The following is a 111447-nucleotide window of genomic DNA, read 5'->3' on the forward strand; positions in this document are numbered from 1 at the left end:
ATAAAACACCCCACAAGTGGGGTGTTTTTTATTCGGGCTTATAAAAAGGCGCCGGTGAAGACCGGCGCCTTTTTACGTGCAAACATACTCTGGGGCGAGCAATAAGGGCGTTATATCCTGCCCAGCAGCAAGAGTACCAACAGCACCACCAGCACGACGCCAATGATTCCTGAAGGCCCATAACCCCAGCTTCTGGAGTGCGGGAATACTGGCAGGCCGCCAATCAGCAGCAGAATCAGAATAACGATCAGAATGGTGCCCATGGCTGTTTCCTTATTGGAATAGAGTTGAACAACGCAGTTATTCAAGGACAAGTTCGTTTTAGGGATAAAGCGAACCGCTTAATAAATCCGACTCTGCGCCCATCCAGAAAATTCCAAGTATTTTTAAAGCTTTCCGCTTTCGGTCTTATTTCCTTTGCGCCTGCCCGGAGCAGGGGGGGCGGATGACAGGTCGGGGGCACCGGGCCGGCGGTTTGCCCGGGGCATTCAGCACCCTGATGGTGCGTGGGTGGCGCAGGGGCCTTCGCTACACTGCGGCTCATCTTCCCCGGAACAACAAGGCAACTCTTATGCAAAATCGCATGATGATCACTGGCGCCGGCTCCGGCCTGGGTCGCGAAATCGCTTTGCGCTGGGCCCGCGAGGGCTGGCGGCTGGCCTTGTCCGATGTCAGCGAGGCGGGCCTGCAGGAAACCCTGAAACTGGTGCGTGCAGCCGGTGGTGACGGTTTTGTGCAGCGTTGCGATGTGCGTGACTACAGCCAGTTGACCGCCTTCGCTCAGGCCTGCGAGGTGAAGTTCGGCGGCATCGACATCATCGTCAACAACGCCGGCGTGGCCTCTGGCGGGTTCTTCAGCGAACTGTCGCTGGAGGATTGGGACTGGCAGATCGCGATCAACCTGATGGGGGTGGTCAAGGGCTGCAAGGCCTTCCTGCCGCTGCTGGAGCAGAGCAAGGGCAAGATCATCAATATCGCTTCCATGGCGGCCTTGATGCAGGGCCCGGCCATGAGCAACTACAACGTGGCCAAGGCCGGAGTGGTGGCGCTTTCCGAGAGCCTGTTGATCGAGCTCGCGCAGCAGGAAATCGGCGTGCATGTGGTCTGCCCGTCGTTCTTCCAGACCAACCTGCTGGACTCCTTCCGGGGGCCGACCCCGGCCATGAAGGCCCAGGTGGGCAAGTTGCTGGAAAACTCGCCGATCACCGCCGCCGAGATCGCCGACTACATCCATGCCCAGGTCGATGCCGGCCAGTTCATGATCCTGCCCCATGAGCAGGGCCGTATGGCCTGGGCCCTGAAGCAGAAAAATCCCCAGGCGCTGTACGACGAAATGACCCTGATGGCCGACAAGATGCGCGCCAAGGCCAAGCAAAGCGCCAGTTGAGCTTGCCCAATCCCCCTGGGCGTCGTTAGGGTTGCCGGCATCCGACAATCCTGACGAGTTCCTGCATGCTCAATTACCTGTGGTTCTTCCTCGCCGCGCTGTTTGAAATCGCCGGCTGCTATGCGTTCTGGATGTGGCTGCGTCAGGGCAAGAGTGCCTTGTGGGTGATTCCCGCGCTGGTCAGCCTGACCCTGTTCGCCCTGTTGCTGACCAAGGTCGAGGCCACCTACGCCGGGCGCGCCTATGCCGCCTACGGAGGCATCTATATCGTCGCTTCGATTGGCTGGCTGGCAGTGGTGGAGCGGGTACGGCCCCTGGGTTCGGATTGGCTGGGGCTGGCGCTGTGCGTGATCGGGGCCAGTGTGATTCTGTTCGGCCCGCGCTTTTCCAATGGCTGAATAACCCGGCCCAGAGAAGCTGGGCCGGGGGCAGGGTCAGTCGAACAGCTCCTTGGGCACATCGTGCTTGAGCATCAGTTGGCACTGTTCGCTGTCCGGATCGAAGACGATTACCGCCTGGCCCTTGGTCAAGGCCTGGCGCACCCGCAGCACACGGGTCTCCAGGGGCGTTTCATCACCGTTGTCGGTGCCCTCGCGGGTCACGAAGTCCTCGATCAGGCGGGTCAGGGTGTCGACTTCAAGTTGGTCGTGGGGAATCAGCATGGGGGCCTCCGGCAAACAATCCGGGATCCTACTGCGCCCGGGGCCGTGCCGCCAGCCACGGCGTGCACAAACTCCGGGGCGGGTTCAGGATTTCTGCCCCACCAGGCTGTCCACCGAGGGCACCCGGGTATCGCTTTCCATTTGTGCATCGTGCTCCAGTTGATGGCTGAAGCTGTCCAGTGAGCCCTGGGCCGGTTGCGCGTCGCTGGCAAATACCGGCGGGCTGAGGATGTAGGCCCCCAGCAGGCGGCTGAGTGCCGCCAGGCTGTCGATATGAGTGCGCTCATAGCCGTGGGTGGCGTCGCAACCGAATGCCAGCAGCGCAGTGCGGATGTCGTGGCCGGCGGTGACCGCCGAATGGGCGTCGCTGAAGTAGTAGCGGAACAGGTCGCGACGTACCGGCAACTCGTGTTCGCCGGCCAGGCGCAGCAGGTGGCGGGACAAGTGATAGTCGTAGGGGCCACCGGAGTCCTGCATGGCCACGCTCACCGCATGTTCGCTGGAGTGCTGGCCCGGGGCGACCGGGGCAATGTCGATGCCGACGAACTCGCTGACGTCCCAGGGCAGGGCCGCTGCCGCACCACTGCCGGTTTCTTCGGTGATGGTGAATAGCGGATGGCAGTCGATCATCAGCGGCTCGCCGCTGTCGACTATGGCCTTGAGCGCGGCCAGCAGCGCGGCGACACCAGCCTTGTCGTCCAGGTGCCGGGCGCTGATATGGCCGCTTTCGGTGAACTCGGGCAAGGGGTCGAAGGCAACAAAGTCACCCACGCCTATCCCCAGGGATTCGCAGTCGGCGCGGGTGGTGCAGTAGGCATCCAGGCGCAGCTCGATGTGGTCCCAACTGATGGGCAGTTCGTCCACCGCGGTGTTGAAGGCGTGCCCGGAGGCCATCAGCGGCAGGACGCTGCCGCGCAACACGCCGTTGTCGGTGAACAGGCTGACCCGGCTGCCCTCGGCAAAGCGGCTGGACCAGCAGCCCACCGGGGCCAGGGTCAGGCGGCCGTTGTCCTTCACCGCGCGCACGCTGGCGCCAATGGTGTCCAGGTGCGCCGAGACGGCCCGGTCCGGGCTGTTCTTCTGGCCCTTGAGGGTGGCGCGAATGGTGCCACGACGGGTCAGCTCGAAGGGGATGCCCAGTTCTTCAAGGCGTTCGGCGACATAGCGCACGATGGTGTCGGTAAAGCCGGTGGGGCTGGGAATGGCGAGCATTTCCAGGAGGACTTTCTGCAGGTAGGCGAGGTCGGGTTCGGGAATCTTGCGGGTCATGGAAACTCCTGATGAGAAACGGCCATCGATGGTTTCGATGAGGGCATGGATGCAGGGCCAGGGGGCGCCTTCGCTGCCAAGCCAGCTCCTACCAGTGAGGGTAGGAGCCGGCTTGCCGGCGAAGGATTACGGCGCCGGTTGGCTGTGGGGAAACAGCAGGTCGACAAAACGTTCGGCGGTGGGTTGCGGTTCGTGATTGGCCAACCCGGCGCGTTCGTTGGCTTCGATGAACACGTACTCGGGCTGATCCGCCGCCGGCACCATCAGGTCCAGGCCCACCACGGGAATGTCCAGGGCACGGGCTGCGCGGATGGCGGCGTCGGCCAGGGTCGGATGAAGGATGCCGGTGACGTCTTCCAGAGTGCCGCCGGTGTGCAGGTTGGCGGTGCGCCGTACAAACAGCCGCTCCCCGGCGGCCAGTACGCTGTTGTAGTCGTAGCCGGAGGCGTGCAGGGTGCGCTGGGTCTCCTGGTCCAGGGGGATTTTGCTCTCGCCGCCGGTGGCCGCCTGGCGGCGACGGCTGCGGGCTTCGATCAGCGCGCCGATGGAGTGCTGACCATCACCGATGATTTCCGCGGGACGGCGGATAGCCGCTGCCACCACTTCAAAGCCGATCACCAGGATGCGCAGGTCCAGGCCTTCGTGGAAGCTTTCCAGCAATACCCGGCTGTCAAAGCGGCGGGCGTGGTCGATGGCCTTTTGCACCTCTTCGATGGTCCGCAGGTCCACCGCCACGCCTTGTCCCTGCTCGCCATCCAGGGGCTTGACCACCACCCGCTGGTGCTCGTCGAGAAAGCCCAGGTTGTCATCGGCGTTGCCCGCCAGTTGCTGCGCCGGCAGGTTCAAGCCCGCACCCTTGAGCACCTTGTGGGTCAGGCTCTTGTCCTGGCACAGGCTCATGCTGATGGCGCTGGTGAGATCGCTCAGCGATTCCCGGCAGCGTACCCGGCGACCGCCGTGGCTGAGGGTGAACAGCCCGGCGTCGGCGTCATCCACCTGAACATCGATGCCCCGGCGATGTGCTTCCTCGACGATGATCCGCGCATAGGGGTTGAACTCCGCCTGGGGCCCGGGGCCGAGGAACAGCGGCTGGTTGATGCCGTTCTTGCGCTTGATGGCGAAGGTCGACAGGGTGCGAAACCCGAGTTTGGCGTAGAGGTTCTTGGCCTGGCGGTTGTCGTGCAGCACCGACAGGTCGAGGTAGCTCAGGCCGCGGCTCATGAAGTGTTCGATCAGGTGGCGCACCAGCACTTCGCCGACGCCCGGGCGACTGCAGTCGGGGTCCACTGCCAGGCACCAGAGGCTGCTGCCGTGTTCCGGGTCCTGGTAGGCCTTGTGGTGATTGAGGCCCATGACGCTGCCGATCACCGCGCCGCTGTCTTCGTCCTCGGCCAGCCAGTACACCGGCCCGCCCTGATGGCGCGGGGTCAGCAGTTGCGGGTCGATGGGCAGCATGCCGCGGGCCTGGTACAGCTGGTTGATGGCTTGCCAGTCGGCTTCGCTCTGGGCGCGACGGATGCGGAAACCGCGAAATACCCGAGTGGCCTGGCGGTAATCGCTGAACCACAGGCGCAGGGTATCGGAAGGGTCGAGGAACAGTTGCGCCGGTTCCAGCCCCAGCACTTGTTGTGGCGCCGCCACATACAGAGCGATGTCGCGTTCGCCAGGTCGCTCGTTGAGCAACTCCCCGGCCAGGCTGGTGGGGTCGGGAAAGGTATGGCCGATCAGCAGGCGGCCCCAACCGCAATGTACCGCGATCGGTTCGCACCCGGGTTCGCTGCCGTCTTCGGCGAAGCGCGCCTGCAGGCGTTCATAGGACGGCGCCTGGCCGCGCAGCAGGCGTTGGCTGTAAGCCGTGGCGTGAGCTTTCATCGGTCAGATTCCTTGTTCGCTGAGCCACAGGTTCAATGCCGCCAGTTGCCACAGCTTGGAGCCGCGCAAGGGCGTCAACTGGCCCTGGGGATCGGTCAGCAGGCGGTCGAGCATGGCCGGCTTGAACAGGCCGCGATCCTGGCTCGGGTCCAGCAGCAGTTCGCGTACCCAGTCCAGGGTCGCGCCCTGCAAGTGCTTGAGGCCCGGCACCGGGAAGTAGCCTTTCTTGCGGTCGATCACCTCGCTGGGGATCACCAGCCGCGCAGCTTCCTTGAGCACCTGCTTGCCGCCGTCCGGCAACTTGAAGCGCGCAGGCACCCGGGCCGAAAGCTCCACCAGGCGGTAGTCGAGGAACGGCGTGCGCGCCTCCAGGCCCCAGGCCATGGTCATGTTATCCACACGCTTGACCGGGTCATCCACCAGCATCACCGTGCTGTCCAGGCGCAGGGCCTTATCCACAGCTGCGTCGGCGCCGGGCTGGGCGAAATGCTCGCGGACAAAATCCCCAGCGGCATCGTTGGCGGTCAGCCACTGCGGTTGTACGGTGGCCGCGTAGTCGTCGTAGCTGCGGTCGAAGAAGGCCGCACGGTAGGCCGCGTAGGGGTCGCTGGCGCCGTCCACCTGCGGGTACCAGTGGTAGCCGGCAAAGAGTTCGTCGGCGCCCTGGCCGCTTTGCACTACCTTGCAGTGCTTGGCCACTTCCCGGGACAGCAGGTAGAAAGCGATGCAGTCGTGGCTGACCATCGGCTCGCTCATGGCCCGAAAGGCCGCGGGCAACTGTTCGATGATTTCACGTTCATCGATGCGCAACTGGTGATGCCGGGTGCCGTAGTGCCGGGCAATCAGGTCGGAGTACTGGAACTCGTCGCCCCGCTCGCCACCGGCGTCCTCGAAGCCGATGGAGAAGGTCGACAGGTTGTCCACCCCGACCTCTCGCAGCAGGCCCACCAGCAAGCTGGAGTCGACACCGCCGGACAGCAGCACGCCCACATCCACTGCTGCCCGTTGGCGGATGGCCACCGCTTCGCGGGTGCTGTCCAGCACCCGGTCACGCCAGTCTTCCAGCGTCAGGTTGGTTTCGTCGGCACGGGGGCCGTAGGGCAGGGTCCACCAGGTCTGCTGCTCGGTGCGGCCGTCGGCCTCGATACGCATCCAGGTGGCCGGCGGCAGTTTTTCGATGCCTGCCAGCAGGGTTCGCGGTGCTGGCACCACGGCATGGAAGTTCAGGTAGTGGTTGAGCGCCACGGGGTCGAGCAACGGGTTGATGTCGCCACCTTTGAGCAACGCCGGCAGGGCCGAGGCGAAGCGCAGGCGCTGGCCGGTGCGCGACAGGTACAGCGGCTTGACCCCGAGGCGGTCGCGGGCGATGAACAGGCGCTGGGCATCGCGCTCCCAGATGGCGAAGGCGAACATGCCGTTGAGCTTGGGCAGCAGGTCCGCGCCCCAGGCGTGGTAGCCCTTGAGCAACACCTCAGTGTCGCCGCCGGAATAGAAGGCATAACCCTTGGCTTCCAGTTCGGCGCGCAGTTCGGGGAAGTTGTAGATCGCGCCATTGAAGGCCAGGGACAGGCCCAGTTGGTTGTCGACCATGGGCTGCGCCGAGCCGTCCGAAAGGTCCATGATTTTCAACCGTCGATGGCCGAGGGCAATCGGGCCCTGGCTGTGAAAGCCCCAGGCGTCCGGCCCGCGAGGGGCCAGGTGGTGGGTGATTCGTTCAACCGCTGCCAGGTCGGCAGGTTGATGATCAAAGCGTAATTCGCCAGCTAGTCCGCACATAAGTCCTTACCGGTTTTTCCGTTGGGGAGAGTCAATCTGCCGCCGTCAAAAGGGCGGCTACCTGGAAACTGACCTGTGCGTAACTCGGGAGTTTTAGATCGATCGGTTATAAGCAGTTGAGTGGGGCCGGACGGTTGGATGTAGCGCTTGGTGCTGGCCAGCGGCCATTGGCGGCGCTGGAAAGTCAGCGCCGCCGCTCTGCTTCAGGCCTTGCCGCGAATCAGGCGACGCAGGGCAAAACGGTTCGGATGGCAGGCTTCGGCCACGCTTCTGGGCAGGGGCAGGGGCTCGTTTTCCAGCCAGGCGGCCAGCAGCTCGCCGGACAGCGGCGCGGTGATCAGCCCACGGGAACCGTGGCCACTGTTGATGTACAGGCCGTCGAGCCAGGGGCAGGGCAGGTCCGGCACCTGGCGCGCATCCTTGCCCAGGGCGGCGTAGGTTTCGGCAAAGGCAAGCGGGTCCGCCAGGGGGCCGACGATGGGCAGGTAGTCCGGGCTGGTGCAGCGAAAGGCCGCGCGGCCTTGCAGGCTGTCCAGGGGCAGTTGCTCGGCACCCAGGCGCTGCAGCAGGTCGCTGGAGATTTCCCGCAGCATCTCCAGGTTGCCGGCATGCTCGGCACTGGTGGGGGTCAGGTCCTGGCTCTTGAAGTCGAAACTGGCGCCCAGGGTGTGTTCCCCCAGGCGCGCGGGGGCGACGTAGCCTTCGGCGCAGACCACCGTGGCCAGGCTCTGGCTTTGTGCGGTCTGGGGCAGGCGGGTGATCTGCCCGCGAATGCGCTTGAGGGGCAGGTCGGCGCTGGCCGGGAAGCGCTTGATCTCGGCCGCACCGGCGAGGATCACCACCGCGGCGCTGGCCAGCATCCGGTCGCCGTCCCAGGCTTGCCATTGCTCATCGACCCGGCGCAGTTCCAGGACTTCCCGGTGTGCCAGGACCTGGATCCGCGGGTGGCTGGCCTGCCATTGGCACAGGGCCGGCGGATGCACCCAGCCACCTTCGGGGTAGAACAGGCCTCCGTGCTCAAGGCCGATACCGGCCCGGGCCTGGGCTTGGGGTTGGTCCAGCAAGTGCAGCAGGTCGGCGGGAAAAGCCGCGGCCAGTTGGGCCTGGCGCTCGGCTTCCTTGGCGTTGAAGGCCAGTTGCAACACGCCGCAGCCATCCCAGTCCTGGCCGCGCTGCAGGTGCTCCAGTTGGCGCCGGGTATAGCCGAAGCCGCTGAGGATCATCTGCGACAGAGCGGTGCCGTGGGCCGAGAGCTTGAGGTAGAGCACGCCCTGAGGATTGCCCGAGGCCTCCCGGGCCAGCTCTGCATGACGCTCCAGCAATTGCACCTGCCAGCCGCGGGCGGCCAGGCTGGCGGCGCTGGCACAACCGGCCAGCCCGCCGCCGATCACCAGGGCGGTCTTCTCTCCCAGTGCGGGGCGGGCGAACCAGGGCCTGGCCCTGGCCGGCGCCGGCGCATCCTCCGGCCAGCCGAGGAACTCGCCTCGCAGTACCTCCCATTTGTGGCCGATGCCCGGGGTACGTTTCATCTTGAAGCCGGCACTGTTCAGCAGCCGGCGCACCCAGCCGGTGCTGGTGAAGGTACTGATAGTGGAACCCGGGGCGGCCAGGCGCGCCAGTTCGGCGAAGAGCTCGGCGGTCCACATGTCGGGGTTCTTGGCCGGTGCGAAACCGTCGAGAAACCAGGCATCGACCTGGGCGTCCAGTTGCGGCAGTTGCTCCAGGGCATCGCCGATCAGCAGGGTCAGGATCACCCGCCCGCCCTCCAGCACGATGCGCTGGAAGCCGCCATGCACTGCCACGTACTGCTCAAGCAGCGGTGCACAGAGGCTCGCCAGTTCCGGCCACAGGGCCAGGGCCCGTTGCAGGTCGGCAGGGCTCAAGGGGTACTTTTCCACACTGACGAAATGCAGCCGGGCACCGGTCGGGGCCTGTTGCTGGAACAACTGCCAGGCGCAGAGAAAGTTCAGCCCGGTGCCGAAGCCTGTTTCACCGATAACGAAGCGTTCGCCATCGGCCAGGGCGGCAAAGCGCTGGCCCAGGCGGTTCTGTTCGATGAACACGTGGCGGGTTTCATCCAGGCCCGATTCGCTGGAGAAGTACACATCGTCGAAGACCCGCGAGCGCGGGCGTCCTTGGTCGTCCCAGTCGAGCTGGGCGTGGGGCAGTTCAGGGATCATGTTCGGCTCATGTTGCGCAAGGCGGCCATTCTAGCCCATCGCGCCGGCGGCGCTTGATCCATGGCAAGGCGCTGCAGGTTCGGGGATTTGTTTTCCCTGGCCGAGGTCGATCCGCTAGTCTTGGAAAATTCTTGGAAGGGAGCCACCTATGTTCGAATCCGCTGAAATCGGTCACGCCATCGACAAAGAAACCTACGATGCCGAGGTGCCGGCGTTGCGCGAGGCCTTGCTCGAAGCCCAGTTCGAACTGCGCCAGAAGGCGAACTTTCCGGTGATCGTGCTGATCAACGGGATCGAGGGCGCGGGCAAGGGCGAGACGGTCAAGCTGCTCAACGAATGGATGGACCCGCGGCTGATCGAGGTGCGCACCTTCGACCAGCAGACCGACGAGGAACTGTCGCGGCCACCGGCCTGGCGCTACTGGCGGATGCTTCCGGCCAAGGGGCGCATGGGGGTGTTCTTCGGCAACTGGTACAGCCAGATGCTGCAGAGCCGGGTCCATGGCGAGATCAAGGACCCACGCCTGGACCAGGCGATCAACGGCGCCGAGCGCCTGGAGAAGATGCTCTGCGATGAGGGCGCACTGATCTTCAAGTTCTGGTTCCACCTGTCCAAGAAACAGATGAAGGCCCGCCTCAAGGCGTTGCAGGACGACCCGCTGCACAGCTGGCGCATCAGCCCGCTGGACTGGCAGCAGTCAGAAACCTACGACAAGTTCGTCAAGTACGGCGAGCGCGTGCTGCGCCGCACCAGCCGCGACTATGCGCCCTGGCACGTGATCGAGGGCGTCGATCCGCATTACCGCAGCCTTACCGTGGGGCGGATTCTCCTGGAAGGGCTGCAAAGCGCGCTGAACCGCCAGCCCCTGCGAGCCACCCAGGTCAACGCGGCGCCGCTGCCTCCGGCGGTGGATCAGCTCAGCCTGCTGGACAGCCTGGACATGACCCAGCACCTGGACAAGGACGACTACGAAGAACAACTGATTACCGAACAGGCGCGCCTGGCCGGCCTGCTGCGGGACAAGCGCATGCGCAAGCACGCCCTGGTGGCGGTGTTCGAAGGCAACGACGCGGCGGGCAAGGGCGGGGCCATCCGCCGGGTCGCGGCGGCCCTGGACCCGCGCCAGTACAGCATCGTGCCGATTGCCGCGCCCACGGAAGAGGAGCGCGCCCAGCCCTATCTCTGGCGTTTCTGGCGGCATATCCCGGCCCGGGGCAAGTTCACCATCTTCGATCGTTCCTGGTACGGCCGGGTGCTGGTGGAGCGCATCGAGGGCTTCTGCAGCCCCGCCGACTGGTTGCGGGCCTACAGCGAGATCAACGACTTCGAGGAGCAGTTGGCCGATGCCCGGGTAATCGTCGTCAAGTTCTGGCTGGCCATCGACAAGGACACCCAGCTGGAGCGCTTCCAGGCCCGGGAGGAGATTCCCTTCAAGCGTTTCAAGATCACCGAGGACGACTGGCGCAACCGCGACAAGTGGGACGATTACCGCGCTGCCGTCGGCGACATGGTCGACCGCACCAGCACCGAGGTGTCGCCCTGGACTCTGGTGGAGGCCAATGATAAGCGCTGGGCCCGGGTCAAGGTTCTGCGCACCATCAACCGCGCCCTGGAAGCCGCGTTCGAGCGCTCGGACAAGCACGACAAGAAAGACAAGAAGTAGGTCGATGGTCGCGCATACGCCCAGTGAATGATTGTCGCGGCGGGACAGGAGGGGGATCTATGCTCGATGCTCTTCCTGCCGCCAACAACAATGAGGTGCGTCATGCGTGAAGTGGTGATCGTCGACAGCGTACGGACTGGCCTGGCCAAGTCCTTTCGGGGCAAGTTCAACCAGACCCGTCCGGATGACATGGCCGCCCACTGCGTCAATGCGCTGCTCGCCCGCAACGGCATCGACCCGGCCAGTGTCGAGGACTGCATCGTCGGCGCCGGCTCCAATGAAGGCGCCCAGGGTTTCAACATAGGGCGCAACGTCGCGGTGCTCTCGGCCCTGGGCACCGGTACCGCGGGGATGACCCTCAACCGCTTCTGTTCCTCGGGCCTGCAGGCGATCGCCATCGCCGCCAACCAGATCGCCTCCGGCTGCAGCGACATCATCGTGGCCGGTGGCGTCGAATCCATCAGCCTGACCATGAAGAGCGTCAACACCGAAAACCTGGTCAACCCGCTGCTCAAGGAGCAGGTACCGGGCATCTACTTCCCCATGGGCCAGACCGCCGAAGTGGTGGCCCGGCGCTACGGTGTCAGCCGCGAAGCCCAGGACCGCTACTCCCTGCAAAGCCAGCAGCGTACCGCCCAGGCCCAGGCCGCCGGCCTTTTCAGCGACGAGATCGTGCCGATGACGGTCAAGTACAAGGTCGAGGACAAGAACACCGGCGAGGTGCAGATCCTTGATGGCGTGGTGGACCGCGACGATTGCAACCGCCCCGACACCACCCTGGAAAACCTAGCGGCGTTGAAGCCGGTGTTTGCCGACGACGGTTCGGTGACGGCGGGCAATTCCTCGCAGCTGTCCGACGGTGCTTCGATGACCCTGGTGATGAGCCTGGAGCGGGCCCTGGCCCTGGGGCTCAAGCCCAAGGCGTTCTTCCGCGGCTTTACCGTGGCCGGCTGCGAGCCGGACGAGATGGGTATCGGCCCGGTGTTCTCGGTGCCCAAGTTGCTCAAGGCCAAGGGCCTGAGCGTGGCTGACATCGATCTTTGGGAGCTCAATGAAGCGTTCGCTTCCCAGTGCCTGTATGCCCGCGACCGCCTGGAGATCGACAACGCCCGTTACAACGTCAATGGCGGCTCGATCTCCATCGGCCACCCGTTCGGCATGACCGGTTCGCGTCAGGTCGGGCATCTGGTGCGCGAGCTGCAGCGGCGCAACCTGCGCTATGGCATCGTCACCATGTGCGTGGGTGGCGGCATGGGGGCCACGGGGTTGTTCGAGGCGGTACGCTAGGTTTCGCTTCGTCGGCAAGCCGGCTCCCGTGGGGCCGGTTTGCGACTTGCACAATCCTGTTTGCGCTTTGTCGCCAACTGTCTCTGTGTCGGCTGCCGGCGCGGGCCTAGTATGTGAGCCTTGCTCGTAAGGCCTTGTGGGGTTCGCATGCACGTCTCGTCCGGTCGCTGGGTCTATGGTCTGTTCCTGGCCTTACTGACCGCGCTGTTGTGGGGCATCCTGCCCATCAAGCTCAAGCAGGTACTGCAAGTGATGGACCCGGTCACCGTGACCTGGTTTCGCCTGACGGTGTCCGGTGGCTGCCTGCTGGCCTACCTGGCGGCGGTGGGGCGCCTGCCGCGCTGGCGAGTGCTGGGGCCCAAGGGTATCTGGCTGGTGCCGATCTCGGTCTGTGGCCTGGTAGGCAATTACGTGCTGTACCTCATGGGCCTCAATCTGTTGAGCCCGGGCACCGCGCAACTGGTGGTGCAGATGGGGCCTATCCTGCTATTGATCGCCAGCCTGTTCGTATTCAAGGAGCGGTTCAGCCTCGGCCAGGGCCTGGGGCTTCTGGTGCTGCTGATCGGCTTTGGGCTGTTCTTCAATCAGCGCCTGAGCGAACTGCTGACTTCCCTGAGCGACTACACCGCGGGGGTCCTGACCATTCTTGCCGCTTCCGCGGTCTGGACCTTCTACGCCCTGGGCCAGAAGCAACTGCTGAGCGTGTGGAATTCCCTGCAGGTAATGATGGTGATCTACCTGTTCTGCGCCTTGTTGCTAACCCCTTGGGCTCATCCGCTGGAGGCGCTGGAATTGAACCCGTTGCAGGGTTGGCTGTTGCTGGCGTGCTGCCTCAATACCCTGATTGCCTATGGCGCCTTTGCCGAGGCTCTGGCCCATTGGGAAGCGTCGCGGGTCAGCGCGACCCTGGCCATTACGCCGCTGGTGACCTTTGTCGCGGTGGCTTGGGCAGCCTGGCTCTGGCCCGAGTATGTGCAGGCCGAGCAGATCAATGGCCTGGGCTATGGCGGGGCGCTGCTGGTGGTGCTGGGGTCGGCGCTGACGGCACTGGGTCCGTCGTTGATGGCGGGGTTGCGAGCGCGGCGGCAGCGGATCGCGGCGGGCTGAGCTTCGCTGGCGAGCCAGCTCCTGCAGTCGGGTTGTGGCAGGAGCTGGCTCGCCAGCGAAGGCGACTGCGGTCTTACCCCTGCTTCCCGGCCTCCAGCATGTTTTCCGGGCGGACCCAGGCATCGAACTGTTCATCGGTCAGGTACCCGAGTTCCAGCGCCGCCTCGCGCAGGGTCAGGTTCTCGGCATAGGCCTTCTTGGCGATCTCGGCGGCCTTGTCGTAGCCGATATGGGTATTGAGCGCGGTCACCAGCATCAGCCCGCGCTCCAGGTGCGCGGCCATCTGTTGCGGGTCAGGTTCCAGCCCGGCGATGCAATGGTGCTGGAAGTTGCTGCAGCCATCGGCCAGCAGGCGGATCGATTGCAGCAGGTTGTGGATGATCACCGGCTTGAACACGTTCAGTTGCAAGTGGCCCTGGCTGGCGGCAAAGCCGATGGTCACATCGTTGCCCATGACCTGGCAGGCCAGCATCGACAGGGCTTCGCACTGGGTCGGGTTGACCTTGCCGGGCATGATCGAGCTGCCGGGCTCGTTGGCGGGGAGCTTGACCTCGGCCAGGCCCGCCCGTGGCCCGGAGCCCAGCAGGCGCAGGTCGTTGGCGATTTTCATCAGGCACACGGCGAGGGTCTTCAGGGCGCCGGAAAGGCTGGTCAGCGGTTCATGGCCGGCCAGGGCGGCGAACTTGTTCGACGCCGTGACGAAGGGCAGGCCCGAGAGCGCCGCCAACTCGGCGGCGATGGCCTCGCCGAAACCGTGGGGTGAGTTGAGCCCGGTGCCTACCGCGGTGCCGCCCTGGGCCAGTTCGCAGACGGCCGGCAAAGCGCTGCGGATGGCGCGCTCGGCGTACCCCAGTTGGGCGATGAAGGCCGAGATTTCCTGGCCGAAGGTAATGGGGGTGGCGTCCATCATGTGGGTGCGACCGGTCTTCACCAGCTTCATGTGCCGCGCCGACAGCTCGGCCAGGCCGCCGGAGAGCTCGGTGATCGCTGGCAGCAACTGGAACTGCACCGCCTGGGCCGCCGCAATGTGCATGGCAGTGGGGAAGCAGTCGTTGGAGCTCTGCGAGCGATTGACGTGGTCATTGGGGTGCACCGGCGTCTTGCCGCCCCGAGGGTTGCCCGCCAGCTCGTTGGCCCGTCCAGCCAGCACTTCGTTGACGTTCATGTTGCTTTGGGTACCGCTGCCGGTCTGCCACACCACCAGAGGGAACTGGTCGTCATGCTCGCCCGCGAGCACTTCGTCGGCGGCCTGTTCGATCAGGCGGGCGATATCGGCAGGGATGTCGCCGTTGCGGTCGTTGACCCGCGCCGCGGCTTTCTTGATCAGGGCCAGGGCATGCAGCACCGCCAAGGGCATGCGTTCGTTGCCGATGGCGAAGTTGACCAGCGAACGTTGGGTCTGCGCGCCCCAGTAGGCTTCTTGCGGGACTTCAACCTGGCCCAGGCTGTCGGTTTCGATTCGGTTCATCGTGGCAATCCTCCTAGTCTGACAGGCCAGTTTAGGCCGTGATCCGCGGCTCGGGTTCCATGCCGGGGGTTTTTCCCCGCCATGGCCGAGCAAAACCGGGGGCCGGTCGGCGTGGGGTTGAGGGACGCGGATTAATAGGCGCAGAATGGGCGCCCTTGGGGTTCTACCTCGCCTGCTAGATAAAGGAAACTCGATGACCCGTTTTCGTGCCATCTGTACCGCGGTTGTTCTGGTGTGTGCCAGCGGCCAGGTTCTTGCCGATACCGCCAGCCACAACGCCAGTGCCGAGGCCTTCCTGACCCTGGCCCATGCGGACAAGCTCGGTACCCCGGTGTACATGCAAGTTCAGCAAATGTTCGCCCAGCGCTTCGAGCAGACCAAAGCCCCGGAATCCAAGCGTGCCCTGCTGGAAACCTACCAGGCCAAGGCCAATGCCGCCCTGGACCAGGCCATTGGCTGGAACAAGCTGAAGCCGGACATGGTCAAGCTCTACACCAGCAATTTCAGCGAATCGGAGCTCAAGGAACTGGTGGCTTTCTATCAGTCGCCACTGGGCAAGAAAGTCCTGGAAAAAATGCCCCAGCTGACCCAGCAATCGGCGCAGATGACCCAGGCCAAGCTGGAAAGCGCGGTACCGGTGGTGAACAAGCTGCTGGCCGACATGACCGCCGAGCTCGAGCCCAAGGCTGCCCCGGCGAAGAAGAAGTAAGCGGAGCCCGCAATGACCATGCAACAACGTATCGAAGCGGCGCTCGGGGCATTGCAGCCCGAGCACCTGCAAGTGCTGGATGAAAGCCACATGCACAGCCGTGGCCTGGAAACCCACTTCAAGGCGGTACTGGTCAGCGAGCAGTTCGCCGGCCTCAACAGCGTCAAGCGCCATCAGAAGGTCTACGCCACCCTGGGTGAGCTGATGGGCCAGTTCCATGCGTTGGCGCTGCACACTTATACGCCTGAGGAATGGTCGAAGATCGGTGTGGCTCCGGCTTCGCCGACCTGTGCCGGTGGCAGTCAGCATTAACCGCGGTTTTTTTGTTAGAATCCGCAACGCGCCGCTTATGCCGGCGCGTTTTTTTTTGCATCCGGTTCACCCTTTACGAGGGTAGCCACCTGGAGATTACCCATGGCACAACCTATTGTCGTGGCGGCACTGTACAAGTTCGTCACCCTCGAAGATTACGTCAACCTGCGTGAGCCCCTGTTGCAGGCAATGCTCGACAACGGCATCAAGGGCACCTTGCTGATTGCCGAAGAAGGCATCAACGGCACGGTTTCCGGCAGCCGCGAAGGCATCGACGGGCTGTTGGCCTGGCTGAAGAACGACCCGCGCATGGTGGATATCGATCACAAGGAATCCTACTGCGACGAGCAGCCGTTCTACCGCACCAAGGTCAAGCTCAAGAAAGAGATCGTTACCCTGGGCGTGCCCGGCGTCGATCCCAACAAGAAGGTCGGGACCTACGTCGAGCCACAGGACTGGAACGCCCTGATCAGCGATCCGGAAGTGCTGCTGATCGATACCCGCAACGACTATGAAGTGTCCATTGGCACCTTCGAAGGCGCCATCGACCCCAAGACCACCAGCTTCCGCGAATTCCCGGACTACATCAAAGCCCACTTCGACCCGAGCAAGCACAAGAAGGTGGCGATGTTCTGCACCGGCGGCATCCGTTGCGAGAAGGCCTCGAGCTACATGCTCAGTGAAGGCTTCGACGAGGTGTTCCACCTCAAGGGCGGGATCCTCAAGTACCTCGAAGAGGTACCGCAGCAAGAGAGCAAATGGCAGGGCGACTGCTTCGTGTTCGATAACCGGGTCACCGTGCGCCACGACCTGAGCGAAGGCGACTACGATCAATGTCATGCCTGCCGTACTCCAGTGAGCGTCGAGGATCGTGCATCCGAGCACTATGTGCCTGGTATCAGCTGCCCGCACTGCTGGGACAAGCTGAGCGAGAAGACCCGCCGCAGTGCCATCGACCGGCAGAAGCAGATCGAATTGGCCAAGGCTCGCAACATGCCGCACCCGATTGGTTACAACTACAAGCAATCTTCTTCCGAGGCTTGAGCCATGTCTGCCCGCCTGCTCTATGTGATGGACCCGATGTGTTCATGGTGCTGGGGCTTTGCGCCCGTGGCCCAGGCCCTGGCGGAGCAGGCCCGGGCCGCCGGGGTCGAGGTGCACCTGGTGGTGGGGGGCTTGCGTACCGGTAGCGGTGCGGCCCTGGAACCCAATACCCGGCGCTACATCCTCGAGCACTGGCAGGCGGTGCACCAGGCCACCGGCCAACCGTTCGGCTTCGAGGGCGCCTTGCCCGATGGCTTTGTCTATGACACCGAACCGGCCTGTCGCGCCATCGTCACCGCACGTGGCCTGGCGGCGGACTGCGCCTGGACCCTGCTGGGGCTGATCCAGCAGGCGTTCTATGTCGAAGGCCGGGATGTCACCCTGGCCAGTGTGCTGGTGGAGCTGGCGGAGCGGGCAGGGGTGCCGCGCATCGAATTCGCCGAGGCCTTCGACCGGGCCGAGCAGCATGTGGCTACCGCGGCGGACTTCACCTGGGTCCAGGACCTGGGAATCGCCGGCTTTCCTACCTTACTGGCCGAGCGTAATGGCCAGTTGGCGTTGCTGACCAACGGCTATCAGCCGCTGAGCGAGCTGTCTCCTCTGTTGGGGCGCTGGCTGGAGCGCGCCGCCTGTGCCTGAACCGGTGGATTCAAGCGTCAGCGGTAAGCCGATCGATCGCCTGAGCTGGGCGCATATCCGTCGCCTGGCTCTTGAGCACAAGAAATCTCTGTGGATCGCCAACGGCGTCGCCGTGCTGGCGACCCTGTGCAGTGTGCCGATCCCGCTGCTGCTGCCCCTGCTCGTGGATGAGGTGCTGTTGGGGCACGGCGATGCCGCTCTGCAGGTGATGAACCGCTTCCTGCCCCAGGGATGGCAGAGTGCCGCTGGCTATATCGGCCTGATGCTCATGGTGACGCTGATCCTGCGCTGCTCGGCGCTGGTGTTCAACGTGATTCAGGCGCGGCTGTTTGCCGGGCTGGCCAAGGACATCGTCTACCGCATCCGCGTGCGGCTGATCGAGCGACTCAAGCGCATTTCCCTGGGGGAATACGAAAGCCTGGGGGGCGGTACGGTCACCACTCACCTGGTCACCGACCTGGACACTGTGGACAAGTTCGTCGGTGAGACCCTCAGCCGCTTCCTGGTGGCCATGCTGACCCTGGTGGGCACGGCGGGCATCCTGATGTGGATGCACTGGAAACTGGCCTTGCTGATCCTGCTGTTCAACCCGCTGGTGATCTTCGCCACGGTGCAGTTGGGCAAGCGGGTCAAGCACCTGAAGAAGCTGGAAAACGACAGCACTTCGCGCTTTACCCAGGCCCTGACCGAGACCCTGGAGGCTATCCAGGAAATTCGCGCGAGCAATCGCCAGGGCTACTTTCTCGGGCGCCTGGGGCGGCGTGCCGAGGAAGTGCGGGACTACGCTGTGGCCTCGCAATGGAAAAGCGATGCCTCGGGCCGCGCCAGCGGGCTGCTGTTCCAGTTCGGCATCGATATCTTCCGTGCGGCGGCGATGCTGACCGTGTTGTTCTCCGACCTGTCCATCGGCCAGATGCTGGCGGTATTCAGTTACCTGTGGTTCATGATCGGGCCGGTGGAACAGTTGCTGAACCTGCAATACGCCTACTACGCCGCGGGCGGCGCACTGACCCGGATCAACGAGCTGCTGGCGCGGGCCGACGAACCGCAGTACGGCCCGGGTGCGGACCCGTTCGTGGGGCGCGAGACCGTCGGCATCGAGGTCCGCGGCTTGAGCTTCGGCTACGGTGACGAGCGGGTGCTGGACAATATGGACCTGTCCATCGCTCCCGGTGAAAAGGTAGCCATTGTCGGTGCCAGCGGTGGCGGCAAGAGCACCCTGGTGCAGTTGCTGCTGGGGCTGTACACACCGCAGACCGGGGTGATCCGCTTTGGTGGTTCGACCCAGCAGGAAATCGGCCTGGAGACGGTGCGGGAGAACGTGGCGGTGGTGTTGCAGCATCCCGCGCTGTTCAACGACACCATCCGCGCCAACCTGGCCATGGGGCGCGAGCGCAGTGACGAAGCCTGCTGGCAGGCCCTGGAAATTGCCCAGTTGGACGCTACCGTCAGGGCCTTGCCGCAGGGGCTGGACAGCGTGGTGGGGCGTTCCGGCGTGCGTTTGTCCGGGGGTCAGCGTCAGCGCCTGGCGATTGCGCGGATGGTTCTGGCCGAGCCCAAGGTGGTGATCCTCGATGAGGCCACTTCCGCCCTGGATGCTGCCACCGAGTACAACCTGCATCAGGCCTTGACGCGTTTTCTGCGTGGGCGGACTACGCTGATCATTGCCCATCGCTTGTCAGCGGTAAAACAGGCGGACCGGGTTTTGGTGTTCGATGGCGGGCAGATTGCCGAAGATGGCGACCATCAGCAGCTGATTGCCGATGGCGGCCTTTACGCCAAGCTGTACGGGCATTTGCAGCAGGTTCGATAGCCTTGAGTTTTATCCGTCTTTCTGTGCTTAGTGCTTGAATTTCCTGGTGGAACAACCGTTTCGACTTTAGTGCGGCGGCCCGTTTCTCCAGCCAGCCTGCGTCAACGGCGGTCTGCCCTGCGCCGGTTCTGTGGAAATTGGCCTAACCTGTGCTGTCTGAGGCGCAACTACTGGGTGTTCATTTGGCTGTGCGCAAGCAAGGACCCTCATGAAGCAAAAGCGGACTTTCGCAACGCCGCGCTTGTTGGGCATCGTCTGGCCCTTCATCGCCGTGGTGTTATTTCAAGCGCTGTTGGGCGGCCTCAGCCTGTACGTACTGTCGGCGGTACGGGGCTATGTGGCTGGTGAAAGCCTGTGGTCCAAGGGCCAGAAAGACGCTATCTACTACCTCAATCTGTATGCCGACAGCCGCGACGAAGGCACTTTCCTCAAGTACCAGAACGCAATTGCCGTGCCCCAGGGCGGGCATGAGTTGCGGGTTGCCCTGGATCACCAGCCACCGGATCTGGAGGCCGCACGCCTGGGCATCCTCAAGGGCGGCAATCACCCGGACGATGTCTCCAGCCTGATCTGGCTGTACCTCAACTTCCGTCATTTCAGCTACCTGGAAAAGGCCATCGATCTGTGGACCGTGGGGGACGGATACCTGTTGCAACTGGACACCGTGGCCCGGGAGATGCACCAGAGGATCGGCAGCAACAGCGCCAGCGAAGGCGACGTGCAGCGCTGGAAGAGTCAGATTTTCGCCATCAATGATGGCGTCACTCCCGCTGCCAAGGCCTTCAGCGATGCCTTGGGCGAGGGTTCGCGGGTGATCTTGCGGCTGTTGCTGGTGACCAATCTGGCAACCGCGCTGGTGCTGATTGCCCTGGCCCTGCTGCGCACGCACAAGCTGCTGGCCCAGCGCCATGCTTTTGCCGACGCCCTGCAACTGGAAAAGGAGCGGGCGCAGATCACCCTGCAGTCCATCGGCGACGGGGTGATCACCACCGACGTCGAAGGTGCCATCGCCTACATGAACCCGGCGGCAGAGGACCTGACTCGCTGGAAGGCCGAGCAGGCAGTGGGGTTGCCCCTGGCAGCCTTGTTCAACCTGCTGGATGAAAATGCCCAGGCTGACGGTTTTACCCTCATCGAACACATCCTCAGCGGTCAGCTCAGCGGCGGCAGCGAGCATTCCAAACTGATCCAGCGTCTGGACGGCAGCACAGTCTCGGTGACCCTGGTGGGGGCGCCGATCCGCAATGCCGGCAAGGTCAGCGGCACGGTGCTGGTGCTGCACGACATGACCCAGGAGCGGCAATACATCGCCAACCTCTCCTGGCAGGCGACCCATGACGCCCTGACCGGCCTGGCCAATCGCCGGGAGTTCGAGTTCCGCCTGGAGCAGGCCCTGCACAGCCTGATTCGCCAGCCGGCACGGCATGCGCTGATGTTCCTCGATCTGGATCAGTTCAAGCTGGTCAATGACACCTGTGGCCACGCTGCCGGGGACGAGCTGCTGCGGCATATCTGCGCGCTGCTGCAGTCGGGCCTGCGCGAAGGCGACACCCTGGCACGGCTGGGTGGGGACGAGTTCGGCATCCTCCTGGAGAATTGTTCGCCCGAGGCCGCGGAGAAGATTGCCGAGGGGCTGCGCCAGACCGTGCAGAATCTGCATTTCGTCTGGAAAGGCCGGCCCTTCGTGACCACCGTGAGTATCGGCCTGGTGCACATCGCCCAGACCCCGACTACCCTCGAAGCCTCGCTGAGAGCGGCGGACATGGCCTGCTACATGGCCAAGGAAAAGGGGCGTAACCGTGTGCAGGTCTACCATGCCGACGATTCCGAGCTGTCGCTGCGCTTTGGCGAGATGGCCTGGGTCCAGCGTCTGCACATGGCGCTGGAGGAAAACCGCTTCTGCCTCTATTCGCAGGAGATCACCGCCCTGGGGCATGTCGAGCGTGGCGGCGGGCATGTGGAGATTCTGTTGCGCCTGCATGACGAGGCGGGTCGGATGATTCTGCCGGACAGCTTCATTCCGGCGGCGGAGCGCTACGGCCTGATGACCTCTCTGGACCGTTGGGTGGTACAGAACGTATTCAAGATCATTGCCCAATGCATTGCCGAAGGTCGTGAAGGGCCAATGGCAATGTGCGCCATCAACCTGTCGGGTATCACCATCGGTGATGATGCGTTTCTCGACTTCTTGCGCGAGCAGTTTGTCGTCTATGGCGTACCGCCAAAGTTGATCTGTTTTGAAATTACTGAAACCAGTGCGATTGCCAATTTGGGCAGTGCCATTCGTTTCATAAATGAACTCAAGGGCTTAGGCTGTCATTTTTCCCTGGATGACTTTTGTGCGGGAATGTCGTCGTTCGCTTATCTCAAACATTTGCCTGTAGACTTCCTCAAGATCGATGGAAGTTTCGTAAAGGATATGCTGGACGACCCGATTAACCGCGCCATGGTCGAAGTGATCAACCACATCGGGCATGTCATGGGTAAGCGCACGATTGCCGAGTTTGTTGAAACACCGCAGATCGAGCAGGCATTGCTTGAGATCGGCGTGGATTATGCTCAAGGCTACATTATTGAACGCCCGCAATTGTTCACCTGTGACAGCCTGCAGTGTCGACCCGTGAGACCACAGCCACTGTTGTTCAAGGCGCCCGGTACGTTCCGTTGAAACCTCTTTTGGATCCGTACATCACAATCAAAAGGAGCCCGACAGTGATCGACACATTCAGCCGAACCGGCCCGCTCATGGAAGCTGCCAGTTACCCCGCCTGGACCCAGCAATTGATCCAGGACTGCAGCGAGAGCAAGCGCCGCGTCGTGGAGCATGAGCTGTACCAGCGTATGCGCGATAACAAACTCAGTGCCAAAGTCATGCGTCAGTATCTGATTGGCGGCTGGCCGGTGGTTGAACAGTTCGCCCTGTACATGGCGCAAAACCTGACCAAGACCCGTTTTGCCCGCCATCCCGGCGAAGACATGGCGCGTCGCTGGCTAATGCGCAATATCCGGGTCGAGCTCAATCATGCCGATTACTGGGTGCACTGGAGCCGGGCCCATGGCGTGACCCTGGAAGACCTGCAGGCCCAGCAAGTACCGCCAGAGCTGCATGCCTTGAGCCATTGGTGCTGGCATACCAGTTCTGCCGATTCCCTGATCGTGGCCATTGCCGCCACCAACTACGCCATTGAAGGGGCCACGGGCGAGTGGTCGGCGCTGGTGTGTTCCAACGGCATCTATGCCGCGGCGTTCCCGGAAGAGGATCGCAAACGTGCCATGAAGTGGCTGAAGATGCATGCCCAGTACGACGACGCCCATCCCTGGGAAGCGCTGGAAATCATCGTCACCCTGGCAGGGCTGAACCCGACCAAGGCCCTGCAGGCCGAGCTGCGTCAGGCCATCTGCAAGAGCTATGACTATATGTACCTGTTCCTGGAACGCTGCATGCAGCAGGAAAAGACTGCGGTGACCCGCGAGCGCCTGGCACTGGCCGAAGGCTGAGTCAGGGAATGTCGGGCGCTTCGATTGCCGCGCACGCTGGGCGTATGGGGTGATGAAGTTGCCCGTGCATCAACGGGGCAGGGCGCTACCTTGTGCTCAGCCCGCCATTGCCAGGCGGTTGCGCCCTTCGCGCTTGGCCACGTACAGCGCGCTGTCGGCGCGTCGCAACAGGCTTTCTGCGGATTCTCCCGGTAGCAGAGTCGAACACCCCAGGCTTACGGTAAGTTCGATCGGCTGACCATCGGCCCGGTAGTCCTGGGCCTGGGCGGCATGGCGCAGACGCTCGCCCACCATCGCCGCGGCTTCGCGCCCGGTGTTGGACAGCAGGATCAAGAACTCTTCCCCGCCAAAGCGAAACACCATGTCGACATTGCGCAATTGCCCCTTGATTGCCGCGGCAACGGCCTTGAGAACTTGATCGCCGGCGCTGTGGCCGTGGTTGTCGTTGATGCGCTTGAAGTGATCGATGTCCAGCATCAGCAGCGACAGTGGAAGCAGGTGACGACGGGCCATTTCGATTTCCCGTTGCAGGGTCTGGTCCATGGCGATGCGATTGCCGGTATCAGTCAGCGGATCCCGCAGGGCACTGCGAGTGGCGGCGCGATACAGCAGGGCATTGCGCATCGGGTACAGCAGGGTCGAGAGCAGCGATTCCAGGGAGCCCTGTTCTGATTCGCTGAAGCGCTGGTTGCGGCGAAAGACCAGCTCGCCCATCGGTTCGCCTTCGTGGCTCAGGCTGTAGCTGATGGAGTGATGGCCGCGCTGGCCGAACTCCAGGCGCAGGTCGCTCGGAGTGTGCTGGTACTGCAGGGCATCCAGGGGGACCAGGCGCTGAACCTCACGAAAGAACAGGCCCAGGATGCGTTGCGGTTCAAGGCTGGTCTGCAGCTGCAGGCACAGTTGCTGGCGCAACTGGGCGAGGCTGATGGGCTGCTTGATCAGTGGCGACTGCTGGCCAAAGCCCAGGCGTTGCAATTTGGCGCTATCGAAGTCAATTGCGTTGGTCTGGGTCGGTGTTTTCATCTGAGCTTGAGCCCCCTGAGCACTGTGTACGGTCTAACTGCCTGGGTGAGAGCGGCTCAGAGCTGCGCGTCATACTGTTCCATCAGTCCCGTAGGACAACGCGCATATTTTAGGCCGTCTCGCCTGTGGCTATAAAGCCCTCAGCGCAAGCCGTTTTCCACAGCGTCAATGCACTGTGTATTGAGTGTCGTTAGAGCGAAACTCGTGCCATTCGGTTCATATTGGGAAAACTTGTTTGGATTCAGCAGCTTGGGTTTCGGCGTAAAAAGGCTGTCGTCAAAAATGACATTTGTTTGGCTTGAAACCTACGCGGGGTAGGCATTGCCGAGGCGTCGCGACGGTATTCCGTCGCGACGAACGGGAGGGGGTATTACTGCGCGTCGAAGGCTTGACCGTTGATCCCGGTGCTGTCCGGCCCCATCAGGTACAGATAGACCGGCATGATTTCTTCCGGGGTCGGATTGTTGCTGGGGTTTTCTCCCGGGTAGGCCTGGGCCCGCATGCTGGTGCGAGTGGCGCCTGGGTTGATGCTGTTGGCACGCACCGGGGCCACGGTGTCCAGCTCGTCGGCCAGGGTCTGCATCAAGCCTTCGGTGGCGAACTTCGATACGCCGTAGGCGCCCCAGTAAGCCCGGCCTTTGCGGCCAACGCTGCTGGAGGTGAAGACCACCGAAGCATCCTGGGACAGCTTGAGCAGGGGCAGCAGGGTGCTGGTAAGCATGAACATGGCGTTGACGTTGACCTGCATCACACGCATGAAGTTCTCCCCGGAGAGCTGCTCCAGAGGCGTGCGCGGGCCGATGATCGAGGCGTTGTGCAACAGGCCGTCGAGGTGGCCGAACTCGGTTTCGATCATGGCCGCCAGTTCGTCGTACTGGTGCGGCAGGGCGGTTTCCAGGTTGAACGGGATTACCGCCGGCTGCGGATGGCCGGCCGCCTCGATGGCGTCGTAGACCTTGGTCAGGTTGGCTTCGGTCTTGCCCAGCAGCAGCACGGTGGCGCCATGAGCGGCAAAGGTCTTGGCGGCGGCGGCGCCGATGCCACGACCGGCGCCGGTGACCAGAATGACCCGGTCCTTGAGCAGTTCTGGGCGAGCGGAATAATCAAACATAAAAGGCCTCAACAGAAATTGGATCGTCCCCGGCGCTTAGCCGGGCATGCCGCTGCTCAGCAGCTGCACAGCGCGTTGTCCAGAACCTGGCGCAGTTCCAGCGGGTGACTGACCACCACGTCGGCGCCCCAGTGCCGTGGGTTGTCGTCCGGATGGATATAGCCATAGGTCACCGCAGCGGTCCTGGTGCCCGCATCGCGGCCGGATTCGATATCGCGCAGGTCATCGCCGACAAACAGCACGCTGGACGGGGCCAGGTCGAGCATCTTGCACGCCAGGATCAGCGGTTCGGGGTCGGGCTTGCTGTTCTTCACGTGGTCAGGGCAGATCAGCAGTGCCGAGCGCTCGGCCAGCCCCAGTTGCTGCATGATCGGCTCGGCGAAGCGCAGCGGCTTGTTGGTGACCACGCCCCAGACCAGGTGGGCCTTTTCGATATCTGCCAGCAGCTCGGCCATGCCGTCGAAGAGCTTGCTGTGCACGGCGCAATGCTTGAGGTAGCGCTCGAGAAACTCCAGGCGCAGTTCCTCGAAGCCCGGGGATTCGGGGTCCATGGAGAAGGTCACCGCCACCATGGCGCGGGCGCCGCCGGAGATCTCGTCGCGAACGTGCTGGTCGGCGATGGGCGGCAGGCCGCGATCACGGCGCATGCCCTGGCACACCGCGATGAAGTCCGGAGCGGTATCGAGCAGGGTGCCATCCATGTCGAAGAGAACGGCTCTGATAGCCATGTCTTACTCCTCTCGCAGGGTCTGGATCATGTAGTTGACGTCCACGTCCGGGGCCAGCTTGTAGTGCTTGGTCAGCGGGTTGTAGGTCAGGCCGATGATGTCCTTGACGGTCAGGCCGGCAGAGCGGCTCCAGGCACCGAGCTCGGATGGGCGGATGAACTTCTTGAAGTCGTGGGTGCCGCGCGGCAGCAGCTTCATGATGTATTCAGCGCCGATGATGGCGAACAGGTAGGCCTTGGGGTTGCGGTTGATGGTGGAGAAGAACACCTGGCCACCGGGCTTGACCATGCGGAAGCAGGCGCGAATCACCGACGAAGGGTCCGGCACGTGCTCGAGCATTTCCAGGCAGGTGACCACGTCGAATTGCTCGGGCATTTCCTCGGCCAGGGCCTCGGCAGTGATCTGCCGGTACTCGACGTTGACGCCGGATTCCAGCTGGTGCAATTGCGCCACGGCCAGCGGGGCCTCGCCCATGTCGATGCCGGTCACGGTAGCGCCGCGCTGGGCCATGGCTTCGCTGAGGATGCCGCCGCCGCAACCGACGTCGAGGACTTTCTTGCCCGCCAGGCCGACCCGTTCGTCGATCCAGTTTACCCGCAGGGGGTTGATGTCGTGCAGGGGCTTGAACTCGCTTTCACGGTCCCACCAGCGATGGGCCAGGGCTTCGAATTTGGCGATTTCAGCGTGGTCGACGTTGCTCATGGGTAGTGCTCCAAAGCTAGAAAATTCTCTGTCGGGCCTCGAGCCTGTGCTCAAGGCCCGGGTTATGGGTGGTGGCCGCTGATGCGCCGGGCCCAGTCGCGGGCGGTAGCGCCCAGCTGATGCTCGTCCAGGCGGGTCAGGCGTCGGTCATCCAGCAGTTGCTTGCCGGCGACCCATACATGTTTCACGCAGTCTCGGCCGGTGGCGTAGATCAGTTGCGACACCGGGTCGTAGATCGGCTGCTGGGCCAGGCCGGACAGGTCGAAGGCTGTCAGGTCTGCGGCCTTGCCGATTTCCAGGGAGCCCACTTGGCTTTCCAGGCCCATGGCCCTGGCGCCGTTGAGGGTAGCCATGCGCAGTGCGCGATGGGCATCCAGGGCGGTAGCCGACCCGGCCACGGCCTTGGCCAGCAGCGCGGCGGTACGGGTTTCCCCCAGCAGGTCCAGGTCGTTGTTGCTGGCGGCGCCATCGGTGCCTACCGCCAAGTTGACTCCGGCCTGCCACAGACGTTCTACAGGGCAGAAGCCGCTGGCCAGTTTCAGGTTGGATTCCGGGCAGTGAATGACGCTGGTGTTGGTTTCTACCAGTAAAGCCAGGTCGTCATCGCTGATTTGGGTCATATGAACGGCCTGGAAGCGTGGTCCCAGCAGGCCCAGGCGAGCCAGGCGCGCCAGCGGTCGCTCACCGTGCTGTTCCACGGATTGCTGCACCTCATGGGCGGTCTCATGCACATGCATGTGGATCGCAGCGTCGAGTTCTTCGGCAATGATCCGGATTTTTTCCAGGTTCTCGTCGCCAACGGTGTAGGGTGCATGAGGGCCGAAGGTGATGTTGATCCGCGGATGATGCTTGAGATCGCCGAACAGCTCTACGCCCTGGCGGATGGCTTCGTCGGCATTCTGGGCACCGGGAATCGGGAAGTCGAGAATGGGGATGGCGACCTGTGCTCGCATGCCGCTGTTGTGCACCCGCTCACTGGCAACCTTCGGGAAGAAGTACATGTCCGAGAAACAGGTGATCCCACCCTTGATCTGCTCGGCGATGGCCAGGTCGGTACCGTCGCGGACGAAGGCTTCATCCACCCACTTGGCTTCGGCGGGCCAGATGTGCTTTTCCAGCCAGGTCATCAGCGGCAGGTCATCGGCCAGGCCACGAAACAGGGTCATGGCGGCGTGCCCGTGGGCGTTGATCAGGCCCGGGGTGAGCAGGGTGTCGGGCAGTTCGCGGATTTCCGTGGCGCGATACTTCAAGGCCTCGGCACGTGGGCCGATGAACACGATGTGCCCGTCGCGGATGCCCAGGCCGTGTTCCCTGAGGACGACGCCGGCCGGCTCCACCGGCACCAGCCAGGTCGGGAGCAGCAGCAGGTCGAGCGCAATGTCGCGGTTCGGCATCGAGTATCGGTCCAGGGCTTTATATAAAAGGATGGCGAAGTATACCCGAGCGTCCTGGCAGGGGGATCGCTATAATCGGCGGCTTTTGTTCATGAGTGCGGGGTGAGGGATGCGCGATCGTCTGTTGGCTGCGGAGAAAGTCAGGGCCATTGAATGGCGGGATAGCACTCTGTACCTGCTCGATCAGCGGGCCTTGCCTTTCGAGGAGTCCTGGATTGCCTATGACAGCGCCGCTGGAGTGGCCGAGGCGATTCGCTCGATGGTGGTCTGTGGGGCGCCGGCCATTGGCATCAGTGCTGCCTACGGCCTGGTTCTGGCAGCACGTGGACGATTTGTCGCAGGTGGCGACTGGTTTGCGGCGCTGGAAGAGGATTTCACCTTGCTGGCGGATGCCGCTCCTGCGGCGGTGAATCTGTCCTGGGCGCTCAATCGCATGCGCGAGCGCCTGGAGCGGGTCAGGGAGCATGCTGCCCCGTTGGCAGCGCTGGAAGCTGAAGCCCTGGCCATTCATGAGAGCGATCGCGAAGCCAACCTGACCATGGCTCAGCTGGGTGTGGACCTGATCCGGCGGCATCAGGGCAACCCCCAGGCCCTGTTGACTCACAGCAATACCGGCGCCCTGGCCACCGGTGGTTTCGGCACGGCCCTGGGGGTGATTCGCGCGGCCTGGCTGGAAGGTATGGTGGAGCGGGTCTACGCCGATGAAACCCGGCCCTGGTTGCAGGGTTCGCGCCTGACGGCCTGGGAGCTGGCCAGCGAAGGCATTCCGGTAACGGTAAATGTCGATGCAGCCGCCGCGCACATCATGAAGACCAAGGGCGTGACCTGGGTCGTGGTGGGGGCGGACCGCATCACTGCCAATGGCGATGTAGCGAACCAGATTGGCACTTACCAGCTGGCGGTCAATGCCATGCACCACGGTGTTCGCTTCATGGTGGTGGCGCCCAGTTCGAGCATCGACATGAGCCTTGCCAGCGGTGATGACATTCCCTTGGCAGAGCGGGCGGGCGAGGAGTTGCTGGAGATCGCGGGCAAGCGCTTGGGGGAGGGAGTAGAAGGCTTCAATCCGCTGTTCGATGTCACGCCAGCGGACCTGATCGATGCCATCGTCACCGAGAAGGGCGTTGTCGAGCGGCCGGACACGGCCAAGATGGCGCAATTGATGTGCCGCAAGCGCTTGCACTGACGAGTGTCCGGGCAAGTCGTTGGTGGCGGCTTCCCGGGAAAGCTGTCAGCTCAGTAAAAAGCGCTTAATTATGTGCGAATTTGGCCTCTGAGCCCCTCTCGTCTCTTATCAGGCTGTCACCGGTCAACTAACTATGCTCCATGCGCGTCAGGGGGATAGGTGCGTGGCGGCGATTGTGATAACATCCGGCGGTTTCCAAGGTGGTCCGACGCGGCTGCCTTCACTGCGCAAATCCATGGCATAACTTGTTGATTTGTCGTAAGTCGGTGCATGGCACTAGGCCTGCAGCGGCGAGCTTCGTTCGTCCCATATGGATGTGACGAAGTTTCACCAGAAAAAGGAATCAGGCTTCTCATGGGCGAACTGGCCAAAGAAATCCTCCCGGTCAATATCGAAGACGAGCTGAAACAGTCCTACCTCGACTACGCGATGAGCGTAATCGTCGGGCGGGCACTGCCTGATGCGCGCGATGGCTTGAAGCCCGTGCACCGGCGTGTGCTGTACGCGATGAGCGAGCTCGGTAACGACTGGAACAAGCCGTACAAGAAATCTGCCCGTGTTGTCGGTGACGTGATCGGTAAGTATCACCCGCACGGTGATACCGCGGTGTACGACACCATCGTTCGTATGGCCCAGCCATTCTCCCTGCGCTACCTGCTGGTAGACGGCCAGGGTAACTTCGGTTCGGTCGACGGCGACAACGCGGCGGCCATGCGATACACCGAAGTTCGCATGACCAAGCTGGCGCACGAGCTGCTGGCCGACCTGCACAAGGAAACCGTGGACTGGGTGCCGAACTACGACGGCACCGAGATGATCCCGGCGGTCATGCCGACCAAGATCCCCAACCTGCTGGTCAACGGTTCCAGCGGTATCGCCGTGGGCATGGCGACCAACATTCCGCCGCACAACCTCGGTGAAGTCATCGATGGTTGCCTGGCGCTGATCGACAATCCCGAACTGACTGTCGACGAGCTGATGCAGTACATCCCCGGCCCGGATTTCCCGACCGCGGCGATCATCAACGGTCGCGAAGGCATCATCGAGGCCTATCGCACCGGCCGTGGCCGCATTTATATGCGTGCCCGCTCGATCATCGAAGACATCGACAAGGTTGGCGGCCGCCAACAGATCGTCATCACCGAGCTGCCTTACCAACTGAACAAGGCGCGGTTGATCGAGAAGATCGCCGAGCTGGTGAAAGAGAAGAAACTCGAAGGCATCACTGAACTGCGCGATGAGTCCGACAAGGACGGTATGCGCGTCGTGATCGAGCTGCGTCGTGGCGAAGTGCCTGAGGTGATCCTCAATAACCTCTACGCCCAGACCCAGCTGCAAGCAGTGTTCGGCATCAACATCGTGGCGCTGATCGACGGCCGTCCGCGGATCCTCAATCTCAAGGATCTGCTGGAAGCCTTCGTTCGTCACCGTCGTGAAGTCGTTACCCGGCGTACCGTGTTCGAGCTGCGCAAGGCTCGTGAGCGTGGCCACATCCTTGAAGGCCAGGCCGTTGCCCTGTCCAACATCGATCCGGTGATCGCCCTGATCAAGGCCTCGCCGACGCCGTCGGAAGCCAAGGAAGCGCTGATCAGCACCCCTTGGGAGTCCAGCGCGGTCATGACCATGGTCGAGCGTGCCGGTGCGGATTCCTGCCGCCCGGAAAACCTTGATCCGCAATACGGTCTGCGCGACGGCAAGTACTTCCTGTCCCCGGAACAGGCACAAGCCATTCTGGAGCTGCGCCTGCACCGCCTGACTGGCCTGGAGCACGAAAAGCTGCTGGCCGAGTACCAGGAGATCCTCAACCAGATCGGCGAGCTGATCCGCATCCTCAATAGCGCCACGCGCCTGATGGAAGTGATCCGCGAAGAGCTGGAAGTGATCCGCGCCGAATACGGCGACGTGCGCCGCACCGAGATTCTTGATGCCCGCCTCGACCTGACCCTGGGTGACATGATCCCGGAAGAAGAGCGTGTGGTGACCATTTCCCACGGCGGCTACGCCAAGACCCAGCCGCTGGCTGCCTACCAGGCCCAGCGTCGTGGTGGTAAAGGCAAGTCGGCCACAGGCGTCAAGGATGAGGACTACATCGCTCACCTGCTGGTTGCCAACAGCCACACCACGCTGCTGCTGTTCTCCAGCAAGGGCAAGGTGTACTGGCTGAAGACTTATGAAATTCCTGAAGCATCCCGTGCCGCACGCGGTCGTCCGCTGGTCAACCTGCTACCGCTGGATGAGGGTGAATACATCACCACCATGCTGCCGGTAGAGGAGTACACCGAAGGTCACTACATCTTCATGGCGACCGCCAACGGCACCGTGAAGAAGACCCCGCTGGAGTCCTTCAGCCGCCAGCGCAGCGTGGGCCTGATCGCTCTGGAGCTGGACGAAGGCGACGTGCTGATCAGTGCCGCCATCACCGATGGCGAGCGTGAAGTCATGCTGTTCTCCGACGGAGGCAAGGTCACTCGCTTCAAGGAGTCCGACGTGCGCGCCATGGGCCGTACCGCTCGCGGTGTGCGCGGCATGCGCCTGGCGGAAGGCCAGAAGCTGATTTCCATGCTGATTCCGGAAGAAGGCAGCCAGATCCTCACCGCCTCCGAGCGTGGTTTCGGCAAGCGTACCGCCATTGGCGAGTTCCCCGAGTACAAGCGTGGCGGCCAGGGCGTTATCGCCATGGTCAGCAACGAGCGTAACGGTCGCCTGGTTGGCGCGGTGCAGGTGCTGGATGGTGAGGAGATCATGCTGATTTCCGATCAGGGCACCCTGGTGCGTACTCGTGTCGACGAAGTGTCGAGCCTGGGCCGTAACACTCAAGGCGTGACCCTGATCAAGCTGGCCAGCGATGAAACCCTGGTGGGCCTGGAGCGGGTGCAGGAGCCATCGGAAATCGAGGGCGAAGAGTTCGAAGGTGAAGAGGGTGCTGAATTCGAGGGAGCCGTGCTGGATGCGGTTGCCGATACCGATGAGGCAGCCGAAGGCCAACAGGCAGACGCCGCAGGCGAAGAAGAGTCGCAAGACTAAATAAATCGTAGCAGGGCAGAGTGTTTGCTCTGTCCGCTACCGTGAATGCATAGCGAGAGTGGATGTGAGCAAACGAGCCTATAACTTCTGCGCAGGTCCCGCTGCGCTACCTGAAGCTGTCCTGTTGCGTGCCCAGGCTGAATTGCTGGATTGGCATGGCAAGGGCCTGTCGGTCATGGAAATGAGCCATCGCAGCGATGAGTTCGTTTCCATTGCCACCAAGGCCGAGCAGGATCTGCGTGATCTGCTGAATATCCCCTCGAACTATAAAGTGCTGTTTCTGCAAGGCGGCGCCAGCCAGCAATTTGCCCAGATCCCACTGAACCTGCTGCCCGAGGGTGGCAAGGCCGACTATGTCGACACCGGTATCTGGTCGCAGAAAGCCATTGAAGAAGCCTCCCGCTACGGGCAGGTGAATGTGGCGGCCACTGCCAAGCCTTACGACTATTTCGCAATTCCCGGCCAGAACGAATGGCAGCTGTCGCCAGATGCGGCCTACGTGCACTACGCGCCGAACGAAACCATTGGCGGCCTGGAATTCAACTGGATCCCGGAAACCGGCGACGTTCCCCTGGTGGCCGACATGTCGTCCGACATCCTCTCGCGCCCTGTGGATATCTCCCGTTTCGGCATGATCTACGCTGGCGCGCAGAAGAATATCGGCCCCAGCGGCATCCTGGTGAACATCATTCGCGAAGACCTGCTGGGGCGTACCCGTTCGCTGTGCCCGACCATGCTCGACTACAAGGTCGCGGCGGACAACGGCTCGATGTACAACACGCCGCCGACCCTGGCCTGGTATTTGTCCGGCCTGGTGTTCGAATGGCTCAAGGAGCAGGGCGGGGTTGAAGCCATCGCCAAGCTCAATGAGGCCAAGCAGCGCACCCTGTACGATTTCATCGACGCCAGCGGCCTGTACAGCAACCCGATCAACAAGACCGACCGCTCCTGGATGAACGTACCGTTCCGTCTGGCCGACGATCGCCTGGACAAACCGTTCCTGGTGGGCGCCGAGGCTCGCGGCCTGTTGAACCTCAAGGGCCACCGCTCGGTGGGTGGCATGCGCGCTTCCATCTACAACGCCGTGGACATCAACGCAGTCAATGCGCTGGTGGCCTACATGGCGGAGTTCGAGAAGGAACACGGCTGATGTCTGAGCAAGAACTCAAGGCTCTGCGCCTGCGTATTGACGCCTTGGACGAGAAGGTCCTGGAGCTGATCAGTGAGCGCGCGCGCTGTGCCCAGGAAGTGGCGCGGGTCAAGATGGGCTCCCTCGCCGAAGGCGAAGTGCCGGTGTTCTATCGTCCCGAGCGTGAAGCCCAGGTGCTCAAGCGGGTGATGGAGCGCAACCAGGGGCCGCTGGGCAATGAAGAGATGGCGCGTTTGTTCCGCGAAATCATGTCTTCGTGCCTGGCCCTGGAGCAGCCATTGAAAGTGGCCTACCTCGGTCCTGAAGGTACCTTCACCCAAGCCGCGGCCATGAAGCACTTCGGTCATGCGGTGATCAGCAAGCCGATGGCAGCGATCGATGAGGTGTTCCGTGAAGTGGCGGCCGGCGCCGTGAACTTCGGCGTGGTGCCGGTGGAAAACTCCACCGAGGGTGCGGTGAACCACACTCTCGACAGCTTCCTCGAGCACGACATGGTGATCTGCGGTGAAGTCGAACTGCGCATTCACCATCATCTGCTGGTGGGTGAGAACACCAAGACCGACAGCATCAGTCGCATTTATTCCCATGCCCAGTCCCTGGCCCAGTGCCGCAAGTGGCTGGACGCCCATTACCCGAATGTCGAGCGCGTGGCGGTGTCCAGCAACGCCGAGGCGGCCAAGCGGGTCAAGGGCGAGTGGAATTCGGCGGCGATCGCCGGCGACATGGCGGCAGGCCTGTATGGCCTGACGCGCCTGGCAGAGAAAATCGAGGATCGTCCGGACAACTCCACGCGCTTTTTGATGATCGGTAATCAGGAAGTACCGCCGACCGGCGACGACAAGACCTCGATCATCGTGTCCATGAGTAACAAGCCCGGTGCCTTGCACGAGCTGTTGGTGCCATTCCACGACAATGGCATCGACCTGACGCGAATCGAGACCCGACCTTCGCGCAGTGGCAAATGGACCTATGTGTTCTTCATCGACTTCGTCGGCCACCACCGTGATCCGTTGGTCAAGGGTGTGCTGGAAAAGATCAGTCAGGAAGCAGTAGCACTCAAGGTGCTGGGTTCCTACCCGAAAGCGGTTCTCTGAGGCTTTAACAATGAGTGGCGACTTCCTCGCACTGGCACAACCAGGCGTGCAACAACTTTCGCCTTACGTTCCGGGCAAGCCCGTGGACGAACTGGCCCGTGAGCTGGACATCGATCCGGCCACCATCGTCAAGCTGGCGAGCAATGAAAACCCGCTGGGCGCCAGCCCCAAGGCCCTGGCGGCGATTCGTGACGAGCTTGCCGAGCTGACCCGTTATCCGGATGGCAATGGTTTTGCCCTCAAGTCCCTGCTGGCCGAGCGCTGCGGCGTGGAAATCGACCAGGTGACCCTGGGCAACGGTTCCAACGACATTCTGGAGCTGGTGGCTCGTGCCTACCTGGCGCCTGGCTTGAATGCGGTGTTCAGCGAGCACGCATTTGCCGTCTACCCCATCGTTACCCAGGCTGTCGGAGCCCAGGCTCGCGTGGTTCCGGCCAAGAACTGGGGGCATGACCTGCCAGCCATGCTCAAGGCGATCGATGATCGGACCCGCGTGGTGTTCATCGCCAACCCGAACAACCCGACCGGTACCTGGTTCGGTGCCGAGGAACTGGACGAGTTTTTGCAGGATGTACCGGCCCACGTGCTGGTGGTGCTGGACGAGGCCTATATCGAGTACGCCGAAGGCAGTGACCTGCCGGATGGCCTGGACTTCCTGGCGGCCTACCCGAACCTGCTGGTTTCGCGAACCTTCTCCAAGGCTTATGGCCTGGCAGCCCTGCGGGTCGGTTATGGGCTGTCGACCCCGGTGGTGGCGGATGTGCTGAACCGTGTGCGCCAGCCTTTCAATGTCAACAGCCTGGCCTTGGCTGCGGCTTGCGCCGCACTTGAGGATGTGGACTACCTGGCCGAGAGTCGTCGTCTGAACGAGGCCGGCATGCAGCAGTTGGAGGCGGGGTTCCGTGATCTGGGCCTGAGATGGATTCCTTCCAAGGGCAATTTCATTGCCGTGGACCTGGGGCGTGAGGCTGCTCCGATCTTCCAGGAGTTGTTGCGCGAGGGGGTGATCGTGCGTCCGGTGGCCAACTACGGCATGCCAAATCATTTGCGCATCACCATCGGCCTGCCGGCGGAAAATACTCGTTTCCTTGAGGCCTTGGCCAAGGTTCTGGCCCGTGCTTGATGTCATTCCAATGCAATCTGCTGTGCCTATGATCGGTCGCCTGGTGGTGATCGGCCTGGGGTTGATTGGCGGTTCCTTTGCCAAGGGTTTGCGTGAAAGTGGCCTGTGTCGTGAGGTAGTCGGTGTCGATCTGGATCCGCAGTCCCGCCAGTTGGCGGTCGAACTGGGGGTGGTGGATCGCTGTGAAGAGGATCTGGTCCTGGCTTGCCAGGGCGCCGATGTGATTCAACTGGCGGTGCCGATCCTGGCCATGGAAAAGCTGCTGGCTCTGCTTGCCGGCATGGATCTGGGCCAGGCGGTGCTGACCGACGTCGGCAGCGCCAAAGGCAATGTGGTGCGCGCTGCACAAGAAGCTTTCGGCGGCATGCCTGCACGCTTTGTCCCGGGGCACCCCATTGCGGGCTCCGAGCAGAGTGGTGTGGAAGCCTCCAACGCGCAGCTGTTTCGTCGACACAAGGTGATCCTGACGCCTCTGGAGCAGACTGATGCCGCGGCGCTGGACCTGGTCGACAGGCTTTGGCGTGAGCTGGGGGCGGATGTCGAGCACATGCAGGTCGAGCGTCACGATGAAGTCCTGGCGGCGACCAGCCATTTGCCGCACCTGCTGGCGTTCGGTCTGGTCGATTCCCTGGCCAAGCGCAGTGAAAATCTCGATATCTTCCGTTACGCTGCGGGCGGGTTCCGCGATTTCACGAGAATCGCCGGCAGCGACCCGGTCATGTGGCACGACATCTTCCTTGCCAATCGCGAGGCGGTACTGCGCACACTCGATACATTTCGCAACGACCTCGACGCTCTGCGTGACGCGGTCGATGCAGGGGACGGGCATCAATTGTTGGGCGTATTCACTCGCGCCCGGGTTGCCCGCGAGCATTTCGGTAAAATCCTGGCCCGCCGGGCCTATGTGGACGCTATGAACTCCAACGATCTGATTTTCCTGGCAAATCCTGGTGGCCGCCTGTCTGGGCGGATTCGTGTACCGGGTGACAAGTCGATTTCTCACCGCTCGATCATGCTTGGCTCGCTGGCTGAGGGCACCACTGAAGTGGAAGGTTTCCTCGAGGGCGAAGATGCTCTGGCGACCTTGCAGGCTTTCCGCGACATGGGCGTGGTCATCGAAGGGCCGCATCATGGTCGTGTGACCATTCATGGTGTTGGCTTGCACGGCTTGAAGCCGGCTCCAGGGCCGATCTACCTGGGGAACTCCGGTACCTCGATGCGCCTGCTGTCGGGCTTGCTGGCTGCACAAAGCTTTGACAGCACGTTGACTGGCGATCCGTCCCTGTCCAAGCGTCCGATGAATCGTGTGGCGAACCCGCTGCGGGAAATGGGCGCGGTCATTGAGACGGCTGCCGAGGGTCGCCCGCCGATGGTGATTCGTGGCGGTCACAAGCTCAAGGGGCTGACCTATACCTTGCCGATGGCCAGTGCGCAGGTTAAGTCCTGCCTGTTGTTGGCAGGTTTATATGCCGAAGGAAAAACCACGGTCACCGAGCCGGCTCCGACCCGTGACCATACCGAGCGCATGCTGCGTGGCTTCGGCTACTCGGTGAGTGTCGACGGCGCCACGGCTTCGGTCGAATCCGGCGGCAAGCTCAAGGCAACCCATATTGAGGTGCCTGCGGACATTTCTTCCGCGGCGTTCTTCCTGGTGGCTGCATCCATTGCCGAAGGTTCCGAACTGGTGCTGGAGCACGTGGGGATCAACCCGACCCGTACAGGTGTGATCGATATCCTGCGGTTGATGGGCGCTGACATTCGTCTGGAAAACCAGCGCGAAGTGGGTGGCGAGCCGGTTGCCGATCTGCATGTGCGCGCCGCCAAGCTCAAGGGGATCGAGATTCCCGAAGAGTTGGTACCGCTGGCAATCGATGAGTTCCCTGTGTTGTTCGTCGCGGCCGCTTGCGCCGAAGGGCGCACGGTGCTGCGTGGCGCTGAAGAGCTGCGGGTCAAGGAGTCTGACCGTATCCAGGTGATGGCTGATGGCCTGCTGACCCTGGGGGTCAAGTGCGAACCGACCCCGGACGGCATCATCATTGAGGGTGGCCAGATCGGCGGCGGGGAGGTTCATGGGCATGGTGACCACCGTATCGCCATGGCTTTCAGTGTCGCCTCGCTGCGCGCCAACGCGCCGATCCGCATTCATGACTGCGCCAACGTCGCGACCTCGTTCCCGAACTTCCTTGCGCTGTGCGCGCAGGTGGGGATCCGTGTCACGCAAGAGGCTCAGTCGTGAATATCAAGGCGCCGGTGATCACCATCGATGGGCCGAGTGGTTCGGGTAAGGGCACCATTGCTGGCAAGCTGGCCAAGCATCTGGGCTGGTGTCTGCTGGACTCCGGAGCGCTGTACCGGCTGCTGGCGTTCGCTGCGCGCAATCATGGCGTCGATCTGACCAATGAAGAGTCGCTGAAATTGTTGGCGGCTCACTTGGATGTGCAGTTTCTCGGGGCTACTGAGAACCATCCGCAGCGGATCATTCTTGAGGGTGATGACGTGACGGATGATCTACGCAACGAGCAGGTCGGGGCCTGGGCTTCTCAGGTTGCGGCGTTGCCTGCTGTGCGAGACGCCCTGCTGCAGCGTCAGCGTGCCTTTCAGGAGCCGCCGGGGTTGGTTGCCGATGGCCGCGACATGGGAACCGTGGTGTTTCCCGACGCTCCGTTGAAGATTTTCCTGACTGCCAGTGCCGAGGAGCGTGCTCGTCGCCGTTACTTGCAGTTGAAGGGAAAGGTCGATGGTGTTAGTCTGTCGAGTCTGCTAGATGAGATCCGTACGCGTGATGAGCGCGATACCCAGCGAGCGGTGGCCCCGCTCAAGCCGGCGGCTGACGCCATACAGCTGGATTCCACGGAGTTGTCCATCGATCAGGTGTTGCAACGCATCTTGAGTGAAATCGCCATTCGCGATATCACCGGGTGAACAAGAAGGGTTGCAGGGGACCAGTCATAGTCCTGCGATCGTTCTTTTATATGAACGTAACCCACATCGTCTGGGATGTGGCAGATGGGCGGATTCTTCGCCCTTATCAACAGGAATTAAAATGAGCGAAAGCTTTGCGGAACTCTTTGAAGAAAGCCTAAAAACCCTGAACCTTCAGGCAGGCTCCATCATCACCGGTGTTATCGTCGACATCGACTACCAAGCGCGTTGGGTAACCGTTCACGCTGGTCTGAAGTCTGAAGCGCTGATCCCGCTTGAGCAGTTCTACAACGATGCTGGCGAACTGTCCATCAATGTTGGTGATGAAGTTCACGTTGCTCTGGATTCGGTTGAAGACGGCTTTGGTGAAACCAAGCTCTCCCGTGAAAAAGCCAAGCGCGCTGAATGCTGGATCGTTCTGGAAGCAGCCTTCGCAGCCGAAGAAGTGGTCAAGGGCGTTATCAACGGTAAGGTTAAAGGCGGCTTCACTGTCGACGTTAACGGCATCCGTGCGTTCCTGCCAGGTTCTCTGGTTGACGTCCGTCCAGTGCGCGACACCACGCACCTGGAAGGCAAAGAGCTCGAGTTTAAAGTCATCAAACTCGACCAGAAGCGCAACAACGTTGTCGTTTCCCGCCGCAGCGTCCTCGAAGCCGAGAACTCCGCTGAGCGTGAAGCTCTGCTGGAATCCCTGCAGGAAGGTCAGCAAGTCAAAGGTATCGTCAAGAACCTCACCGATTACGGCGCATTCGTCGATCTGGGTGGCGTCGATGGCCTGCTGCACATCACCGACATGGCTTGGAAGCGTATCAAGCATCCTTCCGAAATCGTCAACGTTGGCGACGAGATCGATGTCAAGGTTCTGAAGTACGATCGCGAGCGCAATCGTGTTTCCCTGGGCCTGAAGCAACTGGGCGAAGATCCATGGGTTGCTATCAAGGCTCGTTACCCAGAAAGCACCCGCGTTACCGCTCGTGTAACCAACCTGACCGACTACGGCTGCTTCGCTGAGCTGGAAGAAGGCGTGGAAGGCCTGGTACACGTTTCGGAAATGGACTGGACCAACAAGAACATCCACCCTTCGAAAGTCGTACAAGTCGGCGACGAAGTGGAAGTTATGGTTCTGGACATCGACGAAGAGCGTCGTCGTATCTCCCTCGGCATCAAGCAGTGCAAGTCGAACCCATGGGAAGACTTCTCTGGCCAGTTCAACAAGGGCGATAAGATCTCCGGCACCATCAAGTCGATCACCGATTTCGGTATCTTCATTGGTCTGGACGGCGGCATCGACGGTCTGGTTCACCTGTCCGACATCTCCTGGAACGAAGTGGGCGAAGAAGCCGTACGCCGTTTCAAGAAGGGCGACGAGCTGGACACCGTTATCCTGTCGGTTGACCCAGAGCGCGAGCGTATCTCCCTGGGTATCAAGCAACTGGAAAGCGATCCGTTCTCCGAGTACGTCCAAGAGAACGACAAAGGCGCAATCGTTAAGGGTGTTGTAAAAGAAGTTGACGCCAAAGGCGCCATCATCACCCTGGCTAACGATATCGAAGCTACTCTGAAAGCCTCCGAAATCAGCCGTGACCGCATCGAAGATGCGCGTAACGTTCTGAAAGAAGGCGAAGAAGTTGAAGCCAAGATCATCAGCGTTGACCGTAAGAGCCGTGTAATCCAGCTCTCGATCAAGTCGAAAGACGTTGAAGACGAGAAAGAAGCTATCCAGAGCCTGCGCGACAAGCCAGCTGCTTCGGATATCGCTGCTGGTCCTACCACTCTGGGTGACCTGCTGCGTGCACAAATGGAAAAGCAGAACTAAGTTCTGTCAGACCATAAAAAGGGCGACTTCGGTCGCCCTTTTTTATGCCTGAAATTCGAGAGGGTGGGAGCAGGGTGCTGGGGAAACCAATCTGTGCAATGAGTTGTCTCTTTCTTAGGTGGGTTGGCTGCCGTGTCAGGGTCTAGGCTTACCCAATGGGTGCATTATTCAAGCAGCATAAGCTGCCTTAAGGAAGAGCATGAGCAGGTTGGGTGTCGTGGTTTTGATTCTTCTTTTGGCTGGGTGTACGACCAATGTAAAGACCCATGCGGTACGCGGGCTCAGTGGTATAGAGATCGACTGTTCGGGGCTGGGGTCGGATTGGGACAAATGCTACAAGCGTGCTGCGCGTGAGTGTAAGGCCAATGGCTACAAGGTCATTACCAAGTCCAGTGATGCCAAGGATGAGGAGGGGGATTATCCCTTCGGTTGGAATCCGGCGGGTTATCTGACCCGAACGATGCTGGTCATGTGTCGATAGGGCGGCTTTGCGTTTTTGTCACTGCATCTTCTACAAGAAAGGAGTTTGTATTGGCGTCGCAGATGGGCTGTTCAAAACCCTCAGAGCATGCTAAAACCTTTGAAGCACTGACCTAGCTGCTTGAAAAAGAAGGGAAAAATATGACGAAGTCGGAGTTGATCGAACGAATTGTCACCCATCAAGGGCTGCTCTCATCCAAGGATGTCGAGTTGGCGATAAAGACGATGCTTGAACAGATGTCTCAATGCCTAGCCACTGGCGATCGAATTGAGATCCGAGGCTTTGGTAGCTTTTCGCTTCACTATCGCGCACCTCGGGTAGGTCGTAACCCAAAAACAGGTCAGTCAGTCAGCTTGGATGGAAAGTTCGTTCCCCACTTTAAGCCGGGTAAGGAGCTTCGTGATCGAGTTAACGAAGAGGAGGGGGACGGCCTGTAAGCCTAAGATAAAAACACTCTAGATGAAGTCGCTTTTAGTATGCTTTTCATTCGCAGAGTAAGGCGGAATGCTTTTCGTTGATCGAATAGGTCTTTGGCTTGAGTGGGGTTGCTTTTAAGCTATTTAGAGTACTGGTCCTGGGTTTCTCCTAGCGATTTCCTTGTTTCTACCGTCTTAAAATCCCGCAGGGTTGATTGTTTTTCTTTCAGCCGAAGTGGGCTATGAGTATTTTTTGATTTCGGATGATGCTTTGCGATGGCAGTTCTGCTGCTTGCGCGACTATCTTGAGCTGTGTCTGCGGTATTCTGCATCGCATTGTATTCAGGGTAGGATGTTTTTTTGATGGATAGTATGGCTCGGCAGGTTGTTGGCGGCGCATAATGTAATTTTCGAGTGTTTCAGATACTACTCTGTGGCGCCAGTTTTAGAAGGTACGGTAGATAATGGCCAGGATCCTTTTGACGGGAGCATCCGGTTTTGTAGGTGGCGCTGTTCATGAGTGTTTATCTAAAAATTCGCCCCATAAGTTAACTGTTGTGGTGCGAAAGCCCATTCCGGCTTTAGTGGCTACCACGTCTGTTACTCAGGTAGAACAGATTGATGGTCTGACGGACTGGAGTTCGATATTGCTCGATTGCAATGTCGTAGTGCATGCGGCTGCCCGTGTCCATGTAATGCATGAGTCCTCACTCGATCCACTCGAGGCCTTCCGGAAGGTCAATGTGGAAGGGACGCTAAATTTGGCTCGCCAGGCTGCCCAGCGTGGTGTAGGTCGATTCGTTTTTATCAGTTCCATCAAGGTTAACGGTGAGGGGACACCACTCAATGTTCCTTATACTGCTGATGATGAGCCTGCCCCTACAGATCCATACGGTATTTCCAAAATGGAAGCGGAAAAGGGCTTGACTATCATTGCCTCTCAAACGGGAATGGAAGTTGTAATTATTCGCCCAGTTCTTGTATACGGCCCTGGCGTTAAAGCTAACTTTTTTAATATGATGCGTTGGTTGTATAAGGGAATTCCTTTACCTTTTGGGGCAATAGATAACCGCCGAAGTTTGGTAGCATTAGATAATTTGGTGGATCTGATTGTTACGTGTATTGATCATCCGTTAGCTGCCAATCAGGTGTTTTTAGTTAGTGATGGTGAAGACCTTTCGACAACCGAACTGCTGAAAAGAATGGGTGGCGCATTGGGTAAACCTGCTCGTCTGCTGGCCATACCTAGTGGGATCTTGAGTTTTAGTGCTGCATTGTTGGCTAAAAAGTCCATTTCCCAACGGCTGTGCGGGTCTCTTCAGGTGGATATATCAAAGAATCGTGAGCTGTTGGGGTGGGCTCCTCCTCTGAGTGTAGATAAAGCACTTGATGCTACAGCGAAATACTTTATTGATAGTTGTGCTTGAGTTTTAACGCATTTTAAGAGGCTTTTTGGTTTGAAGGGTGTGATTCTAATGATTATCGATTTTACATGCGCTTTAAGGATTAAAGTTACATGGTGATTTGGTTATTTATGTTAGTGGTGGCCAGTGTGTCGCTTCTGCTAACTTGGGTGTTGCGACGCTATGCTCTAGCTCGCAGCTTGATGGACGTTCCCAATAGTCGCAGCTCTCATACCGTGCCTACCCCCAGAGGGGGGGGCGTTGCAATTGTCCTGAGCTTTCTGGCTGCTGCGCCTCTGCTGAGCGTGCTGGTAGATGTTCCTCTGCTTTCCATAGGGGCTTTATGGGGAGCAGGTGCATTGATAGCTGTAGTTGGTTTTTTAGATGATCATGGGCATATAGCAGCGCGTTGGAGACTGCTCGCGCATTTTATCGCGGCGATCTGGGCTCTGACCTGGCTAGGTGGATTGCCTGCGATTAATGTACTTGGCATGGATCTCAATCTTTCATGGTTGGGACATATCTGCGCAGTTTTTTATCTGGTCTGGATGCTCAATCTATACAACTTCATGGATGGTATTGATGGGATTGCCAGTGTTCAGGCAGTGAGTACATGTCTTGGTGCCTGCTTAATTTACTGGTTTGCTGATGCTCCATCATTGATTTGGCTGCCACTGTTATTGTCGATGGCAGTGCTGGGTTTTCTTTACTGGAACTTCCCTCCTGCACGTATTTTCATGGGGGACGCTGGCAGCGGTTTTCTTGGGCTTGTTCTGGGGATTCTTTCCGTACAGGCAGCCTGGGCATCCTCGCGCTTTCTTTGGGTATGGTTGATTCTTCTTGGCGTCTTCATTGTTGATGCGACCTTTACTCTGACTCGGCGGTTAGTTCGCGGAGACAAGGTCTATGAAGCTCATCGTAGTCATGCTTATCAGTTCGCCTCCCGCCAGTTTGGTCGGCATCTACCAGTGACCTTGGCGGTCTTGGCTATCAATACACTCTGGCTTCTGCCAATCGCCATAGGCGTGGGGCTGTTCGGGTTGGATGGTATTATTGGTCTAGTACTGGCTTACGCGCCGCTGGTTTTTCTTGCTTTCAGGTTTCGGGCGGGTGAGTTGGAGAAAACAGACTGATACTGTCTAGTATTCGGGACTGCCAAATAGGGCGCTTTCCATCAGTATGCAACATAGATCGAGGCTGAAGGCCGAGGTTCGAAAAAGGAATTATGGATAAGATACGAACACTTCTGTTGAGGCTCCCGCGGCGGCAGAAGAGGGTGCTGCAGGTGGTCACCGACATTTTGCTGGTGTGGGTCGCTCTATGGATGGCATTTGTCGTCAGGTTGGGTTTTGACGATCTGAACAATCCTTTCATTGTGCATTTCTGGCTATTCGCCAGCGCTCCTATAGTTGCCATTCCTCTGTTCATTCGGTTCGGGATGTATCGCGCCGTCATGCGTTACTTCGGTAACGATGCTCTTATTGCTATCGTCAAGGCCGTAACCCTGTCGGCTTTGACTCTCGCGCTGGTGGTCTATGTGTATAGCAATCACCAGACCGTGGTGCCGCGCTCAATCGTATTCAACTATTGGTGGTTGAGTATGGTGATGATTGGCGGACTTAGGCTGGCGATGCGTCAGTACTTTCTTGGTGACTGGTTCACCACCGCCCAGCATGTACCCTTTACCAATCGTGATGATGGTTTGCCTAAGGTGGCTATCTACGGTGCTGGAGCGGCAGGCAATCAACTGGTGGCGGCGTTGCGATTGGGGCGGTTGATGCGTCCTGTGGCCTTTATCGATGATGACGGCAGTATTGCTGATCGGATGATCGCCGGGCTGCAGGTGTATAAACCCAAGCATTTGCAGCAAATGATTGATGACACGGGGGCAGAAGAGATTCTCCTGGCCGTTCCCTCATCCAGTCGTAGCCGTCGAAGAGAAATTCTGGGGTATTTGGAAGGATTCCCCTTACATGTACGAAGTGTTCCCGGTTTCATGGATCTGGCCAGTGGCCGAGTGAAAGTCGATGACATTCAAGAGGTGGACATAGCTGACCTGCTTGGGCGTGACGCGGTCCCGGCTCAAGTTGACCTGTTGGCGCACTGTATCAAGGGGCAGACAGTTCTGGTGACAGGTGCTGGAGGGTCTATCGGTTCTGAGCTTTGTCGGCAGATTCTGCTCCAGGGCCCTAGCACGCTAATATTGCTCGATCACAGTGAGTTCAATCTTTACAGTATCTTGTCCGAACTTGAGCAGCGTGTATCGAGAGAGTCTCGGCTTGTAAAACTATTGCCAATTCTTGGTTCGGTACGCAACTACGAAAAGTTGCTGTCAGTCATGAAAACCTGGAGCGTCGATACGGTTTATCACGCTGCTGCATATAAGCATGTTCCGATGGTAGAGCATAATATCGCTGAAGGTGTACTTAATAATGTCATGGGGACGCTCAATACCGCGCAGGCCGCACTGCAATGTGGTGTAGCCAACTTTGTATTGATTTCTACGGATAAGGCGGTTCGCCCAACCAATGTCATGGGTAGCACCAAACGACTGGCGGAGCTTACGTTGCAGGCGTTGAGCAAGGAGCTGGCCCCGGTTCTATTCGATGATTTGTCAAATGTGTCACGGGTTAATAAAACTCGTTTCACCATGGTCCGCTTCGGGAATGTACTGGGCTCTTCAGGTTCGGTTATTCCGCTATTCCATAAGCAGATCAAGTCTGGTGGCCCGTTGACGGTCACGCATCCAAAGATCACACGTTATTTCATGACCATCCCAGAGGCTGCCCAATTGGTCATTCAGGCAGGTTCGATGGGGCAGGGCGGGGACGTATTTGTATTGGATATGGGCGAGCCAGTCAGAATTGTCGAGCTGGCAGAAAAAATGATTCATCTTTCTGGGCTGAGTGTTCGCTCGGAGAAAAATCCTCATGGTGATATCGCGATTGAATTTACTGGCTTGCGGCCTGGTGAAAAGCTTTACGAAGAGTTGCTGATTGGAGACAACGTCGCCGCTACTCAGCACCCGATGATCATGAGTGCCAACGAGGATCATCTACCGTGGGAAACACTCAAGCTGAAGCTCGCTGAACTCCTTGCAGCACTTGAGTTGGACGACTATGCAAGAGTTCGCCAGTTGCTTCGCGAGACCGTAAGTGGCTACACACCGGATGGTGAAATCGTCGACTGGGTCTATCAGCAGCGTCGTCTCAAACCTTGAATCTACATAAGCAGTAACTCTCTGGCTTTTGATTTGCTCGTGGCATCAACCTAGGTTTGGAAGGCAGCTTTGGAAAGCTGCTTTCCTTACTCGATGTCATGGAGCGTCACTATGCGTAACTCTTTTTTCACCTCATTGATCTTTGCTTTTCTCGCCAGCTTTGCACTTGTCACTCAAGCAGCGCCGGGTCCTAAGACCCAGCCCGGTTCTGCGCAAGTGGCGGAGCAGGCGCCGATTCAAGCGAGCAAGGTCAACCTCAATACGGCGGATGAGGCTGTGCTGCAACGCGAGCTTTTTGGGGTGGGGGCTGCCAAGGCCAAGGCGATTGTCGCTTATCGGGAAGAAAATGGGCCCTTTGCTTCGGTGGACGAGTTGCTGGAGGTCAAGGGGATTGGCAGGGCAATTCTGGAACGAAATCTGGATAAGCTCGAAGTCAATTGAGTTCTTCCGCATAACGTTTGAAGGCCGGTCTCTGACCGGCCTTTTGCATTTCATGGGTGGGGTAGCTGACAGTGAATCTCTATTGCCTGGATTGATCATTTTCATGATGACTCGAAAATATTATGGTAATAATATTTTTCGGGCGCCAAATGCTTCTGGCCGAAGGCGCTCATTACTTTCATGCATTGTCAGGAGTCCAGCTATGAGTTCGATTCAATCCCAAGGTACAGCATTGGTCACTGGGGCCTCATCCGGTATTGGAGCGGTTTATGCCGAGCGACTGGCGGCGCGAGGTTTTGATTTGTTGCTGGTTGCTCGGGATGAGGGACGTTTGAAGGTGGCAGCCAATGCGTTGAGCGATAAATATAACGTGCAAGTGGAGGTGTTGAAGGCGGATTTGACGCTCAAGAAGGACTTACTGAATGTCGAGCGACGTTTGCGCGACGACTCCCGTATCAGCTTGCTGCTGAACAATGCGGGAGTAGCTGCCAACGGGGCTTTGGCTGGCGCCGACCTGGATCAGATGGAGCACATGATTCAGCTCAATGTAGTGGCACTGACCCGGCTGGCCGGGGTGGCTGCAACGAGTTTCTCTGCGACTGGGCGTGGGGCGATTATCAATATTGCCTCGGTGGTGGCCTTGATTCCTGAGCGTTTCAACGCGACTTATAGTGCAACCAAGGCATATGTACTCAGTTTGACTCAGTCGCTGCAGGCTGAGTTGAAGGGCAGCGGGGTTCGTGTACAGGCTGTCTTGCCGGGTGTCACTCGTACCGAAATCTGGGAGCGTTCAGGGCTCGATGCCAAGGCCATTCCGGCGGAAATGGTGATGGAGGTACAGGAGATGGTCGATGCGGCATTGAGCGGCTTGGATCAGGGTGAGTTGATTACATTGCCTTCGCTACCCGATCCTGCGGATTGGCAGGCTTTGGTGGCGGCGCGCTTGGCTCTTGGCCCCAATCTGTCCAGGAGCAGTGCGGCCGCTCGCTATAAATGAGAAGAGTAGGTTGGAGCGGATCGCTTCAGCGCCGCTCCTGTTCCTTCAGGCCCTCGCGAACCACCTCCAGTATCCGAGTTCCCAACTCCGGGTTTTCCACGCTACGAGAAAGCATGAGTGCACCGACCAAGGTGGACATGAGCATCAGGCTTCGCTCGGCTTTCTGTTCGCCTTCCAGCACCGATTCTAGTTGTTCCAGCCTGGTGTTGAGCACCTCATCTGTAGTCGCACTGGGTTGTCCGCGCTGGCCGAGTTCCGAGCTCATGGTCGGTAGCGGGCAGCCTTGATGAGGGGACTTCTGGTGCCACTCGCAGAGGTAGTTATCGATAAAGGCTGGCAGTGGATGCTCTTGTGCGAACAGTGCAGCGCAATGGGCGTCCAGCTCTTGGGCGGCGGCGCGCAGGGCTTCTTCTACCAGTTCATCCTTGGACTTGAAGTGGGAATAGAAGCCGCCATGGGTCAACCCCAGGGCTTTCATCAGGGGCTGTAGACCTGTTGCACCTATCCCGTCACGCCGAAAACGTTCTGAAGCTTCCTTGATAATGCGTTGATGAGTCTGGGCTTTATGGTCTGGCGAGTAACGCATTTGAGAAACCTCCGCAACTAGAAGACCATTTTAACCAAGGATTCTCAGATCATGCCCCTACTTCTAGGCAGGGATTGTCAGCGTTGACAGCTTCCCGACAGCTTTTCGTGAGGGCATAAGGGGTGATTGAAGTTGGCACGATAAGTGATTACCTGCTGTTCATGAGTTGTTGAACAATCGTGAGGTGCCCCATGAGCGACGGACTATCCCTGGCGGACCACATTACTGTGGAACTGCGGGCTGACATCATCGGTGGTCGTTTATTACCCGGAATGGCGCTGGTGGAAAGCGAGCTGGTCAGTGCCTATAACGCCTCACGCAATACCATCCGTGAAGCCCTGCACCGCCTGGGGCAGGAAGGGCTGACCTGGTACGTGCGGCACAAAGGCGTGGTGGTCCGTCGCCTTGGTGCTGATGACGTGCGGGATCTGTTCCGAGTGCGCCGTACCCTGGAGTTGCAGGCCATCGCCAATGCTCGCCCGCTACGCGAGTACCAGTCCGATCGCATGCTCGATGCCATCGAAGCGGCGGAGCTTGCCCGGGAGCGCGAGGACTGGCGCGCCGTGGGAACCCATGGCCTGCGTTTTCACCAGCATGTGGTGGGGTTGCTGGGCTCGCCACTATTCGATGAGTTCTTCACCAACGTGGTGGCGCAGTTGCGCCTGGTGTTTTGTACGGCGCCGGATGAGGCGCGGTTTCAGGCGCCCTGGCTGGTCCGTGACCGACAGATCCATGAATGGCTTCTGGAGGGTGACAAGGCGGCCGCCATCGAGGCCATGGAGTTGTACCTGGACGACTCGGAGCGCCTGCTGTTGGACATGCTCAACCAATCCCTGTGTCACTGAATGAGGGCGATACCCATGTACAAAGACTATCCAGCGGCTTATCAGGTCAGCAAAGGTTCGGCGCTACAGGTGGACAAGGCGTTTTACGAACGCATTCGGCACAATCAGGGCCAACGCCATCTGATCGAGCAGTTCGAGGTTCCGATCCGTACCGGACGCGCCTGGAAGGTGCCCGCCGGGCACGTATTTCGGGTGACCACCCCGGTAGGGCCGCAGGTGGGCGACTTCAACGTATGGAATGCCAACGATCCGCGTGAGCGCCTCTGGGCCGCGCGCACCCGGCAGTTGCAGGGGGCGCATGTCAGTACCCACGACCGGCTCTGGTCGAACCTGCCTTTTCTGCGGCCGCTGGTGACCATCACCGATGACAGCCTGGCCCATTACGGCATCGACGAGCATGGTGGCCGCCTGCACGATCTACTGGGTACCCGTTGCGACCCCTATGTGAATCGCATGCTTACCGGCGAGGACTTTCACCATCACTGCCATTCCAACCTGACGCGGGCAGTGCTGCCTCATGGCCTGACCGAGTTCGATGTGCATGATGTGTTGAACATCTTCCAGTGCACGGGCCTGAACCATGACGACATGTACTTCATGAAGGCCTGCCCGGCGCAGAAGGGGGATTATCTGGAGTTCTTCGCCGAAATCGACCTGCTCTGTGCATTGTCGACCTGTCCGGGCGGAGATCTGTCCTTGCCGATGTGGGGGCCTGAAGCCCAGGACCCGTTAAGCGTGTGCCGTCCACTGGGAGTGGAAATCTATCGTCTGGACGAGTCGCTGCTCGAAGGCTGGAGCCAGCCGCAACGTGCAGCCTATAAGGGCCAGCACGGGTTGCACATTGCCAAGGCCGAATGGGAGCGCTGAGCTTCCAGGCAGCCCCTGCACGTTAGGGTGAAGGGGCTCTAGGCTTAACGATCCTGCGCTTCCTTGGCATCCATTTGTGCGTTGCGCTCGGCCACGCGCTTGCGTTGCTCATCGGTCAGCTCGACCTTGTTGGCGGTGTCGCGCAGCATCATCAAGCCGCCAACGATAGAACCGATAGCAACCACCAGAATCAACCAGGCATACCAGGGCATAGGGCTCTCCTTAATGGGCAGTAGCCCGCAGGCGAAGGTTCGCCTTCGGGCCTGCCTATAACGCTTTGAGTTAAAGCGCTTCGCAGTGGTTCCATTGTATGCCTGATCCGCCGGGTGCGAGCAGAGCGCGGTTCAACGGCCGGTGAGCATGGCGTCCACCGGTGCGTCGGCCCGCAGTTGCCCGGTCAGCAGGAAGTAGATGAAGCCCAGGGCCATGAACACCAGAAATATCAGGCCGATCAGGGCATTGAACCAGGCCATGGCCACCAGGCAGACCGCGGCGAGTGCCAGGGCGATGGCCGGCACCAGCGGGTAGCCCGGGGCGCGGAAGCTGCGTGGCAGATTCGGTTCCGCCCTGCGCAGTTTGAACAGGCTGAGCATGCTCATGATGTACATCACGATGGCACCGAACACCGCCATGGTGATCATGGCGGCAGTGAGGGTCATGCCGCCAAGGTTGATCAGGCCATCGCTGTAGATGGCGGCGATGCCGATCAGGCCGCCGGCGATGATCGCCCGATGTGGCGTCTGAAAGCGCGACAGCCTGGCCAGGGAGGCAGGCAGGTAACCGGCCCGGGCCAGGGCGAAGAACTGGCGCGAGTAGCCGAGAATGATCCCGTGGAAACTTGCCACCAGGCCGAACAGGCCGATCCATACCAGCATGTGCAGCCAGCCGGAACTGTCACCCACAACGGTCTTCATCGCCTGGGGCAGCGGGTCGTTGATGTTCGACAAGCTGCGCCAGTCCCCCACGCCGCCGGCGAAGAACATCACCCCCATGGCCAGCAGCACCAGGGTCAGGATGCCGCTGATATAGGCTTTGGGAATGGTGCGCTTGGGGTCCTTGGCTTCTTCGGCAGCCATGGCCGCGCCTTCGATGGCCAGGAAGAACCAGATGGCAAAGGGAATGGCGGCGAACATCCCGGCAATTGCCGGGGCGCCGAAGGCGTCCGCGCCTGCCCAGCCGTTGAGGGCGAAGTTGCTGAAGCTGAAGGCCGGGGCCACCACGCCCATGAACACCAGGAGTTCGGCCACCGCCAGCACGCAGACCACCAGTTCAAAGGTGGCTGCCAGTTTCACCCCGAGAATGTTCAGGCCCATGAATACGATGTAGGCGCCAACCGCGGCATGTTTCGGATCCAGGGCCGGGAATTGCACGTTCAGGTAAGCGCCGATGGCCAGGGCGATGGCGGGAGGGGCGAAGACGAATTCGATCAGGGTGGCCAGCCCCGCGATCAAGCCGCCTTTTTCACCAAAGGCGCGACGGCTGTAGGCAAACGGGCCGCCGGCGTGGGGAATCGCCGTGGTCAGCTCGGTGAAACTGAATATAAAGCAGGTATACATGGTCGCCACCATCAGCGAGGTCACGAGAAACCCCAGGGTTCCTGCCACGCCCCAGCCATAGCTCCAGCCGAAGTACTCCCCGGAAATCACCAGTCCGACTGCGATGCCCCATAAATGCAGCGTGCCCAAGGTGGGCTTGAGTTGTGTGTTCATCGGTTGCTCCCTGAACGATTAGGACGTGCTCGCGGCTGTTCTGTGCAGTGCCCATGCCAGTTCCTGGAACACCGTCGTAAAGCACGAAAAGCTGTCGTATCGAGGATGTTTCGCCGATTTTTAGCACTAATGACCTTCAGTGCATGGGGGCTTGATGCCTCGCATCGGGGCAGCCGCGCTCCAGAGGCGAGCGATGCGCTTCATCGCCCCTCGTAAAGGCTGGATGACGCCAGTCTTTACGCTTTCTTTATGCGCTGCCCGCCCCGTCGATCTCGTTCCTTTACAGGCACCCTGCGGACAATGCCTGCATTCGCGGCAATCGCCGTACCACGGAGACATTCCATGAACATTCTGGACGCGGTGTCGCTGCTGCTGGCAGTGGGCCTGTTCATTTATCTATTGGTTGCGCTGCTGCGCGCGGATCGGAACTAGGAGCTGCGGTTATGCACAGTTATGACTATTGGCTGATCCTCGCCTTCTTCGCTCTGGTGCTGTTGCCCGCACCTTGGCTGGGGCGCTTCTACTACCGGGTGATGGAGGGCCAGCGCACCTGGCTGACCCCGGTCCTGGGCCCGGTGGAGCGTGTCTGCTATCGAATCTCCGGGGTCGATCCACAGGTTGAGCAGAGCTGGCAGAAATACACCCTGGCTCTGCTGGCCTTCAACCTGGCCGGGTTTGTCCTGCTGTTTGCCATCTTGCTGTTTCAGGATCACCTGCCGCTCAATCCGCAGCATCTTCCGGGGCAGGAATGGACGCTGGCGTTCAACACCGCAGTCAGTTTCATGACCAATACCAACTGGCAGTCCTACAGCGGCGAAGCCTCCCTGAGCTACCTCAGCCAGATGGTCGGCCTTACCGTGCAGAACTTCGTCAGCGCTGCCACCGGGCTGGCGGTGCTGGTTGCCTTGTGCCGCGGCATTGGCCGGCGTTCGGTGCGCACCCTGGGCAACTTCTGGGTCGATATGACCCGCGCCACCCTCTACGGCCTGCTGCCGCTGTGCCTGCTGCTGGCGCTGTTCCTGGTCTGGCAGGGCGTACCCCAGACCTTTGCCCATTACGTGGATGCCCTGACCCTGCAGGGCAATGACCAGGTCATTCCGCTGGGCCCGGCCGCCAGTCAGATTGCCATCAAACAGTTGGGCACCAACGGTGGCGGTTTCTTCGGCGTCAACTCGGCGCACCCGTTCGAGAACCCCACGGCCTGGAGCAATTTGTTCGAACTGGTATCGATCATCCTGATTCCGGTGGCCCTGGTGTTCACCTTCGGCCATTACGTCAAGGACCTGCGTCAGAGCCGGGCGATCATCGCCTGCATGTTCGCCTTGTTCCTGATCGGCGGTGCTACCTCGCTGTGGGCGGAGTATCAACCCAACCCGGCGTTGCAGAACGCAGCGGTAGAGCAGGCTGCGCCCCTGGAAGGCAAGGAAGCCCGCTTCGGCACCACTGCCACGGTGCTCTGGTCGGTGACCACCACTGCGGCCTCCAACGGTTCGGTGAATGGCATGCACGACAGCCTCAACCCGCTGAGCGGTATGGTGGCGCTGATCAACATGATGGTCGGCGAAGTGATCTTCGGCGGCGTCGGCGCGGGCCTCTACGGCATGTTGCTGAACGTGTTGATCGCAGTGTTCCTGGCCGGGCTGATGATCGGTCGCACCCCGGAATACCTGGGCAAGAAGCTACAGGCCAAGGAGGTGCAGTTGCTGGTAGTGACCCTGATGGTGATGCCCATCGGCGTCCTGGTGCTGGGCGCCCTGGCCGCCAGCTTGCCGGGGCCGGCAGCAGCCATCAGCAACCCGGGGCCCCATGGCTTCAGTCAACTGCTCTACGCCTACACCTCGGCCAGCGCCAACAACGGCTCGGCGTTCGGTGGCTTCAGCGCCAATACCCCGTTCCATAACCTGATGCTGGGCCTGGGCATGCTGATCGGTCGCTTCGGCTACATCCTGCCGGTGCTGGCCCTGGCCGGCAGCCTGGCGATGAAGAAGACCGCACCCATCGGCCAGAACAGTTTTCCCACCCATGGCCCGCTGTTCGTGGCCTTGCTGACCGTGACCATCTTGCTGGTGGGCGGCCTGACCTTCCTGCCGACCCTGGCGCTGGGCCCAATCGCCGAACACCTGAGCATGGGCTTCTGAGGACCTGATGATGAATATGCATGTTCCTGCCTCGAACAAAGCCGCCGATGCGCTCGCCAAGAGCCAGCCGGCCAAGGCCGAAGTGGCGAGTACCGCAATCTCGGCCCTGTGGCGCCCGGCGCTGATCCAGGCTTTCGTCAAGCTTGACCCGCGCCAGTTGCAGCGCTCGCCAGTGATGCTGGTGGTGGAACTGACAGCGATCCTGACCACCGTGCTGTGTTTCATTCCGGACACCGCAGTGCCGACCTTCGTCGCCGCCCAGATTGCTCTCTGGCTGTGGTTCACGGTGCTCTTTGCCAACTTCGCCGAGGCCCTGGCGGAAGGCCGCGGCAAGGCTCGCGCCGACAGCCTCAAGGCCGGTAGCGAGGGCTTGAGCGCCCGCCGCCGGGCCGGCGACGGCAGCTATCAGCTGGTGCCGGCGGTCAATCTGCGCAAAGGCGACGTGGTGCGGGTCGAAGCCGGCGAAATGATTCCCGGCGATGGCGAGGTGATCGAAGGTATCGCCGCGGTCAACGAAGCGGCAATCACCGGTGAATCGGCTCCGGTGATCCGGGAATCCGGCGGTGACCGTTCGGCGGTGACCGGCAATACCCGGCTGGTCTCCGACTGGCTGCTGGTGCGCATTACCAGCAACCCCGGCGAGTCGACCCTGGACCGCATGATCGCTCTGGTGGAAGGTGCCAAGCGGCAGAAGACACCGAACGAAGTGGCCCTGGATATCCTGCTGATCGGCCTGACCCTGATCTTCCTGCTGGTGGTGGTGACCCTGCAGCCCTTCGCCCACTTTGCCAATGGCAGCCTGCCGCTGGTGTTCCTGGTGGCGCTGCTGGTGACCCTGATCCCCACCACCATCGGCGGCCTGCTCTCGGCCATCGGGATCGCCGGGATGGACCGCCTGGTGCGCTTGAACGTGATCGCCAAGTCCGGGCGCGCGGTGGAGGCGGCGGGTGACGTGCACGTGTTGCTGCTGGACAAGACCGGCACCATCACTTTCGGTAACCGCCGTTGCAGCGCCATCTACCCGGCGCCGGGCGTCAGTGCCCAGGTACTGGCCGAAGCGGCCTTGATGGCCTCCCTGGCGGACGACACCGCTGAAGGCAAGTCCATCGTCGAGTACCTGCGGGAGCTTTATCCACAGCCCGAGCCGGGCAGCGATCTGCTGACGGCAGTGCCTTTCAGCGCTGAAACCCGACTGTCCGGGGTCGATTACCAGGGCCGGGTCTATCGCAAGGGTGCAGTGGATTCGGTGTTGAGTTTCGTCGGCCTCAAACGCAGCGAGCTGGCACCGGCCCTGTCCCGGGAGATCGACAAGATCGCCCAGAGCGGCGGCACTCCGCTGCTGGTCTGTGCCGAGGGCCGGATGCTCGGCGCCATTCACCTCAAGGACGTGGTCAAGCCCGGCATTCGCGAGCGTTTCGCCGAGTTGCGCAAGCTGGGTATCCGTACCGTGATGGTGACCGGCGACAACCCGCTGACCGCTGCGGCCATTGCCGCCGAAGCCGGAGTCGACGATGTGCTGGCCGAGGCCACGCCGGAGAAGAAGCTGGCGCGCATTCGCCACGAGCAAAACGACGGGCGTCTGGTGGCCATGTGCGGTGACGGCGCCAACGACGCACCGGCATTGGCCCAGGCCGATGTCGGCATGGCCATGAACGACGGCACCCAGGCGGCGCGCGAGGCGGCCAACATGGTCGACCTGGACAGCGACCCGACCAAACTGCTGGATGTGGTGCAGATCGGCAAGGAGCTGCTGGTGACCCGGGGTGCCCTGACCACCTTCTCCATCGCCAACGACGTGGCCAAGTACTTCGCCATCCTGCCGGCGCTGTTCGCGGCGATTTATCCACAGCTGGGGGTGCTCAACATCATGGGGCTGGCCAGCCCGCAGAGCGCAATCCTTTCGGCCATCGTGTTCAACGCCCTGATCATCGTGGTGCTGATCCCCCTGGCATTGCGTGGGGTGCGGGTACAGGCGGCCAGTGCCGCGCACCTGCTGCGGCGCAACCTGTTGATCTACGGCGTGGGTGGCATTGTCGTGCCCTTTGTCGGGATCAAGCTGATCGACATGCTGTTGACCGCGCTGCACCTGGTGTAACCGGCCTGCAGATCTGAGCGAATCGAGGAGTGAGAAATGACTAGCGTAGTGCGTCCGGCCTTGAGCCTGATTGTGTTGATGACCCTGATCACCGGTGTGGCCTATCCCCTGGTGGTGACCGGCGTGGCCCAGTTGGCCTTCCCGGAACAAGCCAATGGCAGCCTGGTGCGCGATGCCGACGGCAGGGTGCGGGGTTCGGCCCTGATCGCCCAGGATTTCGTCGGTGATGCCTGGTTCCATCCGCGCCCTTCGGCGGGGGCCTTTGCCACGGTATCCAGCTCTGCCAGCAACCTGGCGCCGAGCAACCCGGCCCTGGCCACGCGGGTGATCGAGGATGCCGGCAAGCTCCTGGTACCGGGGCAGGGGCCGGTGCCCCTGGCATTGCTGACCACTTCGGGCAGCGGCCTCGATCCACACTTGCCACCGCAGGCAATTGACTATCAACTGGCGCGGGTCGCGGCGGCGCGCAACCTGTCGCCAGCCAAGTTGCAGGCCCTGGTGGACGCCCATATGGAGCAGCCGCTGGTGGGGCCGCCGGTGGTCAATGTACTGGCCCTGAACCTGGCCCTGGAACAGCTGTAGCCGCTGCCGAACCTGCGAGGCTGCAAAATGCCCCGCAGGGGCTTCCAGCCCCAGGGAGCGCTGGCAAACGCAACTGAAGTGAGCGCAGATTGAACCGAATGCCTTGTCGCAGAGAGATAACCCATGAGTGATTCCGGTCGAGCCGACGCGCTGCTAGCCGAGCTGCCACGGGACGGCCGCGGCCGGCTCAAGGTGTTCCTGGGCGCCGCCCCCGGGGTTGGCAAGACCTACGCCATGCTCCAGGCGGCCCATAGCCAACTGCGCCAAGGGGTCAAGGTGCTTGCCGGGGTGGTGGAGACCCACGGCCGCGCCGAGACCGAAGCCTTGTTGAGCGGGCTGCCCCAGCAGCCCTTGGTGCGTTCGGAATACCGTGGCGTATTGCTGGAGGAAATGGACCTCGACGGCCTGCTCAAGGCCAAGCCCAAGCTGGTACTGGTGGACGAACTGGCCCACAGCAATGCCCCGGGCAGCCGGCACGCCAAGCGCTGGCAGGACATTCAGGAGTTGCTGGCGGCCGGGATCGACGTCTTCACCACGGTCAATGTCCAGCACCTGGAAAGCCTCAATGACCAGGTGCGCGGCATTACCGGGGTCCAGGTCCGCGAAACCCTGCCTGACTGGGTGTTGCAAGAGGCCTATGAGTTGCTGCTGGTGGACTTGCCGCCCCGAGAGCTGCTGGAGCGTCTGCGGGACGGCAAGGTCTACGTGCCGGAGCAGGCGCGGGCGGCCATCGATGCATTTTTCACCCAGACCAACCTCACCGCCCTGCGCGAACTGGCGATGCAGGCCGCCGCCGCCCAGGTGGACAACGACCTGGCCCAGGGCTATCGCCAGTTGGGGCAGGCGGCACCGGCGGTGCGCGGGCGGCTGCTGGTGGGTATCGACGGCGATGCCCAGGCGGAGCGGCTGGTACGTCACGCCAGCCGTGTGGCTCAGCGTCGCCACCTGCCCTGGAGCCTGGTGCATGTGGATAACGGCCGGTTGCGCGACGAGCAGGCACGCTTGCGCTTGCAGGCTGCTCAACAACTGGCCGAGCGCCTGGGCGGGGAAGTGGTCCTGTTGCGCGCCGGCGAGGTGGCCAAGACCCTGATCCAGCACGCCGCGGAGCGTCGCGCCAGCCTGCTGCTGGTGGGGCAGTCCAGGCGCCGCTGGCGCCGGCGCTGGTTCGGTGGCGGCTTGGCGGCGCGCTTGCTGCGCAATGCCGATGGCCTGGAGATCAATGTCCTGGACAGCGAGCCCCAGCCCCATCAGCCGGGCCTGCGGGTCAAGCATTCGCTGATCTGGTTCGACTACGTCCTGGCAGTCCTGGCCACCCTCCTGGCCAGCGCCCTGGCCTGGGGGGTGGCCAGTGTCCTGCCGTTGCCGAACATCTCCCTGGTGTTCCTCGCCGCGGTGCTGCTGGTGGCAGTGCGCAGCAGCCTGGGGCCGGCCCTGGCTTGCGCGGCGCTGTCCTTTCTCAGTTATGACTTCCTGTTCATTCCGCCGAACTTCTCCCTGGCCATCCAGCGGGAAGAAGATGTACTGACCCTGCTGTTCTTCCTGCTCATGGCCGCGCTGACCGGCAATCTGGCGGCCCGCCAGCGCCGGCAGTTGCAGGCGTTGCGCGATACCCAGGAGGAAACCGGCGAGCTCCTGGACCTGTCGCGCAAGTTGACTGCCGCCACTGACCGGCAAGCGGTGATCAGCGCCGCGGCCCAGCATTTGAATGGTCGCGACGAGTTGCGTGTCTGCCTGATCAACCGCGACGGGCAGGGTGGATGGAAAGTCGAGACCGGTGGTTCGCCGCAGTTCTCCGAGGCCGAGCGCGCGGCGGCCGACTGGGCCTGGCAGCATGACCAGCCGGCGGGGCTGGGCACCGGGACCTTGCCCTTTGGTCGATGGTGGTGGTGGCCGCTGTCGGTGGATGACGGGCCCCTGGGGTTGCTCGGTGTCTGCCCCCGTGAGGGCGAGGAGTTCAGCGGCCAGCGCCGGCGCCTGCTCACTGCGCTCAGCCAGCCACTGGCCCAGGCCCTGGCACGGGCGCGGCTGGCCGAGGACCTGGAAGCGGCGAGGCTGCACGGGGAGACCGAACAGTTGCGCAGCGCCTTGCTGGCTTCGGTATCCCATGACCTGCGCACACCGCTGACCTCAATGCGCGGCAGTATCGACAGCCTGCTGGCCCTGGGGGAAGCGATCCCCCTGGAAGATCGGCGAGAGCTGCTGGAGGGCACGCGGGATGAGGCCGAGCGCCTGGACCGCTATATACAGAACCTGCTGGACATGACCCGGCTCGGCCATGGGGCCCTGAAGCTGGCCCGGGACTGGGTCGCGCCGGGGGATATCGTCGGCAGTGCCCTGAACCGCCTGCGGGCGGTGCTGGCGCCGTTGCAAGTGGCCACCGAACTGCCAGCGGACTTGCCCTTGCTTTACGTCCATGCGGCGCTGATCGAGCAGGCGCTGGTCAATGTGCTGGAGAATGCTGCCCGCTTCTCGCCACCCCAGGGCCATCTGCAGTTGAAAGTCAGTGCCAGCGAGCAGGAATTGAGCTTCGCCGTCAGTGATGAGGGCCCGGGGATTCCCGAGGATGAGCGGGCAAAGATCTTCGACATGTTCTACACCGCTGCCCGTGGCGACCGCGGCGGGCAAGGCACCGGCCTGGGCCTGGCGATCTGCCAGGGCATGGTCGGCGCCCATGGCGGGCATATCAGTGTCGCCGAGGGCATTGGCGGCAAGGGGACATGCATCACCTTGCACCTGCCGTTGCAGACCCAGCCGGAGCTTGAGTCCGACCTGTGAATACCTGTAGAACGCGCTGCGGCCTTGCCGCGTCAGCGCCACACGGATGCGGCATGCCTTGCGCTACGCTTTTGCCTCTTAATTTGTCTTGAACTGAAACCATGAGCCAGACCGCGACCATCCTGGTCATCGACGACGAGCCGCAGATTCGCAAGTTCCTGCGCATCAGCCTGGCGTCCCAGGGATACAAAGTGATTGAAGCCGGGACCGGCACCGAAGGCCTGGCCCAGGCCGCCTTGAACAAGCCGGACCTGCTGGTACTTGATTTGGGGCTGCCGGACATGGATGGGCAGCAGGTGCTGCGCGAGTTTCGCGAGTGGTCGGCGGTGCCGGTGCTGGTGCTTTCGGTGCGTGCCAGCGAGTTGCAGAAGGTCGAGGCGCTGGATGGTGGTGCCAACGACTATGTGACCAAGCCTTTCGGTATCCAGGAGTTCCTGGCGCGGATTCGCGCCCTGTTGCGCCAGGCGCCGAGCGGGGAAGTGCAGGAGGCGGCGTTGCAAGTGGGGCCGCTGACGGTCGACCTGGCTTATCGGCGGGTGCTGCTGGACGGTGTCGAAGTGGCCCTGACCCGCAAGGAATATGCGGTGCTGGCCCAGCTGGCGCGGCACCCGGGGCGGGTGATTACCCAGCAGCAACTGCTCAAGGACATCTGGGGCCCGACCCACACCGAGGACAGTCATTACCTGCGGATCGTGGTCGGGCACTTGCGCCAGAAGCTGGCGGACGATCCGACCCGGCCACGCTTCATCGTCACCGAGGCGGGGGTCGGCTACCGCTTGCTGGGCGCCGATTCCTGAGTTTGCGGCCTTTCGCTACTGGTCCTGCTCGTAGCGGTCCAGGGTATCGCTGGCAATCTCACGGCCCAGGGCGATCAGCTCCGGCGCCTTGTAGAACTCGAAGAAGCGGCAGACGCGCTTGGGCACGTTGATGAGGATATCGGGCGGGTAACCGGCGATCTTGTACTGCGCCAGGGAGGTCTGCATGACCTCGAAGCTCTGGTTGACCAGGTCCAGCAATGACGCCGGGCCGACGTTGTCTATGATGAAGGAGCCGCTGGCGGATTTCGGCGCGCCGTCGGTTTGCGGCGCGGCGGCCGGTTGCTGGGCTTCCGGTTCGGCGCCCTCGACCCATGGATTGATCTCCGCGGCTTCGCTCTTGAAGGCTTCCTGCTCGAGCAGTAGCAGTTGTTCGGCCTGCTTGCGGCGAAACGGCAGGTGTGAGCCCAGGGAGTTGATCAGGCTGTCAAAGCGGCTCTTGAACGCGGGTGGGCGCTGGATCACCGGTAACTGGTAGTGGCGCTGGTTGGTGGAGTTGAGGTTCACCGCAATGATCAGGTCGCAGTGGCTGGAAACCACCGGAACGATGGGCAGCGGGTTGAGCAGGCCGCCGTCCACCAGCATGCGGTTGCCCTGCATGACCGGGGTGAACAGGCTGGGGATCGCGGCGGAAGCACGCATGGCCTGATGCAGGCAGCCTTCCTGGAACCAGATTTCCTGCTGGTTGGTCAGGTCGGTGGCGACGGCGGTATAGGGGATGCGCAGGTCTTCGATGTTCACTTCGCCGACGATCTTGCGGATCTGGCCGAAGACTTTCTCGCCGCGAATCGCCCCCAGCCGAAAGCTCACGTCCACCAGGCGCAGCACGTCGAGGTAGTCCAGGCTTTCGATCCATTCCCGGTACTCGGCGAGCTTACCTGCGGCGTAGATGCCGCCGACCACCGCGCCCATCGAGCAGCCGGCAATGCAGGCGATGTCATAACCGCGTTTTTCGATTTCCTCGATGACGCCGATATGGGCGTAACCGCGAGCGCCCCCCGACCCAAGGACCAATGCGACACGTTTGCTCATGATTCGTCCCTTCGACAAACAGGCTGCAACAATGCACCCATAGCGCCTCGTGGTTCAATTGCTGATGCGCTGCGGGGCCTGTGAGTTTTTTTCTAGGGCCGCCGGGGCCGCGAGGCTATGCTCCTGCAGCTATATTTTCCAAGGGGTGGGACTGGCACTTTTTCCTGCGGCCATCGTCTTAACCTGTACGACTGTTTTCCCTATCTTGAGGTGTCATCGATGAAAGCCTGGATCTGCCTGCCCCTGATTGCGTTGGTATTGACCGGTTGTGCAGGCAAGACTGCCTACCGTGACAGTTGCGGCACGCAGCTGGACGCTGCCTGGCACGAGCTGGACCTGGCCAAGGCCGAAGGTTTCGCTGGCACCGTGAGCTACTCCAAGGCGTTGTCGCTGCTGACCGGAGCCAAGACCCAGCAGCAGTTCGAAGCCTTCGAAGGCTGCACCAACAAGGCCGAGAAGGCGCGTTTCTACATTCGTGAATCCCGGGCCGGGCGCTGAGCCGCGACAGCCGCTAAGCTGGTCCGACAATCATCACCGCGAACCTGAATGATCTGGCGCAATGCCTGTCGCCGGTTCGCGGTGCCATTCTTGGAACTGGATAAGCCGAAGTCAGGCTTTTGACTCGTGTTGGGGAAGCCTCGATGTCTGCCTTGGTTGATCGTTTGGTGGCTCAGGTTCTGGGCCTGGAAGTGAGTTTGCTGGCTTGTCAGGCCCGCTTGTCGGCCGCCACGGATGCCGAGGCCTTGCATGATCTGCGCATCAGCGTGCGACGCTTGCGCAGCCTGTTGCGCCCGTTGCGTGGCCTGCCCGGAGTGGAGCAACTGGAAGCCGCGGCCAGCGAAGTGGGGCGGGTGACCACGCCGATTCGTGATCGTGAAGTATTGGCGGCCTATCTGCATCAGCATGGCCAGCATGCTGCTGCCGACCGTCGTACCTCACAACTGTTGCATGAGTACTCGGCAGTGGCCGCGGGGGCGGAATTGGCGCAGTTGTTTCTGGTGCTGGATGCCTTCCCCAGGTTCCTCCGGGCCTCTGAGCGCCAAGGTTTGCTGCGGGGCCTGCGCGGCAGTATCGAAAAACGCCTGGCCAAGCAGTGGAAAGCCTTGGGCCAGGCGCTGCTGGACCCTGCCCACGACCGTCATCGCCTGCGTCTGCTGATCAAGCGGGTGCGTTACGCCGCCGATGCCTATCCCGAGTTGGATCGCTTGCCCTCCCAGGCGATGAAGCGCCTCAAGGCGGCTCAGAGCGCCCTGGGCGATTGGCATGATTGCTGGCAATGGCTGGCCCAGGCCGAGCAGCAACTGGATTTGCTGCCCTGTGTGGCGGTCTGGCGCAGAACCATGCTCAAGGCCGAGGCCCGCTCCGATCAGGTGTTGGAGCAACTGCATCGCGATTGCTTCAAGCGGTGAAGGCCAAAGGGCGGCTTATCTGTCCGCTGCTTTGGCCGGAATAATGGCTGTGTGGCTCTGCGACGCTGGTTAAGATCCCTCAGTCTATTTTTTGTCCCCCGAGGTTTTCATGCGTTTCTACGATTTGCTCGAAGCCGTTCGCGGCCAGCCCCAGGCGCTGACCATTCCGGCGGAATGGGCCCAGGGGCGCGCCAGTTTCGGTGGCCTGGTGGTTGCTCTGCAGTATGAAGCGATGCGGGCCAAGGTTGCGGCGGACCGCCCCGTGCGGTCGCTAGCGGTCACCTTTGTCGGCCCGGTGGCGCCAGATGTGCCGGTCAGTTTCGAGGTGGATGTGCTGCGCGAAGGCAAGGCCGTCAGCCAGGTACTGGGGCGGGTCATGCAGGAGGGTCAGGTGGTGACTCTGGTGCAGGGCAGTTTTGGCGCTTCCCGTGAATCGTCCGTCAGTGTGGCCGCCGAGCCAGCGCCCGAAATGAAACACTGGGATGACTGCCAGGAGCTGCCTTATATCCAGGGTGTGACGCCGGAGTTCATGCGTCATCTGGCAATGCGCTGGAGCATCGGTGGCCTGCCATTCACCGGCAATCGCTCCCGCGACATGGGTGGTTGGGTGCGCTTGCGTGGGGATGTGAAGGAAGAGCCGGTCACCGAGGCGCATATCCTGGCGCTGGTGGATGCCTGGCCGCCGGCGCTGTTGCCGCACCTGACCAAGCCCGCTGCGGGCAGCACCCTGACCTGGACCATCGAGTTCGTCCAGCCGTTGCTGGAACTGAGCACTCTGGACTGGTGCAAGTACCGGGTGGAAATCGAACACGCGCGTGACGGCTACGGGCATGCGGCAGCGGCCTTGTGGAATGCTGAGGGCCAATTGATCGCCCTGAGCCGCCAGACGGTGACCATCTTCGCCTGAGCCATCAATGCCGGTGGCGCTGCAACCAGGCACGCCACCAGGCACCGCTCAGGACAAAGCGCGGAAAGGTCACGAACTGTTCCACCAGCAGCCGTTGCACGGCATCCTTGCGATCACTGAAGGGCTCGGCGGCCTGGACCTCCAGGCTGTGTCCGTGGCGCTGCAGGCCCAGGGCTGCGAGGATGCCGACCACACCGATGGCCAGGCTCAGGAAGCTCAAGGAAAACACGCCTGAAACAATCAGCAGAAAACCGATGATGAATAGCGGTACGGCAATCAGGTGCAATACCAGATTGGCAGGGTGCTGGTGATTCTGCGGGTAGACGCGCCATTGCCAGGCGGGGAGGTTGGGGTGACGTTTGCCCATGATGATCATCCTTAGTTCTTTAAGACTCATGAACCAAGGATAGGGGCCAGTTGGGATGGCGGCGAATCAAGGCTGGCTATCGGTGCGATAGCCAGTAGAGGGGGGTAGAGGCACTCGGATCAGAGTTTCAGCTGGCCTATGGCTTTGCTCAACTCACCGGCCAGGGTCGCCAGTTCACTGCTGGTGGTGGCCGAGGCAACGGTCTGTTGCACGGTGTTCTCGGTGACATCGCGAATGCTCACCACCGCCCGGTTCATTTCTTCCGCTACCTGGCTCTGCTGTTCCGCTGCGACAGCGATCTGCGTGTTGCTTTCGCGCATCTGGGCTACGGCGCCGGTGATTTCCGCCAGTGCCGCGCCGGCTTCCTGGGCCTGTTGCACGCAGTCATCGGCCTTGAACGAGCTTTCCTGCATGAAATCCACGGCATCCCGGGTGCCGGCCTGCAGGGCCGAGACCATGCTGGTGATCTCGTCGGTGGAGGTCTGCACACGCTTGGCCAGGTTGCGCACTTCATCTGCTACCACGGCAAAACCGCGGCCCATTTCCCCTGCTCGAGCGGCTTCGATGGCGGCGTTGAGTGCCAGCAGGTTGGTTTGCTCGGCGATGCTGTGGATAACGTTGACCACGCCATTGATCTTCTGGCTGTCCTCGGCGAGCTTCTGAATCATCTCGGCGGTCTGCTGCACGCCATTGGAAAGCCCGGCGATGGATTTCTGCACCCGGCCCACCACTTCATGGCCGGTACCGGCCAGGGTGTCGGCGGTCTGCGACAGGTCCCGGGTGGCACCGGCATGCTGGGCGATGTGATAGACGGTGGCGGACATCTCGTTGATGGCCGTGGCGGCCTGATCGGTTTCGCTCTGCTGGCCGAGCATGCCGTGGCGTACATCGTTCATGCTCGAGGCCAGGCGTGCGGCGCCCTGGTCCAGCTGCCGGGCGGTATTGGCCACGGTATTGACTACCCGCTGGTATCCGGCCTGCATGGCATTGAAGGCGCTGGCCATCTGACCCACCTCGTCCTTGCAGGACAGCGGCACGCGAGCAGACAGGTCGCCGGTCTTCTCCACGTGCAGCATGACGTCCTTGAGGGTGTTGAGTTGGCTGAGGAGAAAACGGATCAGCAACTGCGAGGCGCAGAGCATGGCGAACATCAGGATGAACACTGCGACGGCGTAATTGGTGAAACGATCGCTGAAGACCTGGGCCAGGCTCGGGGCGTAGGCCAGTACGGCGACCTGCTGGCCGTCGGCGCGCTGGATCACGTCAGCGCCCAGTAGCGGATTTTCACCGAACAGCGGCATCGGGTTGAGCTCGACCCAGCCGTTGGCGCCGTTGAGTTCGCTGAGAGTCTGCTCGTTGAGGCTGGGGGTCTGCCCCCGGGAGAAATACAGCAGGTGTTCGGCGCTGGGCAGCGCCTGTCCGACGGGCCAGGCGCCGAGCAGCCTCGCCTCGGCCTGGGCGGCAGCCTGGGCTGTCTGGCTGCGAGCCTGTTGCTCCAGTTGCACGGCGTACAGCACCAATAACAAGGTGGTGACGAAGGCGACTGCATTGACCGCCCAGAATTTGTACTTCAGCGAGATATTGCTAAGCCAGGCACCCATGGAAGGTCTTCTCTGATTGAGCGAAACAGTATTGGCAAGGTGCCATTATTGTGCCGCCATGATCTCGGAAAAATCTTGATGTGGGTCAAGCAATCTCTGGCAAGCGAAAAAACGCCCGAGAGCAGGCGGTACTGTGGCTTGCAAGCTCTTCCAGGGTTTCACCGCGGTGCAACGCAACTTCTCGTAAAACCTCGGTCAGATAGGCTGGTTCGTTACGACCATTTTTCGGCTTTGGCCGCAAGCTGCGGGGTAGCAGGTAGGGGGCATCGCTTTCCAGCATCAGGCGCCCGCGGGGGATGTCGCGTACCAGCGGGTGCAGGTGGGTGCCGCGGCGTTCGTCGCAGATCCAGCCTGTGATGCCGATGTGCAGGTCCAAATCGAGGTAGCTGAACAGGGCCTTTTGTTCACCGGTAAAGCAGTGGACTACAGCAGCCGGCAAGCGATCACGGAAATCCCGCAGGATGTCCAGCAAGCGCTGGTTGGCGTCACGTTCGTGGAGAAACACTGGCAACTGCAACTCGACAGCCAGGGCCAGGTGTTCTTCCAGGACTTTTTCCTGTTGCGGGCGGGGAGAGAAGTCCCGGTTGAAGTCCAGGCCGCATTCGCCCACGGCGCGTACCCGCGGCTCTCCAAGTAGAGCGCGCAAGCGTCGCGGGCTGTCGGCATTCCAGTCGCTGGCGCTGTGGGGATGCAGCCCGGCGGTGGCAAACAGTCTCTGCCCGTCGGCGTCCAGTTTCTGGCACAACTCCAGGGCCTGTTCACTGCCTTCGACGCTGGTTCCGGTGAGGACCAACTGGCACACCCCAGCCTCATAAGCACGATTGAGAACGGCTTGGTGTTTTTCGGCAAAACTGGGATTGGTCAGGTTGACGCCGATATCGATGAGTTGCATGGTGCTATCTCCGCCAGCGGCCGGAAAGCATATCAGAGCTGTAGATTTATAAGAAAAACCAAGAACTACAACGAGTTATAGCTGTCTTTTGCTGCCGGACCAGAGCAACGGCCACGTTCTTCAGCGCCATTGCACGGGTCTTTCGCAGCTTGCCAGCGCTCAAGGCGCTCTGTTTCTGGCAATCAATTCTTCAAAAAACGACGAAGGGTTGAACAGTATTCTTTGCGGAGAACGGATGACCCGATCCTCGATATTGCTCGCGCTGTGCCTGTCATTGCTGCTGCCCTTGCCGGCGCTGGCGCGCTTGCCCGGGCCACTGGAAGCACACGCCACGGGAAAAGTGCGCGACCTGGCGGAAATCCGCAGCAGCCGGGTACTCCGGGTGCTGGTCAATCAGAGCCGCAATAGCTCCGGAGAAGTCCAGGGCCAGGCCATAGGTGTCGAGTACCACCGCCTGCGCTCGTTCGAGCAGTACCTCAATGGCCATGCTCGCGACGGCCAGGAAATCAGCCTGAAGATCATTCCCAAAGCCAAGGATCAATTGCTGGGTGCATTGCAGCGGGGCGAGGGCGACCTGGTGGCGCCTGGTGAGCTGCTGGAAGCCCATCCCGGAAATGCGGTCAGCTCCAGCGACCCGATCGTCAGTAATGTTCCCCTGCTGCTGGTCGGGATCAAGGGTGAGCGCCGTTATACACGGATCGAACAGCTGTCCGGCAAGACCCTGACCCTGACTACCGGTAGTGCGGCGGGGGACGCGGTCAGCCAGATCAATCAGAAGCTGGCCCTGCACAAGCTGGCGCCGATCAAGGTGGAGTGGGTCGACCCCAGCCTGGCGGTGGAGGATGTGCTGGAAATGGTCCAGGGCGGCATTTTCCACCTGACGGTTGTCGAGCAGCCGATTGCCGAACGCTGGAGCAAGATCCTGCCCAAATTGCGTTTGGACAGGCAGTTGAAGATCAGTGAGCCGGGTGAAGAACACTGGTTTGTCCGGCGCGATGCGTCGATGCTGCGGGCGAGTATCGACCGCTTCCTCAAGACCTATAAGGCGCCGGCGGATCAGGATGTGGCGTTCCTGCGTATCTACCGACGCCAGTATCAGGTGCACTATCCCCTGGCGCGGGCCGACCGTCAGCGTCTGGAAAAACTGCGTCCGGTTTTGCAGAAGCATGCCGGCGAGCAGGGCATGGACTGGCTGAACCTGGCGGCGCTGGCGTTCAAGGAGTCAGCGTTGCAACCCCCTTCCAGAAGCGGCAGCGGCCCTACCGGGCTGATGCAGATCACGCCTTCGGCAGCGCAGCGGGTCGGGGTCAACAATATTCAGTCCGTAGATAGCAACGTGCAGGCAGGCGCCAAGTACCTGGCGATGATTCGCCGTAAATTTTTTGCCAGCCCCAAACTCAATGAGCGCGAGCGCATGGCATTTGTGCTGGCGGCCTACAACATGGGGCCGGAGCGGGTGCAGGGTATGCGCAGTGAAGCCCGGCGGCGGGGGCTCAACCCCAACCAGTGGTTCTTCCAGGTGGAGCGCATCGCCATGGAGCAAGTGGGCATGGGGGCCGTCAGCTATGTTAATAGCGTCAACAAATACTATCTGGCCTTTGATCGTGAACGAGACTCCCTGGAGCCTCCGGAGCGAAAAGTTGCGTCACGTAAATAATCTAAAAAATCGATTATTAGCTTGGGTAATTTCCGCTTTTAACATGATTAAAACTGATTAGTATGGCGACCAACTTTCCTACCTTCACACAGGACTACACAGCATGAGCACACTGACCAACAAGCTACTGGGCACTCGCGCGGGCTACGGCTTGACCGTACTGCGGATCTTCGTCGGCATCATCTTCGTGGCTCACGGCTCGCAGAAACTCTTTGGCTGGTTTGGTGGTGGCGGTCTGGCGGGAACGGCGCAGTGGATGGAGAGTATCGGCCTGGCTCCCGGCTATTTGATGGCGTTGTTATCGGGGGGCACCGAATTCTTTGCCGGTCTGGCATTGATCATTGGCCTGCTGGCGCGTCCCGCTGCATTGGGCCTGTCGTTTACCTTGCTGGTGGCGATTTTCTCGGTGCATATCAGCCATGGCCTGTTCATGGCCAACAACGGTTATGAGTTCGCTCTGGCACTGCTTGGCGGCACTGTCGCAGTTCTGATTGAGGGGGCCGGCAAGCTGTCTCTGGATGCGGCAATCGCCAAGTAAGTCGATGCGCGGGCGGTGTTCCAGAGGCTCTGGATCAGCCGTCGGCAAAGTTATCCCAGGCCTGCGAATGCAGGCCTTTTTCGTTGCTGACAAATCTTGACACTGACCTGTCGGCTTCTCTAGGATGCTGCTCATGCGCCGATTTAAACAGCTACTTGCGGGGCGCCAGGTGAGTCGAAAGATCACTGATAGAAGCTATAGTCAGGCTTCGAAATACCGCTAAAGCGCTGGTTCGGTGTTGCCTCTCACCTGCCCGGCAGAAATCTGAGGCAGAGACACAATACGATGAATGCACCACGCCCCCTTGTACGTCTTGCGCCGATCACGGCGAGTCTTTCCCAGCGCAATCCGAAAATCCTCCTGGGTGGCAAGCACCAGCCCACACTATTGCGTTATCTCGACGGTTGGCCACGACGTTCCCCGGGCCCAGCGGCGTTTCTGATTCAATTTGTCGAAGAAGGTGAGTCCCTGGCACGCTTTGCCAGCGACAGCTTCGATCTGGCGGTCATTCCGGCACCCAGTGCTGCGGATGCTGCTGAAGTCATCAAGCAACTGACCCGCGTCGCTCGCCAGGGGTTGATCATCCGCCGCCAGTTCAGCAGTTGACCCGCCGGTAGTGCATCACGGCTGCTGAACTGCGCCTTGTACAGATCGGAATTCCATTGAACAGAAACCGACTGGAACGTCTTCAGTCGTGGCGGCTGTCCGTCATTTGGTGGCGATTAATGGCTTGATGATCAAACTACGGCATTGCGTTTGGCCAATTCGGCCAAGGCCACCAGGTTGGAAACATTGAAACGCTTGAGTAACCGCACTTTGTAGGTGCTGACGGTCTTGTGACTGATCAACAGCGCATCGGCAATCTGCTGGTTGTTCAGACCGGTAGCCAGCAGTTTCAGCACTGTTATTTCGCGGTCGGTCAGGCGGGAAATCAACACACTCTCCTGGTTGGCGGCGTTGGTGTTCTGCTGCAGGATATTAATGGTGTCTTCCGGAAAGTAGCTGTACCCGGAAAGGATGGCCTTTACCGCATTGGCCAATTCGTGAAGGTTCTCGGTCTTGCACAGAAAGCCTGCGGCTCCGGCTTGCAGGCAGCGCAGGGCGAAGTTTTTCGAATCACTTGAGGTCAGTACCAGGGTCTTGACGTGCAGCCCGGCGGACTTGATGTGCGCGATGACCGAGAAACCATCCAGGTTGGGGATGCCCAGGTCGAGGATCAGCAGGTCCGGCAGGTGTTTGCGCACCAGTTGCACGGCATCGGCACCGTTGTCGGCTTCGGCGACGATATTGTGATGATGAGGATCCAGCACCGACCTGATGGCCAGTCTGATCAGTGGATGGTCATCGACGATAATGATGTTGCCCATGTGGTACTTTCCCTTTGTTTTTGAGGTGTTGGTAGTTATTGGCTAGCTCTGTGGGGAATGGGTATCAAGCAGTGTGGCGTGCCGATTGCCGACGCTCTTGTCGAACCTATGCCCTGGGCCGTACGGCTCGGCTGTTTGGCCCTATGATTGGCTGACCTCTCTGAAATCTAAATCGGACAAATCTGATAGTGATGTCCATAGATCGGTGGCAGATGCCGCTCATGACGTGCCGGCTTTGTCGGCTCATACAACTAATGCGCAGCATGCATAAGGCTGGAGGCTGATTAGCCAATTGAGTACCAAGCTCATCACACAGGATGGTTACGACGCTCTGAAACAAGAGCTGGACTATTTATGGCGGGAGAAGCGCCCGGATATCACGCAGAAGGTCACCTGGGCGGCCTCGCTGGGCGATCGCAGCGAGAATGCGGACTATCAGTACAACAAGAAGCTTCTGCGGGAAATCGATCGTCGGGTGCGCTACATACGCAAGCGCCTGGAAGACATGAAGGTGGTTTCCTACGCGCCGGAACAGGAGGGACGGGTGTTCTTTGGTGCTTGGGTCGAAGTCGAAAACGAGGCGGCCGAGATCAAGCGCTTTCGTATCGTCGGTTACGATGAGATCTACTTGCGCAAGGACTACATCTCCATCGATTCGCCCATGGCCAGGGCGTTACTGAAGAAGGAAGTGGGTGACGAGGCCGTTGTCCACACCCCGGCAGGTGAAACCTGCTGGTGGATCAACCAGATCGATTATGTGAAGTAGGCTCGCCGACCTGGGCAGGCGAGCCTTGGGCTTTCAACCTTCGCGCAATACATTCAGCGGGCTGGCGTTCAATGCTCGACGGGTACCGAAAACTCCCGCCCCGCCTACCAGCAGCGCCCCCACCAGAGGCAACAGTAACAGCCATGGATGCGGGTGCCAGGGCAGATCGAAAGCGAACCGGTAGAGCACCAGGCTGACCAGTTCGCACCCCAGTGCTGCCAGCAGGCCGCTGACTGCGCCCAGCAGGCCGAACTCGATCCGCCTGGCTTTCACCAGCAGTTGCCGCTCGGCCCCGAGGGCACGCAGCAGCGCCCCCTGGCGAATGCGTTCGTCCAGGGTGGCCTGGAGTCCGGAAAACAGCACTGCCATTCCTGCCGCCAGGACAAACAGCAACACATACTCCACCGCCAGGGTGACCTGGGCCAGGATGCTGCGCAGTTGTTCCAGCAGGGCTTCGACCTGAAGGATGGTCACGGCCGGGAAGGCCCGGGACAGCTCGACAATCTGCTGATCGTGCCCAGGGCTCAGGTAGAAGCTGGTCAAGTAGGTTGCGGGCAGATCCTTCAAGGTGCCCGGTTGGAAGATCATGAAGAAGTTTGGCTGGAAGTTGTCCCAGTTGATGCTGCGCAGGCTGGTGACCCGGGCCTCCCGGTTGGCGCCGGCGACCGTGAAGGTCAGATGATCACCCAGCTTCAGCTTCAGGCTCTGCGCCACCTTGGCCTCGACCGAGACGCCGGGCAACCCGTCATCTGGCTGGGCTGACCACCAACTGCCCTCGATAATGCTGTTGCCGCTGGGCAGATCGGCGGCCCAGGTCAGGCTCAGATCGCGTTGTATGGCCCGATCACCGCTGGAATCCTTGCTGACGATCTCCCTTACCGGCTCGCCATTGATGCTCACCAGGCGCCCCGGAACCACGGGGTACAAGGGCGCCGAAGGGGCGGAGAGCTGCACCAGGCGCTCGCTGAAGGCCTGTTTTTCCGCCGGCAGAATGTTCAGTGCGAAGTAGTTGGGGGCATTTTTCGGCAATTGGTTTTGCCAGGTGTCCAGCAGTTCGCCCCGCAGCAGGGCAATCAGCGCCATGGACAACAGAATCAGGCCGAAAGCCAGGGATTGCCCGGCCGCAGCCAGGGGGTGACGCAGCAACTGGCCCAGGCCCAGGCGCCAGGGCAGGGCGGCGCGGGCCAGCAGGCGCCGCAGGCTTTGCAACAGCAACAGCAACAAGCCACCCAATACCAGTGCCGCCAGCAGGCCACCGCCCAGCAGGGCGAAGGTCAGCACCAGGTCCAGGCTCAAGCGCCACATGATCAGGCCCAGGGCCAACAGAGCGGCGCCGTAGATCATCCAGGTGCTGGAGGGGATTGGCAGCAGGTCGCGCCGCAGTACGCGCAAAGGCGGCACCCGTCCCAGCGCAGCCAGGGGCGGCAAGGCGAATCCGGCCAGGGCCACCAGCCCGGTACCGATGCCGGCGATGGCGGGTAGCAATCCCCCGGGTGGTACGTCGTTGGGCAGCAGGTCATGTAGCAGGTAAAACAGGCCGAGCTGGGCCAGCCATCCCAGCAACGCCCCACTGAGGCTGGCCAGCAGACCCAGAACGCCTAGCTGTACGCTGAACAGCAGCATGGTTTCCCGGCGTGAGAGGCCCAGGCAACGAAGCAGGGCACTGGCATCAAAGCGTCGCGCGGCGAAGCGATTGGCCGACAAGGCTACTGCAACCCCTGACAGCAGCACCGCTACCAGGCTGGCCATGTTCAGATAACGTTCGGCCTTGCCCAGGGCTCCACCGATCTGCTGGTTGCCATCGCGGGCATCCTGCAGCCGCTGGTTGGCGGCCAGCGCCGGCTTGATCTGTTGACGATAGGCCTCAAGCGCCGGAGCCGGTCCGCGCCACAGTTCCTTGAAGCTGACCCGGCTGCCAGGCTGGACCACGCCGGTGGCTTGCAGATCTTGCAGGTTGATCAGGACCCGGGGCGTCAGGCTGTAGAAGTTGCCGGCCCGGTCAGGCTCGTAGGTCAGTACCCTGGCCAGGCGCAAGGTTTTCATGCCGACGTCGATGCTGTCGCCGATCTTGAGGTCCAGCGCAGTCAGCAAGCGCGGTTCGACCCAGGCGTCTCCGGGCGCGGGACCGCCGCCGGGCTCCTCGACCCCATAGGGGGCTGGGGCACTCTTGAGCTGCCCCCTCAGGGGGTAGGCTTCGTCGACGGCCTTGATGCTGGAGAGCTGGATCGCATTGTCGGTGGCAATGACGCTGGAGAACTCGACTATCCGCGCATGATCCAGCCCCAGTTTCAGGCCGCTGTCGAGCTGTTCCGGGCGTGCTGTGGAGCTGCCTTCCAGCAGCAGATCGGCGCCGAGGAACTCGGTGGCGCGTAACAGCATGGCGCCGTTCAAGCGTGCACCGAAGTAGCCGATGGCCGTGCTGGCCGCAACCGCTACCAGCAAGGCGAAGAACAGTACCCGCAACTCTCCGGCACGGGCATCGCGCAACAGTTGGCGGACAGCGAGGCTGAACAGGCGCGGCAGCGGCAGACGTGCCATCAGGGCTCCAGAGGGGCGACCAGCAGGCCCGCTTCAAGACGGATCAGGCGCCGGCAACGATGGGCCAGGCGTTCATCATGGGTCACCAGCACCAGGGTGGTGCCGCTTTCCTTGTTGAGTTCGAACAGCAGGTCACTGATGCGTTCACCGGTATGGCTGTCGAGGTTGCCGGTGGGTTCATCGGCAAACAGCACATCGGGTTCGGCAGCGAAGGCCCGGGCAATGGCTACCCGCTGTTGTTCGCCACCGGAAAGCTGGCGTGGCGAGTGGCTAAGGCGCTGGCCAAGGCCAACCCGCTGCAGCAGTTCGGTGGCCCGCTCGCGGGCATCGCGACGGCCGTCCAGCTCCAGGGGCAGCATGACGTTTTCCAGGGCATTGAGGCTGTCGAGCAATTGGAAGGACTGAAAGACAAACCCTACATGCTCGGCCCGGATACGGGCCCGCTGATCCTCGTCCAGCTGGCTTAGGGCCTGGCCGGCGAGGGTGACTTCGCCGCTGCTGGGCAGGTCGAGCCCCGCCAGCAAGCCAAGCAGGGTCGATTTGCCGGAGCCGGAGGCGCCGACGATGGCCAGGCTGTCACCCTGGCTCAGCTCGAGGCTGAGTTCATGCAGGATGGTCAGTTCACCTTCCGCGCTGGGAACCACTTTGCTAAGGTTCCGCGCAGTGAGAATGCTTGCGCCCATGGAGAATCCGATGCGTGTATGGTTTTTGAGTGCCGGCCTGGCCTTGATGTGCATGGCCCAGAACGCAGCGGCGGGTACGGTCCTGATCGTTGGCGATAGTATCAGTGCGGCTTTCGGCCTGGATACCCGTCAGGGCTGGGTAGCCCTGCTGGAAAAGAGGCTCAAGGACCAGGGTTTTAACGACAGGGTAGTCAATGCCTCGGTCAGTGGTGACACCAGTGCCGGGGGCCAGGCGCGGCTGCCGGCGCTGCTTGCAGAGCATAAGCCTGAAGTGGTGATTCTCGAGTTGGGGGGTAACGATGGCTTGCGCGGCCAGCCGCCCCGGCAATTGCAACAAAATCTTGCTTCGATGATCGACAACTCCCAGGCCCAGGGTGCCAAGGTGCTGCTTTTAGGCATGCAATTGCCGCCCAACTATGGCGTGCGCTATACCCAGGCCTTTTCCCAGGTCTACAGCCAGTTGGCCAGCGAGAAAAAGGTGGCCTTGGTGCCGTTTTTTCTTGACGGGGTCGGGGGGCATCCCGAACTGATGCAGGCAGACGGTCTGCACCCTGCGGCAGCGGCCCAGGGCAAGTTGCTGGAAAATGTCTGGCCGACGCTAAAACCGCTGCTTTGACGCTTTTCTAGTGACAGTGTTTCGGCTAATGTGGCGCCCCCGATTTGGAGCCCCCGATGCCGCGTCCCGCCTGGTCCCTGTTTGCCTATCAACTGATCGAGCCTGATGAGCAGCTTGACCTGTTCGCCTGCCAGGAAGTTCGGGTGCATCTGGTGACGCGTCAACTGGAGTTGGGCGGCTCTGCCGACCGCACCTTGTGCGGCACTTTGTTGCCCGCGCAACCGCGCTGGTCGAGCGTGGATCGGACGATTTTCCAGGACCAGCGACTCTGCCCGTTGTGCCGGGCGATTCTGGAGTCGCAAAAACGTGGCACTCCGCCAATCTGGCCTGAGCTGCGTTTCGAGTTGTAGGCGGCCGCCAGCAGGCCGTTTCGACAGGGAATTCATGTGTCTGCGCTTGTCTCCCCGGCCTGGCTGCCGTAGCCGGAGGGCGGGGTGTACAATCGTGTTTCTTTCATTCGTTGTTCATGCGAAGGATTATCCGGATGTTGCCCCGCCTCCCTGTCGTCACCCGCTGCCTGACACTCGCCGCCTTGTGTGTGGCCGGTCCTGTTGCCGCATTGGAATTGCCTCTACCGCCGCCGGGTGAAGACATCGTCGGCCAGGTACAGGTGATCAAGGCCAAGTACGAGGATACCTTCGCCGACCTGGGCACGACCTACGACCTGGGTTACCTGGAAATGGTCGCGGCCAACCCGGGGGTCGATCCCTGGCTGCCGGGGGCGGGCACCGAGGTGATCCTGCCTACGCGTTTCATTCTGCCGCCCGGGCCGCGCGAAGGCATCGTGATCAACCTGGCCGAGTATCGACTGTACTACTACCCCAAGGGTCGGAACGTGGTCTACACCTTTCCGCTGGGTATTGGTCGTGAAGGCTGGGGGTCACCGATCGCGCACACCAGCATTACCGCGAAAACCCCGAATCCAACCTGGACGCCCCCGGCGTCGATCAAGGCCGAGCATGCCGCCGACGGTGACCCCTTGCCGAACGTGGTACCGGCCGGGCCGGACAACCCCTTGGGGCCATTCAAGTTCACACTTGGCACGCCGGGTTACCTGATTCACGGTTCGAACAAGAAGTTCGGTATCGGCATGCGCACCAGCCACGGTTGTTTCCGCATGCTCAACAACAACGTGCTGGAAATGGCCGGCATGGTGCCGGTGGGAACTTCGGTGCGCATCATCAACGATCCGTACAAGTTCGGTATCAGCGGCGGGAAAGTCTACCTGGAAGCTCATACGCCGTTGGATGACAAAGGCAATCCTTCGGTGGTCGACAAGCACACTGCAGTGATCAATGCCTTGCTCAAGCGTGAGGACCTGGCTAACAACCTGCGCATGAACTGGGATGTGGTGCGTGATGTAGTGGCAGCCGAAGATGGCTTGCCGGTGGAGATCGCCGTGCCGACGACAGCGCCTGTGACAACAATGTCCAACGCGACCTACGATTTGCAGCAGTAAGCGCTTAAGTGCAACCCGCCGATACCTGCTGGTAGCGGCGGGTTTTTTATTGCCGGTGAAGAACTCCGGGCAATAAAAAAGCCGATCCAAAAAATGGATCGGCTCGATAACAATCCCGAGGGACTATTACTTGCGGCTAGCTTTTTCCAGCATACGCAGAGCGCGCTCGTTAGCTTCGTCAGCAGTCTGTTGTGCTTTTTGAGCAGCAGCCAGAGCTTCATCAGCTTTACGATAGGCTTCGTCTGCACGAGCCTGAGCACGAGCTGCTGCGTCTTCAGTAGCAGTCAGACGAGCTTCGGTTTCTTTGGATACGCTGCTGCAACCGGTAGCCAGAACTGCGGCCAGAGCCAGAGCAGAGAATTTCAGAACGTTGTTCATCGTGTTCCCCTTCAAGGACTTTCTATTAGTAGCTATCACCTCAGAGTGAGGAAATAGCCGGCGTACATACTACCCATTACTTGTAGTAAGTAAACTGACGTAGCGCAAGAAGCAAAAAAAATTCTAGGCGCTGTTTCTTTTTCGAGCAACTTTTTAGCGGGTTGTATAAAAAATATTCAGCGGCGAAGCTCCGGGGCCGAATGCTGCTTGTTTGCCAGCATCGTTATCGGAGTTTCCGGGCGCTGTTTCAGAGCCTAGGCTAAAGTCGGTCTATATTGTGTCGACTGCACTTTTCTTCAGAATTTGTTCAGCCCTGAACCTATGTTTAAGCATCTTGTGGGTGACTTTAAGAGGCGTCGCTCGTCTTATGTTTCAGCATCCGGCGATGTACCGTCTCAAGACGTTTAGGTATCGATCCCGACTAAGGCTCGTACTCAGCCTCAACAAGGTTTTGCGCCGATCTGTGACGAGTGTGGCTTGAGCATTTGTGCCAATGGCGCCTATATTTTGTAACGTGCTGATGGCGCAAGAGCGAGAGCTTCTACGGGCGGCCGACAGGCACGAGGTGGCGTAAGTTGTTCCTTCGCCGGAAAAACATCGGTAAGGTAGGGGTCAGCATTCCAGACCCGCAAGGAGTAGTGATGAGCGAGGCGTTGTCCATCCACCATGACCAGGCTGGTCATCAGTTCGAGACCAATGTGGACGGTCATCGTGCCTACCTGACCTATATGGACCTGGGTAAGCAGACCCTGGATATCTATCGCACTTTCGTGCCCAACGCACTGCGTGGGCGCGGTATTGCCGCGGCGTTGACCGAGCAGGCGCTGGAGTACGCCGAACGCATGGGCTACACAGTGATTCCGTCCTGCTCGTACGTAGAGCGCTATATGGAGCGTCATCAGCGTCACGCAGCAAAGCTCTGACCGGGGCGACCATGAAAAACGCCGGGCTTGGCCCGGCGTTTTTGTGTCTGCAGGAAAGGGTCAGCTGCGATCGCGTTTCGGCAAGACGTCCTTGAGCTTGGCGTGCATGCCGCGCAGGGTCTTCTCGGTACTTTCCCAGTCGATGCAGGCATCGGTGATCGATACGCCGTACTGCAGTTCCGCCAGGTTCTTCGGAATCGCCTGGCAACCCCAGTTCAAGTGACTTTCCACCATCAGGCCGATGATCGACTGGTTGCCCTCGAGGATCTGGTTAGCCACGTTTTCCATGACCAGCGGCTGCAGTGCCGGGTCCTTGTTGGAGTTGGCGTGGCTGCAGTCGATCATGATGTTCGGCTTGATCTTGGCCTTGCTCAGGGCCTGCTCGCAGACGGCGACGCTGACCGAGTCATAGTTGGGCTTGCCGTTGCCGCCGCGCAGTACCACGTGGCCGTAGGCGTTGCCTTTGGTGGTGACGATCGACACGCCGCCCTGGGGGTTGATCCCCAGGAAACGGTGAGGGCTGGAAACCGACTGCAAGGCGTTGATTGCCACAGTCAGGCCACCGTCGGTGCCGTTCTTGAAGCCCACGGCCGAGGACAGGCCCGAAGCCATTTCGCGGTGAGTCTGGGATTCGGTGGTACGTGCACCAATGGCCGACCAGCTGATCAGGTCCTGCAAGTATTGCGGGGAGATCGGGTCCAGGGCTTCAGTGGCAGTAGGCAGGCCCATTTCAGCCAGGTCCAGCAGCAACTGGCGACCAATGTGCAGGCCGTCCTGGATCTTGAACGAGTCGTCCAGGTAAGGGTCGTTGATCAGGCCTTTCCAGCCGACGGTGGTCCGCGGTTTCTCGAAATAAACGCGCATCACCAGGTACAGGGTGTCGGAGACTTCAGCCGCCAGTGCCTTGAGCCGCTCGGCGTATTCGTGGGCTGCCTTGATGTCGTGGATCGAGCAGGGCCCAATGACGATGAACAGGCGGTGATCAGTGCCGTCGAGGATATTGCGGATCACTTCGCGACCCTTGGTCACGGTGCGCAAGGCGGTGTCGCTCAGCGGGATGTCTCGTTTGAGTTGATCAGGGGTGATCAGGGTCTCGTTGGAGGCGACGTTAAGGTCGTTGATCGGTAAATCAGCCATCGTGTTACTCGTCAGGTCACGGGTGCCGGCCGCCAGCGATCCCCGCGCGGCGGAGCACAGCGGATTTGAGCGCGTCGGGGAGCGGAACCTTAGCGCGTTAGCCGGTGACTCTACAATGGGCAGGTGGCGGTTTTATTGGGCTATGGCTGCACAAAAGCCTGGTGCACACGGTCTTCGGAATAGTCTTCTGCGTGCTGCTCGACCCAATCCAGCGCCAGCGCCTCAATGCATTGCTGTTCGCTCTGAGGTTCATGCAGGCGACAGTAGCGGGCGATCTGGCACACCTGCTCACCCATGCGCGCGCCGAACAGCGTTTGTTCGTCGACGAACGCGATGCCCACCAGGTAGCCACGCTTGCGTTTCAGGCACCAGGCGACATAGCCGTTGTAACGGGCGTTATCCCCCAACGTTGGCATGTACACCTCCAGCGCGGTACCGCGGCGCCAGGCACGGTGGTAATTGCACGCCATGCCACCGAGGCTGATAGTGTGCAACCGCTGGCGTGAAATACAGGCGTGCTTGCGCAAGGTCAGTTCAACCGGAACATCATCAGGATGAGGCAGAAAACGTCCCATGACCGCAGACTCCGAGTGTCGTCCATTTGACATTGTTTCCCCCAGTATAGTGCTCGAATTGGAACTGACCGATTTCGATATCGACCAGCAATTACTGGGCCTGGGCGGCGTTTCCCTGGTTGTTTTCACCAGTGTCGGCTGTTCCAGTTGCCGTTGGGCCCGGGCGCGGTTGCCGGAGTTGGAGCTACCCATCGACCGTCTTTGCTGGGTCGATGCGGGCGATAATGGCGGTGCGGTTCAGCGCTATCAGGTGTTCCACTTGCCGGCTTTGTTCGTGGTCCGCGACGGTGAGTTTCATGGAGCGCTACAGTCGCGCCTGACGCAGCAGGATCTCAGCGAGAGCCTGCGTCAGGCGCTTAATCGAATACCAGAGGAGTTGCCTTGATGGGTGCAGGCCGTAAACCGCGTGTAGGCATTATCGGGACCGGAGCGATCGGAGGTTTTTACGGGGTGATGCTGGCACGTGCCGGTTTCGACGTGCACTTTTTATTGCGCAGCGAATATCCGGCAGTGCTCGAGCATGGGCTGCAAGTCAACAGCAGCCAGCACGGCAAGCTGACGTTGAAGCCGGTGCAGGCCTACGCCAATGCCGAACAGATGCCGCCTTGCGACTGGCTGCTGGTGGGCGCCAAGACCACCAGCAACCTTGATCTGGCGCCGGCGATCATTCAGGCCGCGGCCACCGATGCCAAGGTTCTGGTACTGCAGAATGGGCTGGATGTCGAAGACGACCTGCGCGCGGTGCTTCCCGATTCGCTGCATCTTCTGGGCGGCTTGTGCTTTATCTGTGTGCACCGCGCCGGGCCCGGGCAGATCGAGCACCAGGCGCTTGGCGCGGTAAACCTGGGTTACCACAGTGGCCCGGCCAGTGCCGATGCGACCCTGAGCCAGGCGATAGTCGAGGAGGGCGCCGCGCTGTTTCGTGAGGCGGGGCTCGACTCCCAGGCCATGGGCAACCTGCAGCAGGCGCGCTGGCAGAAGCTGGTGTGGAATGTCCCGTATAACGGCCTGTCGGTTCTGCTCCGAGCCAGTACCACGCCACTGATGGCCGACCCCGCCAGCCGCGAGCTGATCCAGGACCTGATGCAGGAAGTGCTGCAGGGGGCGGCGGCTTGCGGGCATGTCATCCCTGCGGCCTATGCGCAGCAACTGTTCAAGTCCACCGAGCACATGCCGGATTACTGGCCCAGCATGTACCATGATTTCCTGCACCAGCGTCCTCTGGAGCTGGCAGCTATCTATGCTGCACCCTTGGCGGCAGCGCGGGCCGCAGGTTGTGAGCTGCCGAAGATCCAGGCGTTGTACCAGGCCTTGAGTTTCATCGACCGGCACCACGCCTGAGTTGGGCTTATTACCTTTAAGGGGATGAAATATGGCAAAGGGCCTGGATGGCAAGCTGGTGGTGGCGATCTCGTCGCGGGCGCTGTTCGACCTGGGCGACAGCCACAAGGTCTATCTGGCCCAGGGGGTCGAGGCCTATCGGCAGTACCAGATCGAACATGAAGAGGAAGTCCTCGAGCCCGGTGATGCCTTCCCTCTGGTCAAGAAACTCCTCAGCCTCAATGCCAGCCTGGGCCGAGCCCGGGTCGAGGTGGTGCTGGTCTCGCGCAACAGTGCCGACACCGGGTTGCGTGTGTTCAACTCGATCGAGCACTACGGCCTGGGCATTTCCCGAGCAGCCTTCGTCGGCGGCCGCAGCCCTTATCCCTATCTGGCGGCCTTTGGCAGCGACCTGTTTCTCTCCACCCATGCCGATGATGTGCGCAGTGCACTAGAGGCCGGCTTTGCTGCGGCAACCATTCTGTCCGGCGGCACCCGGCGCGCTGAAAATGGCGAACTGCGCATCGCGTTCGACGGTGATGCGGTGCTGTTTTCCGATGACTCGGAGCGTATCTACCAGTCCGGCGGCCTGGAGGCATTCCAGGCCAGTGAGCGGCAGTCGGCACGAGAACCGTTGCCGGGCGGGCCGTTCAAGGGGTTCCTGGCGGCACTCAACCTGCTGCAGGGAGAGTTTTCCGATGAGGCCAGTCCGATCCGTACCGCCTTGGTGACAGCCCGTTCCGCGCCGGCCCATGAGCGGGTAATCCGCACTTTGCGCGAGTGGAACATCCGCCTGGACGAATCGCTGTTCCTTGGCGGGCTGGAAAAAGCCGCCTTCCTCGAAGCCTTTGCAGCCGACGTGTTCTTCGACGACCAGGCCGGTCACTGCGAGCTGGCTCGCGAAGTGGTCGCCACCGGTCACGTGCCGCACGGCGTAAGCAACGAAACCAAGGCTTGAATCCTAAAATCCGTGGTTTTTCCTCGGACCTCCCACAGTTCCAGGCACTGCTAAGCTGAATCAATCTCCGCCATCTTGGCAGTTGAGGAGGTCATATGATTCGTTCGATGCTGTATGCCACTGACCTCGGTCTGTATGCGCCCTTTGTGATGCAACATGCCCTGGAGCTGGCTCGAACGTTCAATGCCGACTTACATGTAGTGCACGCCGTGGAGCCCATGGGCCTGTTCGCCGAATCAGTGTTGCAGAGCTACCTGGATGAGCAGTCGTTGAATGAGTTTCACCGCCAGGGCCTGAATACAGTGATGGCCAATATAGAGCAACGGGTGCTGGACAGTTTTCGCGAGGAGCTGGGGGAGGGGATGCAGGACTTGACCTTGATCCAGTCGGTGCGGGTGCTTCAGGGGGACCCGTCCCAGGTGATTCTGGAGCAGGCGGGGAAACTCTCTGTGGATTTGCTGATCGTAGGAAGTCACAGCCATGGGGTGGGGGCGCAAACGCCTTTGGGGCGTACCGCAACGCGAGTTCTGCAACTGGCCAAAGTCCCGGTTTACCTGGTGCCTCTGGTGCAGCGTCGACGTCAGGGCGATACCTGAGGATGGAATGGAAAATTCTGAATAAAAGTTCTAGATTTATTCTCCTGACCATTAATATAGTTATATACCGTCGCTGATACCCGTGGCGTCTACCTGCTTTGAGGGATTGATATGAAGCTTCAACAATTGCGCTACATCTGGGAAGTGGCGCACCACGACCTCAACGTCTCCGCTACCGCGCAAAGCCTTTACACATCGCAACCGGGTATCAGCAAGCAGATCCGTCTGCTCGAGGACGAACTCGGGGTCGAGGTCTTTGCCCGCAGTGGCAAGCATCTGACCCGCGTGACCCCGGCCGGCGAGCGCATCATCACCACCGCCGGCGAGATCCTGCGCAAGGTCGAAAGCATCAAGCAGATCGCCCAGGAGTTCTCCAACGAGAAGAAGGGCACCCTGTCCATCGCCACTACTCACACCCAGGCGCGCTACGCCTTGCCACCGGTGATCAGCAGCTTTATCAAGCAGTACCCGGATGTGGCCTTGCACATGCATCAGGGTTCGCCGATGCAGATTGCCGAAATGGCCGCTGACGGCACTGTGGATTTCGCCATCGCTACCGAGGCCCTGGAGTTGTTCGGTGACCTGGTGATGATGCCGTGCTATCGCTGGAACCGCTGCGTGGTAGTGCCTCAGGGCCACCCGCTGACCAAGCTGCCGAAGTTGACCTTGGAAACCCTGGCCGAGTACCCGATCGTCACTTACGTGTTCGGTTTTACCGGTCGTTCCAAGTTGGACGAAGCCTTCAGCCATCGCGGCCTGACGCCCAAGGTGGTATTCACCGCTGCCGACGCCGACGTGATCAAGACCTATGTGCGCCTGGGCCTGGGCGTGGGCATCGTGGCCAAGATGGCGGTCGACACCAAGCTCGACAGCGACCTGGTGGTGCTGGATGCCAGTGAACTGTTCGAATCGAGCATCACCAAGATCGGTTTCCGTCGCGGCACTTTCCTGCGTGGCTTCATGTGCGATTTCATCGAGAAGTTCGCCCCGCACCTGACCCGCGAAGTCATGGCCAAGGCCATTGCCTGCCATAACAAGCAGGAACTGGAAGAGCTGTTCGACGGCGTCGAATTGCCGGTCCACTGATCCCCAGCCTGCCTAGCGGACCTCGGTGACAGTGAACTGTTGCCGGGCGCCCGCCACCACGATCTCCACCTCATCGTCCTCGAACTTGCCCAGCAGGCTCTTGCCCAGGGGCGAGCGGGGGGTGATGACGGTCACTAGTTGCCCCACCACGTAGACCTTCAGGCCCGCGCCATCCGGGCCGAGAAACAGCCACTGTTCGTGGCCGTTTTCATCTTCCAGCCCCAACAGCGCACCGATCTGAATCCCCTTCTGCGGGTCATGAGGGCGCAGGCTCAGGTTCTGCCAGAGGCCCAGGGCCTGGCGGATTTCCTCGACCCGTCGAGCCTGGCCGGCGGCCAGGTAGGAAGCTTCCAGCCCCAGGGTGTCGTACTTGTTCTCGGCGATATTTTCTTCGTGGGTGGCGGTTTCGTAAGCGGTTTGTGCCGCTCGCACCGCGACCTCCAGGTCGTCCCGGAGCTGTTGCAGAATCAGTTGGCAGACGGACTGTTTATTCATGGTCAATTACAGAATTGCAGGACGTTGGCCCGGCTTTTTTCGCTCGGCGCGGTCTGGTCCTGCTGCAACCAGAACTGGCATTTGGGGTTGGACAGGTTGCGCAGGTTGCTGCGGGCGTTGTCCAGGGATTGCAGTTCCTCGTTCTTGCGCAGGTTTTCCTGGTACTGCTCGAACATTCGGTTTTGTAGCTCAGGTGGCGCGGCCACCGGTGGTTTTGCCAACTGCTGCACCGCTTGTGCGACCGGAGCCAATTGCTGGCTGAAAAGGTAGTGCGAGGCCAGCCAGCAGGTCAGGGCGATCGCCAGGAAACCCAGCCACAGGCCCAGGGCAATGCTGGCGGTGAGCGCCAGGAAGTTGAAACTGATGCGCAAGGAGCGACGTGCGGTGGGACGATGGGACATGGCTGCCTCCTGGCGGGCGGTGTTGGGCAAGGGCCGATTGTCGCACGAAGATAATCGCGGTTGGCTCTTCTGCGCAGGAGCATTTATGCGGACAATCGGTGCCTTTGCCAATCGGGGAGTGGAATGAAAGCCTCCTGGGATATTTTCTGCAGCGTGGTCGACAACTACGGCGACATCGGCGTGACCTGGCGCCTGGCCCGGCAACTGGTGGCCGAGCATCAATGTGTGGTGCGGCTGTGGGTCGATGATTTGCGCGCTTTCGAAAAGATCTGCCCGCAGATCGATAGCCAAAAGGCCAGCCAGATTCAGGATGGCGTCCAGGTGCGGCACTGGCCGGCCCAGTGGCCGGACGAGGCGGCGGCCGATGTGGTGATCGCGGCTTTCGCCTGCCAGTTGCCCCACGCCTACATGGACGCCATGGCCGACCGTGCGCGTGCGCCACTGTGGCTGAACCTGGACTACCTGAGCGCCGAGGACTGGGTCGGCGGGTGCCATGGCCTGCCTTCCGTGAAGTTTCGCGGGGTGCAGAAGTACTTCTTCTTTCCCGGATTCCAGGCCGATACCGGCGGCTTGCTGCGCGAGGCCGGGCTGCTCGAGCAGCGCCGGGATTTCCAGGGCAGGCCCCAGGCCCGGCTGGATTTCCTGAAATCCCTGGGCGTATCGCCTGTTGCCGGCAGTCGCTTGATCTCGCTGTTCGCCTACGAAAATGCCGGGGTTGCCAGTTGGTTGCAGGCCCTGGCCGACGACGGGCAGCCGACTCATCTGCTGGTGCCCGAAGGCCGCGTGCTGGCCGATGTGCAGCGCTGGCTGGGAGAGGAACCGCTGGCGCCGGGCTGTCCACAGGTACGCCAGTCGCTGACCGTTCAGGTGCTGCCCTTCGTGCGCCAGGAGGATTACGACCGGCTGCTCTGGTGCTGCGACTTCAACGCGGTGCGCGGGGAGGACTCCTTCGTTCGGGCGCAATGGGCCGGGCGTCCGATGCTCTGGCACATCTATCGCCAGGATGAAGACATCCACCTGGACAAGCTCGAAGCTTTTCTCGGCCTCTATACCCGCACACTATCCCCGGGGGCCAAGGCTGCAGTACTGGCCCTGTGGCAGGCCTGGAACAGCGAAGCATCGATGGCTGAACCCTGGAAAAACCTGCTGCAATACTGGCCGGAAGTCGCCGCGCACGCCGAGCAATGGTGTCTGGAACAAGGCTCCCAGCCCGATCTTGCTGCGGCGCTGGTGCAGTTTTACCTAAATTGGATATGATACGCGGCCTAGATTTTTGTAAATCCCATCCAAATTCGGATATTCGCAATGAAAACTGGTAAAGAACTCAAACCCGGTACCGTGATCCGTATCGACAACGATCCTTGGCTGGTTCAGAAAGCTGAATTCACCAAGTCCGGTCGTAACAGCGCGATCATGAAGACCAAGCTGAAGAACCTGCTGACCGGTTACAAGACCGAAACCGTTTACGGTGCGGACGACAAACTGGACGACGTGATCCTGGATCGCAAAGAAGCGACCCTGTCGTTCATCAGCGGCGACACCTACACGTTCATGGACACCACTGACTACACCATGTACGAGCTGAACGCCGAAGACATCGAAGCGGTTCTGCCGTTCATCGAAGAAGGCATGACCGACGTTTGCGAAGCTGTGTTCTTCGAAGACCGTCTGGTTTCCGTTGACCTGCCGACCACCATCGTGCGCCAGGTTGACTACACCGAAGGTTCCGCGCGCGGCGACACTTCGGGCAAGGTGATGAAGCCTGCCAAGCTGAAAAACGGTACCGAGCTGAGCGTTGCGGACTTCATCGAAATCGGCGACATGATCGAGATCGATACCCGCGAAGGCGGTTCCTACAAAGGCCGCGCCAAGGTTTAAACCTGGCTCGCCCCTGTAGACGAAAAAGCCCGACCTTGAGTCGGGCTTTTTTATGCCTGGAATTTGCCGTTTCAGACCGTAACGTGCAGGCGCACATCCACATTGCCACGGGTGGCATTGGAGTAGGGGCAGACCTGATGCGCGGCATCCACCAGGCTTTGCGCTTCGTCCTCGGCCAGGCCGGGCAGGCTCACATGCAGGTCGATATCCAGGCCGAAGCCGCCGGGGATCTGGCCGATGCCGACATGGGCGGTGATCGAAGCGTCGTCCGGGATCTTGCGCTTGCTCTGGCTGGCGACGAACTTCAGGGCACCGATAAAGCAGGCCGAGTAACCGGCTGCGAACAGCTGTTCAGGGTTGGTCGCCTGGCCACCGGCACCACCGAGTTCCTTGGGGGTGGCCAGTTTGACGTCGAGGATCTGGTCATTGGAAACAGCGCGGCCATCACGGCCACCGGTGGCGGTTGCAACGGCGGTGTAGAGAGTTTGCATGGTGGAAGCCTCGTGGTAGGTTATTTTCGCGCTAATTATTTGCGCGCTAAGTAAGTGCGAAATAAATGTATCTCGCTAATATTTAGCGCGCAAGATAAATTTTGCTGAAAACCCCTCCATTAGCCTTGAGTCATGGGCAACTCATTGATTCTGAAAAAAATATTTTTTCGGTTGAGAAGCTAGCCTCAGCCATAGGGGGCTGGCTTGCCAGCAAAGCGTCAAAGACTGTCCTGCAGATGCCCGCGCAACACCTGCAAATCTTCCTGCAACTGACGCAATTGCTCCACGCTCCGGCCGCTGGCCCCGAGGATGCACTGGGGAATGTCCCGGGCTTGCTCGCGCAGCACCCGGCCCTGTTCCGTCAGTTGGACAATCACCACCCGTTCATCTTCCCGACTGCGGGTGCGGCTGAGCAGACCTTCGGCCTCCAGGCGCTTGAGCAGCGGGGTCAGGGAGCCGGGGTCGGTCAGCAGGCGCTGGCTGATCTCGCCGACCGTCAGCCCGTCCCGTTCCCAGAGCACCAGCATCGCCAGGTACTGCGGGTAGGTCAGCCCCAGCTTCTGCAGCAGAGGCTTGTAGACCTTGGTCAGCATCAGCGAGGTGGAGTGCAGGGCAAAGCACACCTGGTTGTCCAGCAGCAGTTGATCGCAGGAGTCCAGGGGGGAGCGTTCGGTGGTCATGTTGGCGGCCTTGATCATTGATGGTCATGAATCTAGCGGGCGAGTCTTTAATGCGCCAGATAATTTTCCTCAGGTCTCAGCCCATCGCGCTTTGCAATGCCAGGTCCCAGGGCGGAACCGGGCTGAAGCGGCTTTTCAGGTACTCCAGCAGCAGGCGGCTACGGGCATTGGGGTGCTGTTCCATGCGCAAGGCGTAGATGCCGGCGGTTTCCGGCTTGGGCAGGCCGCCTTCGCAGAACAGCGGCACCAGTTCGCCGCGCAGCAGGTATTCACTCACCAGCCAGGTGGGCAGGTGGGCAATGCCCAGCCCGGCCAAGGCCCCGGAAAGCAGGGCTTCAGCGTTGTTGGCACCAAGGCGTATACGCTGCGGACGATGGCTCTGCACCTGGCCGTCAAGCTCGAAGCGCCAGGCGAACAGCGGCGCCAGGCCATCCCAGTCGAGGCCGTCGTGCTGGCTGAGTTCGGCGGGGTGGCTGGGGGTGCCGCGGCTTTTCAGGTAGGAGGGGCTGGCACAGGCGATACGCACGATGCTGGCCAGGGAGGTGGCGACCATCCGCGTGTCCACGCGCTGGCCGGCGCGCAGCACCAGGTCGACCTTGCCCAGGTGGGAGCCCTGCATGTCGACAAAGCTGTCGATCAGGTGTAACTGCACATCCAGCCCGGGGTAGAGCACCAGGAAATCGGCAATGGCCGGCGCCAGGTGGCGGCGCCCGAAGGCAGCGGGGGCATCGATGCGGATCAGGCCCTCCGGGGCATGGCTCAGGGAAACTGCCTCGGCCCGAGCCAGTTGCAGCTCGGCAACGATACGCCGGGCCCGTTCGGCAAAGGCCTGGCCGGCGGCGGTGGCGACCACGGCGTGGGTGGTACGCATGAACAGAGTGGTGCCCACGGCGTTTTCCAGGCTGTCGATGCGCCGGGCCACGGCGGAGGGCGTCAGCGGATGGCGGCGTGCCGCTGCGGAAAAGCTGCCCGCCTCCAGCACATCAAGAAACAGCCCCAGTTGTTCGGTCAGTGTATTGGGATTCATGATCAGCTCGCTTATGCGAAAACGGCAAAGCCATTGTGCGTTGCTATGCGTTTCCGTGCCAGGGCCGACTGCGTAGCATGCAGCTCTCAGGTGAGGGAGAGCGGTTGTGATCGAGTTGATGATGTATCTGTTGTTGGGCGCGGCGTTGGGTACGGTGGGCGGGCTGTTCGGTATTGGCGGTGGCTTGATCGCGATTCCGGTGCTCGGCGTGCTGTTTGGCCTGGACCAGCAGATTGCCCAGGGCACGGCGCTGGTCATGGTTGTACCCAATGTGCTACTCGCGCTGTGGCGCTATCACCAGCGCAACCGCATAGAGGCGCGCCACGCCTTGCCCCTGGCCCTGATGGGGTTCAGTTTCGCCTGGCTGGGCTCGATCTGGGCGGTGGGCATCGATGCACAGAAGATGCGCATCGGCTTTGTCGCCTTTCTTCTGGTGCTGTCGGCCTACAACCTGCTGCGCATGTTCATGGCCAGTGCCCCGGCCAGCAGCGAGATGCGTTACCCCTGGCCTTGGCTCGGGGTATTGGGCGCCGCTTCCGGGGCCATGGGCGGGCTGTTCGGGGTGGGGGGCGCAGTGGTTGCCACGCCGGTACTGACCAGTGTCTTCGGCACCACCCAGGTGGTAGCACAGGGTTTGTCCCTGGCGCTGGCGCTACCCAGCACCGGGGTCACCCTGGTGACCTATGGCTTTCACCATCAGGTGGACTGGGCGATCGGTCTGCCGCTGGCAGCCGGTGGCTTGCTGAGCATCAGTTGGGGGGTGAAGGTCGCCCACGCCTTGCCCGAGCGGCTGTTGCGCGGCCTGTTCTGCGGCTTCCTGGTGGTGTGTGCGGTGATGCTGGCGTTTAAAGTTTGAAGCCTTCGACGATGTGTTCGGCCAGGCATTCGGTGATGGGCGAGGGCTGGTTGAGGTTGCGCAGCAGCATGATGCTGGCCTCGGGCAGCTCCGGCAGCCCTTCGTTCTCGCCGAGGATGCGCAGGTCCGGCGTGATCAGGCTTTCCAGCTGCGCGGTGATCGCCAGCCCGGCGCTGACCACCGCCATGATTGCCGACAGGCTGGAGCTGTTGTAGGCAATGCGATAGTCGAGGCCGATGGCATCCAGGGCGTTGCAGGCCCACAGCCGGCAAAAGCAGTCGCTGTTGAACATCGCCAGCGGCAGTGGCGTCTGTTCATGGGGCGTGAAGCACTGGGCCACGGCCCAGACGAAGCGCTCCTTGCGCAGGAGTTGGCCGATCTCGTTGCCCGGCTCTCGGGTGACGATGGTCAGGTCCAGGTCCTGGCGTTGCAGCAGTTGCTTGGACGATTCGCAATGCACTTCGATCTGGATCAGCGGGTAGCTCTGGGCGAAGCGCGACAGAATCCCCGGTAGAAAACGCATCACATAGTCATCCGGCGTGCCGATGCGCACCAGCCCCACCATGTGCGGTTCGCGCAGGGTATTGAACACTTCGCTATGCAGTTTCAGGATGCGCCGGGCATAGCCCAGCAGTACCTGGCCCTCGGCGGTCAGCTTGACCTGGCGTCCGTCGCGCTGGAACAGCTGGCGTTGCAGCACGTCCTCTTCCAGGCGCTTCATCTGCATGCTCACCGCCGATTGGGTGCGGTTGACCCGTTCTCCAGCCCGGGTAAAACCGCCTTCATCGGCGATGGCGACGAAGGTGCGCAGCACTTCGGTGTCGATGCTGGGGAACTGGGACATTGATCAAATCCTGAGATGCATGGGGCAGGAAGCATTCCTGGGCCTGATCTTATTCCTCGAAAGGCCACGGCGTCATCCCTGGCGTTGCGCTTGCAGCCAGGCCAGCACCTGCCGGGCGTTCTGGTCCGGTGGAAACACCGGGTAGAACACCTTTTCGATCTGCCCGGCCTTGAGAATCAGAGTCAGGCGTTTCAGGAAGCGGGTGGCGTTCAATTCGAACATCGGCAGCCCCAGGGCTTCGGTCAATTGCCCCTGTGCATCGGAGAGCAGGGCAAAGGGCAGGTGCAGCCGCTCGACGGCTTCACGTTGATAGTCGCTGTCCTGGCTCGAGAGGCCGAACAGGTTCGCCGCCCCGGCGGCCGCGAGTTCCTCGGCCAGGTCGCGAAAGCCGCAGGACTGCGGGGTACAGCCGCGGGCGCCGGGGGTCATGTCCCAGCCCTCCAGCAGCGGCAAATCCGGTCGTCCCATGCGCGGGTAGACATAGAGCACCGTTATGCCGGGCAGCGTCGACAGGTCGACCCCTTCGCCCGAGGTGGAGGGCAGTCGTAGCCCGGGCAAGTGCAGGCCTTGCAAGTGACGGGCTGCGCCATCGTCCTGGGGGGGCGGGATACGCGACCAGTCCACGCTCAGCATGTCTCTCATGACGCTTCCTCCTGATCAGTAGTGCTGGGCAATCGCAATAGGGATAGCTGGATAACAGAGTGTCGATAGTGCTCCTTCAGTTCAAGTAGTACTGCGGATAAATGATGTTCGATCCAGCAATTAATGCTCGTGGCTTTTATTGGTTTTGTCTTTGGCTTTAGTTGTGCTGTGTTATTGGCGATAAGCCTTATCGGTGCTGGCTATAAGTTTTCAAAAAAGGTCTGGAGTGTTGGCTATAAGTTGTCGTTTGCTAATTTCGCTGCGCGATAAAAATCAATGAATATGCCCTGGGCCGATTAATGGTCAACTTTGTCGTTGTTTGGGTTTGCCTAAAGAAACATCCGCTACTAGTGTTGCGCTTGCCATGTACAGATGGTCTGTACTGGGATTGCGACCAACTTTGGAGGGTCCTTTCATGAACGTGAAAGCGGAACACACTGAGCCAACCACTGCCGAGCTGACACAGCTCAAGACCAAGCTCAAAGCCGGCAAGCTGGCGCCGGAAGACCTCAAGGCGCTGGTGGGCCTGGTGGAACGTACGGAGAAGGCGGCGAAGCAACTTAGGGCAGCCATCGTCGAGTAAATGACGCTAACGCTTTGGAGGGCAGGATCAGAAATGGACCTCACTACTCGAACTACTCATATCGATATATCTGAACCGTTGCGTAGCCCTCCATTTTTAGCGCGCAGCACTATCGGCAGTCACTCGGTACTGCTGCTGGGAAGTCTGGAAGCGCCTATCTCTACACTTAGTGATAATGCTTTTATTGTCGAACGCATTGCCCAGAGTCTCAACTTGTCGGCGCTGGGCGCCCAGTTCAATGCGGAAGAAGTTATTTTTCTGCTGAACGAGCAATATACCGCTGCGGAAGAGTTTGTTTATGGTCACCCCATCTGGCGAAAGATAAGAGAGGGTGATCAAGCTGCGCTCTACGCTTATATCCTGGAAACCCGGCACTACCTGGCTGCCGCGGCCTCGAGGATGTGCCCCTCGGTCAGCCCGGGCATAGGGTTGTCGCCGATCTCCCTGATGCTGTCCAGGCATGCGCTGGAGGAGTGGGATCATGCGCAGTTCTTCAATGAGGCCCTGGAGCTGATCGGCTGTTCCGGCGACATGGTCAGGCTGGCCCGGCCTTTGCCCGCAACCCTGGAGTGGATTCACCTGTCCCGGCAGATCGCGGCCATGGGCGAGCTGGTGTCGGCGGCCTGCTCCGGTTTCATGGAGCACTCTTCGGTGGAACAGGAGGCGGTGCTGGGTTGGCATGAGTTGCTGGTGGGCCACAACCTGTTGAGCCGCAAGGCGACAGACAAGGTGCTGGGGCATTTCTCCACCGACATCCAGTATGGGCATTCGGATAACTGGAAGAAGGCCGTGCGCACCCAGGACTGCTACCCCGCGCCGGCGGTGGCCACGGTGCTCAATGCAGTCTGCAGCCTCAGCGAAATGATCTACCGCTGGCTGACTGCGCTGGAGCAGGGATGTGCCAGCTCCATTGTCACCGCGGCCCAACTGGTGGCCGAGGAGGGGCTGGACCAACTGTTGCACGCCGCTGATTCGCCCCTGGACGTGGAAATTTTCCAGGGCCTGCCGGTCTGGCCGTCCAGTGTGATGAGCCTGGTCAACGGTGAGCGTTCCGGCGATGACAACCCTGCCGATACCGTCGTTGCGTCCTGCTATGCCCTGGGGCCGCGAATGACGCAACTGGTCATGAGCCCGGCGCCTTTTGGCGCACTGATCAGCCAGGTGCATGAGCAGTTGCTCAATGGCCAGAGCTCCAGCGCCGAGAGTGTGGCGGCCATCGAACAGATGACCACCGACTGGCTGGTATCGGTGGACGGCCACGGCCTGTGGCAACAGATGACCGAGGGCTGCGCGGATGAGCTGATCATCGGCTACATGCTGGAGAACTATCATTACCTGGCCTCGGCGACCCGACATGTCAGCCCGGCCATTGCCGCCTGTGCGGATGCGCGGATCCGCGAGAACCTGTTGCAGCACCTGCAGGATGAGCTGACCCACTGCGACATCCTCAAGCCCAGGCTGCGCGAACTGGGAGTCCGGCGCCCGGAAGCGATGCGACCCTTGCCGACCACCACTGCCTTTGTCGGTTATCTCAGCGACCTGGCACGGCATGACTGGAAGGGCTACCTGATCGGTTCGACCTATCTGCAAAAAAGCCTGAGCGAATGCCGTGGCGATGATCGTCACCTGCGTTTCTACTCGCAGGTGTCCGCCAACAACCCGCGCTGCGCAGCGTTGCTGGGGGCCATGGCAGCCCATGACGAACTGGATGACGAGCTGGGCCACGATCAGCGGCCGTCGCTCAACATCGAGTATCTGCTGGCGCGGGGCGACGTGGGCCGTGACTCGGTGGCGCGTGCGGCCATGCTGCCGTCACTGGCCTGGAGCTTTCTGGATGGCATCCGCCAGCACTATTGCACCGGCAAGGACGCGGTGCTGCAGCGCCAGGCCTGGAGCGCAACATGAACCAGCCCTATTTCCAGAACCTGGAGCCCCTGGCGCAGTTGCAGGAACTGTTGTTCGAGCGTGATGACTTCGAGGCCCTGGCCAGGCGCTTGCCAGAACCCAGGATGGCTCTGGAAAAGTGGCGCGATGTGTTGCATGGCGAGCTCCTGTCGCTGTTTCGCTGGGGGCTGATTCGCGCCAGGGAGAGCCTGGATGACCAGGGGGCGGGCCAGGGCTATGGCCAGGAAGTCCTGTGCCTGCTGCCCTATTACGGCTTTTGTCTGCATGCAATCCGCCGCGCCGCGCCCTTTGCCTTGATGGGCATACCCACCACGGTGTCGGTGCGTCACGACCGTTATCAGGAGGCCAGTGCAGTGATTGGCGAGTTGGCGGCCGTGCTTGGCGTAAAGGATTGGCTGCGGGTCAGTGAGGAATCCTCGGCAGAGTTGGTGCGGCAGTTTCATGGGCGCGATGGCCTGATCGTGCTCACCGGCAAGCAGTCCACCTACACCAGCCTGCGAAACCACTACCCGGACGCGCGGATCATTGCTGCAACCGGCTGTTGCGGGGTGGTCCTGTCGGTGGAGGAGCAGCCGGCCCGCGTCATCGAGGAACAGCGCCAGGAACACCGGTTGCCGGTCAGTTGCAGCAACCATGGCTACACCGTCCTTGCCGAAGCCCTGACCCCGCAGGCGGCGGTGCTGGCCATCAACGGCGCCCGGCCCGCGGTCAGCAGCACGGTGCAAGAGTTGCTCGGGCAACTGCACCCGTCCATTGTCCTGACTCCCCCTTCGGCTCTGCCGTTGCCCGATGATCTTGGCGGCTACAGCCTGCTGGCCTGTGAAGAGTCGGCGGCGGCCAGCCTCGATGGTTTCGGTCGCGACCCACTGGGCGGCTGGCCGGGGGATTACCGGATCTGAAAGCGGTCCCTGGAAACACCGGCGGGGAACCAAAGCATCAAACCCTGAGATGTATTGCATAAGAAACATTCGTTGGATTGATCCTTGTTCGGGGAAGAGACTGTGCTCATCCCCACTGGAGGACAGGATCATGAAAGCGCAAAAGGGTTATCTGCTGGTTCACAAACTGCCAATTCAGGCGTTGTCGTTACGTGCACTATGGCGCCAGGTGGTCCGCTGGCACGAGTTGGCGCAGGAGCGCCGGATGCTTGCCGGCCTGAGCGATTCGGCCCTGCATGACCTGGGACTGAGCCGGGCGGATGTGGAGCATGAAGCGGTCCGCCCGTTCTGGGACGATCCGATGCACAAATAACCCGGTGGCCACTACACAAGCTGGTCCAGGGTGCGCTAGCGTGCGGGCAGACCAGGAGACGCTCATGCCCGCACTACCTTCTTTCTCGCTCAAGCAGGCCCGCCGGCTGGCGCTGGCTGCCCAAGGCTTCGGCGGGCGTCAGCCGCCGGCATCGATCAAGGCCTCCCGACTCAATCAGCAGATCGAGCGCCTGGGCCTGTTGCAGATCGATTCGGTCAACGCCCTGGTGCGCGCCCATTACTTGCCGCTGTTTTCCCGTCTTGGCAGTTATCCACAGCAGCTGCTCGATCAGGCCGCCTGGAGCCAGGGGCGCCAGCGCACCTTGTTCGAGTACTGGGGGCATGAGGCCTCGCTGCTGCCGATGTCCATGTACCCCTTGATGCGCTGGCGCATGCAGCGCGCACGCCAGGGGCAGGGTATCTACTCGCAACTGGCGCGTTTCGGCCAGGAACGCCAGGCCACTCTGCGCCGGGTGCTGGCGGCCGTGGAGCAGCAGGGCGCGCTGGGGGCCGGCAGCCTCTCCACCCGCGAAGAGCGGGCCGGCCCCTGGTGGGACTGGAGCGAAGAAAAGCATGCCCTGGAATGGCTGTTCGCTGCCGGTGAGGTGACAGTGTCCGGCCGCCGCGGTTTCGAGCGTCTGTATGACTTGCCGGAACGAGTGATCCCGGCGGCGATCCTCCAGCAGATGCCGTTGGAGGAAGCCCAGGCCCAGCGCCGGTTGCTGCTGCAGGCGGCCGGGGCACTGGGGGTTGCCACGGAAAAGGACCTGCGGGACTACTTTCGCCTCGATCCCGGCGATAGTCGCGCGCGGCTTGCCGAGTTGTGCGAGTCCGGCGAACTGCTGGGCTGTGAGGTCCAGGGCTGGAAGCAAAGTGCCTATTGCCTGCCCGAGGCGCGGGTGCCGCGCAAGGTCGAAGCCAGCGCGCTGTTGTCACCTTTCGATTCCCTGATCTGGGAGCGTAGCCGTACCGAGCGGCTGTTCGATTTCCGCTACCGCCTGGAGATCTACACGCCTGAGCACAAGCGGGTCTATGGCTATTACGTGCTGCCGTTCCTGCACAACGAGCGGATTGCCGCCCGGGTCGACCTGCGGGCGGAGCGGGCCCAGGGGCGTCTGGCGGTGCACGCGGTGCATGAGGAGCCATTCGGTCTGGACGACGAGGGTGTCCGGGCATTGGCCCTGCAATTGCGAAAGATGGCCGACTGGCTGGTGTTGGAACAGATTCAGCTCAATTGCCAGCGTGATGGCGCGCGACGCCTGCGTGAGGTGCTGGGGTGAAGAGCTTCGCGGGCCAGCCCGCTCCTACACAGCCCTTGCAGGAGCGGGCTAGCCGGCGAAAGCGCTCTTAGCGCTTGACCTGCTTCAAGGTCTCGGCAATCAGGAAGGCCAGTTCCAGAGACTGGTCGGCATTCATCCGCGGGTCGCAATGGGTGTGGTAACGGTCCGACAAACCATCCTCGGTAATCGGCCGGGCACCGCCGATGCATTCGGTGACGTTCTGCCCGGTCATCTCGATATGGATGCCACCGGCATAGCTGCCTTCGGCCTGGTGGACCTGGAAGAACTGCTTGACCTCGGTGAGGATCTGCGCGAAATCCCGGGTCTTGTAGCCGCTGCTGGCCTTGATGGTGTTGCCGTGCATCGGGTCCGAGCTCCACAGCACCTGCTTGCCTTCGCTTTCCACCGCGCGAATCAGCTGTGGCAGGTGATCGCCGACCTTGTTGGCGCCCATGCGCACGATCAGGTTGAGGCGGCCGGGATCGTTTTCCGGGTTGAGGATATCGATCAGGCGGATCAGTTCGTCGGTGTTCATGCTCGGGCCGACCTTGACCCCGATCGGGTTGTTCACCCCGCGCAGGAACTCCACGTGGGCGCCGTCCAGTTGCCGGGTGCGATCGCCGATCCACAGCATGTGCGCCGAGCAGTCGTAGTAGTCGTTGGTCAGGCTGTCGCGGCGCACGAAGGCTTCTTCATAGTTGAGCAGCAACGCTTCGTGGGCGGTGAAGAAGCTGGTTTCGCGCAGTTGCGGCGCGCTGTCCAGGCCGCAGGCACGCATGAAGGCCAGGGTTTCGTCGATGCGGTCTGCCAGTTGGCTGTACTTCTCGGCCAGGGCCGAGTTGGCGATGAAGTCCAGGTTCCACTTGTGCACCTGGTGCAGGTCGGCGAAACCGCCCTGGGCGAAGGCTCGCAGCAGGTTGAGGGTGGCGGTGGCCTGGTGGTAGGACTGCAGCAGGCGGTCGGGGTCCGGCACCCGGCTTTTTTCATCGAAACCGATGCCGTTGACGATGTCGCCGCGATAGGCCGGCAAGGTCACGCCATTGATGGTTTCGTCGTTGGCCGAGCGCGGCTTGGCGAACTGGCCGGCCATGCGCCCGACCTTGACCACCGGGCAGCCGGCGGCAAAGGTCATGACGATGGCCATCTGCAGCAGCACCTTGAAGGTGTCGCGAATCTTCGCCGCGGAGAATTCGGCGAAGCTCTCGGCACAATCGCCACCCTGCAGCAGGAACGCCCGGCCCTGGGTGACTTCGGCAAACTGGCGACGCAACTCCCGGGCTTCACCGGCAAACACCAGCGGTGGATAACTGGCCAGGCTTTGCTCGACCTGCAGCAGGTGCGCGGCATCGGGGTAGTGGGGTTGTTGCTGGATCGGCAGGGCGCGCCAGCTGTCGGGGCTCCAGGGTTGGCTCATCGCGGACTCGAGTGCTTTAACGGTGGGAGGGGCATGTTAGCAGCAAATTAGTGCGTGACCTGCTCCTCTCGCTTGGCCGACAATCGCGCCTTTCCCGCTCGCTGCCGAGCGGTTGGTTTATCGCGCCGGCAAGGTTCTGTGCCCGCGCGGCTAGGAGATGAAATGACTGAGGAGCGCGTCGAGCGCCTGCTCGCCGAAGTGCATGACGAATTCGGCATGATCCGGGTCCTGGAAGTGGCGGACTATCGTTTTCTCGAATTTGGCGATGCCATCGAGCAAAGCTGTGTGTTCACGGCGGACCCCAGTTGGCTGGAGTACGACTACACCCGGGCCATGCTGATCGGTGCCCTGTGCCATGAGGCGCCGGAGAGCGCGTTGTTTCTCGGGCTGGGCGCCGGCACCCTGACCCAGGCTTGCCTGAAGTTCCTGCCCCTAGAAGATGTGGAAGCCATCGAACTGCGACCGGACGTGCCGCGCCTGGCTATCGAGTACCTGGGGCTGGACGACGATCCGCGTCTATATATTAGAGTCGGCGATGCCCTGGAGCTGCTGGACAGTGCTGAATCCGCCGACCTGATCTTCGTCGACCTGTACACCGACGTCGGCCCCGGCGTCGGGCATCTGGCCTGGGGGTTTCTGGAGAACTGCCAGAAGCGCCTCAACCCCGGCGGCTGGCTGGTGATCAACCAGTGGGCCACCGATGATGGCAAGCCCTTGGGCGCCGCCCTGTTACGCGGGCTCTATCACCGCCATTACTGGGAGTTGCCGGTGAAGGAGGGCAACGTGATTCTGATCGTGCCGTCCGACCTCGACCAGGAGCTGGACCTGCCAGGCCTGAATGCCCGGGCCCAAGCCCTGGCCCCACGCTTGGGCTACTCCCTGCAACCCTTGATCAAGGCGATCCGCCCGGCCACATAAGCCCTTGCTGGCGCCGGCTGGCCGGCGAAGCCGATCTGCCGGCCCCTGTTCAGCAGCCCTTGAACACCCCGGGCCGTTTTTCGATCATCGCCCGCACGCCCTCTTTGGCGTCCTCACTGTTCATCAGTTTGTGCACCAGCGGCGCCAGCCCCTGGGCGGCCGCCGTTTCCCCTTCGAGCCTGGCCTGGCGTGCCGACATCAGGGTCGCCTGCACCCCCAGCGGTGCCTGGCGGGCAATCCGTTCGGCCAGTTCGATGGCCCGGGGCAGCAGGTCTTCGCTGGCCATGACCTCCTGCACCAGGCCCAGGCGCAGGGCTTCATGGGCATCGAATTCGTCCCCGGTCAGCAACCAGCGCATGGCATTGCCCCAGCCGGCCAGTTGATGCAGGCGCAGGGTCGCGCCGCCGAAAGGGAAGATTCCGCGTTGCACCTCCATTTGCGCGAAGCGGGTATTGCTGGCGCAGAGATTGATGTCGGAGGCCAGCATCAGCTCGATGCCGATGGTCAGGCAGTAGCCTTGTACGGCGACGATCACCGGCTTGTTCACCTGTGGGCCGCTGAACACGCCCCAGGGGTCGCAGCCACCGGCTGGTGCTTGCCAGCCCTGGGCCAGGGCGGCGCCGACATTGGCCAGGTCCAGGCCTGCGGTGAAGTGCTCGCCGTGGCCGAACACCACCGCCACTCGCGCCTCGCTGCTGGCTTCGAACTCGCCGTAGGCCAGGCTCAACTGGTTGAGCAGCTCGAGGTCGAAGGCATTGCGCTTGGCCACCCGGTCCAGGCCGATAAGGAACAGGTGACCACGTAGTTCACGGCTGACACGGCTGGCACTGGGCTGATTCATGAGCGCTGTCCTGGGAAGAAAGAGGGGAGGTTGGCGCGGGCGGTTTCGTGCACAAAGGTGAACCGTTTAAGCGCGATGACCAACAGCGCCGGGCCTGAGCAAAATAGCGCGCCGCCGAAGTCTGCGCAAAGCCCATGACAATCGGGTGTTCAGCGGATTTTTCCGATAAAAAAAACTCCCTTTTTTGAGTAATTCCGGTATAGTGCGCGCCGGCCTTTAGCCGGGCCACGTTTAGGTAATGCAATTCCCCGAAGTCAGCTTCGGCTGCTTGTCCGCTGCGCGGACTATCCTTGACGATCCATTCATCCAATCGTTTTCGCAAATCCCCGCCGACAAAGCTGCCAGGGTGACTCTTGAGTCTTACACGGCATGCGCAGCTTTGGAGCATGGGTCTTTGCGGATGCACTTAGAGGCAGACCCATGACCCAGGAAATCGGCGGCTTCGCCGCTCTTGAACTTCATCCCAATATTGTCGCTGCAGTAGTCGCTACCGGCTATGAAGAGCCTTCGGCTATTCAGCAGCAGTCGATCCCGATCATCCTTGCCGGTCACGATATGATTGGTCAGGCGCAAACCGGTACCGGTAAGACCGCTGCCTTTGCCCTGCCTATCCTGCACCGCATTGATCCGTCCAAGCGCGAGCCGCAAGCTCTGATCCTGGCCCCAACCCGTGAGTTGGCGCTGCAAGTAGCAACCGCTTTCGAAACCTACGCCAAGCAAATGCCGGGCGTGACTGTTGTGGCCGTCTACGGCGGTGCGCCGATGGGCCCACAACTGAAAGCAATCCGTAATGGCGCACAGATCGTTGTCGCCACTCCGGGCCGTCTGTGCGACCACCTGCGTCGCGACGAAAAAGTCCTGGCCACCGTGAACCACCTGGTTCTCGACGAAGCCGACGAGATGCTCAAGCTGGGCTTCATGGATGACCTGGAAGTGATCTTCAAGGCCATGCCGGAGACCCGCCAGACCGTACTGTTCTCGGCCACCCTGCCGCAGTCGATCCGGGCCATCGCCGAGCGTCACCTGAAGGACCCGAAACACGTCAAGATCCAGAGCAAGACCCAGACCGTCACCGCGATCGAGCAGGCTCACCTGCTGGTTCACGCCGACCAGAAGACCTCTGCCGTTCTGAGCCTGCTGGAAGTTGAAGATTTCGACGCCCTGATCATGTTCGTGCGCACCAAGCAAGCGACCCTGGACCTGGCCAGTGCCCTGGAAGCCAAAGGCTACAAAGCCGCTGCGCTGAACGGCGACATCGCCCAGAACCAGCGTGAGCGCGTGATCGACTCCCTCAAGGATGGCCGCCTGGACATCGTTGTGGCGACCGACGTAGCCGCCCGTGGTCTGGACGTACCGCGCATCACCCACGTATTCAACGTGGACATGCCGTACGACCCGGAATCCTACGTGCACCGTATCGGCCGTACCGGCCGTGCCGGTCGCGAAGGCCGTGCGCTGCTGCTGGTGACTCCACGTGAGCGCCGCATGCTGCAAGTGATCGAGCGTGTAACCGGTCAGAAGGTTGCCGAAGTTCGCCTGCCGGACGCCCAAGCCGTTCTCGATGCCCGCATCAAGAAGCTGACCAACAGCCTGTCGCCGCTGGTGGCTGATGCTGAAGCGACCCACGGTGATCTGCTTGATCGCCTGACCGCCGACATCGGTTGCAGCCCGCGTGCCCTGGCCGCAGCCCTGCTGCGCAAGGCTACCAACGGTCAAGCGCTGAACCTGGCCGCGATCGAGAAAGAGCGTCCACTGGTGCCCAACAGTGCCCCACGTGGCGATCGTCCTGAGCGTTCCGGTGACCGTCCTGATCGTGGTGACCGTGAGCGTCGCGCGCCAATGCCTCTGGGCGAAGGTCGTGCACGCTGCCGTACCGCGCTGGGTGCCCGTGACGGCATCGCTGCCAAGAACCTTCTGGGCGCGATCCTCAATGAAGGCGGCCTGGCCCGTGAAGCTATCGGCCGCATCCAGGTGCGTGACAGCTTCAGCCTGGTCGAGCTGCCGGAGGACGGTCTGGACCGCCTGCTGACCAAGCTCAAGGACACTCGCGTTGCCGGCAAGCAGCTGAAGCTGCGTCGCTATCGCGAAGATTGATCGGCCCCTGGGCTGATTGATCAGGCAAAAAAAATCCCCGACTGGTTCGGGGATTTTTTTTGCCTGTCATTTGCCTTGGCGCTGGCGGCCATCAGCCAAATCGGTAGATGTCCATGCCCAGGGCGCCCAGGGTGAAGCCCTGGTGGGCCACGCTGAATTCGCCACCGGCGCCCCGGGCGAAATACAGCGGCAGCAGGTGTTCATCACTGGGGTGGCTGCGCACGGCATTCGGTGCCTGCTGGCGGTAGTCGTGCAGGGCCGCCTGGTCATCGGCCGCCAGCTTGTCGATCATCCAGTCGCGAAAGGCCTTGGCCCAGGGTTCGACGCTTTCCGGGCCAGCGTGCCAGTCCAGGTCCCGCAGGTTGTGGGTGATGCTGCCGGAGCCGATCAGCAACACGCCCTGTTCCCGCAGGCCCGCGAGGGCATGGCCGATACGGGTCTGCAGGGCCGGGCCCAGGCGGCTGGGCAGCGACAGCTGGACCACCGGGATGTCCGCCTGCGGGTACATCAGCGACAGAGGTACCCAGGTGCCGTGGTCGAAGGGGCGCTGGCTGTCCAGTTGGGCGGGCAGGCCTTCGGCCTGGAGCAGCTCCACTACCTGGGCTGCCAGTTCCGGATCGCCCGGGGCCGGGTATTGCACGGCAAACAGCGCGGCGGGGAAGCCGCCAAAGTCGTGCCAGGTTTCCGGGTGCGGGTTGCAACTGACTCGCAGATCGGAGCTTTCCCAGTGGGCCGAGACCACCAGGATCGCCCTGGGCCGGGGCAGCTCGGCTGCCAGGCGAGCCAGGGCCGGGCCGCTGGCGCCGGGTTCCAGCGCCAGCATGGGAGAGCCGTGGGAGATGAACAGGCTGGGAAGCATGAAGAGGCTCCTGAAGGTTAAGATGCGCCATCTTCAATCAGATCAATGATCTAAATCTAATATAAGTTTTAGCGCTTTTTGATCGAATTTTAAGGACTTCTCATGCAAGCGGACTTTTGGCAAAAGCGCTGGGAGCGCGATCAGATCGGCTTTCACCTGGCAGAGGTCAACCCTTACCTGCAGCAGTACTGGCCGGCCTTGGGCCTGGCGGCGCAAAGCCGCGTGCTGGTGCCCTTGTGCGGCAAGAGCCTGGACCTGATCTGGCTTGCCGACCAAGGGTTCGAGGTGCTGGGCATCGAACTGGCGGAAAAGGCGGTGGAGGATTTCTTTCGTGAGCACCAGTTGCAGCCGCAGATCAGCCAGCACGGGGTGTTCAAGGTCTACGCCCACGGGCCCATTGAGCTCTGGTGCGGTGATTTCTTTGCCCTGACCGCCGAGGACACCGCTGATTGCACGGCCCTGTATGACCGTGCAGCCATGATTGCCTTGCCCTCGCCCATGCGACAGCGCTATGCCGCTCACCTCAATGGCCTGTTGCCGAATGGCAGCAAGGGGCTGCTGATCACCATGGATTACGCCCAGGAGCAGTTGGACGGCCCGCCATTTGCGGTGCTCGACGATGAGGTCCGGCAACGTCTGGGGGGCGTCTGGCAACTGCAGGTAGAAACGGAGCGCGACATTCTTGGCGAGAGCTGGAAGTTTCTCCAGGGTGGCGTGACCCGGCTGGTGGAGAGGGTCTATCGCCTGAGCAAGCAGGGTGCCGCGAGATAGGTTTTTGGTGGCCAAGCAAAAGGGCGACTTGCGTCGCCCTTTTGGATATTGCCTTGCACTGGATCAGCCGCGACGACGCAGGGCCTCGATACGCTCTTCCAGCGGAGGGTGGCTCATGAACATGCGAGCCAGGCCCTGCTTGATGCCACCGTTGATGCCGAAGGCATTCAGGGTGTCGGGCATGTGCACCGGCAGGCCCTGTTCCGAACGCAGGCGCTGCAGCGCGCCGATCATCGCGTTGGTGCCGGCCAGGCGGGCGCCGGCTTCGTCGGCGCGGTATTCGCGTTTGCGCGAGAACCACATGACGATGGCGCTGGCCAGGATACCCAGAACCAGTTCGGCGAAGATGGTCGCCACGTAGTAGGCGATGCCCTGGCCTTCTTCGTTCTTGAAGATCACCTTGTCGACGAAGTTGCCGATGATCCGTGCGAAGAACATCACGAAAGTGTTCACCACACCCTGGATCAGTGCCAGGGTCACCATGTCACCGTTGGCGACGTGGCCGATCTCGTGGGCCAGCACGGCTTTCACTTCATCGGGCGAAAAACGTTCCAGAAGGCCCTGGCTGACGGCTACCAGCGCATCATTCTTGTTCCAGCCGGTGGCAAAGGCGTTGGCCTCATAGGCTGGGAAAATACCCACTTCGGGCATCTTGATGCCCGCTTCGCGGGACAGTTGCTCGACGGTCTGCAGCAACCATTGCTCATGGCGGGTGCGCGGTTGGGTGATGATCTGCGTGCTGGTGCTCATCTTCGCCATCCACTTGGAGATGAACAGCGAGAACAGCGAACCGGCAAAACCGAAGACCGCACAGAAAATCAGTAGCTGATTGAGGTTCAGATCAACCCCATTGGCCGCCATGAACCCGTTGAAGCCGAAAAGGCTCAGGGTGATGCTGGCAATCAGCACGACCGCAAGGTTAGTGGCCAAAAACAGCAGGATTCGCATCATGGTTGTAGAAATCTCCTCAAGCTAAAGATGTAGCGTACTGCGGGGTATATAAGGTGCGACAACCGCCTATTCAATACGGCTTCTATTTCAAACTGTGTCGCACAGGCCGGGTCTAGACGCTTGTAGTTCAACGCCATGAGCCAACGCCAGGGCGGCCGCCACCCGGCTGCGGTGCAGAGGTGTGACAGTGGGCAGGACGGAAAGTGCAAGCTTATAGAAGGGGAGTTGAGCAGGGCAGTGAAGATGTGTTGCTGAATTAATCGCAGTGCGACCAGAGAAGGATCGCACTGCGATTTTTCCGTTACTGGCGGTAGGACTTGAGGAAGCTGCCGATCCGACCAATGGCCTGCTCCAGGTCATCCACCCGCGGCAGGGTCACGACGCGGAAGTGATCCGGCCATGGCCAGTTGAAGGCCGTGCCTTGCACCACCAGGAGCTTTTCCGAGAGCAGCAGGTCGAGGACGAACTTCTCGTCGTTGTGGATCGGGCAGATCTTCGGGTCGATCCGCGGGAAGGCATACAGCGCGCCCATGGGCTTGACGCAACTGACCCCGGGAATGTCGTTGAGCAGTTCCCAGGTGCGGTTGCGCTGTTCCAGCAGGCGGCCTGGGGGCAGCACCAGATCGTTGATGCTCTGGTAGCCGCCCAGGGCGGTCTGGATGGCGTGCTGGCTGGGCACGTTGGCGCACAGGCGCATGTTGGCCAGCATGTCGATGCCTTCGATGTAGCTCTGGGCGTGCTGCTTGGGACCGGAAATGGCCACCCAGCCGGAACGGAAACCGGCTACCCGATAGGACTTGGACAGGCCGTTGAAGGTCAGGCACAGCAGGTCCGGGGCCAGCGAGGCGGTGCAGATGTGCACGGCGTCATCGTAGAGGATCTTGTCGTAGATCTCGTCCGAGAACACCACCAGGTTGTGCTGGCGGGCCAGCTCCAGCATGCCCAGCAGTACTTCCCTGGGGTAGACGGCGCCGGTGGGGTTGTTCGGGTTGATGATCACCAGGGCCTTGGTGTTCGGGGTGATCTTGGCCTTGATGTCGGCCAGGTCCGGCCACCAGTTGGCCTGCTCGTCGCACAGGTAGTGCACCGGGTTGCCGCCGGCCAGGCTCACCGCGGCGGTCCACAGCGGGTAGTCGGGGGCCGGTACCAGCACTTCGTCGCCGTTGTTGAGCAGGGCCTGCATGGCCATCACGATCAGCTCGGAAACACCGTTGCCCAGGTAGATGTCTTCGATACCGATGCCTTCCACCTGCTTCTGCTGGTAGTACTGCATCACCGCCTTGCGGGCACTGAACAGGCCCTTGGAGTCGCTGTAGCCCTGGGCAGTGGGCAGGTTGCGGATCACGTCCTGGAGAATTTCGTCCGGCGCTTCGAAACCAAAGGGCGCCGGGTTGCCGATATTCAGCTTGAGGATGCGGTGGCCTTCCTCTTCCAGACGTTTGGCGTGCTTGAGCACTGGGCCGCGAATGTCATAACAGACGTTGGCGAGCTTGTTCGATTTGCTGACCTGCATGGCGATGTGTTCCCGAAAATGAACGATCCAGGCGGAGGATGAACTACCGTACTGGGAATCCTGCCGTGTCACACCGGCCTGTAACCCGCACCGGCTGCGGCAAAATCCGTTTGAATGGGTGTAACGCGGCTGCCAGACTGGCGTCTGACGAGGCGCAATCATACGTGCCGCCCGATCCGTGGAAAAGACACAGATCGGGCTTTTTCCGTTGCAGAGGAAGGACCATGGAAAAGCTGGAAAAAACCCTGGAAGAATGGCGGTCGATGCTCGACCCGGAGCAGTACAACGTCTGCCGGCTCAAGGGCACCGAACGGCCCTTCTCGGGCAAGTACAACGGCACCAAGACCGATGGGGTCTATCACTGCATCTGCTGCAATGAGCCGCTGTTCGATTCCAAGGCCAAGTTTGATTCCGGGTGTGGCTGGCCGAGTTTCTACGAGCCCATTGCCGACAGCGCCATGGTAGAGATCCGTGACATGAGCCACGGCATGATCCGTACCGAAGTGGTCTGCGCCAAGTGCGACGCGCACCTGGGCCACGTGTTCCCGGACGGCCCGCCGCCCACCGGCCTGCGTTACTGCATCAACTCGGTGTGCCTGGACCTGGTGCCGCGCTGACCGGTTGGCGATTCTTCGGAATCGCCTTTTGTTCAATTAAATTGCATGCAATTTAATTGAGCGCTATTTTGCTGCCTCTTACTTCCACACATGGAGTTGCCGTCATGACCGACTCACTGCTGACCATTCCCTGCACCACCATCAAGGGTGAACAAAAGACCCTGGCGGACTTCGCCGGCAAGGCCGTGCTGGTGGTCAACACTGCCAGCAAGTGCGGCTTCACCCCGCAATACAAGGGGCTCGAAGAGCTGTGGCAGACCTACAAGGATCAGGGGCTGGTGGTATTGGGCTTTCCCTGCAACCAGTTCGGCAAGCAGGAACCAGGCAACGAAGGGGCGATCTCCGAGTTCTGCGAGCTCAACTACGGTGTGAGTTTCCCGCTGTTCAAGAAGATCGAGGTCAATGGCGCCGGGGCCCATCCACTGTTCGCGCAGTTGAAAAAGCGCGCACCCGGCGTGCTCGGCTCCCAAGGCATCAAGTGGAACTTCACCAAGTTCCTGATCGGCCAGGACGGCAAGCTGGTCAAGCGTTTCGCTCCGGCAACCAAACCCCAGGACCTGAGCCGCGAGATCGAAGCCCTGCTCAAATGAACGACCTGTCCATGGATTCACTGAAACTCGATTCCCAGCTGTGCTTCAAGCTGTACGCCGCCTCGCGGGCGGTGGTCCGTGGCTACAAGCCGATGCTCGACCGCCTGGGCCTGACCTACCCGCAGTACCTGGTGATGCTGGTGCTGTGGGAATGGCAGGCAACGCCTCCGTCCCTGCCGACGGTCAAGGCCCTGGGCGAGCGCCTGGCCCTGGATTCCGGGACCCTGACCCCGTTGCTCAAGCGTCTGGAGCAGTTGCAACTGGTGCAGCGCCAGCGGTCCGGGCGCGACGAGCGCGAGGTGCACTTGAGCTTGAGCGAGCGCGGCCTGGCGCTGCGTGAGCAGGTGCCGCCGCTGAAGGCGGCGCTGCTGTGCGACAGCGGGATCGATCTGGACAACCTCGATCAGCTGCGCGAGGGCCTGGATCAATTGCTGCAGCAGATCAAAGCTTTGTCGTAGTCGGCACCCAGAGGTCGAGCAGGGCGATCAATTCTTCGCGACGAAACGGTTTGGCCAGGTAGTCGCTCATGCCGGCGGCGCGGCAGCGTTCACGCTCCTCGGGCATGGCGTTGGCAGTCAGGGCGATGATCGGCAGATCCGGCCAGCGCCCGCTGCGCCGGATCTGCCGGCTGGCTTCGTAGCCATCCATGACCGGCATGTTGCAGTCCATCAGCACCAGATCGAAACGATGCAGCTCCAACTGGTTGAGGGCTTCGGCGCCATGGGCGGCCACGGTCACCGCGCAGCCGAGCTTGCTCAGCATGCCCTTGGCCACCAGTTGGTTCACCGGGTTGTCCTCCACCAGCAGAATGTCCGCCCGGCGCCGTTGCACCGGCATTTCCAGCTGGGCGTCGTTGAGGGTGATGGTTTCCCCCAGCAACGAGCGTCGCAGGGTCTGATACAACGCATTGCGCGCCAGGGGCCGGGCCTGCTGTTGCAGCGGCGCCAGGGCGTTGGCCTCTTCGCTGGGCAGGAAGCTGCCATAGGCGGTCACCAGCAGGATTGGCGCGCGGATCGCCGGGCGCAGGCCGAACAGGCATTCCGGGCAGTCGGTGATCAGCAGGTCGGGGTCGAGGCCGGCCAGGGAATCCTCGATATCACAGCGCTGATAGCTCAGGCCCCAACTGGGCAGCAGGCTGGCCAGCAGCTCGGCGAGGCCGCTGCCGGCCTCGGTGATGGCGATGATCTTCCCGGCCAGCGCCGGCGGCGGGGCGGCCGGAGTGTGGCAGGGCAGAGGCAGGTCGGCGCAGAACTGGCTGCCGAAGCCGACTTCCGAACTGATGCTCAGGCGGCCGTCCATGGCTTCGCAGAGGTTGTAGGTCAGGGCCAGGCCCAGGCCGGTGCCTCCGTATTGGCGAGTGATGCCGGCGCCGGCCTGGGTATAGGGCTGGAAGATGCGCACCTGGGCTTCCTGGGCGATGCCGATGCCGGTGTCGCAGATCTCGATGCGCACCCCGTCGCCCAGGGTGCTCAGGCGCACATCGACGCGGCCGAAACGGGTGAACTTGAGGGCGTTGGACAGCAGGTTGCTGACGATCTGCCGCACTCGGGTCGGGTCCCCCAGTACCAGGGCGGGGAAGTCCGGGGCGATCAGGCAGGCCAGCTCCACGCTGGCCGCGGCGTTTTGCGACAGCAGGTTGGCGGTGTCCTCCACCAGTACCCCGAGATCGAAGGGAATTCGCTCCAGCTCCAGTTGCCCGGCGTCGAACTTGGACATGTCGAGAATATCGTTGAGCAATTCCACCAGGACCTTGCCGGAGTCATGGGCAATCGACAGCTGCTGGCGCTGCTCGGGGTTCAGCGGGCTGTCCAGGGACAGCGCGATCATCCCCAGCAGGCCATTGAGCGGGGTGCGAATCTCGTGACTCATGTTGGCCAGAAACGCCGCCCGCGCCTGGGCCATGTCCAGGGCAGTGCGCCGGGCGATCTCCAGTTCCTCGTTGGACTGGCTGAGCCGGGCATTGCTGGCCTTGAGCTCGGTGGTGCGGGCCGAGACGATGTTCTCCAGCTGCCCGAGGTATTCGGTCAGGCGGTTTTCGGCGTTGCGTCGCTGCTGGATCTCGGTGGCCATGATGTCGAACTGCTGGTTGGCCACCTTGACCAGCACCCCGACCTCGTCGTTCTCGTGGCCATGGGGAAAGTCCAGCTTGGCCTGTTTCGGGCTGCGCGGGTCGCGGCTGCTGAGCTCGCGGATCACCCGCACCAGGGGCTTGGTCAGCATCACGTAGAACAGCGCCAGGAGAATCCCGGTGAGGATCAGGCTGCGGGCGAACCCGTTGATCAGGGTGACTTCGGCACGCCGCAGGAAACGGCTGCCGAAGGCGTAGGTATCCACATCCAGGTGCAGGGTACCGAGGGACTCCTCCGGCAGGTGGCTCAGATACAGGCGATCCTCGAACTGGCGATCGGCGCCGAACAGGAAGTCGCTGATGGCCCGATAGCGGCTCTGTTGCGGTGGCCGTTCGACGTTGGCCAGCAGGGTATTGTTGTTGTCGATCAATTGCGCGCGAATGATCGCCGGAGAGCGCAGCAGGCCCAGGGTCAATTCCTGGGCCAGCTCGGCGTCGATGTTGTAGGCGATGCGCGAGGCCGGATTGTGGCTGATTTCCAGCAGCGATTGGATTTCACGATTGATGGAGGCGTCTTCGCTGGCATAATCGATGCCGATTTGCAGCAGACTGAGCGCGGTCCCCAGAATGAAACCCACCAGCACGGTGAGCCGGGCCTGTTTATAGGACAGGCGGTTGGTGAACTTGATATCCATGGGGGGTTGAACCACTTTCGTTTCCCTTCGCTGCGCAAGCATAGCTGATCATTTTCGGTTGCCGGGCTGGCCGGGCAGCAGCTGATAAAGCGATAGACCCCTTGATCGGGATTGCGTTTGCTCTGTGTGCCGCATCATTACCTTGAACGTGCCTGAGGAAAAGTCGTGGATGCTCGATTGAATGCATTTCTTGAACGTGCCGATGCGGTTCTGGCGCGGATTGAACCCTTGTTGCCCACCCTGCGCCAGCCCATCGACTGGAATCAGTGCCTGGCGGCCCGCTGGCAGCGTGAAGGGCGCAGCGGTTTCCTGCTGCCGCTGGAAGTCAGCCTGGACATGCGCCTGAGCGACCTGATCGGGGTCGACAAGCAGCGTGAGCAACTGGCGCGCAACACCCAGCAGTTCCTTGACGGCCTGCCAGCCAACCATGCCCTGCTCTGGGGCTCGCGTGGCACTGGCAAGTCTTCCCTGGTACGGGCCCTGCTGGCCGAGCACGCCAAGGGTGGCTTGCGGCTGATCGAGATCGAGCGCGACCACCTGGCGGACCTGCCGCGGGTGGTGGAACAGCTGGTCAAGCTGCCCCAGCGTTTCGTGCTGTTCTGCGACGACCTCTCGTTCGAGGCCGGCGAGGGCGATTACCGGGTGCTCAAGAGCGTGCTCGACGGCTCCCTGGAGCAGGCCCCGGAGAACGTGCTGCTGTACGCCACCTCGAACCGCCGGCACCTGGTGCCGGAAAAGGAAAGCGACAACGAGAACTGGAAGCGCGTCGACGGCGAGCTGCATCCCAGTGAAGCCGTGGAAGACAAGATCGCCCTGTCGGACCGTTTCGGCCTGTGGCTGTCGTTCTATCCCTTCACCCAGGAGCACTTCCTCAACGTGGTGGAGCACTGGATCGGCGAACTGGCGCGCAAGGCCGGCCTCGACTGGCAGCGTGACGAAGAACTGGACATCCTCGCGGTACGCTGGGCCACCGGCCGGGGCAACCGCAATGGCCGTTGTGCCTATCAATTTGCCCGCTATTGGGTGGGCCTGCAGTTGTTGGAGCAAAAAGCATGATCGATTTGCAAAGCGCCGGCCAAGGCCTGGACGGTTACGGGCTGCTGTGCGCGCAGTTGGAGTCGCTGCTGGCCGATGAGCGTGATTTCATCGCCAACGCCGCGCAGTTTTCAGCCTTCCTTTATAGCCAGCTGGAGGACCTGAACTGGGCGGGGTTCTACCTCAACCGCAACCAGGAGCTGGTGCTAGGGCCGTTCCAGGGGCAGATCGCCTGCGTGCGGATTCCGTTTGGCCGCGGCGTCTGCGGTACCGCGGCGGCGACTCTGCAGACCCAGCGGGTGGAAGATGTGCACGCCTTTGCCGGGCACATTGCCTGTGACAGCGCCTCCAACAGCGAGCTGGTGGTGCCGCTGGTCAAGGACGGTCGGTTGATCGGTGTGCTCGACCTGGACAGCCCGAAGCTGGCGCGCTTCGGTGTTGCCGACCAGGCGGGAATCGAGCAACTGGCGGCGATCTTTCTGCGCCTGAGCGACTGCTGAAGCCCTCAGGTGCTCAAGCCCGCTTTCTTGAGCAGTGAATCCTGGTCCACCGGGTCGACCTGTTGCGGTGTCAGGAAACGCTCCGCGTAGCGCTGGTAGATCCGCTGCTGGATGAACAGCTCGAACAGCTCGGGATCGATATGGGCATCGCGGCACATCATGGCCATGATGTTCAGCGCCTCGCTCAGGGTCTTGCCCTTTTTGTAGGGGCGGTCTGCCGCCGTCAGGGCCTCGAAGATGTCGGCGATGGCCATCATCCGCGCGGGCAGGCTCATCTGTTCGCGCTTGAGCTGCTTGGGGTAGCCGGTGCCGTCCATCTTTTCGTGGTGGCCGCCGGCGATCTCCGCCACGTTCTGCAAGTGGCTGGGGAAGGGCAGGTGCTCGAGCATGATGATGGTCTGCACGATGTGGTGATTGATCACATAGCGTTCTTCGGCCGTCAGCGTGCCCCGGGCAATGCTCAGGTTGTACAGCTCACCACGGTTGTACTTGTGGCTGGGCACCTGCAGTTTGAAGCCCCAGGGGTTGTCCGCCGCCATGACTTCCGTGGTGCTGCGCTCCAGCAGGTGTTCGGGCTTGTCCGCCAGTAGCGGTTCCAGCACCGGCAGGCTCGGCGCCGGGGTGCGTTCCTGGCGCTGGTTCTCCTCCCAGGAAACCCCCAGGCGATCGTCCAGGGTCCGGCTCCAGGTGCGCTGGGCGATGCGCTGCAGGCGCTGCTGATCGGCCTCGGCCATGAATTCGGTGCCCATGTTGCAGCGGGCGACAAAGGCGAAGTCATCGTCCAGGGCCAGCAGCCGGGCCTCGCGCTCGGCGGCAAGAGGCTGTTCGTCGCCGCCCAGGGCCAGGGCGCGCCAGTAGTCGATCCAGGCGTCGCGCTTGAGCACCTCGAAGCGGGTGCGGATTTCGTGGATGCGGTTGTTCAGGGTTTCCAGCTTGGTGGCTTTGTCCACCACGTATTCCGGGGTGGTGACCTTGCCGCAGTCGTGCAGCCAGGCGGCGATGTGCAAGGCTTCCCACTCGTCCTCGCCGGGCTGGTAGGCAGCGAATCGAGGGTCCTGGCTGGCGGCGGCCGCCTCGGCCAGCATCAGGGTCAAGGCCGGTACCCGCTGGCAGTGGCCGCCGGTGTAGGGGCTCTTGGCGTCGATGGCCCCGGCCAGCAACTGGATAAAGGCATCCAGCAACTGTTTCTGCTTGTTCTGCAGGCGCTGGCTCTCGATGCACAGGGCGGCGGTGGCGGACACGGCCTGGATAAAGGCGATGCGGTCCGGGCTGAGTTTGTCCAGGTCGGCCTCGGCGCCGCTGTCCACCAGGAACAGCAGGAGCATGCCTATGGTTTCGTTGTGCCGGTTGCGCAGGCGGATGCCCACCAGGTGCGCACTGGGGCTGTCGAGGGCCAGCAACACGCTCTGCAGGTCCGCGGCCTGATCGAATCCCAGGGTGGTGACCACGCTGTCGTTGTGGGTCAGTTGGCTCAGCCACTCGGGAGTCCGGCTGTCCGCCAGTTCCCGGGAGCCGATGGGGAACTGCGTCATGTCCTGGGGCTGGCCATCGATGATCAGCCCATGGGGCTCCAGGCGCGTGCCCTTGCTTTCACAGAGGTAGATCAGGCCGGCCTGGGCCTGGGCGATCTTTACGGTCTCGAACAGCACCCGTTGCAGCAGCGGGTCGAAACGGGTTTCGGCGGACAGGCTGGCGTTGATCTCGAAAAAGCTCGCCAGGGTGTCTTTCATCCGCGCCATCGAGATGCTCAGTTGATCAACCTCCAGCACCGGTGAACGCCGGGAAACCGGATAGTCGAAATCGAAACTGCGGATCGCGTCGGCCTCCTGCACCAGGGCGTGTAGCGGCCGTACCAGGACCCGGGAGATCAGCCAACCAAGGGGCAGGCACAGCAGCAGGGTGGTGAGGGTGATCAGCGCGCCTTGCCAGCGCAGGCGATAGGCGTCGGCCAGAAGTTCGTCCTCGGGCACCAGCAGCGCCAGCTGCAAGCCGCCGGGGCCACCCTCGGCGATATGGCCGCTGGCGACAATCCAGCTGCGCCCCTGGGCCTGCAGATGGCCGCCTTCGGTCTGGCCACGCATCAGGGCAGCGAGCGCCGGGCTCAGGTCGTTCGCC

107 protein-coding genes (1 of these 107 only partly in view) are annotated in these 111447 nt (G+C 61.4%); 67 read left to right on the forward strand and 40 right to left on the reverse strand.

The features are described 5' to 3' along the window. Positions 1 to 110: 110 nt before the first annotated feature. Positions 111 to 263 (reverse strand): DUF3309 family protein, encoded by a 153-nt coding sequence (locus AC1RGE_RS20370; protein WP_007945780.1) that lies wholly within the window; start codon positions 261 to 263, stop codon positions 111 to 113. A gap of 308 nt (positions 264 to 571) precedes the next feature. Between AC1RGE_RS20370 and AC1RGE_RS20375 the strand changes: the two genes are divergently transcribed. Then, positions 572 to 1387: an SDR family oxidoreductase gene (locus tag AC1RGE_RS20375; RefSeq protein ID WP_011062608.1), complete on the forward strand. Its 816-nt coding sequence runs from the start codon at positions 572 to 574 to the stop codon at positions 1385 to 1387. Between the two features lie 65 nt (positions 1388 to 1452). After that, a complete protein-coding gene (locus AC1RGE_RS20380) occupies positions 1453 to 1785 on the forward strand; it encodes a YnfA family protein (RefSeq protein WP_011062607.1) in 333 nt (110 codons plus the stop codon). 36 nt (positions 1786 to 1821) lie between these two features. Here AC1RGE_RS20380 and AC1RGE_RS20385 read toward each other — a convergent pair whose 3' ends face one another. The 5 genes from AC1RGE_RS20385 to mnmC form a co-directional block, all read right to left on the reverse strand. Next, complete coding sequence (locus AC1RGE_RS20385; RefSeq protein ID WP_011062606.1) at positions 1822 to 2049, reverse strand: YheU family protein; 228 nt, start codon at positions 2047 to 2049, stop codon at positions 1822 to 1824. Between the two features lie 84 nt (positions 2050 to 2133). After that, complete coding sequence (locus AC1RGE_RS20390; protein WP_492584901.1) at positions 2134 to 3318, reverse strand: osmoprotectant NAGGN system M42 family peptidase; 1185 nt, start codon at positions 3316 to 3318, stop codon at positions 2134 to 2136. Between the two features lie 126 nt (positions 3319 to 3444). Beyond that, on the reverse strand, positions 3445 to 5190 hold the full coding sequence (gene ngg / locus AC1RGE_RS20395) for an N-acetylglutaminylglutamine synthetase (protein WP_019093387.1): 1746 nt from the start codon (positions 5188 to 5190) through the stop codon (positions 3445 to 3447). A 3-nt stretch (positions 5191 to 5193) separates the two neighbouring features. Next, on the reverse strand, positions 5194 to 6966 hold the full coding sequence (locus tag AC1RGE_RS20400; protein WP_011062603.1) for an N-acetylglutaminylglutamine amidotransferase: 1773 nt from the start codon (positions 6964 to 6966) through the stop codon (positions 5194 to 5196). A gap of 203 nt (positions 6967 to 7169) precedes the next feature. Beyond that, on the reverse strand, positions 7170 to 9146 hold the full coding sequence (gene mnmC / locus AC1RGE_RS20405) for a bifunctional tRNA (5-methylaminomethyl-2-thiouridine)(34)-methyltransferase MnmC2/FAD-dependent 5-carboxymethylaminomethyl-2-thiouridine(34) oxidoreductase MnmC1 (protein ID WP_103289509.1): 1977 nt from the start codon (positions 9144 to 9146) through the stop codon (positions 7170 to 7172). A 148-nt stretch (positions 9147 to 9294) separates the two neighbouring features. On the opposite strand from mnmC, the gene pap reads away from it, so the two are divergent. From pap to AC1RGE_RS20420, 3 genes are all read left to right on the forward strand, one after another. Then, positions 9295 to 10809, forward strand: coding sequence for a polyphosphate:AMP phosphotransferase (pap, locus tag AC1RGE_RS20410; protein ID WP_011062601.1), 1515 nt, complete (start codon positions 9295 to 9297; stop codon positions 10807 to 10809). Between the two features lie 102 nt (positions 10810 to 10911). Beyond that, positions 10912 to 12096, forward strand: coding sequence for a thiolase family protein (locus AC1RGE_RS20415; protein WP_011062600.1), 1185 nt, complete (start codon positions 10912 to 10914; stop codon positions 12094 to 12096). Positions 12097 to 12243: 147 nt separating this feature from the next. After that, complete coding sequence (locus AC1RGE_RS20420) at positions 12244 to 13203, forward strand: DMT family transporter (protein WP_019093385.1); 960 nt, start codon at positions 12244 to 12246, stop codon at positions 13201 to 13203. A gap of 73 nt (positions 13204 to 13276) precedes the next feature. On the opposite strand, the gene AC1RGE_RS20425 is transcribed toward AC1RGE_RS20420, so the two are convergent. Continuing rightward, positions 13277 to 14671: a class II fumarate hydratase gene (locus tag AC1RGE_RS20425; protein WP_011062598.1), complete on the reverse strand. Its 1395-nt coding sequence runs from the start codon at positions 14669 to 14671 to the stop codon at positions 13277 to 13279. A 193-nt stretch (positions 14672 to 14864) separates the two neighbouring features. On the opposite strand from AC1RGE_RS20425, the gene AC1RGE_RS20430 reads away from it, so the two are divergent. From AC1RGE_RS20430 to AC1RGE_RS20460, 7 genes are all read left to right on the forward strand, one after another. Beyond that, positions 14865 to 15380, forward strand: coding sequence for a DUF2059 domain-containing protein (locus AC1RGE_RS20430; RefSeq protein ID WP_015636579.1), 516 nt, complete (start codon positions 14865 to 14867; stop codon positions 15378 to 15380). Between the two features lie 12 nt (positions 15381 to 15392). After that, on the forward strand, positions 15393 to 15692 hold the full coding sequence (locus AC1RGE_RS20435; protein WP_011062596.1) for a BolA family protein: 300 nt from the start codon (positions 15393 to 15395) through the stop codon (positions 15690 to 15692). Positions 15693 to 15794: 102 nt separating this feature from the next. Further along, positions 15795 to 16736 (forward strand): oxygen-dependent tRNA uridine(34) hydroxylase TrhO, encoded by a 942-nt coding sequence (trhO, locus tag AC1RGE_RS20440; RefSeq protein ID WP_011062595.1) that lies wholly within the window; start codon positions 15795 to 15797, stop codon positions 16734 to 16736. A gap of 36 nt (positions 16737 to 16772) precedes the next feature. After that, positions 16773 to 17375 (forward strand): DsbA family protein, encoded by a 603-nt coding sequence (locus AC1RGE_RS20445; protein ID WP_169892285.1) that lies wholly within the window; start codon positions 16773 to 16775, stop codon positions 17373 to 17375. A gap of 31 nt (positions 17376 to 17406) precedes the next feature. After that, the gene (locus AC1RGE_RS20450; RefSeq protein ID WP_169892275.1) at positions 17407 to 19188 is read left to right on the forward strand and encodes an ABC transporter ATP-binding protein; all 1782 of its coding nucleotides are present in this window, start codon (positions 17407 to 17409) and stop codon (positions 19186 to 19188) included. Positions 19189 to 19396: 208 nt separating this feature from the next. Beyond that, positions 19397 to 21856, forward strand: coding sequence for an EAL domain-containing protein (locus AC1RGE_RS20455; RefSeq protein ID WP_011062592.1), 2460 nt, complete (start codon positions 19397 to 19399; stop codon positions 21854 to 21856). Between the two features lie 77 nt (positions 21857 to 21933). Further along, positions 21934 to 22686 (forward strand): iron-containing redox enzyme family protein, encoded by a 753-nt coding sequence (locus AC1RGE_RS20460; protein ID WP_186355228.1) that lies wholly within the window; start codon positions 21934 to 21936, stop codon positions 22684 to 22686. Positions 22687 to 22782: 96 nt separating this feature from the next. Here the strand turns inward: AC1RGE_RS20460 and AC1RGE_RS20465 are convergent, their stop codons facing one another. The 5 genes from AC1RGE_RS20465 to AC1RGE_RS20485 form a co-directional block, all read right to left on the reverse strand. After that, on the reverse strand, positions 22783 to 23709 hold the full coding sequence (locus tag AC1RGE_RS20465; protein WP_492584903.1) for a GGDEF domain-containing protein: 927 nt from the start codon (positions 23707 to 23709) through the stop codon (positions 22783 to 22785). Positions 23710 to 24079: 370 nt separating this feature from the next. Then, a complete protein-coding gene (locus AC1RGE_RS20470; protein ID WP_492584905.1) occupies positions 24080 to 24820 on the reverse strand; it encodes a YciK family oxidoreductase in 741 nt (246 codons plus the stop codon). A gap of 56 nt (positions 24821 to 24876) precedes the next feature. Beyond that, entirely contained in the window at positions 24877 to 25548 is a 672-nt protein-coding gene (mupP, locus tag AC1RGE_RS20475) for an N-acetylmuramic acid 6-phosphate phosphatase MupP (RefSeq protein WP_072442814.1), read from the reverse strand. A gap of 3 nt (positions 25549 to 25551) precedes the next feature. Beyond that, a complete protein-coding gene (gene ubiG, locus AC1RGE_RS20480; RefSeq protein WP_011062588.1) occupies positions 25552 to 26250 on the reverse strand; it encodes a bifunctional 2-polyprenyl-6-hydroxyphenol methylase/3-demethylubiquinol 3-O-methyltransferase UbiG in 699 nt (232 codons plus the stop codon). A 62-nt stretch (positions 26251 to 26312) separates the two neighbouring features. Then, a complete protein-coding gene (locus AC1RGE_RS20485; protein ID WP_492584907.1) occupies positions 26313 to 27644 on the reverse strand; it encodes a TRZ/ATZ family hydrolase in 1332 nt (443 codons plus the stop codon). A 109-nt stretch (positions 27645 to 27753) separates the two neighbouring features. Here AC1RGE_RS20485 and mtnA point away from each other — a divergent pair, with 109 nt between their 5' ends. The 15 genes from mtnA (at position 27754) to AC1RGE_RS20560 (ending at position 46917) form a co-directional block, all read left to right on the forward strand. Further along, the gene (gene mtnA, locus AC1RGE_RS20490) at positions 27754 to 28830 is read left to right on the forward strand and encodes an S-methyl-5-thioribose-1-phosphate isomerase (RefSeq protein ID WP_346624640.1); all 1077 of its coding nucleotides are present in this window, start codon (positions 27754 to 27756) and stop codon (positions 28828 to 28830) included. Between the two features lie 354 nt (positions 28831 to 29184). Then, positions 29185 to 31854: a DNA gyrase subunit A gene (gene gyrA / locus AC1RGE_RS20495; protein WP_011062585.1), complete on the forward strand. Its 2670-nt coding sequence runs from the start codon at positions 29185 to 29187 to the stop codon at positions 31852 to 31854. Between the two features lie 64 nt (positions 31855 to 31918). After that, positions 31919 to 33004 carry a 3-phosphoserine/phosphohydroxythreonine transaminase gene (gene serC, locus AC1RGE_RS20500; protein WP_492584909.1) on the forward strand — a complete coding sequence of 362 codons (1086 nt, stop codon included), beginning with the start codon at positions 31919 to 31921 and terminating at the stop codon, positions 33002 to 33004. Further along, positions 33004 to 34098, forward strand: a complete 1095-nt coding sequence (gene pheA, locus AC1RGE_RS20505; RefSeq protein ID WP_011062583.1) for a prephenate dehydratase — start codon at positions 33004 to 33006, stop codon at positions 34096 to 34098. The genes serC and pheA overlap by 1 nt, the downstream gene beginning before the upstream one ends. A gap of 10 nt (positions 34099 to 34108) precedes the next feature. Further along, entirely contained in the window at positions 34109 to 35221 is a 1113-nt protein-coding gene (gene hisC / locus AC1RGE_RS20510) for a histidinol-phosphate transaminase (RefSeq protein WP_011062582.1), read from the forward strand. 28 nt (positions 35222 to 35249) lie between these two features. Continuing rightward, positions 35250 to 37457 carry a bifunctional prephenate dehydrogenase/3-phosphoshikimate 1-carboxyvinyltransferase gene (locus AC1RGE_RS20515; protein WP_053153150.1) on the forward strand — a complete coding sequence of 736 codons (2208 nt, stop codon included), beginning with the start codon at positions 35250 to 35252 and terminating at the stop codon, positions 37455 to 37457. Continuing rightward, on the forward strand, positions 37454 to 38143 hold the full coding sequence (cmk, locus tag AC1RGE_RS20520; protein ID WP_072442823.1) for a (d)CMP kinase: 690 nt from the start codon (positions 37454 to 37456) through the stop codon (positions 38141 to 38143). The genes AC1RGE_RS20515 and cmk overlap by 4 nt, the downstream gene beginning before the upstream one ends. Before the next feature lie 121 nt (positions 38144 to 38264). Continuing rightward, positions 38265 to 39959 (forward strand): 30S ribosomal protein S1, encoded by a 1695-nt coding sequence (gene rpsA, locus AC1RGE_RS20525; protein WP_007931318.1) that lies wholly within the window; start codon positions 38265 to 38267, stop codon positions 39957 to 39959. A gap of 199 nt (positions 39960 to 40158) precedes the next feature. After that, positions 40159 to 40440 carry a hypothetical protein gene (locus AC1RGE_RS20530; protein WP_072442825.1) on the forward strand — a complete coding sequence of 94 codons (282 nt, stop codon included), beginning with the start codon at positions 40159 to 40161 and terminating at the stop codon, positions 40438 to 40440. A 140-nt stretch (positions 40441 to 40580) separates the two neighbouring features. Beyond that, positions 40581 to 40877: an integration host factor subunit beta gene (gene ihfB / locus AC1RGE_RS20535; protein ID WP_072442827.1), complete on the forward strand. Its 297-nt coding sequence runs from the start codon at positions 40581 to 40583 to the stop codon at positions 40875 to 40877. 443 nt (positions 40878 to 41320) lie between these two features. Further along, on the forward strand, positions 41321 to 42283 hold the full coding sequence (locus AC1RGE_RS20540; RefSeq protein ID WP_492584911.1) for a UDP-glucose 4-epimerase family protein: 963 nt from the start codon (positions 41321 to 41323) through the stop codon (positions 42281 to 42283). Between the two features lie 89 nt (positions 42284 to 42372). Then, positions 42373 to 43392 (forward strand): MraY family glycosyltransferase, encoded by a 1020-nt coding sequence (locus tag AC1RGE_RS20545; RefSeq protein ID WP_011062578.1) that lies wholly within the window; start codon positions 42373 to 42375, stop codon positions 43390 to 43392. A gap of 92 nt (positions 43393 to 43484) precedes the next feature. After that, positions 43485 to 45479, forward strand: coding sequence for a polysaccharide biosynthesis protein (locus AC1RGE_RS20550; protein ID WP_492584913.1), 1995 nt, complete (start codon positions 43485 to 43487; stop codon positions 45477 to 45479). Positions 45480 to 45590: 111 nt separating this feature from the next. After that, complete coding sequence (locus AC1RGE_RS20555; protein WP_011062576.1) at positions 45591 to 45920, forward strand: ComEA family DNA-binding protein; 330 nt, start codon at positions 45591 to 45593, stop codon at positions 45918 to 45920. Between the two features lie 202 nt (positions 45921 to 46122). Next, a complete protein-coding gene (locus AC1RGE_RS20560; protein WP_492584915.1) occupies positions 46123 to 46917 on the forward strand; it encodes an SDR family NAD(P)-dependent oxidoreductase in 795 nt (264 codons plus the stop codon). A gap of 25 nt (positions 46918 to 46942) precedes the next feature. On the opposite strand, the gene AC1RGE_RS20565 is transcribed toward AC1RGE_RS20560, so the two are convergent. Further along, on the reverse strand, positions 46943 to 47503 hold the full coding sequence (locus tag AC1RGE_RS20565) for a TetR/AcrR family transcriptional regulator (protein ID WP_072442838.1): 561 nt from the start codon (positions 47501 to 47503) through the stop codon (positions 46943 to 46945). A gap of 191 nt (positions 47504 to 47694) precedes the next feature. Between AC1RGE_RS20565 and AC1RGE_RS20570 the strand changes: the two genes are divergently transcribed. Both AC1RGE_RS20570 and AC1RGE_RS20575 read left to right on the forward strand, forming a co-directional pair. Then, positions 47695 to 48348, forward strand: a complete 654-nt coding sequence (locus AC1RGE_RS20570; RefSeq protein ID WP_492584917.1) for a GntR family transcriptional regulator — start codon at positions 47695 to 47697, stop codon at positions 48346 to 48348. 15 nt (positions 48349 to 48363) lie between these two features. Continuing rightward, positions 48364 to 49215, forward strand: coding sequence for an urea carboxylase-associated family protein (locus AC1RGE_RS20575; RefSeq protein ID WP_011062572.1), 852 nt, complete (start codon positions 48364 to 48366; stop codon positions 49213 to 49215). A gap of 44 nt (positions 49216 to 49259) precedes the next feature. Here the strand turns inward: AC1RGE_RS20575 and AC1RGE_RS20580 are convergent, their stop codons facing one another. Together AC1RGE_RS20580 and eat are read right to left on the reverse strand one after the other, a co-directional pair. Beyond that, positions 49260 to 49427: a DUF2897 family protein gene (locus AC1RGE_RS20580; RefSeq protein WP_011062571.1), complete on the reverse strand. Its 168-nt coding sequence runs from the start codon at positions 49425 to 49427 to the stop codon at positions 49260 to 49262. Between the two features lie 132 nt (positions 49428 to 49559). Then, entirely contained in the window at positions 49560 to 50924 is a 1365-nt protein-coding gene (gene eat, locus AC1RGE_RS20585) for an ethanolamine permease (protein ID WP_011062570.1), read from the reverse strand. A 342-nt stretch (positions 50925 to 51266) separates the two neighbouring features. Between eat and kdpF the strand changes: the two genes are divergently transcribed. The 6 genes from kdpF (at position 51267) to AC1RGE_RS20615 (ending at position 59311) form a co-directional block, all read left to right on the forward strand. After that, positions 51267 to 51356 carry a K(+)-transporting ATPase subunit F gene (gene kdpF, locus AC1RGE_RS20590; RefSeq protein WP_019092894.1) on the forward strand — a complete coding sequence of 30 codons (90 nt, stop codon included), beginning with the start codon at positions 51267 to 51269 and terminating at the stop codon, positions 51354 to 51356. 11 nt (positions 51357 to 51367) lie between these two features. Then, entirely contained in the window at positions 51368 to 53062 is a 1695-nt protein-coding gene (kdpA, locus tag AC1RGE_RS20595; RefSeq protein ID WP_015636557.1) for a potassium-transporting ATPase subunit KdpA, read from the forward strand. Between the two features lie 10 nt (positions 53063 to 53072). After that, positions 53073 to 55157: a potassium-transporting ATPase subunit KdpB gene (gene kdpB, locus AC1RGE_RS20600; RefSeq protein WP_011062568.1), complete on the forward strand. Its 2085-nt coding sequence runs from the start codon at positions 53073 to 53075 to the stop codon at positions 55155 to 55157. Between the two features lie 36 nt (positions 55158 to 55193). After that, complete coding sequence (gene kdpC / locus AC1RGE_RS20605; protein ID WP_065365465.1) at positions 55194 to 55739, forward strand: potassium-transporting ATPase subunit KdpC; 546 nt, start codon at positions 55194 to 55196, stop codon at positions 55737 to 55739. Between the two features lie 123 nt (positions 55740 to 55862). Continuing rightward, the gene (locus tag AC1RGE_RS20610) at positions 55863 to 58514 is read left to right on the forward strand and encodes an ATP-binding protein (RefSeq protein WP_492584919.1); all 2652 of its coding nucleotides are present in this window, start codon (positions 55863 to 55865) and stop codon (positions 58512 to 58514) included. A gap of 101 nt (positions 58515 to 58615) precedes the next feature. Then, positions 58616 to 59311: a response regulator gene (locus AC1RGE_RS20615; protein WP_011062565.1), complete on the forward strand. Its 696-nt coding sequence runs from the start codon at positions 58616 to 58618 to the stop codon at positions 59309 to 59311. Positions 59312 to 59326: 15 nt separating this feature from the next. Here AC1RGE_RS20615 and AC1RGE_RS20620 read toward each other — a convergent pair whose 3' ends face one another. Further along, positions 59327 to 60361 (reverse strand): patatin-like phospholipase family protein, encoded by a 1035-nt coding sequence (locus AC1RGE_RS20620; RefSeq protein WP_011062564.1) that lies wholly within the window; start codon positions 60359 to 60361, stop codon positions 59327 to 59329. A 219-nt stretch (positions 60362 to 60580) separates the two neighbouring features. Between AC1RGE_RS20620 and AC1RGE_RS20625 the strand changes: the two genes are divergently transcribed. From AC1RGE_RS20625 to AC1RGE_RS20635, 3 genes are all read left to right on the forward strand, one after another. Beyond that, the gene (locus tag AC1RGE_RS20625; protein ID WP_011062563.1) at positions 60581 to 60859 is read left to right on the forward strand and encodes a hypothetical protein; all 279 of its coding nucleotides are present in this window, start codon (positions 60581 to 60583) and stop codon (positions 60857 to 60859) included. A gap of 143 nt (positions 60860 to 61002) precedes the next feature. Next, positions 61003 to 61770 (forward strand): CHAD domain-containing protein, encoded by a 768-nt coding sequence (locus AC1RGE_RS20630; protein WP_011062562.1) that lies wholly within the window; start codon positions 61003 to 61005, stop codon positions 61768 to 61770. Positions 61771 to 61879: 109 nt separating this feature from the next. Beyond that, positions 61880 to 62677 carry an acyl-CoA thioesterase gene (locus AC1RGE_RS20635; protein ID WP_011062561.1) on the forward strand — a complete coding sequence of 266 codons (798 nt, stop codon included), beginning with the start codon at positions 61880 to 61882 and terminating at the stop codon, positions 62675 to 62677. Positions 62678 to 62681: 4 nt separating this feature from the next. Here the strand turns inward: AC1RGE_RS20635 and AC1RGE_RS20640 are convergent, their stop codons facing one another. The 3 genes from AC1RGE_RS20640 to AC1RGE_RS20650 form a co-directional block, all read right to left on the reverse strand. Next, the gene (locus tag AC1RGE_RS20640) at positions 62682 to 63044 is read right to left on the reverse strand and encodes a hypothetical protein (protein ID WP_015636551.1); all 363 of its coding nucleotides are present in this window, start codon (positions 63042 to 63044) and stop codon (positions 62682 to 62684) included. Between the two features lie 119 nt (positions 63045 to 63163). Continuing rightward, entirely contained in the window at positions 63164 to 64645 is a 1482-nt protein-coding gene (locus AC1RGE_RS20645) for a methyl-accepting chemotaxis protein (protein ID WP_019092890.1), read from the reverse strand. A gap of 85 nt (positions 64646 to 64730) precedes the next feature. Further along, positions 64731 to 65537, reverse strand: a complete 807-nt coding sequence (locus AC1RGE_RS20650) for a TatD family hydrolase (RefSeq protein ID WP_019092889.1) — start codon at positions 65535 to 65537, stop codon at positions 64731 to 64733. A gap of 235 nt (positions 65538 to 65772) precedes the next feature. Here AC1RGE_RS20650 and AC1RGE_RS20655 point away from each other — a divergent pair, with 235 nt between their 5' ends. The 3 genes from AC1RGE_RS20655 (at position 65773) to AC1RGE_RS20665 (ending at position 68338) form a co-directional block, all read left to right on the forward strand. Further along, a complete protein-coding gene (locus AC1RGE_RS20655; protein ID WP_019092888.1) occupies positions 65773 to 67194 on the forward strand; it encodes an MltF family protein in 1422 nt (473 codons plus the stop codon). Between the two features lie 103 nt (positions 67195 to 67297). Next, positions 67298 to 67732 (forward strand): DoxX family protein, encoded by a 435-nt coding sequence (locus AC1RGE_RS20660; protein ID WP_011062556.1) that lies wholly within the window; start codon positions 67298 to 67300, stop codon positions 67730 to 67732. A gap of 285 nt (positions 67733 to 68017) precedes the next feature. Next, positions 68018 to 68338, forward strand: a complete 321-nt coding sequence (locus AC1RGE_RS20665; protein ID WP_011062555.1) for a hypothetical protein — start codon at positions 68018 to 68020, stop codon at positions 68336 to 68338. A gap of 131 nt (positions 68339 to 68469) precedes the next feature. On the opposite strand, the gene AC1RGE_RS20670 is transcribed toward AC1RGE_RS20665, so the two are convergent. After that, a complete protein-coding gene (locus AC1RGE_RS20670; protein WP_011062554.1) occupies positions 68470 to 69099 on the reverse strand; it encodes a response regulator transcription factor in 630 nt (209 codons plus the stop codon). Between the two features lie 292 nt (positions 69100 to 69391). Between AC1RGE_RS20670 and greB the strand changes: the two genes are divergently transcribed. Next, positions 69392 to 69865, forward strand: a complete 474-nt coding sequence (gene greB, locus AC1RGE_RS20675) for a transcription elongation factor GreB (RefSeq protein ID WP_011062553.1) — start codon at positions 69392 to 69394, stop codon at positions 69863 to 69865. A 33-nt stretch (positions 69866 to 69898) separates the two neighbouring features. On the opposite strand, the gene AC1RGE_RS20680 is transcribed toward greB, so the two are convergent. Beyond that, entirely contained in the window at positions 69899 to 72403 is a 2505-nt protein-coding gene (locus tag AC1RGE_RS20680) for an ABC transporter permease (protein WP_492584921.1), read from the reverse strand. After that, entirely contained in the window at positions 72403 to 73086 is a 684-nt protein-coding gene (locus AC1RGE_RS20685) for an ABC transporter ATP-binding protein (RefSeq protein ID WP_019092885.1), read from the reverse strand. The genes AC1RGE_RS20680 and AC1RGE_RS20685 overlap by 1 nt, the downstream gene beginning before the upstream one ends. A gap of 10 nt (positions 73087 to 73096) precedes the next feature. Here AC1RGE_RS20685 and AC1RGE_RS20690 point away from each other — a divergent pair, with 10 nt between their 5' ends. The 3 genes from AC1RGE_RS20690 to AC1RGE_RS20700 all read left to right on the forward strand — a co-directional run bounded on the left by AC1RGE_RS20690 (position 73097) and on the right by AC1RGE_RS20700 (position 75161). Further along, positions 73097 to 73702, forward strand: a complete 606-nt coding sequence (locus AC1RGE_RS20690; protein WP_492584923.1) for an arylesterase — start codon at positions 73097 to 73099, stop codon at positions 73700 to 73702. 56 nt (positions 73703 to 73758) lie between these two features. Further along, entirely contained in the window at positions 73759 to 74052 is a 294-nt protein-coding gene (locus AC1RGE_RS20695) for a hypothetical protein (RefSeq protein WP_007931378.1), read from the forward strand. Positions 74053 to 74186: 134 nt separating this feature from the next. After that, positions 74187 to 75161, forward strand: a complete 975-nt coding sequence (locus AC1RGE_RS20700) for a L,D-transpeptidase family protein (protein ID WP_015636545.1) — start codon at positions 74187 to 74189, stop codon at positions 75159 to 75161. Positions 75162 to 75287: 126 nt separating this feature from the next. Here the strand turns inward: AC1RGE_RS20700 and oprI are convergent, their stop codons facing one another. After that, on the reverse strand, positions 75288 to 75539 hold the full coding sequence (gene oprI, locus AC1RGE_RS20705) for an outer membrane lipoprotei OprI (protein ID WP_003448337.1): 252 nt from the start codon (positions 75537 to 75539) through the stop codon (positions 75288 to 75290). A gap of 641 nt (positions 75540 to 76180) precedes the next feature. On the opposite strand from oprI, the gene AC1RGE_RS20710 reads away from it, so the two are divergent. Continuing rightward, complete coding sequence (locus AC1RGE_RS20710) at positions 76181 to 76462, forward strand: GNAT family N-acetyltransferase (protein WP_011062548.1); 282 nt, start codon at positions 76181 to 76183, stop codon at positions 76460 to 76462. A 60-nt stretch (positions 76463 to 76522) separates the two neighbouring features. Here the strand turns inward: AC1RGE_RS20710 and AC1RGE_RS20715 are convergent, their stop codons facing one another. Both AC1RGE_RS20715 and AC1RGE_RS20720 read right to left on the reverse strand, forming a co-directional pair. After that, entirely contained in the window at positions 76523 to 77599 is a 1077-nt protein-coding gene (locus tag AC1RGE_RS20715) for a 3-deoxy-7-phosphoheptulonate synthase (protein WP_103289568.1), read from the reverse strand. A gap of 140 nt (positions 77600 to 77739) precedes the next feature. Continuing rightward, a complete protein-coding gene (locus tag AC1RGE_RS20720) occupies positions 77740 to 78174 on the reverse strand; it encodes a PilZ domain-containing protein (RefSeq protein WP_011062546.1) in 435 nt (144 codons plus the stop codon). Between AC1RGE_RS20720 and AC1RGE_RS20725 the strand changes: the two genes are divergently transcribed. From AC1RGE_RS20725 to cysB, 5 genes are all read left to right on the forward strand, one after another. Next, on the forward strand, positions 78173 to 78559 hold the full coding sequence (locus tag AC1RGE_RS20725) for a thioredoxin family protein (RefSeq protein WP_011062545.1): 387 nt from the start codon (positions 78173 to 78175) through the stop codon (positions 78557 to 78559). The two genes, AC1RGE_RS20720 and AC1RGE_RS20725, sit on opposite strands and share 2 nt — an antisense overlap. Further along, a complete protein-coding gene (locus AC1RGE_RS20730) occupies positions 78559 to 79515 on the forward strand; it encodes a putative 2-dehydropantoate 2-reductase (RefSeq protein ID WP_492584925.1) in 957 nt (318 codons plus the stop codon). The genes AC1RGE_RS20725 and AC1RGE_RS20730 overlap by 1 nt, the downstream gene beginning before the upstream one ends. 31 nt (positions 79516 to 79546) lie before the next feature. After that, a complete protein-coding gene (locus AC1RGE_RS20735; protein ID WP_015636544.1) occupies positions 79547 to 80452 on the forward strand; it encodes a 5'-nucleotidase in 906 nt (301 codons plus the stop codon). Between the two features lie 95 nt (positions 80453 to 80547). Beyond that, positions 80548 to 81048 carry a universal stress protein gene (locus tag AC1RGE_RS20740; protein ID WP_011062542.1) on the forward strand — a complete coding sequence of 167 codons (501 nt, stop codon included), beginning with the start codon at positions 80548 to 80550 and terminating at the stop codon, positions 81046 to 81048. Positions 81049 to 81159: 111 nt separating this feature from the next. After that, the gene (gene cysB, locus AC1RGE_RS20745; protein ID WP_011062541.1) at positions 81160 to 82134 is read left to right on the forward strand and encodes an HTH-type transcriptional regulator CysB; all 975 of its coding nucleotides are present in this window, start codon (positions 81160 to 81162) and stop codon (positions 82132 to 82134) included. 12 nt (positions 82135 to 82146) lie between these two features. Here the strand turns inward: cysB and AC1RGE_RS20750 are convergent, their stop codons facing one another. Then, a complete protein-coding gene (locus AC1RGE_RS20750) occupies positions 82147 to 82629 on the reverse strand; it encodes a GreA/GreB family elongation factor (RefSeq protein ID WP_169892175.1) in 483 nt (160 codons plus the stop codon). Between the two features lie 2 nt (positions 82630 to 82631). Beyond that, positions 82632 to 83030 (reverse strand): hypothetical protein, encoded by a 399-nt coding sequence (locus tag AC1RGE_RS20755; protein WP_492584927.1) that lies wholly within the window; start codon positions 83028 to 83030, stop codon positions 82632 to 82634. A gap of 123 nt (positions 83031 to 83153) precedes the next feature. On the opposite strand from AC1RGE_RS20755, the gene earP reads away from it, so the two are divergent. Next, positions 83154 to 84287, forward strand: coding sequence for an elongation factor P maturation arginine rhamnosyltransferase EarP (gene earP, locus AC1RGE_RS20760; protein WP_011062538.1), 1134 nt, complete (start codon positions 83154 to 83156; stop codon positions 84285 to 84287). Positions 84288 to 84335: 48 nt separating this feature from the next. Then, the gene (locus AC1RGE_RS20765) at positions 84336 to 84908 is read left to right on the forward strand and encodes an elongation factor P (protein ID WP_007931398.1); all 573 of its coding nucleotides are present in this window, start codon (positions 84336 to 84338) and stop codon (positions 84906 to 84908) included. A gap of 71 nt (positions 84909 to 84979) precedes the next feature. Here the strand turns inward: AC1RGE_RS20765 and AC1RGE_RS20770 are convergent, their stop codons facing one another. From AC1RGE_RS20770 to AC1RGE_RS20780, 3 genes are all read right to left on the reverse strand, one after another. Next, positions 84980 to 85399 (reverse strand): organic hydroperoxide resistance protein, encoded by a 420-nt coding sequence (locus tag AC1RGE_RS20770; protein WP_065365476.1) that lies wholly within the window; start codon positions 85397 to 85399, stop codon positions 84980 to 84982. A gap of 218 nt (positions 85400 to 85617) precedes the next feature. Beyond that, positions 85618 to 86079, reverse strand: coding sequence for a MarR family winged helix-turn-helix transcriptional regulator (locus AC1RGE_RS20775; RefSeq protein WP_011062536.1), 462 nt, complete (start codon positions 86077 to 86079; stop codon positions 85618 to 85620). Positions 86080 to 86155: 76 nt separating this feature from the next. Next, the gene (locus tag AC1RGE_RS20780) at positions 86156 to 87106 is read right to left on the reverse strand and encodes a LysR family transcriptional regulator (RefSeq protein WP_011062535.1); all 951 of its coding nucleotides are present in this window, start codon (positions 87104 to 87106) and stop codon (positions 86156 to 86158) included. A gap of 106 nt (positions 87107 to 87212) precedes the next feature. On the opposite strand from AC1RGE_RS20780, the gene AC1RGE_RS20785 reads away from it, so the two are divergent. Next, positions 87213 to 87962: a sulfite exporter TauE/SafE family protein gene (locus tag AC1RGE_RS20785; RefSeq protein WP_011062534.1), complete on the forward strand. Its 750-nt coding sequence runs from the start codon at positions 87213 to 87215 to the stop codon at positions 87960 to 87962. Here the strand turns inward: AC1RGE_RS20785 and AC1RGE_RS20790 are convergent. Further along, positions 87952 to 88806, reverse strand: a complete 855-nt coding sequence (locus tag AC1RGE_RS20790) for a LysR substrate-binding domain-containing protein (RefSeq protein WP_011062533.1) — start codon at positions 88804 to 88806, stop codon at positions 87952 to 87954. The two genes, AC1RGE_RS20785 and AC1RGE_RS20790, sit on opposite strands and share 11 nt — an antisense overlap. Positions 88807 to 88878: 72 nt before the next feature. Further along, positions 88879 to 89448: a peroxiredoxin gene (locus tag AC1RGE_RS20795; protein WP_011062532.1), complete on the reverse strand. Its 570-nt coding sequence runs from the start codon at positions 89446 to 89448 to the stop codon at positions 88879 to 88881. Positions 89449 to 89863: 415 nt separating this feature from the next. On the opposite strand from AC1RGE_RS20795, the gene AC1RGE_RS20800 reads away from it, so the two are divergent. Then, on the forward strand, positions 89864 to 90031 hold the full coding sequence (locus AC1RGE_RS20800) for a hypothetical protein (RefSeq protein ID WP_015636538.1): 168 nt from the start codon (positions 89864 to 89866) through the stop codon (positions 90029 to 90031). A 96-nt stretch (positions 90032 to 90127) separates the two neighbouring features. Here AC1RGE_RS20800 and AC1RGE_RS20805 read toward each other — a convergent pair whose 3' ends face one another. After that, a complete protein-coding gene (locus tag AC1RGE_RS20805; protein WP_072442860.1) occupies positions 90128 to 90370 on the reverse strand; it encodes a hypothetical protein in 243 nt (80 codons plus the stop codon). 108 nt (positions 90371 to 90478) lie between these two features. Between AC1RGE_RS20805 and AC1RGE_RS20810 the strand changes: the two genes are divergently transcribed. From AC1RGE_RS20810 to AC1RGE_RS20825, 4 genes are all read left to right on the forward strand, one after another. After that, a complete protein-coding gene (locus AC1RGE_RS20810) occupies positions 90479 to 91936 on the forward strand; it encodes a thiaminase II/PqqC family protein (protein ID WP_171053490.1) in 1458 nt (485 codons plus the stop codon). Beyond that, positions 91933 to 92835, forward strand: coding sequence for a hypothetical protein (locus AC1RGE_RS20815; RefSeq protein ID WP_053153090.1), 903 nt, complete (start codon positions 91933 to 91935; stop codon positions 92833 to 92835). Before AC1RGE_RS20810 ends, AC1RGE_RS20815 begins: the two co-directional genes overlap by 4 nt. A gap of 130 nt (positions 92836 to 92965) precedes the next feature. Next, a complete protein-coding gene (locus tag AC1RGE_RS20820; RefSeq protein ID WP_041119391.1) occupies positions 92966 to 93187 on the forward strand; it encodes a DUF1127 domain-containing protein in 222 nt (73 codons plus the stop codon). Positions 93188 to 93251: 64 nt separating this feature from the next. Continuing rightward, the gene (locus AC1RGE_RS20825; RefSeq protein WP_492584929.1) at positions 93252 to 94466 is read left to right on the forward strand and encodes a winged helix-turn-helix domain-containing protein; all 1215 of its coding nucleotides are present in this window, start codon (positions 93252 to 93254) and stop codon (positions 94464 to 94466) included. 67 nt (positions 94467 to 94533) lie between these two features. Here the strand turns inward: AC1RGE_RS20825 and AC1RGE_RS20830 are convergent, their stop codons facing one another. Beyond that, positions 94534 to 95880: a class II 3-deoxy-7-phosphoheptulonate synthase gene (locus AC1RGE_RS20830; RefSeq protein ID WP_011062528.1), complete on the reverse strand. Its 1347-nt coding sequence runs from the start codon at positions 95878 to 95880 to the stop codon at positions 94534 to 94536. Between the two features lie 162 nt (positions 95881 to 96042). Between AC1RGE_RS20830 and AC1RGE_RS20835 the strand changes: the two genes are divergently transcribed. After that, complete coding sequence (locus tag AC1RGE_RS20835; RefSeq protein WP_011062527.1) at positions 96043 to 96798, forward strand: spermidine synthase; 756 nt, start codon at positions 96043 to 96045, stop codon at positions 96796 to 96798. 49 nt (positions 96799 to 96847) lie between these two features. Here AC1RGE_RS20835 and AC1RGE_RS20840 read toward each other — a convergent pair whose 3' ends face one another. Beyond that, positions 96848 to 97639: a crotonase/enoyl-CoA hydratase family protein gene (locus AC1RGE_RS20840; protein WP_019092873.1), complete on the reverse strand. Its 792-nt coding sequence runs from the start codon at positions 97637 to 97639 to the stop codon at positions 96848 to 96850. A gap of 420 nt (positions 97640 to 98059) precedes the next feature. Here AC1RGE_RS20840 and AC1RGE_RS20845 point away from each other — a divergent pair, with 420 nt between their 5' ends. Beyond that, complete coding sequence (locus AC1RGE_RS20845) at positions 98060 to 99733, forward strand: DEAD/DEAH box helicase (RefSeq protein WP_011062525.1); 1674 nt, start codon at positions 98060 to 98062, stop codon at positions 99731 to 99733. Positions 99734 to 99824: 91 nt separating this feature from the next. Here the strand turns inward: AC1RGE_RS20845 and AC1RGE_RS20850 are convergent, their stop codons facing one another. Then, positions 99825 to 100592, reverse strand: coding sequence for a DODA-type extradiol aromatic ring-opening family dioxygenase (locus tag AC1RGE_RS20850; RefSeq protein WP_053159698.1), 768 nt, complete (start codon positions 100590 to 100592; stop codon positions 99825 to 99827). A gap of 102 nt (positions 100593 to 100694) precedes the next feature. On the opposite strand from AC1RGE_RS20850, the gene AC1RGE_RS20855 reads away from it, so the two are divergent. Continuing rightward, positions 100695 to 101363, forward strand: coding sequence for a thiopurine S-methyltransferase (locus AC1RGE_RS20855; RefSeq protein ID WP_011062523.1), 669 nt, complete (start codon positions 100695 to 100697; stop codon positions 101361 to 101363). Between the two features lie 63 nt (positions 101364 to 101426). Here AC1RGE_RS20855 and htpX read toward each other — a convergent pair whose 3' ends face one another. Together htpX and AC1RGE_RS20865 are read right to left on the reverse strand one after the other, a co-directional pair. Further along, a complete protein-coding gene (gene htpX / locus AC1RGE_RS20860; protein ID WP_015636531.1) occupies positions 101427 to 102314 on the reverse strand; it encodes a protease HtpX in 888 nt (295 codons plus the stop codon). 301 nt (positions 102315 to 102615) lie between these two features. Then, on the reverse strand, positions 102616 to 103827 hold the full coding sequence (locus tag AC1RGE_RS20865) for a pyridoxal phosphate-dependent aminotransferase (protein ID WP_011062521.1): 1212 nt from the start codon (positions 103825 to 103827) through the stop codon (positions 102616 to 102618). 224 nt (positions 103828 to 104051) lie between these two features. Between AC1RGE_RS20865 and msrB the strand changes: the two genes are divergently transcribed. The 3 genes from msrB (at position 104052) to AC1RGE_RS20880 (ending at position 105492) form a co-directional block, all read left to right on the forward strand. Continuing rightward, a complete protein-coding gene (msrB, locus tag AC1RGE_RS20870) occupies positions 104052 to 104444 on the forward strand; it encodes a peptide-methionine (R)-S-oxide reductase MsrB (RefSeq protein ID WP_011062520.1) in 393 nt (130 codons plus the stop codon). 104 nt (positions 104445 to 104548) lie between these two features. Then, entirely contained in the window at positions 104549 to 105034 is a 486-nt protein-coding gene (locus tag AC1RGE_RS20875) for a glutathione peroxidase (RefSeq protein ID WP_015636530.1), read from the forward strand. Then, a complete protein-coding gene (locus AC1RGE_RS20880; protein ID WP_065365481.1) occupies positions 105031 to 105492 on the forward strand; it encodes a MarR family winged helix-turn-helix transcriptional regulator in 462 nt (153 codons plus the stop codon). The genes AC1RGE_RS20875 and AC1RGE_RS20880 overlap by 4 nt, the downstream gene beginning before the upstream one ends. On the opposite strand, the gene AC1RGE_RS20885 is transcribed toward AC1RGE_RS20880, so the two are convergent. After that, positions 105476 to 107797, reverse strand: a complete 2322-nt coding sequence (locus AC1RGE_RS20885; protein WP_011062517.1) for a hybrid sensor histidine kinase/response regulator — start codon at positions 107795 to 107797, stop codon at positions 105476 to 105478. The two genes, AC1RGE_RS20880 and AC1RGE_RS20885, sit on opposite strands and share 17 nt — an antisense overlap. Before the next feature lie 165 nt (positions 107798 to 107962). On the opposite strand from AC1RGE_RS20885, the gene AC1RGE_RS20890 reads away from it, so the two are divergent. Together AC1RGE_RS20890 and AC1RGE_RS20895 are read left to right on the forward strand one after the other, a co-directional pair. After that, a complete protein-coding gene (locus AC1RGE_RS20890; protein WP_019092871.1) occupies positions 107963 to 108853 on the forward strand; it encodes an ATP-binding protein in 891 nt (296 codons plus the stop codon). Further along, the gene (locus AC1RGE_RS20895) at positions 108850 to 109332 is read left to right on the forward strand and encodes a GAF domain-containing protein (protein ID WP_011062515.1); all 483 of its coding nucleotides are present in this window, start codon (positions 108850 to 108852) and stop codon (positions 109330 to 109332) included. Before AC1RGE_RS20890 ends, AC1RGE_RS20895 begins: the two co-directional genes overlap by 4 nt. Positions 109333 to 109337: 5 nt before the next feature. Here AC1RGE_RS20895 and AC1RGE_RS20900 read toward each other — a convergent pair whose 3' ends face one another. Next, positions 109338 to 111447: the 3' portion of an HD domain-containing phosphohydrolase gene (locus AC1RGE_RS20900; RefSeq protein WP_492584931.1), read on the reverse strand. Its footprint extends 839 nt past the window's final position; the window shows 2110 of its 2949 coding nt (coding positions 840-2949); the start codon falls outside the window, past its right edge; its stop codon occupies positions 109338 to 109340.

The organism is Pseudomonas sp. GW823-FHT02C05 (assembly GCF_058797595.1).

Coding starts and splice junctions, on each gene's coding strand:
- AC1RGE_RS20370 (WP_007945780.1), bottom strand. CDS start 263: ATGGGCACCATTCTGATCGTTATTCTGATTCTGCTGCTGATTGGCGGC.
- AC1RGE_RS20375 (WP_011062608.1), top strand. CDS start 572: ATGCAAAATCGCATGATGATCACTGGCGCCGGCTCCGGCCTGGGTCGC.
- AC1RGE_RS20380 (WP_011062607.1), top strand. CDS start 1,453: ATGCTCAATTACCTGTGGTTCTTCCTCGCCGCGCTGTTTGAAATCGCC.
- AC1RGE_RS20385 (WP_011062606.1), bottom strand. CDS start 2,049: ATGCTGATTCCCCACGACCAACTTGAAGTCGACACCCTGACCCGCCTG.
- AC1RGE_RS20390 (WP_492584901.1), bottom strand. CDS start 3,318: ATGACCCGCAAGATTCCCGAACCCGACCTCGCCTACCTGCAGAAAGTC.
- ngg (WP_019093387.1), bottom strand. CDS start 5,190: ATGAAAGCTCACGCCACGGCTTACAGCCAACGCCTGCTGCGCGGCCAG.
- AC1RGE_RS20400 (WP_011062603.1), bottom strand. CDS start 6,966: ATGTGCGGACTAGCTGGCGAATTACGCTTTGATCATCAACCTGCCGAC.
- mnmC (WP_103289509.1), bottom strand. CDS start 9,146: ATGATCCCTGAACTGCCCCACGCCCAGCTCGACTGGGACGACCAAGGA.
- pap (WP_011062601.1), top strand. CDS start 9,295: ATGTTCGAATCCGCTGAAATCGGTCACGCCATCGACAAAGAAACCTAC.
- AC1RGE_RS20415 (WP_011062600.1), top strand. CDS start 10,912: ATGCGTGAAGTGGTGATCGTCGACAGCGTACGGACTGGCCTGGCCAAG.
- AC1RGE_RS20420 (WP_019093385.1), top strand. CDS start 12,244: ATGCACGTCTCGTCCGGTCGCTGGGTCTATGGTCTGTTCCTGGCCTTA.
- AC1RGE_RS20425 (WP_011062598.1), bottom strand. CDS start 14,671: ATGAACCGAATCGAAACCGACAGCCTGGGCCAGGTTGAAGTCCCGCAA.
- AC1RGE_RS20430 (WP_015636579.1), top strand. CDS start 14,865: ATGACCCGTTTTCGTGCCATCTGTACCGCGGTTGTTCTGGTGTGTGCC.
- AC1RGE_RS20435 (WP_011062596.1), top strand. CDS start 15,393: ATGACCATGCAACAACGTATCGAAGCGGCGCTCGGGGCATTGCAGCCC.
- trhO (WP_011062595.1), top strand. CDS start 15,795: ATGGCACAACCTATTGTCGTGGCGGCACTGTACAAGTTCGTCACCCTC.
- AC1RGE_RS20445 (WP_169892285.1), top strand. CDS start 16,773: ATGTGTTCATGGTGCTGGGGCTTTGCGCCCGTGGCCCAGGCCCTGGCG.
- AC1RGE_RS20455 (WP_011062592.1), top strand. CDS start 19,397: ATGAAGCAAAAGCGGACTTTCGCAACGCCGCGCTTGTTGGGCATCGTC.
- AC1RGE_RS20460 (WP_186355228.1), top strand. CDS start 21,934: ATGGAAGCTGCCAGTTACCCCGCCTGGACCCAGCAATTGATCCAGGAC.
- AC1RGE_RS20465 (WP_492584903.1), bottom strand. CDS start 23,709: ATGAAAACACCGACCCAGACCAACGCAATTGACTTCGATAGCGCCAAA.
- AC1RGE_RS20470 (WP_492584905.1), bottom strand. CDS start 24,820: ATGTTTGATTATTCCGCTCGCCCAGAACTGCTCAAGGACCGGGTCATT.
- mupP (WP_072442814.1), bottom strand. CDS start 25,548: ATGGCTATCAGAGCCGTTCTCTTCGACATGGATGGCACCCTGCTCGAT.
- ubiG (WP_011062588.1), bottom strand. CDS start 26,250: ATGAGCAACGTCGACCACGCTGAAATCGCCAAATTCGAAGCCCTGGCC.
- AC1RGE_RS20485 (WP_492584907.1), bottom strand. CDS start 27,644: ATGCCGAACCGCGACATTGCGCTCGACCTGCTGCTGCTCCCGACCTGG.
- mtnA (WP_346624640.1), top strand. CDS start 27,754: ATGCGCGATCGTCTGTTGGCTGCGGAGAAAGTCAGGGCCATTGAATGG.
- gyrA (WP_011062585.1), top strand. CDS start 29,185: ATGGGCGAACTGGCCAAAGAAATCCTCCCGGTCAATATCGAAGACGAG.
- pheA (WP_011062583.1), top strand. CDS start 33,004: ATGTCTGAGCAAGAACTCAAGGCTCTGCGCCTGCGTATTGACGCCTTG.
- hisC (WP_011062582.1), top strand. CDS start 34,109: ATGAGTGGCGACTTCCTCGCACTGGCACAACCAGGCGTGCAACAACTT.
- AC1RGE_RS20515 (WP_053153150.1), top strand. CDS start 35,250: ATGATCGGTCGCCTGGTGGTGATCGGCCTGGGGTTGATTGGCGGTTCC.
- rpsA (WP_007931318.1), top strand. CDS start 38,265: ATGAGCGAAAGCTTTGCGGAACTCTTTGAAGAAAGCCTAAAAACCCTG.
- AC1RGE_RS20530 (WP_072442825.1), top strand. CDS start 40,159: ATGAGCAGGTTGGGTGTCGTGGTTTTGATTCTTCTTTTGGCTGGGTGT.
- ihfB (WP_072442827.1), top strand. CDS start 40,581: ATGACGAAGTCGGAGTTGATCGAACGAATTGTCACCCATCAAGGGCTG.
- AC1RGE_RS20540 (WP_492584911.1), top strand. CDS start 41,321: ATGGCCAGGATCCTTTTGACGGGAGCATCCGGTTTTGTAGGTGGCGCT.
- AC1RGE_RS20545 (WP_011062578.1), top strand. CDS start 42,373: ATGGTGATTTGGTTATTTATGTTAGTGGTGGCCAGTGTGTCGCTTCTG.
- AC1RGE_RS20550 (WP_492584913.1), top strand. CDS start 43,485: ATGGATAAGATACGAACACTTCTGTTGAGGCTCCCGCGGCGGCAGAAG.
- AC1RGE_RS20555 (WP_011062576.1), top strand. CDS start 45,591: ATGCGTAACTCTTTTTTCACCTCATTGATCTTTGCTTTTCTCGCCAGC.
- AC1RGE_RS20560 (WP_492584915.1), top strand. CDS start 46,123: ATGAGTTCGATTCAATCCCAAGGTACAGCATTGGTCACTGGGGCCTCA.
- AC1RGE_RS20565 (WP_072442838.1), bottom strand. CDS start 47,503: ATGCGTTACTCGCCAGACCATAAAGCCCAGACTCATCAACGCATTATC.
- AC1RGE_RS20570 (WP_492584917.1), top strand. CDS start 47,695: ATGAGCGACGGACTATCCCTGGCGGACCACATTACTGTGGAACTGCGG.
- AC1RGE_RS20575 (WP_011062572.1), top strand. CDS start 48,364: ATGTACAAAGACTATCCAGCGGCTTATCAGGTCAGCAAAGGTTCGGCG.
- AC1RGE_RS20580 (WP_011062571.1), bottom strand. CDS start 49,427: ATGCCCTGGTATGCCTGGTTGATTCTGGTGGTTGCTATCGGTTCTATC.
- eat (WP_011062570.1), bottom strand. CDS start 50,924: ATGAACACACAACTCAAGCCCACCTTGGGCACGCTGCATTTATGGGGC.
- kdpF (WP_019092894.1), top strand. CDS start 51,267: ATGAACATTCTGGACGCGGTGTCGCTGCTGCTGGCAGTGGGCCTGTTC.
- kdpA (WP_015636557.1), top strand. CDS start 51,368: ATGCACAGTTATGACTATTGGCTGATCCTCGCCTTCTTCGCTCTGGTG.
- kdpB (WP_011062568.1), top strand. CDS start 53,073: ATGAATATGCATGTTCCTGCCTCGAACAAAGCCGCCGATGCGCTCGCC.
- kdpC (WP_065365465.1), top strand. CDS start 55,194: ATGACTAGCGTAGTGCGTCCGGCCTTGAGCCTGATTGTGTTGATGACC.
- AC1RGE_RS20610 (WP_492584919.1), top strand. CDS start 55,863: ATGAGTGATTCCGGTCGAGCCGACGCGCTGCTAGCCGAGCTGCCACGG.
- AC1RGE_RS20615 (WP_011062565.1), top strand. CDS start 58,616: ATGAGCCAGACCGCGACCATCCTGGTCATCGACGACGAGCCGCAGATT.
- AC1RGE_RS20620 (WP_011062564.1), bottom strand. CDS start 60,361: ATGAGCAAACGTGTCGCATTGGTCCTTGGGTCGGGGGGCGCTCGCGGT.
- AC1RGE_RS20625 (WP_011062563.1), top strand. CDS start 60,581: ATGAAAGCCTGGATCTGCCTGCCCCTGATTGCGTTGGTATTGACCGGT.
- AC1RGE_RS20630 (WP_011062562.1), top strand. CDS start 61,003: ATGTCTGCCTTGGTTGATCGTTTGGTGGCTCAGGTTCTGGGCCTGGAA.
- AC1RGE_RS20635 (WP_011062561.1), top strand. CDS start 61,880: ATGCGTTTCTACGATTTGCTCGAAGCCGTTCGCGGCCAGCCCCAGGCG.
- AC1RGE_RS20640 (WP_015636551.1), bottom strand. CDS start 63,044: ATGGGCAAACGTCACCCCAACCTCCCCGCCTGGCAATGGCGCGTCTAC.
- AC1RGE_RS20645 (WP_019092890.1), bottom strand. CDS start 64,645: ATGGGTGCCTGGCTTAGCAATATCTCGCTGAAGTACAAATTCTGGGCG.
- AC1RGE_RS20650 (WP_019092889.1), bottom strand. CDS start 65,537: ATGCAACTCATCGATATCGGCGTCAACCTGACCAATCCCAGTTTTGCC.
- AC1RGE_RS20655 (WP_019092888.1), top strand. CDS start 65,773: ATGACCCGATCCTCGATATTGCTCGCGCTGTGCCTGTCATTGCTGCTG.
- AC1RGE_RS20660 (WP_011062556.1), top strand. CDS start 67,298: ATGAGCACACTGACCAACAAGCTACTGGGCACTCGCGCGGGCTACGGC.
- AC1RGE_RS20665 (WP_011062555.1), top strand. CDS start 68,018: ATGAATGCACCACGCCCCCTTGTACGTCTTGCGCCGATCACGGCGAGT.
- AC1RGE_RS20670 (WP_011062554.1), bottom strand. CDS start 69,099: ATGGGCAACATCATTATCGTCGATGACCATCCACTGATCAGACTGGCC.
- AC1RGE_RS20680 (WP_492584921.1), bottom strand. CDS start 72,403: ATGGCACGTCTGCCGCTGCCGCGCCTGTTCAGCCTCGCTGTCCGCCAA.
- AC1RGE_RS20685 (WP_019092885.1), bottom strand. CDS start 73,086: ATGGGCGCAAGCATTCTCACTGCGCGGAACCTTAGCAAAGTGGTTCCC.
- AC1RGE_RS20690 (WP_492584923.1), top strand. CDS start 73,097: ATGCGTGTATGGTTTTTGAGTGCCGGCCTGGCCTTGATGTGCATGGCC.
- AC1RGE_RS20695 (WP_007931378.1), top strand. CDS start 73,759: ATGCCGCGTCCCGCCTGGTCCCTGTTTGCCTATCAACTGATCGAGCCT.
- AC1RGE_RS20700 (WP_015636545.1), top strand. CDS start 74,187: ATGTTGCCCCGCCTCCCTGTCGTCACCCGCTGCCTGACACTCGCCGCC.
- oprI (WP_003448337.1), bottom strand. CDS start 75,539: ATGAACAACGTTCTGAAATTCTCTGCTCTGGCTCTGGCCGCAGTTCTG.
- AC1RGE_RS20710 (WP_011062548.1), top strand. CDS start 76,181: ATGAGCGAGGCGTTGTCCATCCACCATGACCAGGCTGGTCATCAGTTC.
- AC1RGE_RS20715 (WP_103289568.1), bottom strand. CDS start 77,599: ATGGCTGATTTACCGATCAACGACCTTAACGTCGCCTCCAACGAGACC.
- AC1RGE_RS20725 (WP_011062545.1), top strand. CDS start 78,173: ATGACCGCAGACTCCGAGTGTCGTCCATTTGACATTGTTTCCCCCAGT.
- AC1RGE_RS20720 (WP_011062546.1), bottom strand. CDS start 78,174: ATGGGACGTTTTCTGCCTCATCCTGATGATGTTCCGGTTGAACTGACC.
- AC1RGE_RS20730 (WP_492584925.1), top strand. CDS start 78,559: ATGGGTGCAGGCCGTAAACCGCGTGTAGGCATTATCGGGACCGGAGCG.
- AC1RGE_RS20735 (WP_015636544.1), top strand. CDS start 79,547: ATGGCAAAGGGCCTGGATGGCAAGCTGGTGGTGGCGATCTCGTCGCGG.
- AC1RGE_RS20740 (WP_011062542.1), top strand. CDS start 80,548: ATGATTCGTTCGATGCTGTATGCCACTGACCTCGGTCTGTATGCGCCC.
- cysB (WP_011062541.1), top strand. CDS start 81,160: ATGAAGCTTCAACAATTGCGCTACATCTGGGAAGTGGCGCACCACGAC.
- AC1RGE_RS20750 (WP_169892175.1), bottom strand. CDS start 82,629: ATGAATAAACAGTCCGTCTGCCAACTGATTCTGCAACAGCTCCGGGAC.
- AC1RGE_RS20755 (WP_492584927.1), bottom strand. CDS start 83,030: ATGTCCCATCGTCCCACCGCACGTCGCTCCTTGCGCATCAGTTTCAAC.
- earP (WP_011062538.1), top strand. CDS start 83,154: ATGAAAGCCTCCTGGGATATTTTCTGCAGCGTGGTCGACAACTACGGC.
- AC1RGE_RS20765 (WP_007931398.1), top strand. CDS start 84,336: ATGAAAACTGGTAAAGAACTCAAACCCGGTACCGTGATCCGTATCGAC.
- AC1RGE_RS20770 (WP_065365476.1), bottom strand. CDS start 85,399: ATGCAAACTCTCTACACCGCCGTTGCAACCGCCACCGGTGGCCGTGAT.
- AC1RGE_RS20775 (WP_011062536.1), bottom strand. CDS start 86,079: ATGACCACCGAACGCTCCCCCCTGGACTCCTGCGATCAACTGCTGCTG.
- AC1RGE_RS20780 (WP_011062535.1), bottom strand. CDS start 87,106: ATGAATCCCAATACACTGACCGAACAACTGGGGCTGTTTCTTGATGTG.
- AC1RGE_RS20790 (WP_011062533.1), bottom strand. CDS start 88,806: ATGTCCCAGTTCCCCAGCATCGACACCGAAGTGCTGCGCACCTTCGTC.
- AC1RGE_RS20795 (WP_011062532.1), bottom strand. CDS start 89,448: ATGAGAGACATGCTGAGCGTGGACTGGTCGCGTATCCCGCCCCCCCAG.
- AC1RGE_RS20800 (WP_015636538.1), top strand. CDS start 89,864: ATGAACGTGAAAGCGGAACACACTGAGCCAACCACTGCCGAGCTGACA.
- AC1RGE_RS20810 (WP_171053490.1), top strand. CDS start 90,479: ATGCTGTCCAGGCATGCGCTGGAGGAGTGGGATCATGCGCAGTTCTTC.
- AC1RGE_RS20815 (WP_053153090.1), top strand. CDS start 91,933: ATGAACCAGCCCTATTTCCAGAACCTGGAGCCCCTGGCGCAGTTGCAG.
- AC1RGE_RS20820 (WP_041119391.1), top strand. CDS start 92,966: ATGAAAGCGCAAAAGGGTTATCTGCTGGTTCACAAACTGCCAATTCAG.
- AC1RGE_RS20825 (WP_492584929.1), top strand. CDS start 93,252: ATGCCCGCACTACCTTCTTTCTCGCTCAAGCAGGCCCGCCGGCTGGCG.
- AC1RGE_RS20830 (WP_011062528.1), bottom strand. CDS start 95,880: ATGAGCCAACCCTGGAGCCCCGACAGCTGGCGCGCCCTGCCGATCCAG.
- AC1RGE_RS20835 (WP_011062527.1), top strand. CDS start 96,043: ATGACTGAGGAGCGCGTCGAGCGCCTGCTCGCCGAAGTGCATGACGAA.
- AC1RGE_RS20840 (WP_019092873.1), bottom strand. CDS start 97,639: ATGAATCAGCCCAGTGCCAGCCGTGTCAGCCGTGAACTACGTGGTCAC.
- AC1RGE_RS20845 (WP_011062525.1), top strand. CDS start 98,060: ATGACCCAGGAAATCGGCGGCTTCGCCGCTCTTGAACTTCATCCCAAT.
- AC1RGE_RS20850 (WP_053159698.1), bottom strand. CDS start 100,592: ATGCTTCCCAGCCTGTTCATCTCCCACGGCTCTCCCATGCTGGCGCTG.
- AC1RGE_RS20855 (WP_011062523.1), top strand. CDS start 100,695: ATGCAAGCGGACTTTTGGCAAAAGCGCTGGGAGCGCGATCAGATCGGC.
- htpX (WP_015636531.1), bottom strand. CDS start 102,314: ATGATGCGAATCCTGCTGTTTTTGGCCACTAACCTTGCGGTCGTGCTG.
- AC1RGE_RS20865 (WP_011062521.1), bottom strand. CDS start 103,827: ATGCAGGTCAGCAAATCGAACAAGCTCGCCAACGTCTGTTATGACATT.
- msrB (WP_011062520.1), top strand. CDS start 104,052: ATGGAAAAGCTGGAAAAAACCCTGGAAGAATGGCGGTCGATGCTCGAC.
- AC1RGE_RS20875 (WP_015636530.1), top strand. CDS start 104,549: ATGACCGACTCACTGCTGACCATTCCCTGCACCACCATCAAGGGTGAA.
- AC1RGE_RS20880 (WP_065365481.1), top strand. CDS start 105,031: ATGAACGACCTGTCCATGGATTCACTGAAACTCGATTCCCAGCTGTGC.
- AC1RGE_RS20885 (WP_011062517.1), bottom strand. CDS start 107,797: ATGGATATCAAGTTCACCAACCGCCTGTCCTATAAACAGGCCCGGCTC.
- AC1RGE_RS20895 (WP_011062515.1), top strand. CDS start 108,850: ATGATCGATTTGCAAAGCGCCGGCCAAGGCCTGGACGGTTACGGGCTG.